General features: G+C 61.6%; 104 protein-coding genes, 8 pseudogenes, 1 riboswitch and 1 other annotated feature (2 of these 114 running past the window's edge). Of the genes and pseudogenes, 64 read left to right on the top strand and 48 right to left on the bottom strand.

Annotated elements, in window-relative coordinates; translation table 11 throughout:
• From N2600_RS12900 to N2600_RS12880, 5 genes are all read left to right on the top strand, one after another.
• On the top strand, nt 1-748 hold the 3' portion of the coding sequence (locus tag N2600_RS12900; protein ID WP_017964766.1) for a DUF899 domain-containing protein. It extends 41 nt beyond the left edge of the window; only the last 748 of its 789 coding nucleotides appear in the window; the start codon falls outside the window, past its left edge; the stop codon is at nt 746-748.
• 238 nt (nt 749-986) lie between these two features.
• Nucleotides 987-2,744 (top strand): phospholipase D-like domain-containing protein, encoded by a 1,758-nt coding sequence (locus tag N2600_RS12895; RefSeq protein WP_260296423.1) that lies wholly within the window; start codon nt 987-989, stop codon nt 2,742-2,744.
• A gap of 198 nt (nt 2,745-2,942) precedes the next feature.
• Complete coding sequence (locus tag N2600_RS12890; protein WP_017964764.1) at nt 2,943-3,320, top strand: response regulator; 378 nt, start codon at nt 2,943-2,945, stop codon at nt 3,318-3,320.
• Between the two features lie 78 nt (nt 3,321-3,398).
• Nucleotides 3,399-3,650: a hypothetical protein gene (locus tag N2600_RS12885; protein WP_222279195.1), complete on the top strand. Its 252-nt coding sequence runs from the start codon at nt 3,399-3,401 to the stop codon at nt 3,648-3,650.
• A gap of 139 nt (nt 3,651-3,789) precedes the next feature.
• Nucleotides 3,790-3,845: a sequence feature (sul1 is cis-regulatory element that is thought to sense ions involved in sulfur or methionine metabolism; They are found in Alphaproteobacteria), on the top strand.
• 70 nt (nt 3,846-3,915) lie between these two features.
• Complete coding sequence (locus tag N2600_RS12880; RefSeq protein WP_222279196.1) at nt 3,916-5,382, top strand: SulP family inorganic anion transporter; 1,467 nt, start codon at nt 3,916-3,918, stop codon at nt 5,380-5,382.
• A gap of 11 nt (nt 5,383-5,393) precedes the next feature.
• Here N2600_RS12880 and N2600_RS12875 read toward each other — a convergent pair.
• Nucleotides 5,394-5,534 (bottom strand): annotated as a pseudogene (locus N2600_RS12875) (LysR family transcriptional regulator); the annotation flags it as partial.
• A gap of 223 nt (nt 5,535-5,757) precedes the next feature.
• Here N2600_RS12875 and N2600_RS12870 point away from each other — a divergent pair.
• Both N2600_RS12870 and N2600_RS12865 read left to right on the top strand, forming a co-directional pair.
• Nucleotides 5,758-6,561, top strand: coding sequence for a class I SAM-dependent methyltransferase (locus N2600_RS12870; RefSeq protein WP_222279198.1), 804 nt, complete (start codon nt 5,758-5,760; stop codon nt 6,559-6,561).
• Between the two features lie 513 nt (nt 6,562-7,074).
• A complete protein-coding gene (locus tag N2600_RS12865) occupies nt 7,075-8,325 on the top strand; it encodes an MFS transporter (RefSeq protein ID WP_222279200.1) in 1,251 nt (416 codons plus the stop codon).
• Between the two features lie 79 nt (nt 8,326-8,404).
• Here the strand turns inward: N2600_RS12865 and N2600_RS12860 are convergent, their stop codons facing one another.
• Nucleotides 8,405-9,238: an RDD family protein gene (locus N2600_RS12860; RefSeq protein WP_222279202.1), complete on the bottom strand. Its 834-nt coding sequence runs from the start codon at nt 9,236-9,238 to the stop codon at nt 8,405-8,407.
• A 295-nt stretch (nt 9,239-9,533) separates the two neighbouring features.
• Here N2600_RS12860 and N2600_RS12855 point away from each other — a divergent pair.
• From N2600_RS12855 to N2600_RS12845, 3 genes and pseudogenes are all read left to right on the top strand, one after another.
• A pseudogene (locus tag N2600_RS12855) lies at nt 9,534-9,881 on the top strand (DMT family protein).
• A 219-nt stretch (nt 9,882-10,100) separates the two neighbouring features.
• Nucleotides 10,101-11,612 carry a DUF1800 domain-containing protein gene (locus N2600_RS12850; protein ID WP_222279204.1) on the top strand — a complete coding sequence of 504 codons (1,512 nt, stop codon included), beginning with the start codon at nt 10,101-10,103 and terminating at the stop codon, nt 11,610-11,612.
• 112 nt (nt 11,613-11,724) lie between these two features.
• Nucleotides 11,725-12,909, top strand: a complete 1,185-nt coding sequence (locus N2600_RS12845) for a DUF1501 domain-containing protein (protein WP_222279206.1) — start codon at nt 11,725-11,727, stop codon at nt 12,907-12,909.
• A gap of 403 nt (nt 12,910-13,312) precedes the next feature.
• Here N2600_RS12845 and N2600_RS12840 read toward each other — a convergent pair whose 3' ends face one another.
• Nucleotides 13,313-13,900, bottom strand: coding sequence for a hypothetical protein (locus N2600_RS12840; RefSeq protein WP_017964756.1), 588 nt, complete (start codon nt 13,898-13,900; stop codon nt 13,313-13,315).
• Between the two features lie 19 nt (nt 13,901-13,919).
• A complete protein-coding gene (locus tag N2600_RS12835; RefSeq protein WP_170262013.1) occupies nt 13,920-14,306 on the bottom strand; it encodes an acyl-CoA thioesterase in 387 nt (128 codons plus the stop codon).
• A 290-nt stretch (nt 14,307-14,596) separates the two neighbouring features.
• Between N2600_RS12835 and N2600_RS12830 the strand changes: the two genes are divergently transcribed.
• The 6 genes from N2600_RS12830 (at nt 14,597) to N2600_RS12805 (ending at nt 21,863) form a co-directional block, all read left to right on the top strand.
• A complete protein-coding gene (locus N2600_RS12830) occupies nt 14,597-16,414 on the top strand; it encodes a methyl-accepting chemotaxis protein (RefSeq protein ID WP_260296419.1) in 1,818 nt (605 codons plus the stop codon).
• A gap of 666 nt (nt 16,415-17,080) precedes the next feature.
• Nucleotides 17,081-18,649 (top strand): peroxidase family protein, encoded by a 1,569-nt coding sequence (locus N2600_RS12825; RefSeq protein ID WP_246709757.1) that lies wholly within the window; start codon nt 17,081-17,083, stop codon nt 18,647-18,649.
• Nucleotides 18,650-18,834: 185 nt separating this feature from the next.
• Entirely contained in the window at nt 18,835-20,142 is a 1,308-nt protein-coding gene (locus N2600_RS12820) for an extensin-like domain-containing protein (protein WP_222279210.1), read from the top strand.
• Nucleotides 20,143-20,282: 140 nt separating this feature from the next.
• Complete coding sequence (locus tag N2600_RS12815; RefSeq protein ID WP_012757920.1) at nt 20,283-20,630, top strand: hypothetical protein; 348 nt, start codon at nt 20,283-20,285, stop codon at nt 20,628-20,630.
• A gap of 383 nt (nt 20,631-21,013) precedes the next feature.
• Nucleotides 21,014-21,139, top strand: a complete 126-nt coding sequence (locus N2600_RS12810; RefSeq protein ID WP_260108884.1) for a hypothetical protein — start codon at nt 21,014-21,016, stop codon at nt 21,137-21,139.
• Nucleotides 21,140-21,242: 103 nt separating this feature from the next.
• On the top strand, nt 21,243-21,863 hold the full coding sequence (locus tag N2600_RS12805; RefSeq protein WP_260108883.1) for a hypothetical protein: 621 nt from the start codon (nt 21,243-21,245) through the stop codon (nt 21,861-21,863).
• Nucleotides 21,864-21,889: 26 nt separating this feature from the next.
• Here the strand turns inward: N2600_RS12805 and N2600_RS12800 are convergent.
• Nucleotides 21,890-22,689, bottom strand: a pseudogene (locus tag N2600_RS12800) (class I SAM-dependent methyltransferase).
• A 272-nt stretch (nt 22,690-22,961) separates the two neighbouring features.
• Between N2600_RS12800 and N2600_RS12795 the strand changes: the two are divergent.
• Together N2600_RS12795 and N2600_RS12790 are read left to right on the top strand one after the other, a co-directional pair.
• Complete coding sequence (locus tag N2600_RS12795; RefSeq protein WP_222279214.1) at nt 22,962-23,357, top strand: Ohr family peroxiredoxin; 396 nt, start codon at nt 22,962-22,964, stop codon at nt 23,355-23,357.
• A 117-nt stretch (nt 23,358-23,474) separates the two neighbouring features.
• Nucleotides 23,475-24,536: a DUF3095 domain-containing protein gene (locus tag N2600_RS12790; RefSeq protein ID WP_260296417.1), complete on the top strand. Its 1,062-nt coding sequence runs from the start codon at nt 23,475-23,477 to the stop codon at nt 24,534-24,536.
• Nucleotides 24,537-24,574: 38 nt separating this feature from the next.
• Here the strand turns inward: N2600_RS12790 and N2600_RS12785 are convergent, their stop codons facing one another.
• Entirely contained in the window at nt 24,575-24,988 is a 414-nt protein-coding gene (locus N2600_RS12785; RefSeq protein WP_260296416.1) for an NUDIX domain-containing protein, read from the bottom strand.
• 231 nt (nt 24,989-25,219) lie between these two features.
• Between N2600_RS12785 and N2600_RS12780 the strand changes: the two are divergent.
• Nucleotides 25,220-26,520 (top strand): annotated as a pseudogene (locus N2600_RS12780) (epoxide hydrolase family protein).
• A 32-nt stretch (nt 26,521-26,552) separates the two neighbouring features.
• Here the strand turns inward: N2600_RS12780 and N2600_RS12775 are convergent.
• Nucleotides 26,553-27,059 carry a MarR family winged helix-turn-helix transcriptional regulator gene (locus N2600_RS12775; RefSeq protein WP_170262006.1) on the bottom strand — a complete coding sequence of 169 codons (507 nt, stop codon included), beginning with the start codon at nt 27,057-27,059 and terminating at the stop codon, nt 26,553-26,555.
• A 314-nt stretch (nt 27,060-27,373) separates the two neighbouring features.
• Here N2600_RS12775 and N2600_RS12770 point away from each other — a divergent pair, with 314 nt between their 5' ends.
• Nucleotides 27,374-28,153: an alpha/beta fold hydrolase gene (locus N2600_RS12770; RefSeq protein ID WP_222279599.1), complete on the top strand. Its 780-nt coding sequence runs from the start codon at nt 27,374-27,376 to the stop codon at nt 28,151-28,153.
• Between the two features lie 129 nt (nt 28,154-28,282).
• Here N2600_RS12770 and N2600_RS12765 read toward each other — a convergent pair whose 3' ends face one another.
• On the bottom strand, nt 28,283-28,765 hold the full coding sequence (locus N2600_RS12765) for a methyltransferase family protein (RefSeq protein WP_222279221.1): 483 nt from the start codon (nt 28,763-28,765) through the stop codon (nt 28,283-28,285).
• Between the two features lie 219 nt (nt 28,766-28,984).
• Between N2600_RS12765 and N2600_RS12760 the strand changes: the two genes are divergently transcribed.
• Both N2600_RS12760 and N2600_RS12755 read left to right on the top strand, forming a co-directional pair.
• A complete protein-coding gene (locus tag N2600_RS12760) occupies nt 28,985-29,377 on the top strand; it encodes a VOC family protein (protein ID WP_163881872.1) in 393 nt (130 codons plus the stop codon).
• A 201-nt stretch (nt 29,378-29,578) separates the two neighbouring features.
• Nucleotides 29,579-30,943, top strand: a complete 1,365-nt coding sequence (locus N2600_RS12755; RefSeq protein ID WP_260111041.1) for a chloride channel protein — start codon at nt 29,579-29,581, stop codon at nt 30,941-30,943.
• A gap of 68 nt (nt 30,944-31,011) precedes the next feature.
• Here the strand turns inward: N2600_RS12755 and N2600_RS12750 are convergent, their stop codons facing one another.
• The 13 genes from N2600_RS12750 to N2600_RS12690 form a co-directional block, all read right to left on the bottom strand.
• Nucleotides 31,012-32,004, bottom strand: a complete 993-nt coding sequence (locus tag N2600_RS12750; protein ID WP_170280861.1) for a dihydroxyacetone kinase subunit DhaK — start codon at nt 32,002-32,004, stop codon at nt 31,012-31,014.
• A 51-nt stretch (nt 32,005-32,055) separates the two neighbouring features.
• Entirely contained in the window at nt 32,056-32,463 is a 408-nt protein-coding gene (locus N2600_RS12745) for a hypothetical protein (RefSeq protein WP_010001912.1), read from the bottom strand.
• A 1-nt stretch (nt 32,464) separates the two neighbouring features.
• Nucleotides 32,465-34,042, bottom strand: a complete 1,578-nt coding sequence (locus N2600_RS12740; protein ID WP_260296415.1) for a putative PEP-binding protein — start codon at nt 34,040-34,042, stop codon at nt 32,465-32,467.
• Nucleotides 34,026-34,382 (bottom strand): HPr family phosphocarrier protein, encoded by a 357-nt coding sequence (locus N2600_RS12735; RefSeq protein WP_170255213.1) that lies wholly within the window; start codon nt 34,380-34,382, stop codon nt 34,026-34,028. Before N2600_RS12735 ends, N2600_RS12740 begins: the two co-directional genes overlap by 17 nt.
• A complete protein-coding gene (gene dhaM, locus N2600_RS12730; protein ID WP_170255214.1) occupies nt 34,382-34,780 on the bottom strand; it encodes a dihydroxyacetone kinase phosphoryl donor subunit DhaM in 399 nt (132 codons plus the stop codon). The genes N2600_RS12735 and dhaM overlap by 1 nt, the downstream gene beginning before the upstream one ends.
• Complete coding sequence (gene dhaL, locus N2600_RS12725) at nt 34,777-35,397, bottom strand: dihydroxyacetone kinase subunit DhaL (protein WP_162117328.1); 621 nt, start codon at nt 35,395-35,397, stop codon at nt 34,777-34,779. Before dhaL ends, dhaM begins: the two co-directional genes overlap by 4 nt.
• Nucleotides 35,398-35,443: 46 nt before the next feature.
• The gene (locus N2600_RS12720; protein WP_260296412.1) at nt 35,444-37,087 is read right to left on the bottom strand and encodes a dihydroxyacetone kinase subunit DhaK; all 1,644 of its coding nucleotides are present in this window, start codon (nt 37,085-37,087) and stop codon (nt 35,444-35,446) included.
• A 53-nt stretch (nt 37,088-37,140) separates the two neighbouring features.
• Nucleotides 37,141-38,148, bottom strand: coding sequence for an ABC transporter ATP-binding protein (locus N2600_RS12715; RefSeq protein WP_162117326.1), 1,008 nt, complete (start codon nt 38,146-38,148; stop codon nt 37,141-37,143).
• On the bottom strand, nt 38,141-39,238 hold the full coding sequence (locus tag N2600_RS12710) for an ABC transporter ATP-binding protein (RefSeq protein WP_260056266.1): 1,098 nt from the start codon (nt 39,236-39,238) through the stop codon (nt 38,141-38,143). The genes N2600_RS12715 and N2600_RS12710 overlap by 8 nt, the downstream gene beginning before the upstream one ends.
• A 3-nt stretch (nt 39,239-39,241) precedes the next feature.
• On the bottom strand, nt 39,242-39,454 hold the full coding sequence (locus tag N2600_RS12705; protein WP_162117324.1) for a hypothetical protein: 213 nt from the start codon (nt 39,452-39,454) through the stop codon (nt 39,242-39,244).
• Nucleotides 39,451-40,404 (bottom strand): carbohydrate ABC transporter permease, encoded by a 954-nt coding sequence (locus tag N2600_RS12700; protein ID WP_170255216.1) that lies wholly within the window; start codon nt 40,402-40,404, stop codon nt 39,451-39,453. Before N2600_RS12700 ends, N2600_RS12705 begins: the two co-directional genes overlap by 4 nt.
• On the bottom strand, nt 40,401-41,369 hold the full coding sequence (locus tag N2600_RS12695; protein ID WP_017964729.1) for a carbohydrate ABC transporter permease: 969 nt from the start codon (nt 41,367-41,369) through the stop codon (nt 40,401-40,403). The genes N2600_RS12700 and N2600_RS12695 overlap by 4 nt, the downstream gene beginning before the upstream one ends.
• Before the next feature lie 122 nt (nt 41,370-41,491).
• Complete coding sequence (locus tag N2600_RS12690; RefSeq protein WP_260056265.1) at nt 41,492-42,817, bottom strand: ABC transporter substrate-binding protein; 1,326 nt, start codon at nt 42,815-42,817, stop codon at nt 41,492-41,494.
• 570 nt (nt 42,818-43,387) lie between these two features.
• Here N2600_RS12690 and N2600_RS12685 point away from each other — a divergent pair.
• The 5 genes from N2600_RS12685 to N2600_RS12665 all read left to right on the top strand — a co-directional run bounded on the left by N2600_RS12685 (nt 43,388) and on the right by N2600_RS12665 (nt 49,961).
• Complete coding sequence (locus N2600_RS12685; RefSeq protein WP_260056264.1) at nt 43,388-44,833, top strand: MFS transporter; 1,446 nt, start codon at nt 43,388-43,390, stop codon at nt 44,831-44,833.
• A gap of 277 nt (nt 44,834-45,110) precedes the next feature.
• Nucleotides 45,111-46,175: a sensor histidine kinase gene (locus tag N2600_RS12680; protein ID WP_260056263.1), complete on the top strand. Its 1,065-nt coding sequence runs from the start codon at nt 45,111-45,113 to the stop codon at nt 46,173-46,175.
• Nucleotides 46,176-46,403: 228 nt separating this feature from the next.
• Nucleotides 46,404-46,955: a DUF924 family protein gene (locus N2600_RS12675; protein WP_260056262.1), complete on the top strand. Its 552-nt coding sequence runs from the start codon at nt 46,404-46,406 to the stop codon at nt 46,953-46,955.
• A 92-nt stretch (nt 46,956-47,047) separates the two neighbouring features.
• Nucleotides 47,048-49,582, top strand: a complete 2,535-nt coding sequence (locus N2600_RS12670; protein ID WP_260296411.1) for a mechanosensitive ion channel family protein — start codon at nt 47,048-47,050, stop codon at nt 49,580-49,582.
• A 112-nt stretch (nt 49,583-49,694) separates the two neighbouring features.
• Nucleotides 49,695-49,961, top strand: coding sequence for a hypothetical protein (locus N2600_RS12665; protein WP_017994411.1), 267 nt, complete (start codon nt 49,695-49,697; stop codon nt 49,959-49,961).
• A 21-nt stretch (nt 49,962-49,982) separates the two neighbouring features.
• Here the strand turns inward: N2600_RS12665 and arsK are convergent, their stop codons facing one another.
• The 7 genes from arsK to N2600_RS12630 are packed head-to-tail and all read right to left on the bottom strand — an operon-like array spanning nt 49,983 to nt 54,373.
• Nucleotides 49,983-51,221: an arsenite efflux MFS transporter ArsK gene (gene arsK, locus N2600_RS12660; protein ID WP_260296410.1), complete on the bottom strand. Its 1,239-nt coding sequence runs from the start codon at nt 51,219-51,221 to the stop codon at nt 49,983-49,985.
• The gene (arsH, locus tag N2600_RS12655) at nt 51,218-51,943 is read right to left on the bottom strand and encodes an arsenical resistance protein ArsH (RefSeq protein ID WP_311202813.1); all 726 of its coding nucleotides are present in this window, start codon (nt 51,941-51,943) and stop codon (nt 51,218-51,220) included. Before arsH ends, arsK begins: the two co-directional genes overlap by 4 nt.
• The gene (gene arsC, locus N2600_RS12650) at nt 51,918-52,346 is read right to left on the bottom strand and encodes an arsenate reductase (glutaredoxin) (RefSeq protein WP_170261987.1); all 429 of its coding nucleotides are present in this window, start codon (nt 52,344-52,346) and stop codon (nt 51,918-51,920) included. Before arsC ends, arsH begins: the two co-directional genes overlap by 26 nt.
• Nucleotides 52,343-53,050 (bottom strand): aquaporin, encoded by a 708-nt coding sequence (locus N2600_RS12645; protein WP_260296409.1) that lies wholly within the window; start codon nt 53,048-53,050, stop codon nt 52,343-52,345. The genes arsC and N2600_RS12645 overlap by 4 nt, the downstream gene beginning before the upstream one ends.
• Nucleotides 53,047-53,490, bottom strand: coding sequence for an arsenic resistance N-acetyltransferase ArsN2 (gene arsN2, locus N2600_RS12640; protein WP_260296408.1), 444 nt, complete (start codon nt 53,488-53,490; stop codon nt 53,047-53,049). Before arsN2 ends, N2600_RS12645 begins: the two co-directional genes overlap by 4 nt.
• The gene (locus N2600_RS12635) at nt 53,490-54,020 is read right to left on the bottom strand and encodes an arsenate reductase ArsC (RefSeq protein ID WP_260056258.1); all 531 of its coding nucleotides are present in this window, start codon (nt 54,018-54,020) and stop codon (nt 53,490-53,492) included. The genes arsN2 and N2600_RS12635 overlap by 1 nt, the downstream gene beginning before the upstream one ends.
• Entirely contained in the window at nt 54,017-54,373 is a 357-nt protein-coding gene (locus tag N2600_RS12630) for an ArsR/SmtB family transcription factor (protein ID WP_222384170.1), read from the bottom strand. Before N2600_RS12630 ends, N2600_RS12635 begins: the two co-directional genes overlap by 4 nt.
• 50 nt (nt 54,374-54,423) lie before the next feature.
• Between N2600_RS12630 and N2600_RS12625 the strand changes: the two genes are divergently transcribed.
• Nucleotides 54,424-54,948, top strand: a complete 525-nt coding sequence (locus tag N2600_RS12625; protein WP_260296407.1) for a DUF6428 family protein — start codon at nt 54,424-54,426, stop codon at nt 54,946-54,948.
• Nucleotides 54,949-55,050: 102 nt separating this feature from the next.
• Here N2600_RS12625 and N2600_RS12620 read toward each other — a convergent pair.
• Nucleotides 55,051-56,033, bottom strand: a pseudogene (locus N2600_RS12620) (squalene cyclase).
• Between the two features lie 373 nt (nt 56,034-56,406).
• Between N2600_RS12620 and N2600_RS12615 the strand changes: the two are divergent.
• The 4 genes from N2600_RS12615 to N2600_RS12600 all read left to right on the top strand — a co-directional run bounded on the left by N2600_RS12615 (nt 56,407) and on the right by N2600_RS12600 (nt 59,700).
• Complete coding sequence (locus N2600_RS12615; protein ID WP_260296406.1) at nt 56,407-57,237, top strand: response regulator; 831 nt, start codon at nt 56,407-56,409, stop codon at nt 57,235-57,237.
• A gap of 177 nt (nt 57,238-57,414) precedes the next feature.
• A complete protein-coding gene (locus tag N2600_RS12610; protein ID WP_260296405.1) occupies nt 57,415-58,746 on the top strand; it encodes a diguanylate cyclase in 1,332 nt (443 codons plus the stop codon).
• 170 nt (nt 58,747-58,916) lie between these two features.
• Complete coding sequence (locus tag N2600_RS12605) at nt 58,917-59,363, top strand: CBS domain-containing protein (protein WP_017964713.1); 447 nt, start codon at nt 58,917-58,919, stop codon at nt 59,361-59,363.
• A gap of 19 nt (nt 59,364-59,382) precedes the next feature.
• A complete protein-coding gene (locus N2600_RS12600) occupies nt 59,383-59,700 on the top strand; it encodes a hypothetical protein (RefSeq protein ID WP_260056254.1) in 318 nt (105 codons plus the stop codon).
• A 67-nt stretch (nt 59,701-59,767) separates the two neighbouring features.
• Here N2600_RS12600 and N2600_RS12595 read toward each other — a convergent pair whose 3' ends face one another.
• The gene (locus N2600_RS12595) at nt 59,768-60,787 is read right to left on the bottom strand and encodes a GlxA family transcriptional regulator (protein ID WP_003540607.1); all 1,020 of its coding nucleotides are present in this window, start codon (nt 60,785-60,787) and stop codon (nt 59,768-59,770) included.
• Nucleotides 60,788-61,253: 466 nt separating this feature from the next.
• On the opposite strand from N2600_RS12595, the gene N2600_RS12590 reads away from it, so the two are divergent.
• Nucleotides 61,254-64,085: a DEAD/DEAH box helicase family protein gene (locus tag N2600_RS12590; protein ID WP_260296404.1), complete on the top strand. Its 2,832-nt coding sequence runs from the start codon at nt 61,254-61,256 to the stop codon at nt 64,083-64,085.
• Nucleotides 64,086-64,120: 35 nt separating this feature from the next.
• Nucleotides 64,121-65,069, top strand: a protein-coding gene (locus N2600_RS12585) for an IS630 family transposase (protein WP_162115351.1) whose coding sequence is annotated in 2 segments (ribosomal slippage) — nt 64,121-64,456 and nt 64,458-65,069 — 948 coding nt in all. Because the reading frame shifts where the segments join, the coding sequence is not laid out codon by codon here.
• A 208-nt stretch (nt 65,070-65,277) separates the two neighbouring features.
• On the opposite strand, the gene N2600_RS12580 is transcribed toward N2600_RS12585, so the two are convergent.
• The 6 genes and pseudogenes from N2600_RS12580 to N2600_RS12555 form a co-directional block, all read right to left on the bottom strand.
• Nucleotides 65,278-65,478, bottom strand: coding sequence for a hypothetical protein (locus N2600_RS12580; RefSeq protein ID WP_260296403.1), 201 nt, complete (start codon nt 65,476-65,478; stop codon nt 65,278-65,280).
• Nucleotides 65,479-65,806: 328 nt separating this feature from the next.
• Nucleotides 65,807-66,454: a MarC family protein gene (locus N2600_RS12575; RefSeq protein ID WP_222294705.1), complete on the bottom strand. Its 648-nt coding sequence runs from the start codon at nt 66,452-66,454 to the stop codon at nt 65,807-65,809.
• Nucleotides 66,455-66,562: 108 nt separating this feature from the next.
• Entirely contained in the window at nt 66,563-66,961 is a 399-nt protein-coding gene (locus N2600_RS12570) for a hypothetical protein (RefSeq protein ID WP_170280875.1), read from the bottom strand.
• A 51-nt stretch (nt 66,962-67,012) separates the two neighbouring features.
• Complete coding sequence (locus tag N2600_RS12565) at nt 67,013-69,169, bottom strand: mechanosensitive ion channel family protein (protein WP_260111033.1); 2,157 nt, start codon at nt 69,167-69,169, stop codon at nt 67,013-67,015.
• Between the two features lie 50 nt (nt 69,170-69,219).
• A pseudogene (locus N2600_RS34555) lies at nt 69,220-69,391 on the bottom strand (alpha/beta hydrolase); the annotation flags it as partial.
• 156 nt (nt 69,392-69,547) lie between these two features.
• Complete coding sequence (locus N2600_RS12555) at nt 69,548-71,368, bottom strand: adenylate cyclase (RefSeq protein WP_260296402.1); 1,821 nt, start codon at nt 71,366-71,368, stop codon at nt 69,548-69,550.
• A 147-nt stretch (nt 71,369-71,515) separates the two neighbouring features.
• On the opposite strand from N2600_RS12555, the gene N2600_RS12550 reads away from it, so the two are divergent.
• The 3 genes from N2600_RS12550 (at nt 71,516) to N2600_RS12540 (ending at nt 74,069) form a co-directional block, all read left to right on the top strand.
• The gene (locus N2600_RS12550; protein WP_260296401.1) at nt 71,516-71,776 is read left to right on the top strand and encodes a hypothetical protein; all 261 of its coding nucleotides are present in this window, start codon (nt 71,516-71,518) and stop codon (nt 71,774-71,776) included.
• Nucleotides 71,777-71,941: 165 nt separating this feature from the next.
• Entirely contained in the window at nt 71,942-73,051 is a 1,110-nt protein-coding gene (locus tag N2600_RS12545; RefSeq protein WP_222294700.1) for an HlyD family secretion protein, read from the top strand.
• Nucleotides 73,041-74,069 (top strand): DUF2955 domain-containing protein, encoded by a 1,029-nt coding sequence (locus N2600_RS12540; protein WP_222387315.1) that lies wholly within the window; start codon nt 73,041-73,043, stop codon nt 74,067-74,069. Before N2600_RS12545 ends, N2600_RS12540 begins: the two co-directional genes overlap by 11 nt.
• Nucleotides 74,070-74,425: 356 nt before the next feature.
• Here N2600_RS12540 and N2600_RS12535 read toward each other — a convergent pair whose 3' ends face one another.
• From N2600_RS12535 to N2600_RS12515, 5 genes are all read right to left on the bottom strand, one after another.
• A complete protein-coding gene (locus N2600_RS12535; protein ID WP_222387316.1) occupies nt 74,426-74,953 on the bottom strand; it encodes a CYTH domain-containing protein in 528 nt (175 codons plus the stop codon).
• A gap of 273 nt (nt 74,954-75,226) precedes the next feature.
• Entirely contained in the window at nt 75,227-75,559 is a 333-nt protein-coding gene (locus N2600_RS12530; RefSeq protein WP_222387317.1) for a hypothetical protein, read from the bottom strand.
• A gap of 103 nt (nt 75,560-75,662) precedes the next feature.
• On the bottom strand, nt 75,663-76,508 hold the full coding sequence (ppk2, locus tag N2600_RS12525; protein ID WP_222387318.1) for a polyphosphate kinase 2: 846 nt from the start codon (nt 76,506-76,508) through the stop codon (nt 75,663-75,665).
• A gap of 6 nt (nt 76,509-76,514) precedes the next feature.
• On the bottom strand, nt 76,515-78,233 hold the full coding sequence (locus tag N2600_RS12520; RefSeq protein ID WP_222294693.1) for a SulP family inorganic anion transporter: 1,719 nt from the start codon (nt 78,231-78,233) through the stop codon (nt 76,515-76,517).
• Between the two features lie 199 nt (nt 78,234-78,432).
• Complete coding sequence (locus N2600_RS12515; protein ID WP_222294691.1) at nt 78,433-78,897, bottom strand: hypothetical protein; 465 nt, start codon at nt 78,895-78,897, stop codon at nt 78,433-78,435.
• 760 nt (nt 78,898-79,657) lie between these two features.
• Here N2600_RS12515 and N2600_RS12510 point away from each other — a divergent pair.
• The 5 genes and pseudogenes from N2600_RS12510 to N2600_RS12490 all read left to right on the top strand — a co-directional run bounded on the left by N2600_RS12510 (nt 79,658) and on the right by N2600_RS12490 (nt 82,847).
• The gene (locus tag N2600_RS12510) at nt 79,658-81,070 is read left to right on the top strand and encodes a DUF3300 domain-containing protein (RefSeq protein ID WP_260296400.1); all 1,413 of its coding nucleotides are present in this window, start codon (nt 79,658-79,660) and stop codon (nt 81,068-81,070) included.
• A 20-nt stretch (nt 81,071-81,090) separates the two neighbouring features.
• Nucleotides 81,091-82,047, top strand: coding sequence for a DUF2950 domain-containing protein (locus N2600_RS12505; protein ID WP_260111030.1), 957 nt, complete (start codon nt 81,091-81,093; stop codon nt 82,045-82,047).
• An 81-nt stretch (nt 82,048-82,128) separates the two neighbouring features.
• A complete protein-coding gene (locus N2600_RS12500; protein ID WP_017964693.1) occupies nt 82,129-82,362 on the top strand; it encodes a DUF2171 domain-containing protein in 234 nt (77 codons plus the stop codon).
• Nucleotides 82,363-82,413: 51 nt separating this feature from the next.
• A pseudogene (locus tag N2600_RS12495) lies at nt 82,414-82,622 on the top strand (hypervirulence associated TUDOR domain-containing protein).
• 39 nt (nt 82,623-82,661) lie between these two features.
• Nucleotides 82,662-82,847 (top strand): DUF3008 family protein, encoded by a 186-nt coding sequence (locus tag N2600_RS12490; protein WP_003560205.1) that lies wholly within the window; start codon nt 82,662-82,664, stop codon nt 82,845-82,847.
• 37 nt (nt 82,848-82,884) lie between these two features.
• Here the strand turns inward: N2600_RS12490 and N2600_RS12485 are convergent, their stop codons facing one another.
• Nucleotides 82,885-83,604 (bottom strand): MgtC/SapB family protein, encoded by a 720-nt coding sequence (locus tag N2600_RS12485; protein ID WP_222294685.1) that lies wholly within the window; start codon nt 83,602-83,604, stop codon nt 82,885-82,887.
• A gap of 284 nt (nt 83,605-83,888) precedes the next feature.
• Here N2600_RS12485 and greA point away from each other — a divergent pair, with 284 nt between their 5' ends.
• Nucleotides 83,889-84,371, top strand: a complete 483-nt coding sequence (greA, locus tag N2600_RS12480; RefSeq protein WP_260296399.1) for a transcription elongation factor GreA — start codon at nt 83,889-83,891, stop codon at nt 84,369-84,371.
• A gap of 92 nt (nt 84,372-84,463) precedes the next feature.
• On the opposite strand, the gene N2600_RS12475 is transcribed toward greA, so the two are convergent.
• Entirely contained in the window at nt 84,464-85,357 is an 894-nt protein-coding gene (locus N2600_RS12475; RefSeq protein ID WP_260111028.1) for a LysR family transcriptional regulator ArgP, read from the bottom strand.
• A 100-nt stretch (nt 85,358-85,457) separates the two neighbouring features.
• On the opposite strand from N2600_RS12475, the gene N2600_RS12470 reads away from it, so the two are divergent.
• Entirely contained in the window at nt 85,458-86,066 is a 609-nt protein-coding gene (locus tag N2600_RS12470) for a LysE/ArgO family amino acid transporter (RefSeq protein ID WP_222387325.1), read from the top strand.
• A gap of 110 nt (nt 86,067-86,176) precedes the next feature.
• Here N2600_RS12470 and N2600_RS34465 read toward each other — a convergent pair whose 3' ends face one another.
• Nucleotides 86,177-86,365, bottom strand: coding sequence for a hypothetical protein (locus N2600_RS34465; protein ID WP_311319289.1), 189 nt, complete (start codon nt 86,363-86,365; stop codon nt 86,177-86,179).
• Nucleotides 86,366-86,438: 73 nt separating this feature from the next.
• Here N2600_RS34465 and N2600_RS12465 point away from each other — a divergent pair, with 73 nt between their 5' ends.
• Entirely contained in the window at nt 86,439-87,380 is a 942-nt protein-coding gene (locus N2600_RS12465; protein WP_260296398.1) for a LysR family transcriptional regulator, read from the top strand.
• Nucleotides 87,381-87,479: 99 nt separating this feature from the next.
• Complete coding sequence (locus tag N2600_RS12460) at nt 87,480-87,635, top strand: entericidin domain-containing protein (RefSeq protein WP_003560194.1); 156 nt, start codon at nt 87,480-87,482, stop codon at nt 87,633-87,635.
• Between the two features lie 74 nt (nt 87,636-87,709).
• On the opposite strand, the gene N2600_RS12455 is transcribed toward N2600_RS12460, so the two are convergent.
• Together N2600_RS12455 and N2600_RS12450 are read right to left on the bottom strand one after the other, a co-directional pair.
• A complete protein-coding gene (locus tag N2600_RS12455) occupies nt 87,710-88,087 on the bottom strand; it encodes a hypothetical protein (RefSeq protein WP_260296397.1) in 378 nt (125 codons plus the stop codon).
• A gap of 20 nt (nt 88,088-88,107) precedes the next feature.
• On the bottom strand, nt 88,108-89,109 hold the full coding sequence (locus tag N2600_RS12450; protein ID WP_260296396.1) for a glycine betaine ABC transporter substrate-binding protein: 1,002 nt from the start codon (nt 89,107-89,109) through the stop codon (nt 88,108-88,110).
• A gap of 639 nt (nt 89,110-89,748) precedes the next feature.
• Here N2600_RS12450 and N2600_RS12445 point away from each other — a divergent pair.
• From N2600_RS12445 to N2600_RS12430, 4 genes and pseudogenes are all read left to right on the top strand, one after another.
• Nucleotides 89,749-91,203: a cobyric acid synthase gene (locus N2600_RS12445; protein WP_260296395.1), complete on the top strand. Its 1,455-nt coding sequence runs from the start codon at nt 89,749-89,751 to the stop codon at nt 91,201-91,203.
• A gap of 385 nt (nt 91,204-91,588) precedes the next feature.
• Nucleotides 91,589-92,527, top strand: a complete 939-nt coding sequence (locus N2600_RS12440) for an IS110 family transposase (RefSeq protein ID WP_260109994.1) — start codon at nt 91,589-91,591, stop codon at nt 92,525-92,527.
• 74 nt (nt 92,528-92,601) lie between these two features.
• A pseudogene (locus N2600_RS12435) lies at nt 92,602-92,898 on the top strand (SDR family oxidoreductase); the annotation flags it as partial.
• A 331-nt stretch (nt 92,899-93,229) separates the two neighbouring features.
• Nucleotides 93,230-94,318 (top strand): adenylate/guanylate cyclase domain-containing protein, encoded by a 1,089-nt coding sequence (locus N2600_RS12430; RefSeq protein WP_170261968.1) that lies wholly within the window; start codon nt 93,230-93,232, stop codon nt 94,316-94,318.
• A gap of 4 nt (nt 94,319-94,322) precedes the next feature.
• Here N2600_RS12430 and N2600_RS12425 read toward each other — a convergent pair whose 3' ends face one another.
• Nucleotides 94,323-96,113, bottom strand: coding sequence for a chloride channel protein (locus N2600_RS12425; RefSeq protein ID WP_260111025.1), 1,791 nt, complete (start codon nt 96,111-96,113; stop codon nt 94,323-94,325).
• A 259-nt stretch (nt 96,114-96,372) separates the two neighbouring features.
• Nucleotides 96,373-96,769: riboswitch (cobalamin riboswitch) on the top strand.
• A 536-nt stretch (nt 96,770-97,305) separates the two neighbouring features.
• On the opposite strand from N2600_RS12425, the gene cobU reads away from it, so the two are divergent.
• The 12 genes from cobU (at nt 97,306) to N2600_RS12365 (ending at nt 110,789) form a co-directional block, all read left to right on the top strand.
• Nucleotides 97,306-97,830 (top strand): bifunctional adenosylcobinamide kinase/adenosylcobinamide-phosphate guanylyltransferase, encoded by a 525-nt coding sequence (gene cobU / locus N2600_RS12420; RefSeq protein ID WP_260296394.1) that lies wholly within the window; start codon nt 97,306-97,308, stop codon nt 97,828-97,830.
• A 4-nt stretch (nt 97,831-97,834) separates the two neighbouring features.
• Entirely contained in the window at nt 97,835-98,884 is a 1,050-nt protein-coding gene (gene cobW, locus N2600_RS12415; protein WP_260296393.1) for a cobalamin biosynthesis protein CobW, read from the top strand.
• A 4-nt stretch (nt 98,885-98,888) separates the two neighbouring features.
• Nucleotides 98,889-103,004, top strand: a complete 4,116-nt coding sequence (gene cobN, locus N2600_RS12410; protein ID WP_260298833.1) for a cobaltochelatase subunit CobN — start codon at nt 98,889-98,891, stop codon at nt 103,002-103,004.
• A 68-nt stretch (nt 103,005-103,072) separates the two neighbouring features.
• On the top strand, nt 103,073-103,723 hold the full coding sequence (gene cobO / locus N2600_RS12405) for a cob(I)yrinic acid a,c-diamide adenosyltransferase (protein ID WP_222387331.1): 651 nt from the start codon (nt 103,073-103,075) through the stop codon (nt 103,721-103,723).
• A 114-nt stretch (nt 103,724-103,837) separates the two neighbouring features.
• Complete coding sequence (locus tag N2600_RS12400; RefSeq protein ID WP_260298832.1) at nt 103,838-104,266, top strand: cobalamin biosynthesis protein; 429 nt, start codon at nt 103,838-103,840, stop codon at nt 104,264-104,266.
• Between the two features lie 121 nt (nt 104,267-104,387).
• Nucleotides 104,388-105,341: a nucleoside hydrolase gene (locus N2600_RS12395; RefSeq protein ID WP_260298831.1), complete on the top strand. Its 954-nt coding sequence runs from the start codon at nt 104,388-104,390 to the stop codon at nt 105,339-105,341.
• A gap of 186 nt (nt 105,342-105,527) precedes the next feature.
• On the top strand, nt 105,528-106,367 hold the full coding sequence (cobA, locus tag N2600_RS12390) for a uroporphyrinogen-III C-methyltransferase (protein ID WP_260298830.1): 840 nt from the start codon (nt 105,528-105,530) through the stop codon (nt 106,365-106,367).
• Nucleotides 106,364-107,671 carry a cobyrinate a,c-diamide synthase gene (locus N2600_RS12385; RefSeq protein ID WP_260111017.1) on the top strand — a complete coding sequence of 436 codons (1,308 nt, stop codon included), beginning with the start codon at nt 106,364-106,366 and terminating at the stop codon, nt 107,669-107,671. Before cobA ends, N2600_RS12385 begins: the two co-directional genes overlap by 4 nt.
• The gene (locus tag N2600_RS12380; RefSeq protein WP_260298829.1) at nt 107,668-108,732 is read left to right on the top strand and encodes a threonine-phosphate decarboxylase; all 1,065 of its coding nucleotides are present in this window, start codon (nt 107,668-107,670) and stop codon (nt 108,730-108,732) included. Before N2600_RS12385 ends, N2600_RS12380 begins: the two co-directional genes overlap by 4 nt.
• Entirely contained in the window at nt 108,729-109,709 is a 981-nt protein-coding gene (gene cbiB / locus N2600_RS12375) for an adenosylcobinamide-phosphate synthase CbiB (RefSeq protein WP_260298828.1), read from the top strand. Before N2600_RS12380 ends, cbiB begins: the two co-directional genes overlap by 4 nt.
• A gap of 298 nt (nt 109,710-110,007) precedes the next feature.
• Complete coding sequence (locus N2600_RS12370; protein WP_018074603.1) at nt 110,008-110,208, top strand: ECs_2282 family putative zinc-binding protein; 201 nt, start codon at nt 110,008-110,010, stop codon at nt 110,206-110,208.
• Nucleotides 110,209-110,357: 149 nt separating this feature from the next.
• Nucleotides 110,358-110,789, top strand: coding sequence for a L,D-transpeptidase (locus N2600_RS12365; RefSeq protein WP_222387544.1), 432 nt, complete (start codon nt 110,358-110,360; stop codon nt 110,787-110,789).
• Nucleotides 110,790-110,858: 69 nt separating this feature from the next.
• On the opposite strand, the gene N2600_RS12360 is transcribed toward N2600_RS12365, so the two are convergent.
• The gene (locus N2600_RS12360; protein ID WP_260111014.1) at nt 110,859-111,581 is read right to left on the bottom strand and encodes a Crp/Fnr family transcriptional regulator; all 723 of its coding nucleotides are present in this window, start codon (nt 111,579-111,581) and stop codon (nt 110,859-110,861) included.
• A gap of 409 nt (nt 111,582-111,990) precedes the next feature.
• Here N2600_RS12360 and N2600_RS12355 point away from each other — a divergent pair, with 409 nt between their 5' ends.
• Nucleotides 111,991-112,269 carry an acyl carrier protein gene (locus N2600_RS12355; RefSeq protein WP_003540486.1) on the top strand — a complete coding sequence of 93 codons (279 nt, stop codon included), beginning with the start codon at nt 111,991-111,993 and terminating at the stop codon, nt 112,267-112,269.
• Between the two features lie 204 nt (nt 112,270-112,473).
• A protein-coding gene (locus N2600_RS12350) for a 3-hydroxyacyl-ACP dehydratase FabZ family protein (RefSeq protein ID WP_003540474.1) crosses the window boundary here: on the top strand, nt 112,474-112,801 show its 5' portion. 155 nt of this gene lie beyond the right edge of the window; the window shows 328 of its 483 coding nt (coding positions 1-328); it begins with the start codon at nt 112,474-112,476; the stop codon falls past the right edge of the window.

The following is a 112,801-nucleotide window of genomic DNA, read 5'->3' as shown; positions in this document are numbered from 1 at the left end:
GCACAAACCACCGGTCGTTTCGCCGCAAGCCTGGGAAGCGGCCCGCGCGCAACTGCTCGTGAAGGAAAAGGCTGAGACGCGTGCCCGCGACGCGCTGGCCGCCGAGCGCCGGCGCATGCCGTGGATGGCGGTGGAGAAGGCCTATGCGTTTGAGGGCCCTCAGGGCAAGGTCAGCCTGCTCGACCTGTTCGAGGGCAGACACCAGCTCATCCTCTACCGCGCCTTCTATGAGCCCGGCGTGTTCGGCTGGCCCGAGCATGCCTGCCGCGGCTGCTCGATGGTGGCCGATCAGGTTGCCCATGTCGCCCATCTCAACGCCCGCGACACGACGCTGGTCTTCGCCTCCCGCGCGCCGCAGGCCGACGTTGCGCGGCTGAAGGCGCGGATGGGCTGGACCATGCCGTGGGTGACGATCACCGACAGCTTCGACAAGGACTTCGGCGTCGACGAGTGGCACGGCACCAACGTATTCTACCGCGACGGCGAGCGCATCTTCCGCACCTATTTCATCAACAACCGCGGTGACGAGCAGATGGGAGGCACCTGGAACTACCTCGACATCACACCGCTCGGCCGCCAGGAAGTCTGGGAGGATTCGCCCGCGGGCTATCCCCAGACCCCAACCTACAAGTGGTGGAACTGGCACGACAGCTATATGCCGGACGCCGAGCCCGACAAGAAATGGGTCGAGGTCTCCGACGCCGGCGAGGCGGCGTTTCGGGCCGAGAGTGCAAACGAGAAACCGTAGGGTCGGTCGGCCGTATCCTCCGTCCCGTCCAGGCAGGAGGGTACGGCGGTCCGTCTGAAAGTCTGCTCAACCGCAATCTCCCTTCATGACGACGCATCAGCAGGGCAGTTCGTGGCGCCGCTGATGCTTGCTCCATGCCGTCGCCTCCCGCACCTTTTGCGCGCAAAATTTCACCGACATATCTCCTTACTGTCACGGAACCATGCTAGATTTCGCCCGATTTCCAGGGGAGGCGGGCATGGATACGGATTTTCGTGTGACCGGCAGGAATGCCGCTTCGCTTTTTGCGCTGACCATCCATCGCGGCGACGGCATGGTGCTGCTCGGCATGGACTGGAAGAACGGCCGGCCGCCGATCGATTTCGTCGGTTTCGCCATCCAGTATCGTGAGCCGGGTACAGACTTCTTCAAGACGGTGCACAACCGCATCGGCTTTCCCGGCCAGCCGGTTCCCGAAGACGGCATCCGCACCACCGAGGCGCCGATCCAGAAGTTCCGCTGGGTGCATTTTCCCTTCAATGCCGATCTGCCCGGCAAGTTCACCTATCGCGTTACGCCAAAGTATATGGGTGCCGCGGGCGCGCTGACCTCGGGCGAGGCGCAAGAGGCGGAGCTGGCGCTGATGCGCGAGACCATTCCCGGCAAGCTCAACGTCGCTTTCACCCGCGGCTTCGTCTCGTCGCAGGCCTTCGTGCGCAATTTTGCCGCCGATGAGCCGACGATCATCACCCTGGTGCCGCCGGATGGCGACCAGGGGCTGGACTTTGTGCCGACCCATGCCGATGCTCAGCGGGCGCTCGCCTGGATGGGCTTCGAGGCGCGGGCCGAAACGCTTGCGCTGCTGGATAGAGCGCGCGAGTCTGGCGCCGAGGTGCGCGCCATCGCCTATGACCTGAACCTGCCCGAGGTGGTCACCCGGCTGGAAGCGCTGGGGGACAAGCTCAAGATCATCATCGACGACAGCGACCGCACCGAGGGCCACGGGCGTCCGAATTCGCCGGAGACGAGGGCGGCGGAGCGGCTGATCGCCTCGGCGGGTGCTGCCAACGTCAAGCGCCAGCATATGGCCAACCTGCAGCATCAGAAATCGATCGCGGTCCGCGGCGGCATCTCGACCGTGCTCTACGGTTCGACCAATCTCAGCTGGCGCGGGCTCTATGTACAGTCGAACAACAGCCTCGCCGTCCACAGCGACAAGGCGATCGAGGATTATTTCACCGCCTTCGAGAGCTATTTCACTGCCAAACGCGCCGAGGATTTCCGCGATTCGCCAAGTTCCGCCGGCTGGATTGATCTCGGCCTCGACGGCGTCGACGCCAAGGTCGCTTTCTCCCCGCACAGCGATGCCAATGGCCGGCTCGACGAGATCGCCGCCGATATCGATACCGCAGAGTCCAGCGTGTTCTTCTCGCTCGCCTTTCTCGGCCAGATGACCAAGGGGGCGATCGGCCCGGCATTGGGGCGCGCCCTGGAGCGCCCCGATATGCATGTGATGGGCATTGCCGATGCCGAGGTGCGGGCCGGCAATCTGGGCTTGGCCGTGCTCACTCCCGACAACCGTCGGCGGGTGGTGCGGGCATCGGCCCTGACCGGCAACGTGCCGCCGCCGTTTCTGACCGAGCCCTCGGGTCTTGCCGGTGTCGACGGCAACCAGCGCGGCACGCGCATGCACCACAAATTCGTCGTGCTCGACTTCGACAAGCCGACGGCGCGGGTCTATCTCGGCTCCTACAATTTCTCCGAACCCGCCGATGATGAGAACGGCGAGAACCTCGTCCTCGTCCGTGACCGGACGGTGGCGACCAGCTACATGATCGAGGCGCTCAGGATGTACGATCACTACATCTTCCGCGTCGCCTCCGAAGCAAATGACGGCGCCGCCCGCCCGCTGGAGCTCAAACGCCCGCCGCAGCCCGGCGGCACACCCTGGTTCGAGCGCGACTGGACCGACCCCATTCGCGCCCGCGACCGGGCGTTGTTTTCGCGGGCGGAGTAATGTTGCCGGTCACGACGGCCCTTGAACCTCAAGTGGCTGCCGCATGGCCGAAGCGCCGGGCCTGACGTCCAAAAATCAAATTAATACCTCGCCGGTTGCCCAACATATTCTTCTCAGGGTGGAAACATTCAGGGGACGGTTGCGTTGTACCCGCTACCGGTAGTGCGCCTGACCGCCCGTCTATGAGGAGGCTTATTCATGAAGGTCATGATCGTCGAAGATGAGAATCTTATCGCTCTGGAACTCGAGCGCATTGCGCAAGAAGCCGGACACCAGACCATCGGACCAGTTTCGACGGTGGAGCAGGCCCTCGCCCACGCTCAAAGAAGCGATGTCGCGCTCGTCGATCTCAGTCTCTCCGATGGGCTGAGCGGCGCCCTGCTGGCGCGTCGGCTGATCGACCGCCATGGGGTTGACGTCATCTTCGTGACCGGGAGTCCCGAGAATGTCGGTCACGGTATCGAAGGCGCGCTCGATGTGATCTCCAAGCCCTTCACCGACGAGCGGATCGCCAGCGCGCTCTCGCGGGTGGAGGAGCGACGTAAAAACTTCGACAGCAGCAAAGCTGCTTTGTGAACAGCAGCAGCGCTGCGTGTTATAAGAAGGAAATCGACGTCGTCAGGCCGCTGCTGCCTGCCTGAGGAGATAGTCCGGATGAAACACGCGCTCATTGCCGTTCTCTTCGCTCTCTCGGCCTGCGCCAGCGCAGGGGGTCCGCAGCCTCTTCCAGGCAGCCTCACCTATGGCGGAAAGGTCCTGCGTTCGCCCTATCGTCCGGGAACGGTGGTCAAGAATACCTTTCTCGGCGATTTCGGTTACCGTGTGTTCGAGACTTATGTCGTCCAGCCGAACGGGACGCTCAAGCTCACATCCCAGAGCACGGGGCCGGACTTCCTCTGGCAGTGAGGGGCTCCGCAATCCGCATGGGCGCAAGGTGCGTGCGCCCGATTATCTCAATGGTTGCGCATCTGCTTGCGCTTTTTCGTCCCTTCGCAATTGAATGTTGCGCTGCAGTAAAGATCCCGTCTATACGGCAGGCATTCACCACGGACCCGGTGAGACCCCGGGTGGCTCTTCTGGCCGCCGATCCGCCAGACAACGCAAAACCCGCATGCCATCACGCGACCGCTCGACAGAGTGGGTCCGGCCATGCTTTGCGAGTATCCTTCCTATGCTGCTTTCCTCCATCCGTCGTGATTGGTCCGCCAATCCCATGCGCGAAATGCTTGCCGGAGCGGTGGCGACCTTCGCCCTCATCCCCGAGGTGATTGCCTTTTCTTTTGCGGCGGGGGTTGACCCCGAGGTCGGCCTGTTCGCCTCTTTCGTCATCAGCATCGTCATTGCGTTTACCGGCGGACGCCCGGCGATGATCTCGGCCGCTGCCGGATCGGTGGCGCTGGTGGCGGCACCGCTGGTGCATGCTCACGGCTTGCCCTATCTCTTCGCGGCCGGGCTGCTGGCGGGGCTGCTGCAGATCGTGTTCGGCCTGCTGCGGCTTGGCGTGCTGATGCGCTTCGTGTCGAAATCCGTCCGCACCGGCTTCGTCAATGCACTCGCCATCCTGATTTTTGCGGCGCAGATGCCACATATTATCGGTGCCGGCTGGATGGAATATGCCATGCTGATAGCCGGGCTTGTCATCATTTACCTGACGCCGCGGATCACCACCGCGATTCCGTCGCCGCTGATCTGCATCCTGATCCTGACCGTCGCCTCGATAGCGTTCGGGCTCCCCGTTCTCACCGTTGCCGACCTCGGCAAACTGCCGGATTCGCTGCCCGTCTTCGCCTGGCCGGCCGTGCCGCTGACGCTGGAAACGCTTCGGATCATTGCAGGACCTGCGCTTGCCATTGCGATGGTCGGACTGCTGGAATCGATGATGACGGCGAGCGTCGTCGACGATCTCACGGATACGCCGAGCTCGAAGAACCGCGAATGCACCGGTCTCGGCCTCGCCAACGCGGCCGCCAGCCTGTTCGGCGGCATCGCCGGCTGCGGCATGATCGGCCAGACGGTGAGCAACGTGAAATATGGCGGGCGCGGCCGGCTCTCCACTTTGTTTGCCGGCGCGTTTTTGCTGATCCTGATGGTGCTCCTGAAGCCGTGGGTCTCCGAGGTTCCCGTCGCTGCGCTGGTGGCGATCATGGTCATGGTGTCGATCGATACGTTCGACTGGTCGTCACTGAGAGCGGTTGTCGTCCATCCCCGGATGTCGAGCGCCGTCATGGTGGCAACCGTCCTCGTCACCGTCTTCACCGCCAACCTGGCGCTTGGTGTAACGGTCGGCGTGCTGCTCAGCGGCGTGTTCTTCACCTTCAAGGTCGCCAGCCTGCTGCGCGTCGACGTGGCGCCCGACCAAGCCGCCGGGCGGCTGAGCTATCGCGTGTCCGGCCAGGTGTTTTTTGCCTCCGCCGACGTTTTCGTCGAAGCCTTCGACGTTCAGGATGCACTCGGCAAGGCCGTATTGATCGACGTGTCCGCGGCGCATTTCTGGGACATCACCGCCGTAGCCGCGCTCGATAAAGTCGTGCAGCGGTTCGCGGCGCACGGCATCGCCGTGGAGGTCGCGGGCCTCAACAAGGCGAGCGCCACCTTGATCGGAAGCCTCGACGGCAAGGTGGTGCTGAAGGAGGTGTGACAGCGCGAGGGCTACCGCGAGGTGATCACGTAATCGTCGCTGTTGCCGGTTATCGCGTTCAGCCGTCTAACGGGCAGTTCGATGAACGCCTTGACCAAAGGCGGCAAGTGCCGGCTGCTGGGATAGATGCCATGCAGGCCGCCGGTCGGGGTGCCGGCGTCGGCGACGTGATCGATGCCTCCGACCAGTGATTTTTGATGGAGGCGGATCGGCCGGCGCTCGCCTCATAGCCGCGTCGGAAAAGAGGCAGCAATAGCCAACTTCCCGGGATCATTGGCCTCGATCCGAGGATCCACCCCATGGTGTCCCGCTTGCACAGTCGCCGGCGAACGTTATTGTTTGATCGAAGACCTGTGTCCTTGAGGGGAGACTTCAATGCCGTCGAATTTCAATGTCGAAAGTGCAGCTGGTTACGAACGGCTGATGGGGCGCTGGAGCCGAAAGCTGGCGCCGATGCTGGTCGATTTCGCTGGTCTCGCGGATGGAGATCGCGTGCTTGATGTCGGCTGCGGCACCGGCAGCCTCGCATTCACGCTGGCGGAAACGCCAAGTCTGCAGGAGATCGCCGCCGTCGACTATTCGGCGGTTTTCGTTGAGGCCGCAACGCGGCGCAACACCGATCCGCGCGTCACGATCCGGCAGGCCGATGCCTGCGCGCTTCCTTTCGACGATAACCGCTTCGACCGGGCGATGTCGCTGCTCGTGCTGCATTTCGTGCCGGAGGCGGGAAAGGCGGTATCCGAGATGCGTCGTGTGGTGCGCCCGGGTGGCGTGGTCGCGGCCGCCGTCTGGGACCATTATGGCGGCATGTCCGGCATGCGGATGATGTGGGATACGGTGGCGATGCTCGACGAGAACGCGCTGGCGATGCGCCGCAGATATTGTTTCCAGCCGATGACGCGGCCGGGGGAAATGAAGGAGAGCTTCATCGCGCAGGGCCTAGCCGATGTCGAGGAGACCTCGCTGCTGATCCGGATGGAATATCTTTCCTTCGAGGATTATTGGGATCCGATCGCCGCCGGCGAGGGACCGCTCGGCAAATATGTTGCCGGTCTGGACCCGGCGAGGCGAAATGCCGTCGATGCCGCCGTCAGGGCTGCTTACGAGGCTGGCGAGCCGAATGGCCCGCGATCGTTCGCATCGGTGGCGTGGGCGTGCCGGGGCAGGGTGCCCGGATAGATTAGCGGGAGCGCCACCTCCTCTAAAACGAGAATCGTGCTGCTTGCTCCCTCTTCTCCCCAGCGGGGAGAAGGTGGCCCGAAGGGTCGGATGAGGGCGCGCCACGGTACTACGTCATTGATTGCTCTTCGCTTTCTCGCGATCCATTGATTGCCCTTCGCTTGCGCTCAGTACATTCGCGGCTTCGCCGCTCACCCCCTCATCGCTGCCGGCACCGACCGGGGTCTCGACCCGTCCTTCGGACCCCCGCTGGGGAGAAGAGGCAGGCAGCGGGCCGCATGCGCCAACGTGAAAGGCAGGGTGCTGGAAGGTGTACGCCTTCCAATATAGCGCTGGAGGTGCCACCCGATCACGGCAATCGTGATGGAACACGGGCAGCATTGCTGACGTTATTGCCCGCTGTCTGCGACTGCAAACGCAGCCGCAACAGCATCACCGCCCGGTTCGGGCACCCCTTCCGACGGCATCCGGAATTGCCCGCCTCGCCGCCGCTTTCGGACGGAGGAATATCAGATGTCCGCTTTGGAAAGCCTGCGCCGACTGGCGCCGCAGCAGCGCAATGCCGTCATCGCCAGCTATCTCGGCTGGACGCTTGACGCCTTCGATTTCTTCATTCTCGTCTTCGTACTCAAATATATCGCCGAGGAATTCCACACCGACGTTCCCGCCGTCTCGGTGGCGATCTTCCTGACGCTTGCCATGCGGGCGCTTGGCGCGCTGGTCTTTGGGCTGGCGGCCGACCGCTACGGCCGGCGCATCACGCTGATGGCCGACGTGCTGCTCTATTCGATATTCGAATTCCTGACCGGCTTTTCCACCGGTCTCACCATGTTCCTCATCTTCCGCGCGCTCTACGGCATCGCCATGGGCGGCGAGTGGGGTGTGGGCGCTTCGCTTGTCATGGAGACGGTGCCGGAGGAGAGCCGCGGCATCGTCTCGGGCATTCTGCAGGCGGGCTATCCCTCGGGTTATCTGATCGCCTCGATCGTGTTCTTCCTGCTCTTTCCCGTCATCGGCTGGCGCGGCATGTTCTTCGTCGGCGCGCTGCCGGCGCTGCTGGTCCTCTACATCAGGCGCAATGTCGAGGAGAGCCCGGCCTTCCTGAAGCGGCAGGCGACGGGCCGCCGGCCATTCCTGACGGTGCTGCGCGAGAATATCCCGCTGTTCATCTGGGCGGTACTGCTGATGACGGCGTTCAATTTCTTCAGCCACGGCACGCAGGATATCTACCCGACCTTCCTCGAGACGCAGCGCAACTATTCGAGCTACACGGTCGGCGCCATCGCCATCGTCTACAATATCGGGGCGATCTGCGGCGGGCTGTTTTTCGGGGCGCTGTCGCAGCGGATCGGCCGCAGACGCGCGATCGTCGTCGCCGCGCTGATCGCCGTGCCCGTCGCGCCGCTCTGGGCCTATGCGCCCGGGCCGGTGCTGCTCGCCATCGGCGCTTTCCTGATGCAGTTCTTCGTCCAGGGCGCCTGGGGCATCGTGCCGGTGCATCTGAACGAGTTGTCGCCGGATGAAGTGCGCGGCACCTTCCCCGGCTTTGCCTACCAACTCGGCAACCTGCTGGCGTCAGGCAATGCGACGCTGCAGGCGGGGCTCGCCGCCCGCTGGGACGGCGACTATGCCTATGCGCTTTTGATCGTCGCAGCCGTGGTGGCGCTCGTCGTCGCGGCCCTCGCCGGCTTCGGCTACGAGAAGAAGGATGTCCGCTTCGGCACGGAGGAGGCTAGGGAAGCGCATGGCGCGATGCGAATCTAGCGCTGCCTGTGGCTATGGAGGCCGGCGGCGATGGCTGCCGGCCTTTTCCTGCGTACTGACGCCAAGGCGACAGAGTCTTTCAGCTCTTCACCACCTTGCAGGCGCAGATGCGATCGTAAAAGGTCTGTCCTCGCCAAAAGATGAAGGGCAAGAACCACCAAATAAGGGCGGCTATACCCAGGATGATGTTGAACGTTGCGGCGCCGTTGTTCAAAAGTGTGTATCCGTCGCGAGACATGCGGAGCAGCACGTCGAAGTCTTCCGTGGGAAAGACTGGAAACAGCGAAAACGCAAAAGCGGCGGCGATGAAAAACAGATACGGGCTGAATTTCAGGATCTCCCGTCTAAACTCGGTGCCAAGGCCGGGGCTTTTACCATCGACGGATTGGACTCTCAGGCCGAGCAGCTTCTTTCCGATCGTGCGGCGGCCATTTGCGGAAAAATAGGCGAAGGCAAACGCGAGAAAGCCAATGTTGACGATGCCGGAGATCACGCTGGAATATACGAACACGGGTCCGATCACTGGATTGTCGTCCGCGTCGACAGGTATGGTCAGCCATTGGCCTGATGTCCCGTTGTCTGTTTGACGGGAGACTCCCGTCTGCAGGTATCTTTGTTTTTCCGAGCCGATCTGGCTGACTTCGCAGATCTGATTGATACGAACTTCCCCACTTCTCAGCGGCCATCCGGCGTCAATCCGCTTTGCAAGCTGATCCGGCAACTCTACGCCGCACTGTGTGTAACTCCAGCCGGGAAAGCGGAAGTCTAGGGGAAGAACTGTTGAAATACAGTAGACGGCTATGAGAATTGCGGCCTGAAAGATGATGATGTCGATGAGATAGGCCACGGCGCGTCGCCAGAAGTGGCGGGAAGGCAAAGTAGCGTATTGCGGCATCTGCGGTGTCGTGTCCATGTCACCCCCTATGTATCCGCGCGCAAGCTACTCCGACAGGTTGATTCGTTTCAACGTTAAGTGGAAAAATGCACGGTGTTTTTGAGAGAAGCGTCGTGCTCACGCTAAAGTCGAGTTCCGGTGCAATTTCTGCGCTGGGAAGGCGAACCGCCACGGACCTGCCTAATATCCGCATCGTCTCGGTGGCGTAAGGTCGCGCCGTGGGGCTTGCCGCCGGGTGGCGGCGTGCTAGGTAGGAGCTGCTGGTGTCTCCCCTGCCGGATCGGTTTTTCCCTTCGCAGCCTCGAGTTCTCCTATGCAATTTTCTCCCGCCGCCGTCTGGCCTATCGTCATGCTGTTTGCCTCCAACATCTTCATGACCTTTGCCTAGTACGGGCATTTCAAGCATAAGAGCGGCGCCATCTTCCTCGCCATTATCGTCAGCTGGGGCATCGCCTTCTTCGAATATTGCTTGGCGGTGCCGGCGAACCGCATCGGTTCGGCGCTTTAGACGACGGCGCAGCTGAAGACGATGCAGGAGGTGATCATGCTGATCGTCTTTTCCGGCTTCTCGATTTTCTGGCTCGGCGAGAACCTGACTTGGAACCATGCGATCGGCTTTGCCCTGATTGCAATTGGAGCATCCTTCATCTTTCGTGCATAAACTTTAGCCTTTTCAATAGATTACAAATTGTCCATGTCTAGATATCGCCACATTTCCTACAGATTGGCGTCGCAATCGGCTGGCAGCCTGTCACCTCAAGCATTTCTGTTTTCTCCGAGTCAATGAAATGCTCTGACTTTTTGTTTGCGCAATTCCGGACGCAAAACCGCGACGCATTTTTGCTGGAATTGCTTAGCGATGATGACGAGGTGAACGGCCATGAGCCTGTCTTTCCCGACGATGGCGACGATCCGTTTCGGCTATGGTTTCCGGCCGGGCGAAGCGCCGCCCAGCAGTAGGGACGATCTCATCGGGCAGCTGCGCAAGGGGGCGGCGGCAACGCCGGACTTTCCCCTCGGCGGCCCCGACACGCGCCACCAGGCGATTCTCAGCCTGCAGGCGCAGTTGCAGCAGATCCGCCAGGATGCCAAGACGGTAACCGACGATGCAACGCAGCGCGAGATGCGCAAGGGGGTGCAGCGGCAAGTGCAGCAGCAGTTCCAGCACGATGCGAACCTGCGGCTGATACAGGCGGTGCTGTCGCCGTACGGGTTCTATGAGAGGCTTTCGACCTTCTGGACCGATCATTTCTCCACCAGCGCCAACAAGAGCCTGCCGATGCGCCTCATCGTGCCGCTCTACGAGGCCGAGGCGATCCGGCCATTCATATCAGGCAAGTTCGGCGATCTCCTGCGCAGCGCCACCGCCCATCCGGCCATGTTGATCTATCTCGACCAGGCGGATTCGCTCGGTCCGGATTCAGCCGGCGGCATCAAGCGCAACAAGGGGCTGAACGAAAATCTCGGCCGGGAACTGCTGGAACTGCACACACTCGGCGCCGGCAGCGGCTATACCCAGGCGGATGTGACCGCAGCAGCCATGGTGCTGACAGGCCTCACCATCGACCGCAAGGAGATGGACATCGCCTTCCGGCCGAATATATCGGAGCCCGGCGCGCATGAGGTGCTGGGCGTCAGCTATGGCGGGCGCAGGCGCTCGCGCGACGATTATCTCGACCTGCTCGACGATCTGGCGCTGCATCCGAAGACGGCGGCGCATATCAGCCGGAAGCTCGCGGTGCATTTCATCGCCGACCAGCCCGACGAGGGGATGGTGTCCGATATGGCCGAAGCCTGGAAGAAGACGGATGGCGACCTGACCGCCGTCTACACTGCGATGCTCGACCATCCCGCCGCTTGGCGCGACGAGGGCGCCAAGGCCCGCCAGCCTTTCGACTATGTCGTCACCGGCCTGAGGGCTTTGAATGCGGGACCGGTCAACGGCATCGTCGGCAGTTTCCTGGCGGCCAACCAGCAGGGTACGGACGAGGGCGACATGGCGGCGAACACGCCTGGCATGGCAGGATCGCCGGTGCCGACGGACCCCGCCGGCGAGGCGAGGGAGAAGCGCCTCAAAGCCTTCCGGACGGCGCGTGCGCTGGGGCAGGACGCACTCAGGCGCATGGGGCAACCGACCTGGCTGCCGCCGAGCCCGGCCGGTTTCGAGGAAGGCTTCTCCGCCTGGATCACCGGCAGCCAGCTCGCCGAGCGGCTGGCCTGGGCGAGGCGGGCCGCAGCACAGTTCGGCCGGGACGAAGATCCGCGCGAATTCTTGAAATCGACGCTTGCCGATGCGGCGCGCGACGAGACGATCCGCGTGGTATCGCAGGCGCCGAACAAGATCAGCGGGCTGACGCTGGTGCTGGCATCGCCCGAATTCAATCGCCGCTAAGCAGACTTTCGTTGGCAAGCCAATGCTTCGTCTGCTTAGCTCCTTTGTTTTATCGCAGGTTTGGCCGGAAAACCATTGACCACTTTTCCGAACCTGCTTAGGAGGCCCGCCCATGACGCTGCCCACGAACCGGATTTCGCTGTCCCGCCGCGGCTTTCTGGCCTCTGCCTGCTGTCTTGCCGCTGCCCCCGTCTTCACGCCGGTCACGTTCGCGGCAATGCCGGGTGACAACCGTTTCGTCACCATCGTGCTGCGCGGCGCGATGGACGGGCTGGATCTGGTGCAGCCCTATGGCGATGCCGGTTTCGCGGCGCTCAGGCCGACCCTGGCGCTGACGCCCGAGACCGGGCTTCTCGATCTCGACGGGCATTTCGGCCTCAATCCGGCGGCGGCCGAGCTGATGCCGCTGTGGAAGAACCGGGAACTCGCCTTCGTGCATGCGGTGTCGACGCCCTACCGCGACCAGCGCAGCCATTTCGACGGGCAGGACATGCTGGAATCCGGCGGCGAGCATGTCGCCGAGGAAAAGACCGGCTGGCTGAACCGGGCGCTCGCCGTCATCCCGCGCTCGGACGGGCGCAAGGCGATCGACATCAACACCTCGACGGAACTGATCCTCTCCGGGCCGAACAATGTCGACGTCTGGGCGTCGGATTCCAATCTGACGCCGGCGCGCGACGAGATGCAGTTCCTGGCCCGGCTCTATGCCGGCGATCCGCCGTTCGCCGAAGCGCTTGCCGAGGCGACGCGGGCCGACACCGCCTCGATGGTGGTCGAGCCGGAGGGCCAGCACGGCGCAAAGATCGCCGACGTGGCAGCGCTCGCCGGTAACATGCTGAAAGGCGATTATCGCATCGCCAGCTTCTCGATATCAGGCTGGGATACGCATATCGGCCAGGCCGGCCAGTTCAAGCGGCCAGTGCAGGACCTCGCCCAGGCGATCAATACGCTGAAGGCGACACTCGGGCCCGAGATCTGGTCGAAGACCGTGGTGCTTGCCGTGACCGAATTCGGCCGCACCGTGCGCCAGAACGGCTCAGCCGGCACCGACCACGGCACCGGCGGCTGCGCGCTGCTTGCCGGCGGCGCCATAAACGGCGGGCGCATCCTCGGCCGTTGGCCGGGGCTCAGTGACGGCCAGCTGCTCGACGACCGCGACCTGATGCCGACCGCCGACGTGCGCGAACTCGCCGCGGCAATGCTCTACCGGCAGTTCGATGTCAGCGCCGATGATTTGACGGGGAAGATCTTCCCGGGGCTGGGGTTTGACAAGGGGTCGCAGTTTTTGAAGGCGTGAGGAGTGGCTCGACGCCGCGAAGCGTGAGTGATCGGAGCGGTGAATCGATTGCGGGGCCGAACGCTCTGAGGGGGACGGAGCGTCGGGCGGCCGCCTGCTCTTGGCGAGGCACAACCTCTCCTCCGTCATTCCTGTGCTCATCACAGGAATCCAGCAGCCGCGTGTCCACGCGGCGGAAGACTTAAGAGCGTTGCTGGGCGAGGGGCGTGTGGTCTCTTTTCAAGAGTCCTTTCGGCTTGCAGAAGCATGCCGGCTGGATTCCTGTGACAGCACAGGAATGACGGAGGAGAGGCTGTGCCTCGCCAAGGAGCAAGCCGCTGCCCGGCCCTTCGCTTGGGCTCAGGGCGTTCGTTGCTGCAATCGATTCGCTGGATCGATTGCTCGGGCTGCGCCCGACCGCAACTCACCCCAAAACATCATAAAGCCTGAAGATGAAGCTGACCTGGTAGATCAGGTTGGCGATGACGAAGGTGGCGTGGAAGCGGCGGTTGGGGGTCCAGGCGGCGATGGCGCAGAGGATGATGTAGATGATGTTGCGCGCGGGATATTCCCAGCCGAGCGCGAGGATGCGCTCATGGCCCTTGATCGCCGTGTCGAGAATATCGACGGCGTAGGTGAGGCCGAGGATGCCGAAGAACCATTTGCGCCGCGAGATGAAATATTCCTCGTAACCGCCATATTCGTCGAGCGAGGCGGGGAAGAGCAGGGCGCAAAGCAGGAAAAACAGGCTGCAGAAGCAGATCAGGAAGAGATAGATGCCAAAGCCGATCGCAGGCACGGCCTGCAGGCGATATTCCCACCACCAGATATGGATGATGAAGAGGAACATCGACAGCGCCCAGCCGAGATGGATGGCATAGACTTTCGCCTTGGCGGGATGCTGGACGATGCCGGCAAGGCCGGTGAGCACCCTGGCGAGCGAAAGGCTGATGACCATGCCCATCACCACCTTGATGTGAAGGAAGACCTCCGGCGAGCTGACAGTTTCCATGCTTTCGATCCTTGGCCTGTCACTCCTCGGCGACTTGCTTCGGTTTGCCCTCTTCGTCGAGCGCCACCATGATGAAGGTGCCAGCTGTGACCTTTTCCATCTTGGCGTAACGTGCGCGGTGCGCCCAGGCTTCGACGCAGAGCGTGATCGAGGTGCGGCCGACGCGGTCGATATCGGTATAGACCGACAACGTGTCGCCGATCTTGACCGGCAGTTCGAAGGCCATCTCCTTGACCGCGGCGGTGACGACACGACCCTTAGCGCGTTCGGCCGCACGGATGCCTGAGGCAAGGTCCATCTGCGCCATGACCCAGCCGCCGAAGATATCGCCAGCCGGATTGGCATCGCCGGGCATGGCAAGCGTCCTGAGCGTCAGTTCGCCTCTCGGCTTGGCGGCATCGGTCATCAAGGGTTCTCCATCTGATGCGGGCCATGGGCCGGCGATTCACTGAGGAGCACCCTAATGCAAAGGCCGTGGGCTGTAAAAGATGGCAAGGCGGAGCGCTGAAGGTAGCGGACGGGAAAAATGTTGCAGCCGTTGTGGATTGAAATTTCGTTTGATTTCAAACGGTTGATTTCTGCCGCTTTGGTCTGACCTTACGTTATTTAATAATCTTCTAATTAAGCTTTACGCTCCAGTAATTCCGGCAATTCAGAATGGGATTGATCTCACTTACAAGAATCGCTGGGAACCTCATGCGCAACGTCAAGATTTCCACCCGTCTTTACTGCCTCGTCGGATTCACGCTTGCCGTGCTCGCGGCTACGATGGTCTTCTTTCTGAACTATTCCTATTCCGAGCTGGAAGCGGAGCGGAAGGCGGGGCTGGCGCAAATGGATGCCACGGCGCTCGGCATCTTCGACAAATATTACAAGATGGAGCAGGCGGGTACGATGACCCGCGAACAGGCGCAGGCCGCCGCCAAGGACGTGATCGGCGCGATGCGCTACGGCGCAGACGGTTATTTCTGGATCAACGACATGCGTCCCACGATGGTGATGCACCCGATCAAGCCGCAGCTTGATGGTACCGATATCTCCCAGATGAAGGATCCGACCGGCAAGTTCCTGTTCGTCGAGTTTGTCAACAAGGTGAAGAAGGACGGCAAGGGCTTCGTCGATTATCTTTGGCCGAAGCCGGGCGCCGACCAGCCAGTGCTGAAATATTCCTATGTCGCCGGTTTCGAGCCCTGGGGCTGGATCGTCGGCACCGGTGTCTATGCGGATGACCTTGCCGCGCTCTATCGCCAGAACGCGATCTGGGCCGCACTGCTCTGCCTGCTTGGCGCCGCCGCGACAATCGCCATCGCCTATGCCATCGTGCGCAGCGTGACAGTGCCGATCGCGCGGCTGAAGGCGGCAATGAACGCGATTGCGGCCGAAGAAGCATCTGTGGAGATCGCCGGCAGCGACCGCCGCGACGAGATCGGCCAGATGGCCAAGGCGCTGCTGGTGCTGCGCGATTCCGTCGACGAGCGCAGGGCGCTGCGAGGGCGGGAAGACGAAAGGCAGCGCCAGATCGAAGAAGAGCGCCGCGGCAACGAGGCAAGTCTGCGTTCGGCCTCCGAGCGGCAAACCCAAGCGATGCAGGCGCTCGGCGTCGGGCTGGAGAAGCTTGCGGGCGGCGACCTGACGGTTGCGATCGGCGATATCGGCGAGGATTACGCCAAGCTGAGGGGCGATTTCAACGCCGCCGTCGACGCGCTGAACGGCGTGATCCATGCGATCGCCGAATCGAGTCATGTCGTCAACGAAAGTGCTTCCGACATCAGCGAGGCGACCGGCAATCTGTCGAAGCGTACGGAACAGCAGGCGGCCGCACTCGAAGAGACGGCGGCAGCGCTCGACGAGATCACCGCGACCGTCAAGACCGCATCCGAGCGCGCGAACGAGGCGCGCAAGATGGTGACTGAGACCAAGGCGAGCGCCGGAAAATCCGGCGAGATCGTCCGCAATGCGGTCACCGCGATGGGCCGGATCGAGGAATCCTCCAACCGCATCAGCCAGATCATCTCGGTCATCGACGAAATCGCCTTCCAGACCAACCTGCTGGCGCTGAATGCCGGCGTCGAGGCCGCCCGTGCCGGCGAGGCGGGCCGCGGCTTTGCCGTCGTCGCCCAGGAAGTGCGCGAACTTGCCCAGCGTTCCGCCAATGCAGCCAAGGAGATCAAGGCGCTTATCAGCCGCTCGGCGGCCGAAGTCGAGGGCGGCGTGGCGCTGGTGCGCTCGACCGGTGATGCGCTGCTGGAGATCGAGGCGCTGGTCAATCGGGTCAACGATCACGTCGCGTCGATCGCCACGGCGGCGCGCGAGCAGTCGACCGGGCTGAACGAGATCAATAGCTCCGTCAACCATATGGACCAGATGACACAGCAGAACGCCGCGATGGTCGAGGAAACGACGGCGGCAAGCCGGACTCTTGCCGACGAAAGCACCCAGCTGAAAACGCTACTCGCGAATTTCCGCCTGCGCGGCGGCGAACCTCAGGCCCAGCGTTACACGCGGGCTGCGTGAGACGTACTGACGGCCTGTCGGCGATGTCGAACGGCCCGCACTTCCAAATTAAACCGCATAGGAAAAGAGCCGTCGCGACGGCTCTTTTTCGTTGAGCCGGTTACTCCTCTTTCGTCATGCTCGGGCTTGTCCCGAGCATCTGTCAGCTATGTATCAAGGCCGTACAACAAAGGCCGAGGATGACGGAGAAGAGGTAGGCGGACTTTGTCAGCATTCATAGTCGTTGCAGCTCTCCTCTATACTCGCTCCCGACTATTGACGATCGACCTTGGCCGCAATTCCAAGCTTTTCAGAGAACTATACGTTGCGGAAGTTCTTGGTAAAAAAGAAGCATATTCAATCAGTAAGCGAATGTCGTTGCAATTATTCTGCTGACATGCTTCATTCAGGTTGTACTTGAGGGACGAGGGCATTTCGAAGCTAGCGATAGCTACCGTAACGGAAGCCAACACAATTCTCCAATTTCTCTAAATATCCGAGACCACAGTTCCGGCGGCTTTGGCATGGCCGCTGCCTGTTCCCCTGCATCGGGGATCGATGAAACCGACCTTTTGCCGCCTGCAGTCGTCCGCATCGATGCCGCTGCCCTCAATCACTCCGCTGCCGGAAACCTCCAGGGTTTTTCCGTAATCGCATTCCAGCTTTGCAAACCGAGGGAGGCCCGAAATGGCTCAGAGCAAGCATGGTTCGCCTGTGAGAGGTATGGATAACGTCGCGCAATCGAGCGTTCGCGATCAGAGGTTCGGGAGGATGTTCCGCAACCTGCCGTCCGCCGCATTTACCGAAGCGGCGCTCGTCGATCTCGCGAAAACGATGTTCCAGGGGGAGTTCGCGGAGAAGATCAAGGATCACGAGCCCGTCGATGTTGCGCTCAACGAGAGGGAGCCTGAAGACGAAAATCCGGCGATCCCTGCCGGTTTCACCTATTTCGGGCAGTTTCTCGATCATGATATCACCTTCGATCCGGCCTCGTCGCTCGATCGCTTCAACGATCCCGATGCCCTGCAGGACTTCCGCACGCCGCGTCTCGATCTGGATTCGGTCTATGGCTCGGGGCCATCGGACCAGCCTTTCCTTTATGAGGACGACGAGCTTCACATGCTGCTCGGGACGGACAAGGATTTCGACAAGGCGCGAAACAACCGCCCCGATCTGCCGAGGAACAGTGCCCCGATCCGCCGCGCGCTGCTCGGCGACAAGCGCAATGACGAAAACCTGATCGTCTCGCAGCTCCACACCACCTTCCTCAGATTTCACAACAAGGTGGTGGATACGCTCGGCACCAGCGATTTCGAGCTCTGTCAGCAGACGGTCCGCTGGCATTACCAGTGGATCGTCCTGCATGATTTCCTGCCCCGCATCGTCGGCAAGGAGACCTATGAGCACGTCATCGTCGGCAGGGGCGAAAAACCGAATATTCGTTTCTACAATCCGCAGGGCCGCTATGCCTTCATCCCGGTCGAATTCTCGGTCGCGGCTTACCGATATGGCCATACGATGGTGAGGCCGAGCTACTCTCTAAACAGGATCGTGACGAAGGCGAGACCCTCCGAGCAGGATTTCAACGGGAAGACGGCGACGTTCCATCGCATTCCGGTCTTTTCCCTGACCAATGTGGCGAAGGAACCGCTGGCGAATTTGAATGGCTTCCGCGAGCTGCCCGACCGCTGGGCAATTGATTGGGCCTTCTTCTTCGACGGGCTCGCTCCGGAAGGAGAGCCGCCTCCAGGCGCCGTTCTGCCGCAGCCCTCCTACAAGCTCGATACGCTGCTGGTCGATCCGCTGACCAGCCTGCCGGATCATCAGAAGGAGCCGATCAAGGCCCACAGGGCGCTCGCCGCCTTGAACCTTTTGCGCGGCTGGCGCCTCGGACTGCCTTCCGGCCAAGCAGTCGCCCGCCACATGGAAATGGAGGCGCTGTCGGACGAACAACTGTTCGACAGCGAGGATGCCGAGAGGAAGGAGGCGCGTGGCAAATTGCTGATCGATCATCCCGGCATCTTCAATGGCAACGCGCCGCTGTGGTTCTACATCCTGCGCGAGGCGGAGATAGCAGGGAATAGCCAGCATCTCGGACCGGTCGGCGGCACGATCATTGCCGAGGTCCTCGCCGGCCTCATCCGCGAGGATCGCCACTCGTTCCTGGCGCAATGGCCGAAGTGGCGGCCGACATTGCCGAGCGCTGTGGCGGGTCATTTCACCATGGCCGATCTGATCAATTTCACGAACAGGTAGCCGATCTCGCGCAGCGCGAAACTGCGCTGGGCCTCGTGACTCAACCTTGAAAAGGCCGCGAGAGCGGCCTTTTCGCGTTCATCGCCTTCAGATTGCGCGGGTAAGCTTTCGTTCACCGTTTTTTATTAAATTTGGAGTGAGTTTTTTCGGTCACTGCCCAGCCAGCCTGCGGAAGCGATAAGAGTATGGCGTTTGTTTCCTTTCCTCGGCGAACCCTTTTGCCCGTTATCCTCTCGGCGGCGCTGACGACCTGTTCGATCAGCGACGGACTGGTGCCGCCGGCCAATGTCGACAATGGCACTAGGGTCAGCTCGATCTCGCCGTCGCGGGGGGCAGCGCGCATGGCACCTGCCGTGCGCATGGCGCCGGTGGAGAGCCAGGCCTCCTATCCGGTTTCCAGCGCGCCCGTCGGCAATAGCCAGGGCTCGGTCGATTATCTCGATACGCCAAACCTTGCCGGCACCGGCCATGCCGCCCAAGCCGCACCACAGGCGCGGCGGGGCAAGCTGCCGATGATCGACAGCGACGAGGCCTTAGCGCAGCAGAACCAGAACTGGGGCGGCACGCAGGTGCTTGCGATCCCGTCCGGCGGCGTCAACATGGATGACGATCTCGGGGCCGAGCCGGTTGTCGGGCTGGCGCAGGAACAACAGCAGCAGATCGCCGAGGGCAACGCCACCGAGCCGGTTGTCGACGGCATCGGCACCGATAGTCCAACGCAGCTCAACCAGCCCATGCGCCAGCCCCCGCAGCAGGCAATGCCGCAGCCCGCGGCCGAGGCACAGATGAGCCGGGCGCCTGCCTGGAACGACGGCAGCCCTGTGGTGGCGCCGACCCGTGTTCCCGAAGAGGACGAGAGCGAAGAGGTCGCGATGCTGCGGCCGAACAATCCGATGATGAGTGAGCCGGCAGCGCCCGTCGATCCCAGCGTCATGCCGTCCTCCGAGCTTGCCTGCCGGCGCGAGCTGAAGCGCATGGGCGTCCTCTTCGACGACAAGCCGCCGATTTCGAACGGGCCGGCCTGCCAGGTGCCTTATCCGGTGTCGCTGAAGGGGCTTTCCGGCAATATCGGCGTGCGCCCGGCCGTGACGCTGAACTGCCAGGTGACGCTCGCTTTCGCCAAATGGGTGAAGAACGAGCTGGCACCGTCCGCCCGCTATCGCTACTGGAGCGGCATCAAGACGATCCAGCCGCTCGGCGGCTATTCCTGCCGGCGCATGAACAACAGCCGGCAGAAATACAATCCCATGTCGGAACACGCCCGCGGCAACGCCATCGACGTCGGCAAGTTCGTGCTGAAGAACGGCCACGAGATCGACGTGCGCAAGAAGGGGCTGTTCTCGCTGCGCGAGGGGCGGCTCCTGAAGGCGGTGCGCAGCGACAGCTGCCGCTATTTCAACACCGTACTCGGGCCGGGCAGCAATCCGGAGCACTGGAACCACTTCCACTTCGATCTTCGCTCCCGCAAGAGCGGCAAGGCCTATTGCGACTGATGCATGCCACCTTTAAGCGTGCGGCATGGGTGCGGCTGGTGCCGCAGCAATCGGGGCCCGGCTACGAGAAAACGGTTCATCCCCGCCGCAGGGCACGCTATAGATCGGCCAGGCGGATTGCCGTTTCGAGAGTTTGATCCATGAGTTATGATTTCCATGTCGGCCAGAAGGTCGTCTGCATCAACGATACCTTCAAGCATGTCAGCATCGACCAGCTCATCCGCAAAGGCGAGATCTATACGATCCGCTGGGTGGGCGAATATACCCATTATATCGACGGCACCTTCATCGGGGTGAAGCTCGCGGAGATCAACCGCGGCAATGATGATGGGCCGGAAGGTTATGGGGCGGCCGACATGCCCTATCGCGCGACGCGTTTCCGGCCACTGGTGAAGGACAAGATCTCGTCACTGCGCAAGCTGTTGGCGCCGACGCCCGATGCACCAGTAGAACCGAAAGAAAAAATCAGGAAAAAAGAAAAGGTCTGAGCGCTGGCGCGCCGGGATCTCCTGGTGATCCGCCATTGCTGACCGATACATCCGTAGCAGCGGCTGCACGGCGGCTTCGGCACAACCCATCTTGGCCTGCGCGAGGACGTGCTGGAGCGTTTCAACGATTGGCATCCCTCGCTCGTCGACCTCATCGCCAGAAGCGAGGCGCCGTTGATCGCAAGGCCGCTTTATGCCTTGCCTTTCGGCCACCGCTGGCAGCGCCGGCCAGGCCTCACGCTGATCGGCGATGCCGCGCATCTGATGTCGCCCTTTGCCGGCGAAGGAGCCAATCTGGCGATGCTCGACGGCGCGGAACCGGCGCAGGCGATCATTGCTGACGGGATGATATCGAGGCAGCACTCGCCTCCTACGAAGCGGCGATGCTTCCCCGCAGCGAAGATGCGGCCGCACAATTGGCCGCCGGCCTCGACATGTGCTTCAACGACCAGGCGCCGCGGCCGCTTGTCGATTTCTTCCAGAGCATGCGTTCGGGCGTGGAGGCGTGAACGGATAGTGGCGGTTAGTTAACTGCAGGTTGGCCGACATGATGTGATTGTGCCTTCAGTTTGCCTGTGCAACAGTCCGCGTGGGACATGTTGAGGAGCGGCCATGAGACCGATTTCGAAAATCCTGGCGCTCTGCGCCGCCATCATCTTCATGATCGCGGCCACGGGAACGGCGGGGGCCGATCCGCTGGTTTTCACCTATCACGGATGGCAGGTCGATCTCACCAACGCCAAGGGCGCGGAGCCCGATCGGGAGATGGCCGCGACGGTCAAGCGGCAGCTCGATATCGTCGAGCATGTCAATCTGAAACCCGATGTCCTCACCTTCATGCGCACGATCAGGATCTGGGCCAACCCCGCCGCCGCAAAAGCGGGGCCCGGCCACTACAGCAGCAAGACCGGCATCGACCTGCGCGTCAAAAGTCTTGCGCCCGACAAGCCGATCATCCTGCATGAACTTCTGCATGCCTATCACGACCGGATGCTTCCGGGCGGATTCGGCAATACCGATGTCGCGCAATTCTTCGATATCGGCAAGCGGGTCTGGCCGGGCGATTCCTACATGATGAGCAATGGTCACGAATTCTTCGCGGTCACGGCCAGCGTCTACCTGTTCGGCGACATCGATCGGCCACCTTATTCGCGCAACCAGATGCGGGAGAAGCAGCCACGATACTACCAGTGGCTTGCCGCGCTGTTCGACGACGGCCGGCCGCGGTCGTAAGGGCGCAGCAGACACCGCGATACGGATCAGGCCGCCTTTCTGCTGAGGAACAGCGCGGTCTCCCTGCGGACCTCAAGCACGCCGTTGCGTTGGCTGAAGGCATCGGCAATGGCTTGACGGAATTTGGTAAGCTGGAGCTCGCGGGCGCCATCGCCCGGCGGGTAGGAGGTGAGCGCCAGGAATACATCCTCGGGCTCAGTGATCTTCAGGCTTGCCGGATGCTGCGACGTGGTCACGTTTCCAAACTGCGACCGCATCGATCGTTCGGCAGCGTCATATCCGAAGGCTTCGGCAGCCGGATCGGATGGGGCACTGCCGAATACGGTCGTCAGCGCGTAGATCTCGCGCATATTGCCGGCGCCGTTGGTTGTGACCGCGAGCAGGCCACCCGGCCTGAGCACTCTTGACATATCCGCGATGCCCGCGGCCGGGTCGGGCAGATGATAGAGCATATGCATCGCGACCACGGCATCGAAAGCGTCATCTTCGAAGGGGAGCGCGGCGGCGTCGGCCTGGCAAGCCGCGGACGGAGCCGAATGGCAGTGCGCTGCAACGCGCCATTGCCTCGTCGACCATACCGGCTGAAAGGTCGGCGAGCGTCAGGTGAAGGTCCGCCGGCAGCAGACCTGCCGTTGCCGCCCAGAACCAAGGCTGGCCCACAGCCGACATCGAGGACACGATCGCCTGGCTTCAGGGACAATTGCGCGGCAACCCATGGAAACCAGGCCGTCTCGGCGATGGTGTATTGGCTATGCAGTCGAGCCCGCGCGGCGAGCTTCCGGCTGTCGCCATACTGTCCCGCATTGTCTGCCGTTATGGAGGACATGGCATCTCTCCGGGCTTTTTCATGAGAGCCACCTCGCGCTTGCCGGCAGAGCCTATAGAGGGCTCTGTTCCCAGGCAAGACGTGACTTTGCGCAGCGGGTCGGCCTGCTCGCACAGCTGCCGTTGAGGATTACCTTGATGTGATGAGTTTGGCCTGAGAAATAAATCGCATCCGATTAAATCGGAATAGTGTTGACATCGGTTTTGGTGCGGCGTATTAGAGCGCATCCGATTTAATCGGATGCGTAGTAAATCGAACCGAAGGATATCACCATGACCGAGAAGCTTCTCTTTACCGGCAGAACCCACATCTCCGGCGGCCGCAACGGCTCCGCACGCAGCAGCGACGGCACGATCGACATCAAGCTGCCGCAACCGCATCCGGCTGCCGAAAACCTGTTCGGCATCGCCTGGTCGGCCTGCTATATCGGCGCCATCGAACTTGCCGCCGCCCAGAGAAAGATCACGCTGCCCGCCAGCCCTGAGGTCGATGCGGAGATTACTCTCAACGCCGACAACGGCTCCTTTTTCCTCAGGGCGCGCCTCAATGTCAGCCTCTCCGGCATCGATCGCGACATTGCGCAGCAATTGATCGAGGCGGCCCATGGCATCTGCCCTTATTCCAAGGCGACACACGGGAATATCGACGTCGAAACCACGCTTGTCTGAGCGGGGAAGGGCGGACCTCACCGCCCGAGGATTTGATAGGGAGGGCCTGCCGATCGGCCGGCAGACCCCTTCCTGAGGTAGCAGGCACCGGAACCTTGCCGATCTGGAGAACATGCCATGATCAATAGCCATGCCCAGCCACACCAGGCCTATGACGAGTTTTCGCTCGTGCTCGACCCAGCCGCCTATGAGCCGCTGCCCGAGGATTGGCTGATCGGCATCACCGACGTCGTCAACTCGACGCCGGCGATCAAGTCGGGACGCTATGAAGATGTCAACTTCGCAGGTGCATCTGTTATCGCCGCTCTCGGCAATGCCTGGGGTTCGTTCAATTTCCCCTTCGTGTTTCGTGGAGACGGGGCGGCATTCGCCTTGCCGCCGCACGGCATCATGGCCGCGACCTCGGCGTTGCGGCAGGTCGCGAGCTTTGCAAGAAGCGATCTCGATCTCACCCTTCGTATCGGGCTGCTCACCGTGCGCGAAATCCGCAATAGTGGGCGCGACGTAAGAGTTGCGCGCTATGCGGCTTCGGAAAACGCGACCTATGCGATGTTTGCAGGGGGAGGGCTCAAATGGGCGGAGCAGCAGATCAAGAGCGGCCGGTATCTGGTCAAGCCGGGACGCTACGCGACGAAGCCGGATCTGACCGGGCTGAGCTGCGACTGGACGCCATTCCCGAGCCAGCGGGGCGAGATCCTGTCGCTGCTGGTGGAGCCGAATGACGATACGAGCCCGGAGGTTTTTGCGGCGCTGGCAAAGCGCGTGCTTGCCGTCTTCGATGCGCAGTCGCACCGGTGTCATCCGGTTCCCGTGGATATGGCTATCGCCAGGGATGTTGCCATGCCCAAAGGCAGCGGCAAGCGTGTCGATGCGAAACGCTGGTCGGAGGTTACCGCCAATTCGGATTTCCGCAAATTCGATGACGGTTTGCGCCTGACGCTGGACTGCACGCCCGAACAGATCGACAGGGTCGAAGCGATCCTCGCTCCGGCAAGGGCGCGCGGCGAGATCAATTTCGGACTGCACCGCCAGTCGCATGCGCTGATGACTTGTCTCGTGCCATCAGGTAGCCCGGATTCGCACCTGCATTTCCTCGACGGAATGGGCGGCGGTTATGCCAAGGCGGCCGAGATTATGGAGGCCGGTGCGCTTTCCAACGTCCAGCATCATGCGCGCTGACCCGTTCAACCGGCGAGACGTGGTGACCGCCAACAAACCTAAGCGGGAGTGCCTGTTTCCCGTACGGCGAGGTTTGCGAGAATTTCAGTGAGCTGAGGCGGCGCTAATTTGGCTTCTTTTGTCGCGATGGCGGTGAACCATCTGAGCTCGGTGTGTTCGTCACCGATAAGTCGCGGCTGGCCCTGCCATTTATCGACGTGATAGACATGGAATGTCGCGGATGCTTCGGGCTGGTCTTCCGAGGTGAACCGTCCTGCAAACTGCCAGAGCTCCGGCGTCACGCGTATTTCTTCCATCAATTCCCGGCACATCGCCGTCTCAGCGTCTTCGCCCTCTTCGATATGGCCGCCCGGGAGGCTCCAGCGATCCGGGTGCACCTTGCGCTCGGAACTGCGCCTGGCCAGAAGAACGGTTCCGTTCCGGCTCAAAACGCCCATCGCGATGTCGGGCATGCATTCTCCTTTCCTCATCATCTCGCGCCGATGCTGCCCGCAACCACGGCTCTTTGCAATGACCAGTCGTCCATCGAGACAGTCGAGGCATAGCCTGACCGGGTAGGTTGACCCCCGACATTGCCTGGGAGCATAGTCCCCGGACAGACGCGAATGACCTGCTGATGCGAACGAGGTCGGTCAGTCGATCTTCGTCCGTTTCCGAACAGATCAAACGGAGAGGAGAGCGTCATGCCACCCACATCCCTATCAACGCCCACACGGCGCGAGCTGCTTGCCGCCACGGCCGCCGCCGGAGCCATGAGCATGCTTGCCGGGACGCGTAGCGCTCAGGCAAACGGCGACGGGCTTAGCCCCTTCAGCGTCAATTTCCCCGAGGATCAGCTTGACGATCTGCGCCGGCGCGTCGCGGCCACCCGTTGGCCTGACAAGGAGACCGTCGCGGATGATACGCAGGGCGTGCAGCTCGCGACGATCCAGAAACTCGCGAAGCATTGGGCGACGGATTACGACTGGCGCAAGATGGAGGCGCGGCTCAATGCGCTGCCGCAGTTCATCACCGAGATCGACGGGCTGGATATTCACTTCATTCACGTGCGCTCCCAGCATAAAAATGCGCTGCCGCTGATCGTCACACATGGATGGCCTGGCTCCATCATCGAGCAGTTGAAGATCATCGAACCGCTCACCGATCCGACAGCGCATGGCGGGAGCGAAGCGGACGCATTTGACGTGGTGATCCCGTCTTTGCCGGGCTACGGCTTTTCCGGGAAACCGACGGGGTCGGGAACTGGAACCCGCCACGCATCGCGCACGCCTGGGTGACGCTGATGCAACGTCTCGGCTATACGAAGTTCGTGGCGCAGGGTGGCGACTGGGGCAACGCGGTCACCGAACTGATGGCGGTGCAGGAGCCGCCCGGATTGCTCGGCATCCATACGAACATGGCGGCCACGGTTCCGGCTGACATCGCCAAGGTTCTTGCCGCCGGCGGCATGCCGCCAGCCGACCTTTCGCCGGACGAAAGGCGCGCCTTCGATCAGCTCGACGACTTCTACAAGAATGGGCTGGGTTATGCCATCGAGATGAACAACCGACCGCAGACACTCTACGGGATCGTCGACTCGCCGATCGGGCTTGCTTCGTGGATGCTAGATCACGACATCCGCAGTTACCGGATGATCGCCCGCGTTTTCGACGGAGAGCCCGAGGGGCTGACGAAGGACGATATCCTCGACAACGTCACGCTTTACTGGCTGACGAACACAGCAATCTCCTCTGCACGCCTCTATTGGGACAATGCGCACCATCCGTCGGGCGGGATCTTCGACCCCAGGGGCATCAAGATCCCGGTGGCGGTCAGTGCTTTTCCCGATGAGATCTACCAGGCGCCGCAGAGCTGGGCGGAGAGGGCCTATCCGAAGCTCATCCACTATAACCGGCTGCCGAAGGGCGGTCACTTCGCCGCCTGGGAACAGCCGATGGCTTTCACTGCCGAGCTTAGGACGGCGTTCCGGCCGCTGCGGCAATAGAGCCAAGCGGGATCAGGCGACTGATGCCGCGATCACGATTTCCCCGGTTCGCCCTGCGTTGACCGCAGCAGGTTGTCGCGCAGCGTCGTCACCGATTTCTGCACGACGGGAAAGTCGTCGCCGAGACCGATGGCGCCAATCAGCGCGTCGCCGGGATCGGTTTCAACGAGTTGGCGCCCCGCCGGCGTCAGGCTGACCCGCACCTGCCGCTCGTCGGCGGGATCGCGGTGACGGGTGATATAACCATTCGACTCCAGCTTCTTGAGGATGGGGGTCAGCGTGTTGGATTCGAGGAACATCTTTTCCCCCAATGCGCCGACGGTCTGGTCATCCTCTTCGGAGAGAGCCACCATGGTGATATATTGGGTATAGGTCAGGCCAAGCTCGTCCAGGATCGGCTTATAGGCGCGGCCGAAGGCGAGATTTGCCGAATAGACCGCGAAGCACAGGAAATTCGAAAGTTTTCGGCCTTCCTTGCCCGCTGGCGGGGAGGCGGGCGCGGGACTGCCAGTCTGTCTTGCGGTTTTAGATGCGGGCATGGGTTTATCCTACTAGGTTCTGAATGCTAGGACTTATATATATCGTATCCGATTAAATCGCAATTGACTCGACTGCTGTTTTTGGACAGCCTATCCGGCCGTCGCCCCCAGCTTCCGGAGCGGCGGCCAGTGTCGGGGCGGCGAACTGGTTTTTGGTTGCAGCAAAAAGAGATGACGCGTTTGGAGCTAATTTCCGATACTTTCCCGATCAAAGCTCGGCCATCGCGAGCTTTGGAGATTTGATGTCGGGCCTTCTTATCGCCACCCTGTCGGCAACGGTTTCAGCAACCACCGGACGCACAAGGAACCAGATCATGATGATGAACAGACGGACCTTCTCGGCTGCCCTAGTTGCCGGCGCCGCCGCTTCTCTGCTTGCTACCCGCGGCATGGCCGCGACATCCGCTCCCGTTAAGGCGCGCAACGTCGTGCTGGCGCACGGGTTGTTTGCCGACGGCTCGTGCTGGACCGAGGTGATCGCGCGCCTGCAGGCGGCTGGGCTCAATGCCACGGCGGTGCAGAACCCGCTGACGACGCTGCCCGAGGCCGTCGCTGCCGTGAAGCGGGTGCTCGACCGGCAGGATGGGCCGACGGTTCTGGTCGGGCATTCGTTTTCCGGCATGATGGTCACCGAGGCCGGTGTGCACCCTGATGTTTCGGCGCTCGTCTATGTGGCGGCGCGGGCGCCTGATGCAGGTGAGGATTATACCGCTCTCGCCAAGACCTTTCCGACGCCGCCGGCTTCGGCCGGCATCGTGTTCGACGGCGACGAAGGTCGGCTGAGCGAGGAAGCCTTCTTGCGCGATTTCGCAGGCGACTTGCCGGAGGCGAAGGCGAAAATTCTCTATGCCGTGCAGCAGCCGTTTCAAAAGGCGCTGCTGACCGGCAAGACGACACAGGCGGCCTGGCGTTCGAAGCCGAGTTGGTATGCCGTTTCGACCGAGGATCGGACGATAAATCCCGATCTCGAACGCTTCATGGCCAAGCGCATGGGGGCGAAGACGATAGAGGTGAAGGCCAGCCATTTGTCGCTGATCTCCCACCCTGACGAGATCGCCCGGCTGATCATCGAGGCGGGGCAGAATACGAACTGACCCCAGCGGCCGGCGAAGCGGCCATGGCGTTCGCCGGCTTGCTTTGGCGATGGCCATGATGCCGCGAGGGTCGTGTCTCGACCCGTTTCCGTCATTCGGGTTTCAGCAGGTCGACGCTTCTTCGTCTCGCTACAGCCACCGCCTGATGCGGGCCTTGTAGGCGAGATAAACGTCACCGAATTTCCGCTCGAGATAGGCCTCCTCGCGAGCGACCACGCCGTAGCGGATGACAAGGTAGAACGGCACCAACAGGAGGATGAGCCACAGGCTGTCGAAGGCGACGGCGAGGCTGATGAGGCCGAGGAACATACCGATGTAGATCGGGTTGCGCGTGAAGCGATAGGGGCCTTCGTCGACGATCGTCGTCGTCGGCCGGCTGAGCTGGACCTGTGTCCCCGCCCGGCGGAAGGTTGCTGCCGCCCAGATCAGTAGCGCCAGGCCGGCAAGGAACACGATGCCGCCGAGCACGCCAGCCGGCACGGCCGCCGGCATGAACGGCAGCGCATAGAGCCAGTTAAGCGCGAGCCCGGCGATGACCGTCAGCGCCCAAGCGATCGGCGGCCGCACCGCGGCGCCTGAAGTGTCGCGCAAATTGCCGTTCGCCTCGTTCATGCCGCCACCCATCCGATCTCGTGGTCCCCGGAATTCCAGCGCATGGGGAGCGTGTTTCGTGCCATTTGTCGCGGCTCCTCCACCGATGGAGTTTACCTCGTTTCGAAAGAGATTTGAAGGCGGAGAGGCGCGGTCGAAGTTCGGAACAAGAGGCGGCCGCGGGTGTTAACCGGCAAAGCTTCCATCGAGTTTGCAGCTCCCCATTTGCGAGAAACCACTATGGCCATCCACTTCAATCATACCATCCTGTCGGCTCACGACAGCAAGGCCTCGGCAGATTTCCTGGCCGATATGTTAGGATTGCCGGCGCCGCGGCGCTGGGGGCCGTTCCACATGGTCACAACCGACAACGACGCCAATCTCGACTACATGGAAACGGAAGGTCAGATCGTTCGCCAACATTACGCTTTCCTCGTCGGCGACGCTGAATTCGAGGCGATATTCAACCGAATTCGCGAGCGGAACCTGAGCTACTGGGCTGACCCCGGTCAGCGGAAGCCCGATGAGACCAATGACCACGACGGTGGGCGCGGTGTCTATTTCGAAGATCCGAACGGCCATCTGCTTGAAATCATCACGCGTCCCTATGGCAGCGGCGGCTGGAATCCGTGAGCGTGGCGCCAAGGGAGCCGCCGCCGATGGGTCTGCTCGCCGCAAGTGCTGCGTCCATCGGTGCCCTTACGCGCGCTAAGGAATCAGGTATTCTTCGGCGACATAGCGGGCCTGCGCTCGCCTTGCTGCCATCCGTGGGCAATGAAACCTGGTATATATCATCGCTTGCTTGTAATGCCGCAACTGGAATAGAGACGTTCCTTGCCCTCTCTCATCAGGAAATCCAAGCTTCTGCGCCGCTCCCGTGTTTTCTGGGGCTCGTTTTCCCTTTGGCGGCCGAGGCTGGTTTTCTGGTGTGGGGCATTGGCGATCGGGGTGATCAGCGTCGGTTTCGCAAAACTCGCCGATCTCGCGCAGAAGGCCTTCGGCAGCCTGACTGCCTCGGGGGAATGGGCATTCGTTCTGCCGCTGATGCTGACGCCGCTCGGCTTCGTTGTGGCGGCCTATCTTGCGGCAACCCTCTTTCCCAATTCGCAAGGCAGCGGCATTCCGCAGGCGATCGCCGCCAGGCACCTGAGGGATGAGGCCGACCGCACGCGGCTGCTGTCGCTGCGGATCGCCTTCGGCAAGATCGTGCTCACAGTGCTTGGGCTGTTTTCCGGCGCCTCGATCGGCCGCGAGGGGCCGACCGTGCAGGTGGGTGCATCGATCATGCTCGCCGTCGCCCGCTTCGGTGGCGTGGCGCAGGCGCGTGGGCTGATCCTTGCCGGATCGGCCGCCGGCATCGCGGCGGCGTTCAACACGCCGCTTGCCGGTATCGTCTTTGCGATCGAGGAGATGAGCCGCACCTATGAATCGCGCGCCAACGGGCTGGTGCTGACGGCCGTCATCCTTTCCGGGCTCGCGGCTCTCGGGCTCTCCGGCAGCTACAATTATTTCGGCTTTGCTTCGGCCGCGCCGACCGTCGCGCGAGATTGGGGACTGGTTCTCGTCTGCGGCGTCGGCGGCGGCGCGCTGGGTGCTGCCTTCAGCGGTTTCGCGTTGCATTTCGGGCAGCGTATCCGGCGCTGGGCGCAGCCGCAGCCGCTGAGGCGCATGCTGGCGCTTGCCGGGCTCTGTGGTCTTGCCGTTGCGATCATCGGCGTCGCATCCGGCGGCGCGACCTTCGGCACCGGTTACGAGCAGGCGAGGGGCGCCGTCGAGGGTCACGCCCTGCCATTGCTTTTCTTTGTCGAGAAACTCGCCGCCAGTTTCCTGTCGATGATTTCAGGCATTCCGGGCGGGATCTTTGCACCCTCGCTTGCGGTCGGCGCCGGTTTCGGCAGCACGGTCGGATCGCTGCTCGGCACCAGCATCGCGTTGGCGGCCATCCTCGGGATGGCCGGCTATTTCGCCGGCGTGGTGCAGGCGCCGATGACCGCCTTCGTGATCATTCTGGAGATGACCGGCGACCATGAGGCCGTCATTCCGATCATGGCCGTCTCGATGATCGGCTATATCACCTCGCGCGTGCTGTCCCGCGAGCCCCTCTATCACGGCCTCTCGCGCGTCTTCATCGCCGCCGCCATCCGGGCGCGGCGCGCGGCCGATAGAGGCGAGGAGACAATGGTTCTGCGGGGCGAGTGACGGCGTCGGGCGATGGTACGCTTTTGCCGGCTGGCAGAGGCAGAGTCTTGCGCCGCCCGGCTTACTGGTCATGGCCAACGCAGCGCCGCCGTCGCCACCGGCGCGTCCCAGAGTGCGATCTCCTCGTCGGTCAACAAAGCCAGGGTGACGGACAGTCCCTGCATATCGAGTGAGGTGACGTAGGTTCCCACAAGCGAGCGCTCGATCGGGATGCCTCGTTCCTCGATGAAGCGGCGGGCGCCGGCATAGGCGAGGTAGAGTTCGGCCGGCGGCGTGCCCCCGAGGCCGTTGACGAAGAGCAGTGCTTTCGCGCCCGGCGTCACTGCGATGTCGCTGGCGATGGTCTCGCAGAGATGGCCGATGATCGCGTCGGCGGCGGCGAAGAGCTGCCTGGCATGGCCGGGTTCCCCATGGATGCCGACGCCCATTTCCATCTCGCCGGGCCCCAGCGAAAATGTCGTGCGCTCGGTCTGCGGCACCGTCACGCCGTTCAGCGCGACACCCATCGAGCGGATGCGTGTGTTCAATCCCTCGCCAAGCTGCTTCAATTCGGCCAGCGACATGCCGCGTTCGGCCGCAGCACCCAGGAGTTTTTCGACGATCAGCGTTCCGGCAACACCGCGCCGGCCATTACCTTCGCCGGACCTTGATGTCTCGATATCGTCGCTGACGACGACCATGTCGAGGTTGTGGCGGTCGCCGGCCATCTCGATCGCCATTTCGAAATTCATCAGATCGCCGTCATAGTTCTTGACGACGAGCAGGCAGCCGGCGCCGGTATCGGCCTCTTCGATCGCGGCGATGATCTGGCTCGGTGTCGGAGAGGTGAAGATATGGCCGACGCAGGCGGCATCCAGCATGCCTTGGCCGACGAAGCCGATATGCATCGGCTCATGGCCGGCACCGCCGCCTGATATAAGCGCCACCTTGCCAGCGGTGAGATGGCGGCGGCGGATGCATCTGCGCTCGGGCCCGAACACCACCAAGGCCTCATGGGCGCGCACGAAGCCTTCGACGCTTTCGGCGACCATGGTTTCCGCAGTGTTCATGAACTTCTTCATCAAGCCCCTCCCAAGGCCAAAAGTATTACGCTACGTCAACCAGCGCACTCGTCATTCAGCACCCGATATCGCGACGATCTTCTGCACCAGATCGGAGATCGCCTCTTCCAATAGGCGGTTTTTCCTGTCGTCGCCGAAGTCGGGCACCATCAGCGAAAGGTGCCGCAATTTCTCGGAATGGCCGAGGTCCGGCAGCTTGCCGGGATGGGCGGCCTGATAGGCTTCGAGGAAACGTTCCTCCTCAGTGGCACTAAAATGGCAGACGCGGACGATCGTCGCGAGATGGCGCGCCGGCAGCGGCGTTGCATAGGTCGGGCTGGTGATCTGAGTGACGAAGCTGCGATGTTTTCCAAGCGCCGTCGCCAGGCGCTGGCGCGTGCCGGATGGCCTGTTGTCGATAATCTGCGCCAGAATGGACTTGTAGGCGATAATGGCGTCTTCGGTGTCTTCGCGCGCCATTCTACTCTCCGGCTGCCCTTGTGCCATCGGCGTTGAGGCCGATGATCGCCGATCTTATCGCGGGACGCCGGGCCGGCGCCACGGAAAAATGCCGGAGGCCGGCGGCGAGCAGCCCGGGCAGATAGTGCGGATTGCCGGCCATGTCGCCGCAGATGCTGAGTGGCTTGCCGGAAGTCAGCTTCACCGCCTGGGCAATCAGCCGGAGCACTGCGGGTGCGGCCTTGCCGGCATCGGCATCGATATCGTCGCGAGAGGAGGCGGCGAGATACTGGGTAAGATCATTGGTGCCGAACGAAAAGAATGCTGCTGACCCGAAAGTATCGAGCATCAACGCTGCGGCCGGCACCTCCACCATCATGCCGATCGGCGGCATCCGGTGGAGCAGCGATCGGCGGCCGAGCTTTTCGGCTTCCTCGCGGAACAATTCGCGCATCCTGTCGATCTCGTCGGGAAAGGTCACTATCGGCAGCATCACCGAAAGCTTGCCGAAGATGGCGGCGCGCAGCAGGGCGCGGGCCTGCACGCGGGCGATTTCCGGCCGGGCAAGCAGCAGTCGGATGCCGCGCAGGCCAGAGGCCGAGAGACTAGGCAGGTCTTCGAACCCGGCGAGCGGCTTGTCGCCCCCGATATCCAGCATTCTTATGGTCACCGGCCTGTCGCCCGCCTGTTCCAGCACGCGGCGATAGATCGCCAGCTGCCGTTCCTCATTGGCGGCCTCGGCGATCGAGGCGACTGAAAATTCAGAGCGCATCAGGCCGACGCCTGCCGTCGCCGGATCGAGCGCGTCGATCTCTGCGGGGTCGTTGATGTTGATGGAGAGCAGGATCGGCACGCCGTCCGCCGTGCGCAGTTCGCCGTATTCGGTTTGCGCGCCGGCGGCAGAAGTTCGTGCGGGCATCGGCGATGGGATCAGTATGCCGCCGGCCTTGAGGACGACCGCGCCGGCATCGCCATCCACTCTGACCGGATCTCCGTCCGCTGCCGAAAAGCGGCCGGTGCCGATCACCATCGGTACCGATTTGGCCCGGGCGAGCAGGGCGACATGGCCTGCGGTGCTGCCTGAAAACAGCGCGATGCCGCCGCCTTTCGACCAGTCATGGGCGAGAAAGCGGCTCGGCTCCATATCCTTGCCAACGAAGATCGAACCGGGCGGAAAATCGGCGATCGGGGTGCCGGCGAGCGCCCCAAGCACACGGTTCTTGATGTCGAGAATATCGACGGCGCGTGCCCGCATCTGCTCTTCGTCGGCCGCTTCGAGTTCGCCGATATAGGCGTCGAGGGTGGCGACCCAGGCAAAGACGACGTTCTCGTCGGCTTCCATGCGCGCGCCGGTCGCTTCCGCGATGGTCGGATCGCGCAGCACCTCGATCTGGAAATCGATGATATCCCGGCTTTCGGCATCGGCTCCGTCGGCAAGGCGCTCGAGTTCGCCGATCGAGATGTCGATCGCCTTCTCGAGCGCGCCGTATCCGCCGGCCGTGCTGGGCGCGGGGGCGTCCGGCCGCTCGGCCAGAAAGGCCGGGCCGGATGCGATGCCCGGGGATGCACTCTTTGCTGTCAGCCTAAGCGGTGCGGCCATGTTTCTTTTCCTCATCGAAGTTGCGCTCGATGAGTTCCTTCAGCGCGCGGATCGCCTCTTCGGCGAGAATGCCGTCGGCGCGGATCCGGAGGATCGATCCTTTTCGGATTTTTGCGCTCATGATCTTGATGATGCTCTTGCCGTTCAGCCAGACGTCGCTGCCGTTGACGGCGATCTCGATCGAACAGGGGAAGGACTTGGCAAGCCGCGTGAAGGTAACGGAGGGGCGGGCATGCAGCCCGACGCCGTGCTTGACTTCTACCTCCGTCTGGCAATTCACCTTGAATGGCTCGGGCAATGGCTCGGGCTCCTGTTTTTCACTACGCAATCCGCTGGTCATCAGGGGGACAGTTCCTCGGCTGTGGCGACGACCTTGGCCAGCGACGCGCCCCCCGACGCCTCGGCGGCGGCGATGACGGCGCCTTCGACCAGCGGCGCGTTGCAGATGGAGACGAGGGCCGAGCGGGGAAGGCCCAGCATTTCGATCGCCATCTCGCTGTTGGTTTCGGCGCCGCCGAGATCGACGAAGACGGCGACGCCGGCATCGGACCAAGCGGCTTCGATTGCCCTCAGGATGCCGCCGGCATCGGTGCCGAGTTCACCATGGACATTGCCGCCCGACCAGGCGAGCGGCACGCTGTCGCCCACCATTTGCCGCACCATATCGGCGATCCCCTGTGCCACCAGCGGCGAGTGGGAGACGATCACAATGCCCACATTTGCGGTCTTTCCATTCATTGCGGACGATGCTCCCCGAGATAGCGGCAGATCGCCGTGGTCAGCAGCGCGCAGCTCGACGCGCCGGGATCGACATGACCGATCGAGCGGTCGCCGAGATAGGCGGCGCGCCCGCGCATCGCCTTCATGTCAGCGGTGCGGTTGGCGGAACGCTCGGCCCTGCGGGCGATTGCGCCGAGCGGCGAGCGGCTGGCGAGTGCCGCATGCACGGGATAGAGCACGTCGAGCAGGGTTTTGTCGCCGGCATGCGACCGACCGCGTCTTGCGACGGCATCGATCGCCTGTTTCAGCACCTGCGAGAAATCGGCCTTCTCGTCGTTTTTGCGAAGCTCGCGGCCGATCTCCATCAGCAGCGTGCCGTAGAGCGGCCCGGCCGCACCGCCGACATTCATTACTAGGGTCAGGCCGATCTTTTCCATGGCGTCGGGCAAGGGCAGGCCGGACAGGGTTTCGCCTTCGGCGCTCACCGCCTCGCAGCCGCGCCGCATATTGGTTCCGTGATCGCCATCGCCGATGGCGCGATCGAGCGCACAGAGGTGATCGCTGTTTGCCGCGATCGTCGCGCGACATACCTCGATCAACCCTGCCACAAGCACCGGTTCCGCCTGCACTGTCATCCTCCCTGTCGCCGCGCCCCCCGCAGGCTCTCAAACTTTACTCCGGTCAGGCGAGGCTTGCCACCACGCCGAACGCGCCGGCAACCGCGACGGCGCCGGGATCTGCAACGCCCGCCAGATCCCTTTCGCCGACATAGGAGGCGCGTCCGGCTCTCGCCTTCATCATCGTCTTCGTCGACTCGGCACCGGCTGCCGCTGCCTTTGCCGCTGCGACGACATCGCCGGATGCAAGCGCCTGCAAGGCAGGTGACAGCGCGTCGACCATCGTCCGGTCGCCGACCGCGGCTCCGCCATAGAACGTCATCCTGTCGAGCCCGGCAAGAAGAGCGGCTGATATATCGGCCTTGTCAGCCATCGCCTTTGCTGCGGCGGTGAAGAAGATCGACAGCAGCACGCCGCTCGATCCGCCCATGCTGGTGCCGAGGATATCGCCGAGCGAGGCAAGCGTTGCCGCCGGCCGGTCGAGCGGCAGCGTGTCGAGGCGGGCCAGCACGCTGCGGGCGCCCGTCGCCACCGTCGAGCCGGTATCGCCATCGCCGACGCGGCCGTCCAGCCAGTTGAGGTCGCTTTCCTGCAAGATCAAATGCTCGCAGAGCGCCGTGATCAGGCGCCGGTTGCGATCATTTTCTCCGGCCGTGCCGTTGGCGCTGTCCAGTCCGCCTGATGTTCTCGGTGCGGCGATGACCTCGATCTCGTGGCGTTCGACGGCCGGCGTCCAGGCATGCGGCTCGACCGCTGCCGTCAGCGCGGCCTCGCGCACGGCGTCCAGCCGGATCAGCGACAGCGAGAAGCCGTTCATGTTGAGCGCGGTCATCATCGGCGAAGGCCCGATGATCAGCCGGATGCGATCGGCAAGTGCGGAGGACAGAACGGCCTTGGCAATGATGGTCATTTCGAGCGGCGGCACTGCGCCGAGATTGTTGATGAGGAGCGCATAATTTGCCCCTTTGTGCAGCGCAGGCGACAGGCGTGCCACCATGGTGGAGACGATATCGACGACCGGCTGCAGCGTGATGCGTTCGACGCCGGGCTCGCCATGGATGCCGAGGCCGAGTTCGCCTTCGTTTTCGCCCAGGCGATCCTCATGTGCCTGGCCGGGCACGCTGCAGGTGGAGAGCGACATGCCGAGCGAGACGATGTCACCGGCGGCTGCCGCGGCATGGCTTGCCACCGTCTTCAGGTCCTCTCCCTTTTCGGCGTGATAGCCCGATATCTTGTGAACGAACAGCGTGCCGGCGACGCCGCGCGGCTGGTTGATGCCGGGAATGGCGATATCGTCGGCGACGATGACCATCTCGACGTCGAAGCCCTCGGCGCGCGCTTTTTCGGCGGCAAGGCCGAAATTCAGCCGGTCGCCGGTGTAGTTCTTGACGATCAGCAGGGCGCCCTTTTCGCCGGTCACGGCGCGGATCGCCGTCAGCACGGCATCGACGCTCGGCGAGGCGAAGATTTCGCCGGATACGGCAGCCATCAGCATGCCCTTCCCGACGAAGCCGGCATGGGAGGGCTCATGGCCGGCGCCGCCGCCTGAGATGATCGCCACCTTCGACTTGTCCCAGTCCGCACGCAGGATCACCTTGATGTCGGGAAAGCTGTCGAGGCGGGCAAGACGACCCTTGCTGCTCGTCAGAAGCAGACCGTCCAAGGCTTCGGTGACGATGCTTTCCCTGCGGTTGAAGAAGTGTTTCATCGATTGAGACCCGTCTGTTTGTTTTTCATGCCATCATCAAGTCTGTTTGCCGGTCAGGACAGGCGCTGTCCAGCCGCATCGAAATAAAGCGGATCGCGCAGCGTCAGGCTGATCCGGTCGCCCGGCGCGATCGCCAGATATGGATCTGCAAGTGTGACGAGCTTGTGATTGCCGACTCTGATGTGCAGATGGTTCTGGTCACCGAGATGCTCGATCCAGTCGATCTCGGCATTGGCGTCCTTGCCGACAATGATATCGAGATGCTCCGTGCGGGCGCCCACGGTCTTCGTGCCGGGCGGCGGCCCGCCGCCCGGCAAGAGGTCCGCCGGCAGAAGATTGATGTGCGGCTGGCCGAGACGGGCCGCGACATGCAGGTTGGCTGGATTGCCGTAGATCTCGCGCGGCGTTCCCACCTGCATCAGCCGTCCCTCGGCAACGATGCCGATGCGGTCGGCCATGGTCATGGCTTCAACCTGATCGTGGGTGACATAGAGCAGCGTCGAGCCGAGTTCCTTCTGGATGCGTTTCAGCTCCAGGCGCAGTTCGGCGCGCAGCTTGGCGTCGAGCGAGGAGAGCGGCTCGTCCATTAGGTAGATCGCCGGCTTGCGCACCAACGCCCGGCCGATCGCGACACGCTGCATCTCGCCGCCGGAAAGCCTGGTTGAGCGGTTTTCCAGCTTGTGGTCGATCCGGACCATGCGCGCCACTTCGCGCACGCGCCGGTCGATCTCCTGCGCACTCAGCTTGCGGACCGGCGCCTTCAGCGGGAAGGCGAGGTTTTCGTAAACCGTCATGTGCGGATAGAGCGAATATTGCTGGAACACGAAGGCGACGTCGCGCTCGGCGGGTGCCTCAGTGGCGACATTGCGGCCGCCGATCTCGATGCGGCCGCTATCGGGCTTTTCGAGGCCGGCGATCAACCGCAGCGTCGTGGTCTTGCCAGCGCCTGTCGGACCGAGCAGCACGACGAACTCGCCGTCGCGGATCGAAAGATCGAGGTCGGCCAAAGCCTGGGTGTCGCCAAAGCGCTTGGCGAGGTTCCTGAGGACGACATCAGCCATGCCGGGTCTCCTGATAAAGCGAGGATGGGACCGCGCGGCCCGAGGTGCAGTCGAAGAGCGCGAGTTTCGCCGGGTTGAATTCGAGGCCGACCCTTTCGCCAATCTGGAAGCTGCGATTGGCGGGAACGCGGGCCTTGATCATGCCGCCCGGGGTTTCCACAGCCACGACCTGATTGGTGCCGAGATATTCGCTGCCATAGACGGCGCCGCGTAGCGCCGAGGCGTCGCTGAAGCGGATATGCTCCGGCCGCACGCCGAGCGCCAGCTGGCTTTGGGCCATGTCCTGGTGGATCTCGGGAACGGCGACATCGACGCCGTCGAGCAGGATGGAGCGATCGCCGCTTTTCAGGCTGGAGGTGAAGCGCATGAAGTTCATCGACGGCGAGCCGATGAAATCGGCGACATACATGGTCGCGGGCTTGGCATAAATCTCCTGCGGCGTGCCGAACTGCTCGATGATGCCATGGTTCATGACGGCGATCTTGTCGGCCATCGCCATCGCCTCATGCTGGTCGTGGGTGACGTAGACGGTGGTCGCGTGGATGCGGTTGTGCAATTCGCGCAGCTCGTGAACCATGATCTCGCGGAATTCGGCGTCGAGCGTGCCGAGCGGCTCGTCCATCAGGAAGCATTTCGGGCGCCGGACGATGGCGCGGCCGAGCGCCACGCGCTGCCGGTCGCCGCCGGCAAGACCGGAGACCGAGCGGTTGAGAATATGGTCGATCTGCAGCAGACGCGCGGTCTCCTCGACACGCTGACGGATTTCGGGCTTGGGCATGCCCTGCGACAGCAGCGGGAAGCCGATATTCTTGCGCACGTTCATATGCGGGTAGAGCGCGAAGAGCTGAAAGACGAAGGCGATGTCGCGGGCGCTGGCGCGGTTGAAGGTGACGTCCTCGCCGTCGAGATAGATCTTGCCGCTCGACGGCAGCTCGAGGCCGGCGATCATGCGAAGCGTCGTCGTCTTGCCGCAGCCGGAGGGGCCCAGAAGCGCCAGGAACTCGCCGTCATGGACGGTGAAGCTCGAATCCTGAACGGCGACGAAGCTGCCGAATTCCTTGCGGAGATTTTCGATCCGGATGTCCGCCATGGTTCACTCCGGGAATTTCGAGACGATGATGAACATGACGGTGCCTGCGAGCAGTGTCACCAGCGAATAGGTGTAGAGCACCAGCAGGAAGGGCTGGAACAGCATCAGGAAGCCGAGTCCGATCAGCACGGTGGCAATGGTCTCCATCGGGCCGCGTCGCAGAAAGAACGGCCGTTTCGGGCGAGCAGGAGTGCGTGTTTCGATCAGGTGGGTCATTTGCGGACGGCTCCGAAGGTGATGCCGCGCAGCAGCTGCTTGCGCAATAGAATGGTGAAGACCAGGATCGGGATCAGGAAAATTGTCGTGCCGGCGGCGACGGCCGGCCAGTCCTGCCCGCCTTCGCCGATGATCGTCGGGATGAAGGGCGGCGCGGTCTGGGCCTCGCCCGAGGTCAGAAGCGCGGCGAAGGCATATTCGTTCCAGGCGAAGATCAGGCAGAAGATCGCGGTGGCGGCGATGCCTGTGGTTGCCTGCGGCAGCACGACCTTGCGGAAGGCCTGCAGCCTCGTATAGCCGTCGATCATTGCCGCTTCCTCGTATTCGCGCGGGATTTCGTCGATGAAGCCCTTGAGCAGCCAGACGGCGAGCGAGACATTGACGGCGGTGTAAAGCAGGATCATGCCAAAGGCCGTGTCCGACAGGCCGAGTTCGCGATACATCAGATAGATCGGGATGGCGACGGCGATCGGCGGCATCATGCGCGTCGACAGGATGAAGAACATCAGGTCGTCGGCGAGCGGTATCTTGAAGCGGGAAAAACCATAGGCGGCGAGGGTGCCGAGGAAGACCGCGAGGAAGGTGGAGCCGAAGGCGATCACCAGCGAATTGACGAAGCGCGGCAGGAAGTTCGATGGGCCGGCGATCACCATGTTGCGCTTGCGCGTCACCTCATCGCAGGTGCCGACCGGCGCCGGCAGCGAGGCGATATAATCAGGCGTCTGGCGCGTGCGCGTGGTGAACAGGTTGCAATAACCTTCCAGCGACGGCGTGAAGACGATCTTCGGGGGATAGCTGATCGAATCCGGCGGCGACTTGATGCTGGTCAGGAAGATCCAGACGAGCGGGATGAGGGTGATCAGCGCATAGAGGACGACGATGGTGCCGGCGATGCGCTTGCTGGACAGGCTCGGTTCGACGACCGAATGGGCTGAGTTGGCGGCGCTCATCGTTGCTTCACCTTGTTCAATGCCTTGACGTAGATGTTGGCGAGGCCGAACACCGCGACGAAGAGGATGATGGCGAAGGCCGAGGCCCGGCCGGTCGCCCAGCTTTCGAAGGCGGCGCGTTTCAGCGTGATCGAGGCGACCTCGGTAATCGAGCCCGGCCCGCCGCCGGTGAGCAGCGTCACCATGTCGAACATCTTGAAATTCTCGATGCCGCGGAAAAGCACGGCAAGCATGATGAAAGGCAGGGCCATCGGCACGGTGATCGACCAGAACTGCCGCCAGGGCGAGGCACGGTCGACCTCGGCCGCCTCATAGATATAATCGGGGATCGAGCGCAGGCCAGCGAGGCAGATCAGCATCACATAAGGCGTCCACATCCAGGTATCGACGATGATGATCGCCCAGGGCGCCAGCGTAACGTTGCCGAGCATCTGGATATCCGATGTCGGAATGCCTGTGACCAGCGACACGGCATAGGCGAAGAGGCCGATCTGCGGCTCGTAGAGAAAGCGCCAGAAATTGCCGACGACGGCGGGCGACAGCATCATCGGGATCAGAATGATCGTCGTCCAGAAGGCGTGGCCGCGAAACTTGCGGTCGATCAGATAGGCGAGCGTAAAGCCGATCACCGTCTGCAGTACAATCGTCCAGAAGACGAAATGCGCGGTGGTCTGCATCGCCTGCCAGATATCGGGATCGTTGAGAACGCGCTGGTAGTTTCCGAAGCCGACGCCTACGACCGGCGCATTCGGCCGATTGGCGCGGTAATTAGTGAAGGAGAGATAGACCGCCCAAAGCAGCGGAAAGATGTTGATCGCGAGCAGCAGGGTGATGGCAGGGGCAATGAATAGCCAGGCGATCGCCCTGTCGGAAAGGCCGCGGACGCGCCGGGCGACCGAGGAAGGCGTTGCCCTCGCGGTTGCATCGGCCGCCTTCTCGACGATGGAGGAATGGGAAATGGTCAAGTCTTCACCTGGTCTTTTTGGGGTACGGGTCTTTTGGGGTATGAGAGATCTGGCGGCCCGGCTCGTCTGCCGATCCGGGCCGCCATCCTGTCGAGGATGGCGCGCATCAGGGATGCCACGCGTCAGATCTTGCCGTCGTCCTTGAAGACGTCGCTCCAGTCTTTCACCAGACCGTCGAGCGCTTCCTTGGCGGTGCCGTTGCCGGCGACCACGTAGTTGTGAACGCGCTTCTGCATGGCCTGCAGCAGCGAGGCGTAGCTCGGCTCTGCCCAGAAGTCCTTGACGATCGCCATCGAGTCCAGGAAGGCCTGGGCATAGGGCTGGCTCTTGGCAAAGCCTGGCGCGTTGACGACGGAATTCAAGCAGGAAAAGCCGCCGAGTTCCCACCATTTGGCCTGCACGTCCGGCTGTGCGAACCACTTGATGTATTGCAGGGCGGCATCGCGCTTGTCGGAGTACGAGACCACCGAGATGCCTTGGCCGCCAAGCTGGGCGAAGTGGGCCTTTTCAGCCGGATTGGGGAAGAAGCCGATCTTCTTGCCGCCGACCTTCTCGTCCTTGTAGAGGCCGGGCCAGGTGAAGGCGAAGTTCATCTGCATGGCGACCTGGCCGGATTTGAAGGCGTCTGCGGATTCGACCATGTAGACGTTGGAGCTGCCGGGCGGGGTGCAGCAATCATAGAGCGACTTGTAGAATTCGAGGCCCTTCACAGCATCGGCCGAGTTGACGAAACCTTCCATGTCATAGGGCTTCTTCGGGTTCTCGTACTGGAAGCCCCAATCGTAGAGCACGTTGGTCACGCCCATGGTGATGCCTTCGGAGCCGCGCTCGGTATAGATCGAGGCGCCGTAGACGGTCTTGCCGTCGATCTGACGCTTCTGGAAGAATTCGGCGATCTGCTTCAGCTCGTCGTAGGTCTTCGGCGCTGCGAGATCGTGGCCGTATTTCTCCTTGAATTCTTTCTGCAGTTCCGGCTTCTCGAACCAGTCCTTGCGGTAGGTCCAGCCGACGACGTCGCCCATGGCGGGCAGCGCCCAGTAGTTCGGGGTGTTTTTCGGCCATTCCGAGTAGCCGACGACCGTCGCCGGCACGAAGTCATCCATCTTGATGCCTTCCTTGTCGAAGAAGTCGTTGAGCTTGACGTAGTGGCCATTCTCGGCCGAGCCGCCGATCCACTGGCTGTCGCCGATGATGAGATCGCAGAGCTTGCCGTGGGAATTTAGCTCGTTGAGGAAGCGATCGGCATAATTCGTCCAGGGAACGAATTCGAACTTCATCTGCGTGCCGGTCTTGGCGGTGAAATCCTTCGACAGCTCGACGAGCGCATTGGCGGGGTCCCATGCGGCCCAGCACAGCGTCAGTTCATCGGCTTTGGCGAGATTGGGCAATGCCGACGACATGACGAATGCCGTGGCCAGCCCGAAAAGGGCTTTCGATGTTTTCTGCATAAGTTCCTCCCAGAACCAAGGGCCGGCTCCCCGCCGGCGTAGCATGTTCACCCACTTCAGAGAATGCTCACATGAACTCCTCAATCATCATGTTTAGCAATATGTTTAGTGATACCAATTTTTATAAACATTGCAAGCGCCATTCGTTGCTGCAATGCGACAGGTGTCGCGCCACATGGGCAGATAGTTTTGGGGCCGATCTTTTTTCGGCAGATCGCGAAAAAATCTTTGGCGAGCGTACCGATGCAGCGACATCTGGCCTCGCTGCGACATCGATCGCACGATATGGACTGCACGCCGCTCCTGCTTTTCCCCGGAGCGGTTCAAGCTTGGCCTCGCTTCGGTGGGGCCTTTTTCTTGAATCCTTTCTTGGGTCGATAGCGGTCAGCTATCCAGCCGCATCGGGAATATTCCTGCGTAGTGCGAGATTTAGCCTTTCCGGCCGGATGCAACGGGCGTATTCAGCCAGTGCGCGGCTTACCAAGTCCGCGCTCGCCCGCGCGGCAGATCTCCGATCGGCTTCCTTCCCGTTTCCCTGCCGCGTCATCCGGAATTTTAATTGGCAGATCGATGACCACGGCAGAGACGAGCGAGAATGTGCAAGAGGCCGAAGGCGGCCGCCAGGCGAAGATCGTGGCACTGGTCGTTGCCGTTTCCTTCTTCATGCAGATCCTCGACGGCACGATCGTCACCACCTCGCTGCCGCAGATGGCGGCAAGCTTTAACGTGCAGCCGGTGTCGATGAGCATCGGCATCACCGTCTACATGCTGACGATGGCCGCCTTCATTCCACTGTCCGGCTGGCTCGGCGATCGGTTCGGCGCGCGCCGCATCTTTCTGATGTCGATCGCCGTCTTCACCGGCGCCTCGCTGTTTTGCGGGCTGTCCGGCAGCCTTGCGGAATTCGTGCTGTGGCGCGCCATCCAGGGCGCGGGCAGTGCACTGATGACGCCGGTCGGGCGCATCATCGTGCTCAAGAACGCCCGCAAGTCGGAACTCGTCCAGGCGATCGCGCTGATCACCTGGCCGGCACTGACGGCGCCGGTGCTCGGCCCGGTGCTCGGCGGCTTCGTCACCACCTATGCCAGCTGGCACTGGAACTTCCTGATCAACATCCCGATCGGCATTGTCGGCATGGCGCTGGTGCTGCGCTTCGTGCCGGAGCAGCGCGAGACCAATCCCGGCCGGCTGGATCTCGTGGGCTTTATGCTGAGCGCTGCGGGGCTGACCTTCCTGCTCGCCGCCCTCGAACTCTCGGTCAAATGGGACGGCGGGCTTTTGCCCGTGATATCAATGCTGGCGGCGGGCATCGTGCTGTCGGTCATGGCGACGCGGCATTTCCTCGCCGTCGACAATCCGCTGCTCGACCTTTCGGCCTTCCGCATCCAGACCTTCTCGATGTCGACATTGTCGGCGGGCACGGCCTGCCGGATGGCGATCAATGCGACGCCGTTTTTGCTGCCTCTGCTCTTCCAACTCGGCTTCGGCCTGAGCTCGATTGCCGCCGGCACCTATCTGCTCGTCTATTTCCTCGGCAATTTCAGCATGAAGGCGGTGACGACGCCGCTGCTGCGCTTCTTCGGCTTTCGTACCGTGCTTGGGGTTAACGGGCTGATCGCCGCGCTTTCGATCGTCTCCTGCGGTTTCCTGTCGCCGACGACGCCGCCGTTTTTCATCCATGCGCTGCTTTTTCTCGCCGGTCTCTCACGGTCGATGGAATTCACCGCGCTGAACACACTCGCCTTCGCCGATATCGGCCCCGCGCAGCGAAGCTCGGCCTCGACGCTGTCGAGCATGCTGCAGCAGGTATCGATGCTGCTCGGCGTGGCAGTGGCGGCGGCCGTGCTCAACATCGCCTCTGCTCTCAGGGGCGCCGGCAATCCCGTCCTTGCCGATTTCCGCTGGGCTTTCATCGTAGTCGGCGTGATCGGCGTCGTCTCATCGCTGCGCTTCCTGCAATTGCCGGCGGAGGCTGGAGCCGAAGTATCGGGTCATCGGAAATTCCAGAAAAATTAGCTTATCCACGGAACCAAACGGGTCGCTTGGCGTTGATGCATCTCATTTCAGGTTTTCGTTTTCCCATCTCCTTCAACGGCTTCCATAGGGATGCTCGCCAGCTAGGGTCATGTTCTGAAAATGCCGGATTCCCGACATCCTCCTTCCGCGCCGCCTGCGACAAGAGCGAGGGACAACCGCTGTTTACCCCAGGCGGCCAATGCAATACGACATTGCGATGCGGACGACTCGGACGCTTGCGGTCGGTCGTCGCTGCGAGAGAACGCCGGGAGACGGAATGAACAATTCTAGCGGCGATGCGGATGCCCTGATCCACATCCTCTATATCGACGACGACGAGGGGCTTGCTCTACTGATGCAGAAAAACCTCCGTCGGCGCGGCTTTTCGGTCGAGTGGGCCGAGAGCGGCGCTGCAGGCCTTGCGAGACTGGGCGAAGGCGGTATCGACGCCGTCGTGCTTGATCATGTCCTGGCTGGCGAGACCGGCCTCGATATTTTGCCCAGCATCGCGGCGATGCCGGATCACCCGCCGGTCATCTATGCGACGGGTTCGGACGATATCAGCATCGCGGTCGCGGCGCTGAAGGCCGGCGCCGACGATTACATGCTCAAAGGGATCTCGGCCGACTATTTCGACCTGCTGGCCGCCGCCCTCGAACAGGCGCTGGAGCGGACGCGTTTTCGCCGCGAGACGGCGCAGGCGCAGGAGATGATCCGCCAGCAGCGCGACCTTGCCGAAATGCTGCTCGCCGAAGTCAATCACCGTATCGCTAATAGCCTTGGCCTCGTCGGCGCGCTGATCCGCATGCAATCCTCGATGACCACCGACCAAGTGGCGATCGACGCGCTGCACGAAACGCAGATGCGCATCAACGCCATCGCCAGCGCGCACCGCCGGCTCTATACCAACCGCCAGGTCGGCTCGGTGCAGGTCGACGAATATCTGGACAGCCTGCTCACCGAACTCGAAACCTCGATGCGCGACGACAAGCGGCCGCACCGCATCGTACTTACCGCGCAACCGGTCAATCTGGCGACCGACAAGGTGATTACGCTCGGGCTGATCGTGAGCGAGCTCGTCACCAATGCCTTCAAATATGCCTATCCGGAGAGCGTGCCGGGCGAGATCCGCGTCATGGTCGACCAGACAGATGGCGCATTACGCGTCATCGTCGAGGATGACGGCGCGGGTTTCGATCCGTCGAGCCCGGCGAAAGGAACGGGCCTCGGCACACGCATTCTGACAGCAATGGCCGCCAGCCTGAAATCGGATTTCGCCTATGACCCCGGCCACGACGGAACCAAGGCGACGCTGGTGTTTTCGTTGGATGAGGGGAAGTAGGGGATTTTCCCTGTCCGGGCGCTGAGTTTGCAGCCCCCTCATCCGCCTGCCGGCACCTTCTCCCCGCTGGGTAGAAGGGGGAACGAGGCGCTGCCGCAAGTCTCTTCTCCCCTCGGGGAGAAGGTGGCGGCAGCTGGATGAGGGGGCCTCACGCCACGCCGTTTACCCTATATTTACAATAGTTTGCAGACGCCGCATTAACAAGCTTTACGCTAGGGGAGAGAAAGCATGACGACTATTCGTACGCCACGCGAAGTCTATGATTTCTGGTTCGTCAGATGCGGCCGGGAGCTGTGGTTCCGCGCGACGCCTGACCTCGACGCGGAGATCAGCACGGTCTTTCGCGACACCCATCTGGCCCTTGCAGCGGATGTTGGCGCCGAATGGCGGGCGGATGCGGAGAGCCGGCTGGCGGCTGTGATCGTGCTCGACCAGTTTCCCCGCAATATCTATCGCGGCACGGCGCTTGCCGTTGCGACCGACGGGTTGGCGCTTCGCGAAGCCAAACTCGCACTGGCATCCGGCGCCGATCTGTTGGTAGAAGCCGCGTGCCGCACCTTTTTCTACATGCCTTTCGAACATGCCGAAGACCTTGGCGAACAGGAGCGATCGGTAGCGTTGTTCGCCGCGCTTGGCGATGAAGAATATCTCGATTATGCGATCCGCCACCGCGACGTGATCGCTGCCTTTGGCCGCTTTCCGCACCGCAATGCCATGTTCGGGCGGGAGTCGACGGCGGGGGAACGCGACTATCTCTCCAAGCCCGGCGCCGGTTTCTAAGTCTTTCCAGGGAGCTTCCGCCTTTCTGTCGCCTTTCTTTACTAAGACAAGCTGGCATTCTATTCCGATGACAACCTTTCCCGGAGGCGCTTTTGCGGCTGAGACCGATCCTGCTTCGCACCATTCTTCTGCTGATGCTGGCGGTTGCCGGCGCGCATTTCAACGGTGCTGCGGCTTTCGCGCAGGAGCCGCAGGCACCGGCGTCCGCGCAGGCGCCGCTTGCAGATAGCCCGCTCGACCAGGCGACAAAGGAGATCGACAAGGCGAAGGTCCAACTGACGGCGCTTCAGGACGGCGTCAAACAGAATGCCGACAATGACGACGCCCTCGTCGGGCTTGCGACCAAGGCCGATGAACTCAGCCGCGCCGTTATCACCATATCGGTCAATCTCAGGCCGCGTTTCGACCAGATCAAGAACCGGCTTGCCGAGATCGGCGATCCGCCGAAGGACGGGCAGCCGCCTGAAGCCGAGATCGTCACCCAGGAGCGCAACGCGCTCGCCGCCGAACGCGCGCAGATCAACGCGCTGACGGGCGATGCCGAAAACCTGTCGATCACGGTGACGAAGCTCGTCAACGAGATCACCGAGATGCGGCGGCGGCTGTTTGCCGATACGCTGCTCAGGCGGACCGAGATTTCGGTCTCGGTGCTCGACGATGCCGCCAGCGCCTTCGTGCACGAGGCCAGAGAATTCTCGCAGGCCCTGTCCAGTTGGGCCACCTTCGTCTGGAAATTCAAGCGTTTCCCGATGTTTGCCGCTATCTTCCTGTCGCTTGCCGCGGCCCTGATCCTTCTCTCCGGCAGCTACCGGCTATTCGGCTCCTACCTGCAGCGCGACGAGGCTGTCGAGAACCCCTCCTATATCGGCCGGCTGTCGATCGCCTTCTGGTCGACGTTGATCCGCACGCTGGCGCTCTCGGTGCTGCTCGTCACCTCGTTCTTTTTCCTTAACGGGTTCAATGTGCTCAGGCCCGACATCGCACCTGTCATCGGCGCGCTGTTCGGGGCGATCGGGCTCGTCTATTTCGTCGGCCGCTTCGTCAATGCCATCTTCGCACCGCACGAACCGCGCTGGCGCCTCGTTCGGCTTTCCAATCTCGGCGCGCGCTCGATCGGCTACTGCTTGCTGGCAATGGCGATCGTCAACGCGCTCGATTATCTGTTCGGCACGATCGGCGAGGCGATGGGCTCGCCGCTGGTGCTGACCGTGGTCAGAAGCCTGATCGCCGCGCTGATCATCGGCCTGATCCTGATCGCGGTCTCGTTCGGAAAACCGATGCTGGCGAAGAACGGCGATCCCGATGCGCCGGGAAGGCATTGGCCGCGCGGCATGGCGATCATCCTGCGGATCGTCGGCACCAGCCTCATCCTCACCGCGCTCACCGGTTATGTCGGGCTCGCGCGCTTCGTCGCCACGCAGCTCATCATTACCGGCGCCGTTGTCGTCACGATGTATGTCGGCCTGCTTTCCGGCAAGGCGATATCAAGGCAGGAAAGCTTCGGCGACACCTTCTTCGCAAGCTTCCTGACGCGCCGTTTCAAGCTCGGGCCGGTGGCGATCGACCAGGCCGGCCTGCTTGTCGGTCTTGCCATCTATGCGGTGGCGCTTCTCGTCGGCATCCCGCTGATCCTGCTGATGTGGGGCTTCCATGTGCAGGACCTCCAGATTCTTGCCTACAGGTTGTTCACCGAGGTCAGGCTCGGCGGCATCAGCATCTCGCTGCTCGGCATCTGCACGGGAATCCTCTTGTTTGCCGGTGTCTATCTGCTGACGCGCTGGCTGCAGCGCTGGCTCGACGGCAATGTGATGGCCAGAAGCCATGTCGATCTCGGCGTGCGCAATTCGGTGAAGACGGGCATCGGCTATCTCGGCGTCGGCATCGCGGCGATCATCGGCGTTTCGGCGGCCGGCATCGATCTGTCGAGCTTCGCGCTCGTCGCCTCCGCACTTTCGGTCGGTATCGGTTTCGGCCTGCAGAACATCGTCTCCAACTTCGTCTCCGGCCTGATCCTGCTCGTCGAACGGCCATTCAAGGTCGGCGACCATGTCGTTTCCGGCACGGCTGAAGGCATCGTCAAACGCATTTCGGTGCGCGCCACGGAGATTGAGACCTTCCGCAAGCAGTCGATCATCGTGCCGAATTCGGAGCTGATCAACGGCTTGGTCGGTAACTGGACGCACCGCAACAAGATCGGCCGCTCGGAAATTCCCGTTTCCGTCAGCTACGACGCGGATCCGCAGAAGGTGATGGATATCTTGCTGGAACTGACCGCCAAGATACCGCTCGTCATGCGCAATCCCGAGCCGCATGTCGAATTCCTGCGCTTTGGCCCCTATTCGCTGGATTTCGAACTGCGCTTCTTCCTCGCCGACATGGGCGACGGCATGACGGTGCGCAACAATCTGAGGATCGAGATCCTCCAGCGCTTCAGGGCCGAGGGCATCGAGATCCCGCTGCCGCGGAGCGATCTCACTATCCATCGGGACGCTCCTCCCGTCCTTCCCGTTGCAGGCAGGGATCAACCCAACGAGCAGGAAAAATCGGGGGATGTGCTCATGGAGGAGGAAGAGCGGCCGGTGCGGCAATTGCGCAGCAAGACGGCGGACGGCAATCTGAAAGGCTGAACGGGTCATTCAGCCATCATTCACAGCTATCTGTGCATGATCTCCACTATCGGGATCGCTGCCGGGGGCAGCACCGATCGTTCGAGGGGAGGGCGCGCCAGCGCCACCGCACATGATGGCAAGATTTGCCGCCGTTCTGCTTGTCCCGCTGCTTGCCGCACCCGCGGCTGAAGCGGCGTCCATCACCAACACCGATCCAGCCGCCGTCGTGCTCGTCATCACCGAGAGCGGCCAGCGCGTCGAGGTCGTGGTCGATGCCGGCGCTTCGGAAAACCTCTGTGCTTCCGGCTGTTTCATGACGACGCCCGACGGCGACCGTATTGGGCTCGACGGCGGCGAGACGATCGACATCGTCAAGGGCTCGGCCGTCGTCAAGTAGCGCCTGTCCCGATTAATGCGCTCAAGCTTCTCCGGGATTGGGAACAGTTTCCGGCCGGGCAACAACCGGGCGCGTCAGCCGCATGATGGCGAAGAATGCGGCAAGGGCGATGGTGCCGAGCAATGCAGCGATCGACAGCGACCACGATGCGCCGAGATTGCCCATCAGGAAGGCGAGCGCGAACGGCGCCATCGAGGAGACGACGAGACGCACCGACATGATTTGTCCTTGCCGCCGGCCGTAGCCATCGCTTCCGAAGAGCGCGAGCGGCAAGCTTCCGTAGACAATGCTGTTAAGCCCCGAGCCAAGGCCGAAGACGACGGCGAAGGCCAGCGCACCGGGCACCGAGGGTGCGGTGGCGATCAGGATGGCAAGGGCTGTCGGCAGCAGGATGGCGCAGATGATCGCGAGCATCACTTGCGACAAGCTCTCGCCAAAGACCATGTTGATGAGGCGGCTCAGCACCTGTGACGGGCCGAAGAGCGTTCCGACCACCACTGCCATGGCGCCGAGGCCGAGGGCCGACATCACAGGCACCATGTGAACCAGAAGTGCCGAGTTCACGACGCTTTCCAAAGCAAAGCCCGTCACCATCAGGATAAAGGCCGGCCTGCGCACCGACGGCGGAAGGCTCGGCTCGACGCGTTTTGCAGCCTCCTCTCCGGTCCGTCTCCTGGTTTGCCTGACGCCACGGGAGAGCCAGGCATGAATGGGAAGGCAGGCAACGAGATTGAGCGCGGCGAAGATCAGATAGACGTTCTGCCATGAGAGATGCGCATGTAGCGCCGTGGTGATCGGCCAGAATATGGTTGAGGCAAAGCCGGCGATCAGGGTCAGATACGTGATGCTGCGCTGGGCGACCTGCGGCCTGATCTGCACCAGCAGGGCGAAGGCTGCGCCATATTGCACCAGGTTCGAGGCGATCTCGATGCCGATCAATGCCACGACGAAAGCGATTTTTCCCGGCGCGAAGGCGCAGGCGACGAGGGCGGCGGCGGCAATCGCCGAGCCCGAGGTCATGATCCTGCCTGCGCCGAAGCGATCGATCCACGTGCCCATGAGAGGTGCGGCCAGACCGCCGATCAGAAGGGCCACAGAGAGCGCGCCGAAGATCCATTCCGATGACCAGCCCAGATCACGGGCCATGTCGGGGGCGAGGATGCTGAAGCTGTAATAAAGCGATCCATATCCGATGATCTGCGTCAGCCCGAGCGCGGCGATGGCCGCTACCGGCGGTCGTTCGGTGCTGACGATTGTCATAGGGATCTGAGGCTCACGCGCTGTTCGAGCTTTTCGACTTCTTCCTTCCGCTCGCTGTAGCGGTCGGTCAGATAGTTCGAGGCATCACGGGTCAGCAGCGTGAACTTCACCAATTCCTCGCAGACGTCGACGACGCGGTCGTAATAGGACGAGGGTTTCATACGGCCGTCCGCGTCGAATTCTTGGAAAGCTCTGGCTACCGAGGACTGATTGGGAATTGCGATCATCCGCATCCATCGGCCAAGGATGCGGAGCTGGCTTACCGCATTGAAGGACTGGGAGCCGCCGGAGACCTGCATCACCGCCAGCGTCTTGCCTTGCGTCGGCCTGATCGAACCGACCGACAGCGGAATCCAGTCGATCTGCGCTTTCATGATGCCGGTCATCGCGCCATGACGTTCGGGGCTGACCCACACCTGGCCTTCAGACCATGCCGACCATTCGCGCAGTTCCTGAACTTTTGGGTGGCTCGCCGGCGCCGCATCAGGCAGCGGCAGATCTTCGGGGTTGAAGATGCGCACTTCGCAGCCGAAATATTCGAGCAGCCGCGCGGCCTCCTGTGCGAGGAAGCGGCTGTAGGACACCGCTCGCAGCGAGCCATAGAGGATCAGGATGCGCGGCTTGTGCGTCGAGAACGCCGGCCTGAGCGCGTCCACATCCGGTTGACGCAGATGCATTGGCGATATGGCAGGCAGATCAGACAATGCGCTTGCCTCCGGCATCGAGCACTTTCTCGCCGTCTTCCTTGGTGAAGGCGCCCTGATGCGTTTCTGGCAGGATTTCGAGGACAAGTTCCGACGGCCGCGACAGACGCGTGCCGAGCGGCGTCATGACGAAGGGCCGGTTGATCAGGATCGGGTCTTTCAGCATCGCGTCGAGCAGTTGCTCGTCGGTAAGATCAGGGTTGTCGAGGCCGAGCTCCGCATAGGGCGTGCCCTTTTCGCGGATCGCCTCGCGAACGCTCAAACCTGCATCTGCAATCACCTTGATTAGCTGCTCCCGCGACGGCGGGTTTTTCAGATATTCGATAACGTTGGGCTCAATGCCGGCGTTCTGGATCATCGCAAGCGTGTTGCGCGAGGTGCCGCATTCGGGGTTGTGATAGATCGTAACATCTATGGTCATGAGGCGGATTCCGTCTTGGGGAGGGTTTCAGGACCGCGGGCCTCCATCAGCAGCCATCCCGCAAGCATCAGCGCCAGCAAGGCGCCGAGGACTTCAGCGGCGATAAAGCCCGGTAGATCGATCGGGCGGATCCCGGAAAAAGTGTGCGTCAGCGATCGAGCAATCGCGACGGCGGGATTGGCAAAGGACGTCGAGGCTGTGAACCAATAGGCGGCGGTGATATAAAGGCCGACCAGCCATGCCACGGCGTCGGCGCGAAAGCGCACACCGGCTAAGATGACGAAGACCAGGCCGAAGGTTGCCGTCGCTTCAGAGAGCCATTGCGCGCCGCCGGTGCGCACGGTTTCCGAGGCCTGCAGCACGGGAAGGGCAAACATCGCATGAGCGAGCATGGTTCCGGCAATGCCGCCGACGATCTGCGCGGTGATATAGGCGGGAACGGAGGAGGCAGGCAGTTCGCGCCGGAGCGCAAACACCAGCGACACGACCGGATTGAAATGAGCCCCGGAAATCGGGCCCAAGATCGTGATCAGGACGACGAGGATTGCCCCCGTTGCCAGCGTATTGCCGAGCAGCGCAAGCGCCGTATCGTCCGTCAGGCTGTCCGCCATGATGCCCGAGCCGACGACGGTTGCTACGAGCAGCAGCGTGCCGATCGCTTCGGCGACCAGTCGTCGAGACGGGGGGAACACCGGCGCGCTCATGCCGGCAGGCTCCGGACCATCAGGGCGGCCGATGCCGGGCAGAGGCTTGCGGCCTGCCGCGTCGTCAGGATCTCGGCCGGCGCTTCATCGCGGCCGATCGGACGAAAGCCGAGCGATTGAAAGAAGGGGGCGGCTGTTTCTGTCAACAGATAGGCGGCGGTTGCGCCTTTCCTTTGGGCCTGATCGAGCAGGCCAAGGGTGATCGCATGGCCGAAGCCAAAGCCTTGCTGATCGGACAGCACGACAATGGAACGCAGGAGCACAGTCTCGCCATAGAGTTCCAGCCCGCCGAAGCCGACCGTCTCGCCGCCACGTGAAAACCGATAGAAGCTTCGGCCGGCGTCTATGAGGTCATCGACCGGAAGCCCGGCGCCTGCGAGCGCGCCGCGAAGTCTGTCGTCGTGCCCTTCCAAGGAGTGCTGGTTCAAATCGAAACTCATCAGCTCGCCTTGGGCTGTTTAGTGCTGGCGCCTTCCATCGTGCCGATCTGGTGCAGGTGCGATTCCAGGGCGAGCTTGTCGATCGAGGAAAGAGGCAGGCTCAAAAAGGCGCTGATCCGGCTCTTGAGGAATCGGGCGGCCTGTGCGAAAGCGCGGCCCTTGTCGACTTCGCTGCCGTCGACGGCAGCGGGATCCTCGACGCCCCAATGAGCGGTCATCGGGTGACCGATCCAGACCGGGCAGGCCTCGCCGGCGGCGCTGTCGCAGACAGTAAAGATGAAATCCATCTCTGGAGCGCCCGGCTCGGCGAACTCGTTCCAACTCTTCGAGCGGAAGCCGGTTGTTGGATAGCCCTGCGCCGCAAGCTCCTTCAGCGCATAGGGATTGACCTCACCCTTCGGCTGGCTACCGGCCGAATAAGCCTTGAATCGACCCCTGGCTTCGGTCTCCAGAATGGATTCCGCCAGGATCGAGCGCGCAGAATTGCCCGTGCAGAGAAACAGCACATTATAAGCACGGTCAGTGGTCATTGCAGTTTCTCCTCCATTTTAGGAGTGCAGCAGGCCGCGACCTCCGCGGCGGGTGCGCAGATTTCCGGGTGCCCGGAACAGCAATCTTCCATCAGAAAGCGAACCAAGCCACCAAGCGCCTCGTAGTTTGCGGTGTAAATGATCGACCGGGATTCACGCTGTTGCGCGATCAACCCCGACCGCTCCAGCTCTTTCAGATGGAAGGAGATATTAGAGGGAGAGACCTCCGCCTTCTCAGCGATCGCGCCTGCCGCCATGCCGTCGGGACCCGAAACCACGAGCATGCGGACGATATGAAGGCGGGTTTCCTGCGAGAGCGCGCCGAATGCGATGAGGGCTTGACGCTGATCCATATTTCAATAATCCTTGAATCATTGAATCATTGAAGCGAGGATTAGCGCAAATGAAAGTCATCGACAACAGCAAAATTCAAGAGAACGACATCGATCTCGGCCTGCTGCTCAATGTGCTTACCGGAGCCAAGGGTTCTCCGCTGATTTTCTATTATGGCGGCAAGGCGGTGAAGCCTGGCTATCATGTCACCGAGGTCAAGGCCGGCCAATTCTCAGGCCTGGATTGCGGCGCCAATCCAGAAGCGTGGGCGGAAATCTTCATCCAGCTCTGGGATATCGAGGAAGGCGACCGCACGCATATGCCGGCCGGCAAGTTCCATGCAATCATCCGCAAGGTTTCCGATCACGTGCAACTGGATGGTTCGGCGAAGCTGACGTTCGAAGTCAGCGACGGCGTGCGGCCAATGCAGCTTTATTGCGCGGCGATGCCGGTTCTTCGCGCCGGCGCTGTCCATGTTTCGCTTTCGCCGCGGCCGGCAAGCTGCAAGCCGCGCGATCGCTGGCTGGCAGAGGAAAACAGCAAGGCAGCGGCCTGCTGTGGGCCGCAATCGGCAGCGAGCGGCTGCTGCGCGTAAGGACACATAAGATCGCGCGGCAGGGCAGGGTGGCAGCAAGATCGGATTTGACTGACCACCAGTCAGTCATGGGTGCATTTCCTGCGCGTGCTGGGTCTGCCATCAGGCATTGATTGAGGGCTGGGCATCCCACCATCTGAGCACCCGCATCGCCCGGAGCGTCACCCACCGCGAGGGCTTGCCTTGCCCGTCATCGACCTCGAACCACACCCGACCTGCAGGGCTGTCGTCGAGCGGCCAGGTGCCGTCCTGCAAGCGTCTGGAACGAAGGTGGTCAATTGCCTCGCCGAGGCGCGGATCGGGGTGGGTACCGGTCAGGATTGCGCTGGAGCGGAAATAATCGAGCGCGCGCAAAATGTCATAGCGCCAGCGGTTCGGATGCAGGAGGCGCAGGAAGCGTTCGTCGGCCGGCTCGCCGGTGCCGAGGCGGCGGAAGAGGTTGCGGGCCAGCAGAAACTCCTCGCCCGTCCTGCGCGCCTCTCGAGACCGATGCGTGCCACCGGTCGCTCTCTCGTATTCCAGCAAGCCTTCCAGCACATTGATGGTGCTGGCGAAAGACGAGCGGACAGAGCCATTGATCCGCTCGCAGTTCCAGCCGCCGTCGTCGAGACGCTCGCCGGCCAGCCTGTCGACGATGGGCGAGACGTCGATCCCGAAATAGGCGCCGTCGGCGACGGTGCGGCCGTTGATGCACTCTTCGACTTCGCCTTCCCAATAGGGTTGGCCGCCTTCTTCCCAACGGGCGTTGGCGCTGATCAATTTGACAGTGCGCCTGGCGCAGCCGCAGGCGGGATCGAGACCGAACTCCCGCAATTGCGACAGCGAGAACGTCGTGGCCGTCCACGGCTGGCCATGCTCCTTCCACTCCCGAGGGTCGAAACCGGCGGGCAGGAAAGCGCCGCCTGCCCACTGCCCGTCCTCGTCCTGGCAGGAGAGCAGCCTGGCCCCCAGCCCTCGGTCTCGACTTTGGCCCGCTCGGCCATCCACTCCCGCTTCGTGGCGTCGAGCAGGTCGCGCATCACCTGCCAACGGATCGACGGGTCGGAGTCGAGAAGCCATGCGATCACCGGGTCGGATTGGATCATGAGGCGAACCTGTCGGCGGGTCGGGGTGAATGGTTTGTTTATAATCGCTTCTGCCAAGCGGTGCCAGCCGAAGGGGCGCGCGGGAAGTTGTCTAAATCCGACGTGGTCGCGGCGTGACGACGCAAGGAAGCAACGAAGCTGAAGATCAAAATCCTCGCATCGACCTACGATGCGACGTTTGTCGGCGAGAGCCCGTTCGATGCCGAGAATGCGGCACTTCGCGCCCGATTTCTTAATCATATCCGCAAAGAAATCGGAGGCGACCCCATCGGGCCGCCTCTTCATTTATATCCAGGCGCGCCGATTAATAATTATTCAAATCAATTGATGTATCAGCTTGATCCCGGGACAGATTTTACATCAAAGGTTTACTATGGCGTTTCTAGGTATTTCGGGGATGCAATATTCCGGGGAAATGTTTGCCGGTGCGCGTATTCTTGTCGCGGAAGATTCCAACGTATTCACATCGATGATCAGCAAACGCCTCAAGGAGCTGTTCGACATCGATGTCGAGATTTGCCGCAGCTTCGAGGATCTGCAGGTTTCCTACGACAAGTCTTCCGATGCGATCACGCTGGCGATCTCGAACATCAACCTGCCCGGCGCCGAAAACGGCGAAGCGCTCGAATATCTGGTCGATCTCTCCATCCCGATCATAGTCTTCACCGGCACCTTCCATGAAAAGATGCGCGACAAGCTGATGGCCAAGGATATCGTCGATTATATCCTCAAAGACAATATCTTCGCCGTCGACCTGCTGGCGGAATCGATCTGCCGCTTCCTCACCAATCATCGCCACCACGTGCTGATCGTCGACGATAGTGCGACTGCGCGCGCCCTGCTGTCGAGCCGGCTGAAGCGCTACAATTTCCGTGTCAGCGTCGCCGAAAGCGGCGGCAAGGCGCTGGAAATCCTGAAGGCCAATCGCGATATCGGCCTTGTCATCACCGACTACAATATGCCCGACATCGACGGCTTCGAGCTGACGCGGCGCATCCGCGCCAATATCGGCTCGCACGAGCTGCGCATCATCGGCGTTTCCTCCTCTTCGAACCGGCTGCTTTCGGCACGATTCCTGAAGGCCGGCGGCAATGATTTCATGCTGCGTCCCTTCATCGACGAGGAGTTCTACTGCCGCGTCAATCAGAACCTCGATACGCTGCTGCAGATTCAATCGATGCGCAAGGAACGGGCGGTTGCCTGACGGCTCTTCCAGTATCGGTATCGCCAGCGGGCCGGATATCACGTTCGCGGACCGTCGCAGAATTTCTGCAATTATAGGTAATGTCGCCGTTATTTATCCCCTTCACGCGCACACGCCTCTCGGTTATCGTCCCCGCCGGGGGAAGGGCCGAGTCGAGCCCGTCGGGGAGTAGGGGCTGTGGCTTTTCAAGCGGATTTCCAGCGAGATGGCATCGGGCTGCGCTCCGGCGGGCTCAAGATACTTCTGGTTGAAGATTCCCGGATGTTTTCCGCCGTGCTCTGTCACCGGTTCCAGACAGAGCTCGGCCTTGCCGTCAAATCCTGCCCGTCGCTGAAAGCTCTTCGCAAGGAACTTGCCGACGACGGTCACGGCTACACCATGGCCGTCGTTGATCTCAACCTGCCGGATTCGCCCTATGGTGAAGCGCTCGACTGCACGATCGAGCACGATATCCCGGCAATCGTCTTCACTGCGACATTCGATCTCAACACGCGCAACAAGATCATGGAGCGCAATGTCATCGACTACGTGCTGAAGGACAATGAATTCGCGCTCGACAATCTGGTCGCCACCGTCCGGCGGGCGATTTCCAACCGTAAGACGCGGGTGCTCGTCGTCGACGACGTCGTCTCGGCGCGCCAGGTGCTCGTCGACCTGCTGAAGGCACAGCAATATCTCGTCGTCGAGGCAAATTCGGGGCTCGAGGCGCTGGCGGCGCTCGAGGCCTACAGCGATATCGAACTTGTCGTCACCGACCACCATATGCCCGATATGAGCGGCTATGAGCTGACGCGGCGCATCCGCCATCGCTTCGGTTCGGACAGGCTGCGTGTCGTCGGCGTTTCCTCCTCCAACGACCGCATGCTTTCGGCGAGTTTTCTCAAGGCCGGCGCCAGCGATTTCGTTTACCGGCCCTTCGTTGCCGAGGAACTGCAATGCCGCATCGCCAACAACGCCGAAACGCTGGCGCAGATGCGGCAGCTCCGGGCGGCGGCCGCCTGCGATTACTTGACTGGTCTCTATAACCGCCGCTATTTCTACGACAACGGCCCGAAGCTGGTGAATGAGTGCCTGCGGCTGAAGGTGCCGAGTTCCGTCGCCATTCTCGATATCGACCATTTCAAACGGCTGAACGACACCTATGGCCACGAGATCGGCGACAAGGTGCTGAAGGCTGTCGCAAACAGGCTGTTTACGATCTTCGAGGGCAGCGACAATCTTCTGTCGCGGCTCGGGGGCGAGGAATTCGCCATCCTCTTTCCTCAGATGGATTCCGCTGCCGCGACCAAGCTCTGCGACGAGATCCGGTCGGACATTTCGCGACTGAAAGTCACGGCCGACGACGAGGAACTCGGCGTCACGATCTCGATCGGCATCGCCGAGATCGCCGGTTACGAGACCTTCGAGAATTACCTCAACGCCGCCGACCAGTTCCTCTACATGGCCAAGCATAGGGGCCGCAACCAGGTCTATTCCGACGTCAAGATGACGGAGGAGGCGGCGCAATAGCGCGCACCTCATTTCAGCTCGCCTATCCGGAAACGCGAGCTGAAATGCGTCGGCGGTGCCGGTGGCGTTGCGTTGGGCTTTGTTTCCGAAAACCTGTTGACGATGGCGGCGTGGAACAAATGCCTGAGCCGCAAGTTTAGCGGATTCAACCGAAATACGGAGGATTCATCATGCAAGTCAGGGAAGCCATGACGCGCGACGTTCTGGTCGCTCGCCCCGACCAGTCAATCCAGGATGCCGCACAAATGATGGCAGACATTGATGCGGGTGTGGTTCCGGTTGGCGATCGGGACCGGCTGGTGGGAATGATCACGGATAGAGACATTGCCGTCCGCGCTGTTGCCCGCGGCAAAGGGCCGGATGCCAAGATTGCGGATGTGATGACTGCCGATGTGAAATACTGCTTCGAAGACGATGATGTTAATGACGTGCTTGAGAACCTCGGCGATCAACAAATTCGTCGCCTGCCGGTTGTCAATCGGAACAAGCGCCTCGTCGGCATCCTGTCGCTTGGAGACATCGCGGTGACGTCCAGTGACGGGGCTGCAGCATCGGCGCTTTCCCACATCTCCAGGCCAGGTGGCGCACACTCCCAGACCGGCGGCGCGAGAGGCTGAAGCGGCGCGGGAAAAGCCAATGCGTATCCAAGCTGCATTGATCTTTGCGATGGTCGCATTTTCAAGTTCAAACGTTATTGGACAGACAAAAGAACAACCGTCGGCCGGCTCGGAACGTTGCACTGCATCGCCTGCAGATCAAAACAATCAGTCGGCAGCGGAGGACGCCGGGAAGGCGGCCAAGGACGGTTCGCTGTCGCAAAAGATGGACGATTGCCAAGGTGTACTGAAACCGCCCCCGACCGGAGACAGCGATTTCAGCAAGCCCGCGCCTGAGGAAGGCAAGACACCGGTCATTCGGCCCGACAATCTACCCGGGCAGCAACAACCGAAGTGACGGTTTTGCTGCCGTTAGATCGTTACTTGTCCAAGTGGCCGCGGCGGTTGCGGCCTTTCTTGATGTCTCACGCGGCGACCGCCTGTCTTGCCGTCGCCATGGTCATCTTGCGCTCGGCGCGCTCCTGCTGCGGCGAGCGGTGGTAGAGTTCGCGATAACACTTGGAGAAATGCGAGGCCGAGACGAAGCCGCAGGCGACGGCAACCTCGACGACGGGCATCGAGGACTGCACCAGGAGGTGGCGCGCACGGTCGAGGCGGATTTCCAGATAGTAGCGGGCCGGCGAGCGGCCCATCTCCTGACGGAACAGCCGCTCGATCTGGCGGCGCGAGAGGCCGGCGCCGTCGGCGATCTCGATCAGCGACAGCGGCTCGGCGAGATTGCCTTCCATCAGTTCGATGATCGACAGTACCTTGGCGTTCTGCACGCCGAGGCGGGCGCGCAGCGGTAGACGCTGGCGGTCGTGCGGGTTGCGCACGCGGTCGGTCAGGTGCTGCTCGCAGATGCGGTTGACGAGGCTTTCGCCGAAATCCTCGCCGACGAGGTTGAGCATCATGTCCAGAGAGGCGGTGCCGCCGGCGCAGGTGTAGAGATTGCCGTCTATCTCGTAGAGATCGGCATAGACCTCCGCCTGTGGGAAGGCTTCCGAAAAGCCCGGCAGGTTTTCCCAGTGGATGGCGCAGCGCTTGCCGTTCAGGAGACCGGCCTGGGCAAGCACATGCGCGCCCGTACAGAGGCTGCCGACGGCGACGCCGCGATTGTAGCATTCACGCAGCCAGGCATTGACCGACTTGTTGTTGAACTGCTCGACATCGATGCCGGAACAGACGAGCACCATGCCTGGCCGGTTTTCGCCGCCGAGATGACGGCGCTCCTCGGCAAGCGAGGAATTTGCCTCGACGCCGATGCCGCAGGAAGAATAGACCTTTTCTCCATCGACGGAGGTCAGCCGCCAGGTATAGGCCTGGTAGCCGAGCATGCGATTGGCGATGCGCAAGGTATCCACGGCCGCCGAAAAGGGCAGCATGGTGAATTGCGGTACCATAAAGAAGACTACCGAACGCTTCTTGATCTGCATCCTGTTCATAGCGAAATCCATGCTCGAGGGGCGATGACACATTCGTTGCGCGGAATGCGTCGCGCCGATGTCCTGAAAGCGACACTGGCATGGAAAAATGCGGCCGGGAAGAGCAAATATGCGACATCGCCCGCGATTTGGCCGGTGAAACCGCCGGAATGGCTGCGGGCGGGGCAAAAGACAGGCTCATAGGCGACTGAAATTCAATGTTGAAAATGGCTTAGGAATGGATGGTGAGGCCACGAAAAAGGCGGCGTTGCATGGTGCAGACGCCGCCCTTATTTTGGAAGGAATGTCGCATTCATTATAGCGAGCTGATGTCGTTGCGCTGACGTTGAAATTTCGTCAAAAGGACTGCGGGGAGCATAACTGGCGCTGCATGACGCGCGCCAAGATGGTGCAGAGTCTCCTGAAGAGCATTTTAGTCGCAGCTTCCGCGACGACTCGTCACATTTGATCCAAGAGGCAGCAGTGAATGAAGGACCTCGCTTTTCAGGGAAAGTGGCGAAAATATCAGCAGAAGATACTTGATGATCTGACAAATCTCATTGGCGATGACGGGTTGCATATTGTGGCGGCACCCGGCTCCGGTAAAACGGTTTTAGGTCTTGAAGTGATGTGCAGGCTCGGTGAGGCGACTTTGATTCTGGCTCCGAGCAAGACCATTCGGGACCAATGGGCGCATCGGCTGCGCACGATGTTCTTGCCCGCCGACCTTGCCGAACCGGAGTGGATTTCCCACGATGTGAAAGCGCCCGGAACCGTCACGATCATCACCTATCAAGCTCTGCATGCGGCGCTCTCGGGCCATCCGTCCGAAGAAGAAATCCTCGACGGTGAAGAGGAGGGCAGCGACGGGGCGCAATCCGGCGAACTAGGCAAGCAGGAAACGGAGAAGGCGAGAAAGAAAATCATCGCGAAGCTGCGCGAGGAGAAGGTTCGCACCCTTGTGCTCGATGAAGCGCACCATCTTAGAAACGAGTGGTGGAAGGCGCTGACGATGCTCAAGGAAGCACTAGGCCAGCCCACTGTCGTCGCGCTGACAGCTACGCCTCCTTATGATGTAGATCCTCAGGAATGGGACCGCTATCAGGCGCTTTGCGGGCCGATCGACGGCGAAATTTCCGTGCCGGAACTTGTGTTGCAAGGCGATCTTTGCCCACACCAGGATTATGTCCACTTCAGTCTGCCGAGTGCATTGGAAGCACAGAAGCTGACCGAGTTTCGCGCGCAGATCGGAGACTTCATCGAAACGCTGCAGAGTGCAGAATTCAAGGAGGCAATTCTACGTCATCCATGGATTGCGCAGCCGATCGAGAATGTGGAGCATATACTGGACGACGCACGCTTTTTCTCCAGCATGCTGATCTTCCTAAATTCACAATATGTCGACTTGCCGCAGTCGATTCTCGACATTCTCGGCGTCAAGGCGCGTGAAATACCGGATCTGACGCTTGAATGGATAGAGGTAATGTTGAACGGCGTTATCTACACCTATCGCAATGATTTCGAAGAAGCTGAAGAGGCAATCCGCTGCCAGCAAGACAGGTTGAGGGAAATTAGGGCACTGGAGCACAGCAGAGTGCGACTGACTGATCCACGATCGGTTCAGAAGCTGCTGGTATCAAGTGTGAGCAAGCTCAACGCGATCGTCGATATTACCCGGCTCGAAAGCGCGTCGATGGGTGACGAACTCCGTATGGTTATCCTTTCCGACTATATAAGGAAGGATGCGCTGCCCACTGCCCCCACGGACCTTCAGCCCATCGAGAGAATGGGCGTTGTGCCAATCTTCGAGACGCTGCGGCGGTCCGAACTTGATCTCAAGCTTGGAATTCTGACCGGGAGTCTGATTCTCATTCCTGCGGAGTCAAAAGGAATTCTTGAAGAGATCGCAGACCGTCTTGGCATCGGTGCCGAACACATCCGTTATCAACAGGCGGCATTCGATGCAGGCTTTCTGAGCGTGGAACTCTGCGGCGAGCGGAGCCGCAATATCGTGCATATAATCACCGAGCTGTTCAGTCGCGGCGGGATCACAGCCCTGGTCGGCACACAGGCTTTGCTGGGTGAAGGATGGGACGCGCCGTCCGTAAACACTTTGATCCTGGCAAGTACGGTGGGATCATACGTACTCTCCAATCAGATGCGCGGTCGTGCCATTCGCATCGATCCTCGAAACTCTCAGAAGGCAGCGAACGTCTGGCATCTGGCGGTCATCGACCCTGAAAAGCTCGAGCAGAGAATATTGCTGCGCTTCGGGAGGAAATCGACCGCTAGAAAAGCGCCCGATCCCTTTGACACTATGACAATAGACCTGGGCAGCGACGTCGATGCGCTGAAGCGCCGATTTTACGCGTTTGAGGGTTTGTCCTTCGGCGAGCCTCCGCTGATCGAAAGCGGTTTTCAACGATTGATGCTGGGTACCGCCAAATGGAATGCGCGCGGTGTTGATGAGATCAACAAAATGATGGAACGGAGGGCTGCAGACCGCAAATCACTGAAATCCCGCTGGCATAGCGCGCTGCACAGCAAACGCGCCGTTGCCAGGATGCAAGAAACATTGGAGAGCAACTATGCCCCTAAGGGGCTGGTTAACTGGAATACGACAAAGTTTCTGTTTGCGCACAGCGCCGCGCTCGCCGGTATGATCTTGAACGGATTCTTGCACAGCTTTCGCGCTACACACATCCGATCGCTCCAACAACTGGAGTTGGTCCTGTTCGTTATGTTCGCATTACTGGCCATCTTCTGCTTGCCGGGCGCACTGAAAGCTAGCCTGTTGCTGCTGCGGAACGGCTCGCTGGAGGGGAGCATGAAGCAGGTGGGAATAACCGTTCTGGAGACGCTGCATCATATGGGCGTCATAAGGACCGAGTTGGGAAAAGTGAGTGTCGAGGCGACGCTCGACCAAAACGGCATCATCTATTGCCGGCTTGAGGGTGCCACGACAATAGAGCGGTCCCGCTTTCTCGACGCTCTACGGGAAGTCCTCGTTCCCCCACAGAATCCCCGTTACATTCTCGTAAGGTCGTCAACATTCTGGCGGATGAATCGGGTGGATTATCATGCAGTCCCTTCGATCATCGGCCGAAAAAGAGAGGATGCCATCTATTTCGCTGAACTTTGGAATCGTTACGTCGGTGATTCGGAACTTGTCTACACGCGCAGTGCCCAGGGTCGCCTGAAACTGCTCCAATTTCGCGCGAAATCATTCGCTTCCGCGTTTACAAAGAGAACCGACAGAATTAGAGCGTATCCGGATTTAGTTGAATCGGAAGGGATTCCGTTTTTGTGTGTTTTGTGATTCAAGATGCTGGCTGGAGTGGAGGCCAGCATCGAATGACGCGACCTCTTTCCAATGATCTTCGTGAGCGTGTTGTTGCTGCAATCGAAGCCGGTGAGAGCTGCCGGTCGGTTGCGGCGCGGTTCGGTATTGCCGTGTCTTCAGCGGTAAAGTGGTCGCAGCGTTATCGTTCGAGCGGATCTGTCGCGCCTGGGAAGATGGGCGGCCACCGCAAGCGGGTTCTGGAGCCGCATCGGGCGTTTATCGTGGAGCGGATCAACCAGACGCCGCATGTGTCACTGCACAGGTTGAAGGAAGAGCTGGCCGCGCGAGGGGTGAAGGTATCCCACGATACGGTATGGCAGTTCCTGCGACGTGAGGGATTGCGGTTCAAAAAAAACACTGTTCGCCCTTGAGCAGGCGCGCGCTGACGTCGCGCGACGGCGACAGCGCTGGCGATCCTGGCAGGCTGGCCTCGATCCAAGACGGCTGGTCTTCATCGATGAAACCTGGATCAAGACCAACATGGCGCCGCTTCGAGGGTGGGGGCCGAAGGGCAAACGCCTGCGCAGCTTCGCGCCGCACGGACATTGGCGCACCCTGACTTTCCTCGGCGCGTTGCGCTGCGATCGGCTTACCGCACCCTGTGTCTTCGATGGACCGATCAACGGTGAGTGCTTTCGCGCCTATGTCGAGCAGCAACTCGTACCGGTGCTCAAACCCGGCGACATCGTCGTGATGGATAATCTCGGCTCCCACAAGTCGGTCGCCATCCGTCAGATGATCCGCAACGCTGGTGCTCGGCTCTGGTACTTGCCGCCATACTCCCCCGACCTCAATCCGATCGAACAGGCTTTCGCCAAAATCAAGCACTGGATGCGCCTGGCTCAGAAGCGAACCATCGATGACACCTGGCGCCACATCGGACACCTCGTCACAACCATCGAGCCCAGCGAATGCAGCAACTACTTCGACAATGCCGGATACGCTTCCGTCAAAACCTGAAACGCTCTAGCCGGTGGGAGTAATTGGAAAGCCTGATGGGGCTCCCGCCTGCCGCAGCGCGTTTGCACCTGACATGCAGTTGCGGCGCCGTCCAGTGCCGGAAAGGCGAGCGACATTCGACAATCAGATTCGGGCATTCAGAAGATGAAAAAGGCGGCGTTGCACAATGCAGACGCCGCCCTTATTTTGGGAGGAAATGTCGCATTCATTACATGGTCCGGTGTTTGCTGTCGTCCGTGCTCGGCCAGCCGATATCCTTGCGAATGTCGAAGGGCATGGCTTCGATTTCGCGGGCCGTCTGCCAGCGCGTCCAAGCGAGCACCAGCTTACGGGCATAATGTCCCGGATCGAAGCGGCCTTGGCCGGAGGTGAGGGACTTACCACCACCGCGATAGGTGAGCGTGGTCATTTTCCAATTCCTTTCTTGGGTCAGGGCCATGGTCGTTAATGGGAGGTTCGTCCATGTCCATGATCCCAATATGGGCTTTGAAAACTCATCATTCAAACGAATAGAACTTATGGATAACATCAGAGATATTGAATGATCGCGGTGCGCCCGGTGGTCGGTGGCGACACCATTGTCGTCTGTTCCCGACCTTAATCCTCGGGCTTTCCACGCAGGGGGACAGCAAATGCGCAGCTGAGCATGGTGCCGAAAACCGAGCGGCTTTCGGCTCCACTTTTTGATTTAAATCCCGGTTCAGTTTTTTAGACCGCCGGCCGCAAATCATCCGCATCTAATGCGCAGCGGTTGGGGTGATGATGCCAAGACCGCCAAGCCCGCTGACGACCAATTGGACTGCGACTGCGGTCAGCAGAATGCCGAAGACGACCTCCGAGACGATCAGACTGGCAGGCTTCATGCGCTTGGCGAGCGCGTCGATGTTGGTAAATACCAAATAGTCCAACGCAGCGACGATCAGGATCAGGCCGATGACGAGTATCGCGCTGGCAATCGAGACGACTTCGCCGGAGGCGATGATGACGACGGTGATGCCGACAGGATTGAGCAGGTAAGGGACCGCAAGCGGAAAGACGGCGATCTTTTCGGGATCGACGGGAAGCCCCGTTTCCTCATGCGGCTTCTCTGTTGGTCCTGATGCCATCTTGATCGCGATAAGCGCGAGGATGATACCGCCGGCGACGGCGACGGCACCGCCCGTGATATGGAGAAGCCGCATCAGCAAAGCGCCGGTGGCAAAAAGGATCAAGGCTGTGACCGTTGCGACCAAAACCATCTGGCGGCCGATGCGCGCCTTGGTTTCGGTATCGAAGGCATGGGTCTTCTCCAGAAACGGCACCAGGGCAATCTTCGGCCCCAGGCCGACCAGAAGCAGCAGGAGAAGTTTTCCGACGAGCGCGGCATCGATGACTGTGAAATCCATGGAACGTACCCTCTAAAATTTGTGACCTGGAAATTGAGGTCCTCCCCACTCAGGGGAGGGCAGGCGACGAAGAGAACCAAACGAGCTGGCAGTTTTCCGCCGGATCGCTCAGCGCGGGCACACGTCCCAGAAGCCCGTCGTCTTGGCGGGCGAGGTGTAGTACCAGCATTGACCGGACTGCGGCGGCGTGCCTGCCAGTGAAACGGCGGCAGCTCCGGCGACGAAGCCGATGGCAGCACCTGCGGCGATTGCCGTACCCGGGCGCCAGTAGCGGCGAGGGGCGACGACCACGACGCCGCGCCGGACGGGCGGCCGAACGGCAGGACGGGTGCTTCCGACTGCAGCGCATCCGCGCGGTCCGCAGGCCGCAGCACCGCAGCCTCTCGGGCCGCATGCCGCTACGCCGCGACGGGCTTCGGCCGTCGTGGGAGCGAGGACGGGTGCGCAGACCGTCATGATGACGGCAAGTGTCGCAAGCATGTGCGTAGGGATAACGAGGATCTTCATTTCATTTACTCCCATTGCTCTCGTGTGTTCATTTCCTCGAAGATTCCGCCCTCAGGCCGGGTTTGCGGCTGCGGCTGCGTTGTGTGCTGCTAGCGTCTGCTGGGCAGCGGCTGCGACAGCGTCGTCCTTGCCGCCCGAGACCTGAACTGTGGGCACGGCGAGCTTGATGCCGTTTTCGTTGAACGCCTCGTGGATCATCCGCAGAGCTCGACGCTTCAGCGTGAACTGTTGGCCGGGAAGGGTCATGACTTTCATGCGCAGGAGCAGGCCGGAGTCCCCCAGGCTGTCGATCCCCTGCATCTTCAGCGGCTCGATCGTCGTCGGCTTGAACTCCGGATCCTCGAAGAGCTCCAGGCCGATCTTCTTGATGATCTTGCGGGCCTTCTCGATGTCGGAATCGTAGGTGATGGTGATCGTCATCTTCTCGATCACCCAGTCGCGGCTCATGTTCTGCACAGCGCCGAGCTCGCTGAAGGGGACGATGTAGACCGCACCGCGGTGGTGCCTGAGCTTGATGGATCGCAAGCTGAACGACTCGACGGTGCCCTTGTAGCTGCCGCTCTGGATATATTCTCCGACCCTGAAGGCGTCGTCGAGCAGGTAGAACATCCCGCTGATGACGTCCTTGACCACCGTCTGCGCGCCGAAGCCGATCGCGACGCCGACCACGCCGGCACCTGCGATCAGTGGTCCGATTTCGACCCCGAGCGATGAGAGCGCCATCATGATCGCAATGGCGACGAAGAGGATCATGAGGAAATTGCGAAGGATCGGCAGCAGGGTTCTGAGACGGGTGCGCCGCCGCTCCCGTTCGCTGCCGACTTCAAGGACGGCTTCGGTGTCGCCTAGCTTGCGATCGATCAGCACTTTCACGACGTTCCAGGCGAGGTCGAGGACCAGGAGAATAATCCCGGCGCTCAGGAGTCCACGCACGAGGCGCAGGGCCGGCGAATCCTGCATTGTCATCTGCGTCAGCCTGATGCCCAGGGCGTCTGCGAGCAGAACGATCGCTCCGACGATCAGCGCCGCCCTTATGCCGCGCTCCACGATCACCGACACGACGGTGCCTCTTTTGTGGCCGTCCTCTTCGGCCGCGGAAGACCGCAGGATATTGTCGACCGACGCCTTGGTGAGGGCGATAGCGCCGGGCAGCGCTGCACAGACCACCGCGATCCAGAACAGCTTCATGGCTCCGACCACCCACAGCAGCCAGACGGCAACGAAGTAGACCGTCCAGAGCCAGTTCCGCGCCCGCAGGCCGATCCGGCCGGCTTGACCGGCAGCCAATTGAACCGGACGTCTCCAGACGGCTTCGATACCGATGACGAGGAGCACGAGGCCGAGGGCATAGGCGACGAGTTGTCGGGCCGGGACGGAAAAACCGAGCGTGCCGAGCAGTCGGATCGTCACCCAGCCAAAGGCATACCAGCCGATGAGGTAACCGAGGCGTTTTGTCCAATGGTCGGCGGCATCCCTCGTGATCGGCACGACACGAAACCGACCTTCTTCCTCGGCTCGCGGCGCCAGAAGTACGTCGAAAAGCGCGCTCGCCAGACGGAAGACGACGATCGCGAAGAGGTAACCGACGACGATTTCCCGGACAATCGGCGGCCATTGGAACAAGAGGAAGAATCCGATGCTGCCGAGCCCGAACGACAGAACGAAACATGCCGCCCAAAGAAGCCTCGCGGCCAGTGCGATCACCCTCTGGTGAACTGTGGCGAAGGGCGCGCGTGTCATCCAGGAGCGCCAGCCGGCGCTGATCCACCAGAACAGCCATTGCGCGGCCAGCCCGACGGCAACGAAGGCCGCGACCAGAAAGATCGGCCGCGTCCCGCCGTTCGCCTGGACGTCCTGGTCGAGTATGGCCGCACCATGCATCGTCTCCGAAGGAAAGAACTTGATAGCCCCGAGAAGGCCGGAGGCGTGGACACGGAACCGCATCGCGAATTCCGAGAATGAAGGGTCGGCGTTCGGCGTTGCGACGGGCGGTTCCGTCACGGCCCTGGCTGCTTCCGACTGCTGCTGCAGGAAGCGCTGGACATCCGGATCCGAGAGCATGCCGATAAAGCGCTGGACACTTTCAGGCTGCGGGCCGGCCGGCGTCGTGCTCTGCGCCACGGCAATGGAGGCACAAAGGAGAATGGATGCCAGGGTGAGCCCCGTGAGAAGTAGTCTAACCATGCGGATCTTGGAAAGTAATGGCATCGTCTATCCTGATCTCGATGAAGCTGTTGCGTCTGCCGGTTGCTGAAACGCTATTGCCTGCATGTCTCCTTTGATCGGCCTCCGGCAGTGCGCTCGGACGCCTTCGGCGGCGTACCCACAGGACCGCGCCCCGATGAGCTGCACGACCTCAGGCGGTTCCGCGAATTTTCCGTGGTTCAGCCTGTCGCCCACCTTGACCTTGGTGAGATCGGCCATCGCGACATCTTGTGCTCACTGCTGTTCCTCGTCGCCACGTCAAGTTTGAGCAGGCCTCGACGCCGCGCGCTGCGGTTGTCGAAGTCGGCACTGAGGCGAGACTATGCGAAGATGAGATGCCTTACCCGTATGATCGGGTATGTTACGGTCGGGGAGGCAGCATCAGCGGGGTTGCAGGTCCGAGGTGTCGGCGGTCGACGCCATTGCATTCGGATCGGACACGGTCATTCCCGCCTTGCGAAGTCCTTCGATCAGACGGTCGCGATCTTCAGGCTGCATGTTGCGCATTGCGAGTTCCGTTACAACGTTCGGCAGGAAGTCAGGTCGCATGCTGACGAACACCTGTCCTTCTCGTCGGGCGTCCTCCATCATGCCCGCCTCCGCATAGATGATGGCCGCGACAACATGGAAGAGAGGGAACTTTTGCATGTTCGCCTGTCGGATCTCCAGCACGGCGGTGTGGTTGTCGCGGAGCATGTAGGCGGCCAAGGCTCGCGTTCCATGGTAGAAGCCGCCACCTCCTGGGTTCAGAGCAATGGCCTGGTCCAGAAGGTCTGCTCCGCGCTGCCACTGGCCAGCGATTGCAAGCCGGGTTCCGAACTCGCCCATCAGTTCGGTGTCGTTGGGGTTGGTGGCGAGCGCCTGCTCGCCAACGCGAAGTGATTCAGCAAGCTGCCGGTCGAAGAACAGCGCCGTCATCTGCGCTTGAAGTCCGCGCGTATTGTTCGGATCGATCTGCGTTGCGTGGCTGGCGGCGTCGAGTGCACGCTGTATGGCTGTATCCTGGCCTGATCTTGGATTGAACTTGTATCGGTCCTCATCGAGATAGACGATCGACAGCATCGCCCAGGCGGTCGCATAATTCGGAAAGCGCGCCAGTGCAGCCTCGAGGCAATCCCGGACGCGCGCATGCGCTTCGGCGCTGAGCTCCGAGCGATAGGCATAGAAGCGCAGAGTGCACTCATACGCACCGAGATCATCAGGCGGTGGACTGGCGGCGTCGACCTGTGCCATGACGCCGTAGGGTTGGGCGATGGCAGTCGCAACCTTTCTGGCGACATCCGTCTGGATCGCAAACAGGTCCCCCGATGCGAGATCATTGTCATAATTCTCCGACCAGAGGATCTCGCCGTCCGACGTATCAAGCAATCTGGCCGTCACACGAAGGCGCTTTCCCGACGTGCGGACACCGCCGGCAAGGAGATAGCGCGCGCCGAATTCGGCCCGGATCTTCGATGTGCCCACATCCGCGGAAAGTGACTTGGACGTCTCGCGACCGAAGACCTTGATCTCCTTGAACCGTGGCAGGATGGTCATCAGTTCCTCGGTCAGGCCGGCAGTGTAGAGCTGCGCCTCTGGCCCTTCGCCAAGATTGGCAAACGGGGCAACTACGAGGGCCGGACGATCGGGCAATAGGTTTGCGGCGCGTTCGAGCGACGGAGCGGTAAATCGCGCCCCGATCCAATAGAGCGAAATAGCCACTGCAGCGAGCGCAGCAGCACCCGGCCACAAGACCCGCCGTGCGCGCCACCAGCGTCCGGGGCGGACCTCAGAAGGCGATGTTTCGCCAGCGTCTTCGTCTCCAATGTCGACTGATGCCGGACAGGACCAGGCGAAGGTTGGAACATATCCGCCTTTGGGAATGTCGATCCTGACGGGGTCATGCTGCCCGGCGACGAGATAATAGCGCTCAAGCGACCGCCGCAGCCGTCCGGCCTCGATCCTGACCACCGGATCGTCCTGGGTGAAGCCGGGATCCCGGCCGAACACCTCGATCGCGATCGAATAGGCTTTGATCCGGTTACCCCGGCCCTCGAGGCTTTCCGAGACAACATAGCGGAGAAACGTGGCGGCGCGACCGACGCCTGGAAATTCAGGGCTGGAGACGACACGTTCCAGTTGTTCCCGGATATCGTCGGCGTGAGGCGCCGGCCTTGAAGAAATGGGCGCCCCAGACCCCTCTGTTGGTATCGACGTCTGCATGTCTGTCCCCAATCCCCCATGGAGTCATATCACTGCCAGACCGTATGTTACGGTAACATACTCCTCGAAACGATCGTCGTCCATGAAGATCGGGATCTGGCACACGTTGCAGTGGCAGCGTTCGGGATGCCGTTAAGGAGTGAAACCATGGACGAAGGCGTGACCGCAGTCCGTCGGCAGTTTCCAGCCAGGATCAAGGCGATCGACGATCTCTCTGCCCGCAGTGAGGACTTTCGGGAAATCTGCAGGGACTTTGCCGACGCCCAGTCCGCGCTGGAGAAGTGGAACCTCTCAACCGATCAGAAGCGCGACGAGCGTGTCGCCGAATACCGCGAGCTGATCGCAGAGCTTTCCAAGGAGATAGAGGGCGCACTCAACGACGCTTCGGTACCGCCACCGGCTCGCTGACGCACGCGACGAGGCCGGCGGCAGGCCATCGAGAGGCGTATGTTACGGTTACCTACTTGCGTTCCCTCTCCCGGTAACCACCATCGCGACAGATGTCCGGCGCTGAATTTTGCGCCCTGGAACTTTGCGCTTCCACGAAACGAGATGCATCCGAAGGATATAGCCGTGGTTTCCGAAAACTTGGACGAGCCTGCCATTCCCGCAACGCCTCGGAATCCACTCCGCAGGATAGCACTCATCGTCCTCCTGCTGGCGCTCGCCCTGTTCGTTCTCTCCATCTTCATGGAGCGGCGTACGCCGTCGACATCGCAGGCCCAGGTTCAAGCCTATATCGTCGGCATCGCGCCCGAAGTCACCGGCCGGGTCGTGGAAGTGGGCGTTGCCGACAATTCGCGGGTCGAGGCCGACCAGGTTCTCTTTCGTATCGATTCAGAGCGCTATCAGCTCGCCGTCGACGAGGCGGAAGCTGCGCTTGCAAGCGTCGGCCAGTCGATCGGGGCATCGACTGCATCAGTCGATGCCGCACAGGCCAAGCTCGTCCAGATGCAGGCGGACAGAGACAATCTGCGCGACCAGTATGCGCGGGCCACCGAACTCGTGAAGCGCGGCGTCTTCTCCAGAGCCCGGTTCGATACCGCAAAGTCCGCCTATGAGCAGGCGGAAGCTTCCGTCTCAGGGGCGCAGGCCGACCTTGCCAAGGCGAAAGAGCAGCTCGGCCCAGCGGGAAACGATAATCCGGAACTGCGTGCAGCTCTTGCCGGATTGGAGAAGGCCCGGCTCGATCTGGTGCGAACGATCGTCCGCGCGCCTTCGGCCGGCGTCGTCACCAATCTTCAGCTGACCATCGGCAAGGTGGTCTCAACCGGCCAGCCTGCGATGACCTTCATCGACGCCGGCACCATCTGGATCAGCGCGGCATTCAAGGAGAACAGCCTGGAGAAGGTCGCCGTCGGCAACAGAGCGGAGATCCTTTTCGACGCGCTTCCCGGTCGACTGTTTCCAGCAACCGTCGAGAGCGTGGGCTTTGGCGTATCGCAAGGCAGCACGGACCCGAACACGGGATTGCCGACGATCAGAAGCGATACCGGCTGGGTCCAGGAGGCACAGCGGTTTCCAGTGCGCCTCACCATCGACGAGGCGCAGAGGCCCAAGGGCGGCGGCGTGCGCTATGGCTCGCAGGTGACGGTCGTCATCTACACCGGCGACAACCCGGTCACCAATGCCTGGGGATCACTCTGGATCCGCATCATGTCGGTATTGACCTATGTCAGCTGACAGGAGCCCTGCGATCGAGGAACAGAAACGCAAGGGGCTGCGGGTCGCGTTCGCAGTCTCCATCGGCTTCACGCTGGCAGTCTATGCCGGGGCTATCGTGCCCTTCCTCGGCCCGCTCTTTGCCGCCCAGTTTCTGCTCGGTAGTTCGCGGCCCATGCCGCTTGTGAAGACGGTTGGCGCGGCGATGGTCATGCTGGTCGCCGGGATCGCGATGATGGTTCTGACCGACGTCCTCGGCGAGCGTCCCGCACCCTTCCTTCTGGTCTTGGGGTTGACCTATTTTGTGTGTTTTGCCGGGCAGTCGACGGGAAAGGGAGGGCCGGCCGTCTTTCTCGTGCTCGTCGTCGCGATTATCGTGCCTCTGCTCGGCATCCTCAACAAGGAACTCGCCAACTCCATCCTGTCCATCCTGGTCACCGGGGTGTTGTCGGGCACGGCTCTGATGTGGTTTGCCCATGCGGTCTTTCCCGAGCCGTTCTCCCAACAGATCGAGGCGGCGCCGATCGAAGAGCGGCCGCCGGCCTTGGGTCGGGCACTGGCCAACACGGTCATCCTGCTGGGCTCCGTCGTGATCTGCCTGACGAGCGACAATCTGACCGCTGCGGCGGTCATTCCGATATCCGTAGCGTCGCTGCTCGGGCAGCTCGACGTTGCAGCGAGCGCGCGGGCGGCGATCGGGCTCGTGCTCGTCAACCTCTTCGGTGGCGTGCTCGCCTCCGTTGCGTATGCGGCGCTATCGCTGCGCCCCAATCTTTTCTCGATCTTCCTCATCGTTCTCATCGTCGTCCTCCTCATAGGAGGGCGCGCGGCGGCCCGCTCGAAGGACGCACCGATATTTGCCGGCGCTCTGACGACCTTCCTGATTCTCTTCGGCCTCGGGGTCTCGCCTCTGCCCGGCAGCGCCGCAGAATCCTTCGCCACCCGCATCGTCTATGTCGCAGCAGCCTTGATCTACGCGCTGCTGTTTGCCGTCATCCTGTGGCCGCGGACGGGGGAAACAAAGAGGATATCGGCATGACTCAGGCGGTCTCTGAAGGCACCTTATCTTGAAGACGTCGGCTGCCTTGAGTTCCGCGATATTCTTGGCGCTAGCCGCTTCAGCGGTTTCGGTTGACGCCACCGAGAGAACAGAAGACTTCACCAATGTCCGCAAGCACTGCGAACTCGCCCATCTGTGGAAGGATCCGCCCGACCCCAATGGCTTCAGCGAATGCATGAAAGAAAGGCGCTATCGCCTCCATTTCTCGCCGACCTGCCAGACCGGGAGCCGCAGGGCGCAGTGCTACGACCTGCAGCGCTGACTGCCGATGCGTTAGCGTGAGGTTTATTGCTTGCAACCGGGCACGGAGGAACTGCTGCCCGTTACCAAGACACTCATTGTTCCCTCCTTTGAGAAGGCTGCCCATCAGGTCGCAGCCTTGGTACATTCCGGCTGCGGTAGTCGTTGCGTTGCACGAGCATTGCGAGCGTACGATTGGAAAATGCGGCATTTCCGGTCACTTCCGGGCCGAGCCACGGCGGGCAGGGAGGTTGATCGCTTTCGTCGGCAAGCTCGATTTCTGCGACAACCAATCCGTCGTGGACGCCACTGTAGACGTCTACCTCCCAAAGGCAGCCACGATGGTTCACCTCATAGCGGGTCTTATCCACCACGCTCGTTGCAAAGGCGATCATTTCGAGGGCGTCGGCATAGGGAATCTCATATTCGAACTCCTCGCGCCGCAGGCGCCCGGTCCGGAGTTTAACGGTCAAGACGGCGTGTGCCTTATCGATGATCCTGACCCGCACGAAGCGGTTTTTCCTCGCCAGCAGGTAGCCCTGGCAGAATGCTGCGCCTTTGGAAGCGTGGTCCCGCCAGCTATCGTTTACGACCAGATATTTTCGCTCAATCTCTGCGGTCATCTTGCCCTCCTTTGTCGTTCCGAACGACGACGAACCTGGACTTCCCACCAGGCTCCGCTGTCCGAACTTTAATATCGAGTAGGCAGGGATGCAGCCTACCTCCCGCTGGATCGTGCCGTTGATCGCCATATGCCGGACAAACATACGGGACGAAGGTTGCTAGAGCATGATGTCGAAAAGTGTGAAGCGGTTTTCGGGCGACATCATGCTCTATTTCTTTGATTTAGATGGGGACTCAGACTTTAGGCCGAGCCCGCCTAAAATCACCCGCATCTAGCGCTTCAGATCGAGGATCTGTCCCGACGCCCTGAGCTGCTCCAGTGTTTTACCGAGACAACTTCCACCGATCGGTTCGCCCAAGGCTTTGGCGGTCCCGCCTACAGATATCGTTCCGGCAAGCTTGCTCGGATTGACATAGGTGGCCACGCCATCCGCCTCCAATCTCGTGAGATAGAAGATCTGGTACAGGCCTTTATATTCGCAGGCTACGGCGATCGGAAATTGATCGAACGGCCCGGCCGCCTGCGCTCCCGAAACGGATATGCCCGCCAAGGGAAGAATCAAGGCAATGGGGATAGACAGCACACGGATCGATGGATGGATCATCACACACTCCTGTTGATTGATGACATCACCGCGCCGGACAGCCGATGCTGTTCCGGGCGGACCTTCCTCCTGAAATTGCCGTGTCGTTCCCGCGCGGCTTCGATTATTGCATCTGCTCGGCGACCACATCCGGCACGATATGCCGGATGCTTTTGTCTTCGACGTAGTCAGCGGGCCGCTTTTGACGTTTCCCAAGGTCCGGTGCGTTGAACTTCATTGTTTCGTACGGAATGGACTTCAGGATGTGCGAGATGCAGTTGATGCGCGCGCGCTTCTTGTCGTCTGACGGAACGATCCACCATGGGGCGTGCTGGCGGTCCGTCGCCCGGATCATCTCGTCGTAAGCAACCGTGTAGTCCCACCACCGTTGGTACGACTCGACATCCATTGGGCTGAGCTTCCACTGCCGCAGCGGATCCTCGATCCGCCGCCTGAAGCGCCGATCCTGTTCCTTCTCGCCGACCGTCAGGAAATATTTCAGCAGGGTGATGCCGCTTTCGACGATCGAGGCTTCAAAACCGGGAGCCAACTCAAGAAAGCGCCGGGCCTTTTTCTCGGAGCAGAATCCCATCACCCGGTCGACGCCGGGGCGATTGTACCAACTGCGATCGAATATGACGATTTCGCCCGCAGCGGGCATATGTGCGAAGTAGCGCTGCATGTACATTTGCGTCTTTTCGCGATCGGTCGGGGCCGGCAGCGCGACCACGCGAAAGACCCGTGGACTGACGCGCTCGGTAATTCGCTTGATCATCCCGCCTTTGCCCGCAGCATCCCGGCCCTCGAAAATGATCACGATGCGAGCGCCCGATTTTTTCACCCAGGACTGTAGATGCGCGAGCTCGACCTGAAGCTTTGCGATTTCCTTGTCGTAATTCCAGGACTTCTTGCCTTTCTTTTCGTCTACTTCTGTGTCGTCGTCCTGCCGATTGTTCATCACTTCCTCCATGACCCTTTACTGATGACCTCCGGCCAAAGGCCGGTCGCTTCCTTCCCCAAGGCGCGCGGCGCGCAGCGCGTCCTCCGTGTCGCCAAAGAACTTTCCGGCTCCGATGCCGTCGACGACGCCGGCGCGGCCCAGCAACTCCGTGACCTCGGCGTTCAGGTGAGCGACGCCGAAGACGATGCCCCGCCCGGAGAGGTTTGCCTGCACGGCATCGAGTGCTGCGGCCCCGGTGCTGTCGATATGCGCAATGGCACTGGCGTCGAGGATGAACCAGCGTGTTTCGGCCGGTAGGCCGTCAGCGACGGTGCGCAACCGGATCCGGACATAATCGGCGTTGTAAAACAGCAGATTGCCCTGGACGAGACATATGGCGATGCCTGAAATGCTCCGGGCCTCCGGAAAGCGCTGCATGTCGTAGAAGCCGTCGCGTCCGGCAATGCGGCCGAGAAGCGTGTCTTTCGGAAACATCGTCTTGCGCAGGAGATAGATCAGGGTTGCGGCGATCGCGACGATGACGCCGTTCAGGACTCCGAAGCTGATGGCTCCGAACATGGCGATCAGGGCGAAGACGAACTCCGCGCGGCTGATGTGCCATATCTTTCTCAACTCGCTGACGTCGATCAGGCTGATTGCGGCTGCCGCCAGGATCGCCGCCAGGGCAGGGATCGGCAGGATGCGCAGGGCGCCATTCAAGAACAGCAGCGTCGCCATCAGGGTCACGGCGGAAACGAGACCGGCTGCCTGCGATCTGCCGCCGACTGCAAGATTGATCGCTGTACGCGAGTCGGACACGGCGATGGGAAATGAACCAAACAGGCCGGGGGCGATGTTCGCCGCGCCCAGCCCGATCAGTTCCTGGTTGGCGTCGACCTCCTCGCCGGAGCGCGCCCCGAAGCTTCGTGCGGCGACGATACTCGAGCCAAAACTGATCAGAAAGACGGCTGCCGACCCAAGGACGATCCTGTCCATGGGCATTTGAGAGAATGCATGGAGGGAGAATGACGGCAAGCCGGTGGGGAGATCGCCAACGACGCGGATGCCTGCGGCTTCGAAGTTGAAGATGGCGGAGAGAATCACGGAAACGACGACGACGACGACGGGTCCCGGTACAGGCAGCCGCGTGGCTTTCACGATCCACAACAGTGCGAACATGGCAAGGCCGAACAGTAATGTCGGCCAATGGATCAAGGCACTCTTGCGAATGATCTCGGCAATCGGCGGCAGGAGACCGTCGGACTCGATACGCACCCCGGTAAAGCGGCCGATCTGCCCGACAAGGATGGAGATGGATACGCCGGCAAAGAAGCCGACCAGAATCGGGCGGGAAAGAAAGCTTGCGAGGACGCCCAGCCGCAGCAGCCGTGCTGCAAAATAGAAGGCTCCGACGCCGAGCGCCAGGGCAGACGCGATCGCAACCGGATCGGCTGATGTGCCGGCAGGTTGCGCGGCGATGACAGTTCCTATGACCGCCGCAAGAACCGCCATGGTCCCGGCGTCCGGTCCGACCACCAATAGGCGCGACGGCCCGAACAGAGCGTAGGCAACGGGCGCGACGATACTCGCATATATCCCGGTTTCCGGGGGGAGGCCGGCGATGGCTGGATAAGCGATCGCACTCGGCAGGCCGACAGCTGCAATCGACAGCCCCGCAGGAATATCGCTTCGCAGCCAGTCCGCGCGAAATCCCTCCAGGCCCCTGAATATCGGCATATGAAAACTTTGAAGCATGCCACTCCCCCCGGAAATTCATTCATCTGCTGAGGCGAACTCAGGCTACCAGTGGGGCAGCCTCCGATCGCTCCAGACTGGGCGCAGATTGGGCTTTGACGAAGATGGTCTTGCCAAGCAGCATCAGCTGAAGGGTTGACTCGGGCTCTGATGCGCCGGCCGAAACCATGGCTGACAAAACGCATAGTTGCGCAGCAGCCTAGCCGACGGGGGCCTCCCAATTCAGGAAGAAGCCGATGTCGCCCGGCATGCCGCCCGGAAAACTGATGACCATCGCTTTCAGCTTGTAGCCGTGCGGCCGGGCGACTTCGACGAAAAGATCATAAATTTCCTTGGCTTTTCCTTGAAGCGTCGTCGGCCACTCTGGCCGGGCACTATTGATCGCGCGGCCGCTATCCGTGCAGAAGCTCGACGGAAAGCTATAGACCATGGCTTCGGATTTGCCGTCGGCGGCTGCCTTCATGACGACGCGCCTGATAATGTCACGTTCCTTGTCGCCGACGTGTTTGCGGAAGAAGTCATCGACGAACTCCGCGTGTTTTTTTGCTTCACGCTCTTTGACTTTGTCATCACGCTGCATTTCTATCAGCTGCAGTTCCAGAGCTTTCTGTCGCAATTCTTCCGCGCTAAGCATCTGAGGATTTGACTTTTCACTTTCAGCCATGACGTTCCCTCCCAGTGATCCAAGGCCAAGACCAAATATTACAGCATCGATAAGTCAAACTAGACCGTATGATACTGTAGGTTCTGGTTACCTACAGCCTGCCGATATTTTAGCCGTCAACACCCTCCCACTGGGACGAGTATGCGGCATGAGCGAAATGCATGAAGCAGGAGTGTGTCGGCTCCATCTCTCATTGACGTGCCAAACGGGGCGGCAGGGCACCGCGCTGAGATGGAACGTTAGGCACCGGTTTCGAAACCGGGGTGCAGCGTTATTCCGCCGTCGATATAGATCGTCGCTGCGACGATGTAGTCGGTGAAATCAGGCGCAAGCCGCATCGCCGTTCGGCCGATCTCCTCCGTCGCACCGATGCGTGTACGGAATTGAGCTTCATCAAGTCGGCACAGTTTCCGAGGTTCGCCACGCGCTGGTCTTGGTCGGCGTGCGAATGGCGCCTAGGGCGATGCTGTTGGCGCGGATGTGTTTCTTCGGCGTGCCATTGACTTCGTGATCAAGCGACCCGCAGTCGATTTTAGTTTGCGCGCTGAACTCCGCTTTTGCAAGTGTGTTACTGTAACATACGTCCTAGATCAGTCCCGCGACTACGCCTGGTGCTGTCTTTGCTATAAATTTGGAGCAAAAGACGGCTTGGCCGATGTTTAGCTATCAATCCTCCTCCACTCGGAGGAGTATGCGGCACGAGCGAAGATACAATAGTCGACAGCCTGCACACCATGTCTGACCGCAAGGAGGATTTGAGATGGCTAGACCTCACGCATTGTTACTCGCCACGGGCCTGTTCCTGCCCTTTGCAGGTTTCCCGTTTTCGCCACATCCGACGCCGATCGCCGCCGCGCAGGAGCCGACCGCTTCCAGTCCCGCCGCGGCGGCGGAAGACGATGCACCGGCGCCGCTGAGTGAGGACGAACTCGAGATCCTGGTGGCGCGGATTGCACTTTATCCGGACGAACTGGTCGCGCTCGTCACATCGGCGTCGCTCTATCCGCTGCAGGTCGTGGAAGCAGCCCGGTTTCTCGAAACCTTGAAGAAGCAGCCCGAGCTCAAGCCGAAGACGACGTGGGACGGCAGCATCGTATCGCTGCTGAACTATCCCCAGATCGTCACGATGATGAGCGACGATCTGGACTGGACGCAGTCGCTCGGAGAGGCGCTTTCCATCCAGCAGAAGGACGTTCTGATCGCCATACAGCAACTGCGCGACAAAGCGGTCGCCGACGGCATCATCAAGACTGACGACAAGATCAAGGTCAGCCAGGAGAACGACAACGTCGTGATCGTCTCCGCCAGTCCCGACAAGATCTACGTTCCGCAGTATGCGCCGGAGATGCTGTATGAACCGAACTATGCGGCTGAGCCTATCGGCTACTATTCCGAGCCGTATCCGAACTACTACTATCCGACCGCCACCTTTTTTGCGGGCGTGGTGACCGGAGCGGTATGGGCCGCCGCCGTCGACTGGAACCGCTGGGGCGTATGGGGCGGGCGCTGGAACGGCAACGTCGACATCGACTGCAACAATTGCCTCAACAACATCAATGGCAAAGTGAATATCAACGACGTCGACTGGAAGAATGTCGATCGCAGCAAGATCGGGTTCGACGGCGCTCAATTCAACAAGATGGACCGCAGTTCCTTCCGGAGCAGTATCGAGGCGAATCCCGGCAACAGGGTCGGAGCCAGAGGCAACGACCGTGCGAACACGATCCGCGACCAGCCAGGCAAAATCAGCGTCAACGATGTCCGCAAGAGCAAGATCGATGCGGACAGGATCAGTGCTGCCCGCAACAAGCCAGGCAATACGGGAGCGGCTCCTGGAGGCGGGAAGGCAGCGCAGGCCGCGCAGAACCGCAGGCCCGACGCGAGGCCGACGAACAGAGCTGGCGAAAAGGCAAGGTCCGGGGCCAACGCCAAACGTCCAGTCGCAAAGGCGAAGCCAGCGTCCCGCGTCGACAACCGGCCCAGAAAGCCATCAGCCCTCGGTCAGGTCGACAGCGGCAGGCGCGCGCAGATGCAGTCCAACCGCGGCAGACAGGCCATGGCCGGGAGCAATCGCGGCGGCGGTAGAGTAATGCACGGCGGTGGCGGCGGCCGCGGTGGCGGTGGTGGTGGCCGCGGTGGTGGAGGTGGTGGCCGCGGCGGCGGTCGTCGGTGACCGAAAGAAGGAGGAAAGTGATGACCAAGTCAGTCAGAAACATGCTTCTGGGTTCTGTGTTCGCTCTTGCGGCTCTCGCCACCAATCCGGTTTCGACATCTGCGGCAGAGCCATCCGATGCGACCGTCATCTCGGGCTTCGCTTCGCAGAGCGATCCTCCGGTATTCGAGACGCCGGAACAAGCCGTCGAGGCCTTCAAGGCGGCCTTGTCGGCTGATGATTTCGACAAGTTTACGGCGCTGCTGGGAATTGATGCGGCGAAAGCGAAGGCAGACGAAGGCGTGATGGACACCTACGCACAGATCCGGGACGGCACAAGCAAGAAGATCGTCGTGAAGGACGTCGATGGCCGCAAGATCATCGAGATCGGCGACAAACTGTGGCCTCTGCCATTTCCGATCGCGAAGGGCGACGATGGCAAATGGGGTTTCGACACGTATGCCGGGTTCGAGGAGATCATCGATCGTCGCGTCGGCGAGAACGAATTGCAGACCATCGACACGATGCGGGCCTATGTCGACGCCCAAAAGGAATATTCTTCCGCCGACCACGACGATGACGGCGTCCTGGAATATGCCCAGAAACTGATCAGCAGCGACGGCAAAACTGACGGTCTCTACTGGTCGCCTGATCTGGGCGAGGGTGACAGCCCGGCGGGCAACGCCCTCGAAGACAATGCGGCGCTTGATAAAGCGAAGGCCGGCGAGGGCTATTACGGCTATCGCTACAGGATTATCGAAAGCCAGGGGCCGAACATCGCGGGCGGAAAGTTCGATTACGTGATCAACGGCAACATGATCGCAGGATTCGCACTGATCGCCTGGCCGATCCGATATGGCGAAACCGGCGTGCACACGTTCCAAGTGAATGCTAACGGCACGGTCTACCAGGCCGATCTCGGCCGGCAGACCGAAAAAATAGCTGCCGGCATCAGGACCTTCAACCCGGATGATAACTGGGAGTTGACTGATGATTGAACACGGTCGCTCGTGTTTGGAACCAAGTCGGCTCCACGTCGTTGCCGCTTCGTATCCGACAATGATGCAAAGGAGGAAACGATGATTTCCGCAGATCAGATCCGTGAACATATGGAAGTTCGGGCTGCCGACGGCACCCATGTCGGCACAGTCGATCATCTCGACGGCCCCACGCGCATCAAGCTGACGAAGACCGACTCGGGGGATGGTAAGCACCACTTGATCCCGCTCGATTGGGTCGACCACGTGGACGCCCACGTCCACCTGTCGAAGAACGCCAGGGATGTCCGAAGCCAGTGGGCCACTATCAACTGACAATCGGTCGGCTGCGGCTTATAAGCCGCAGCCTCCTTGCAAGCGGCCGTCATGTCGAAGCAATTGAAGATGGGCGATGAGGTCAGCTGGAATACCAGCCTGGGAAAACAGAGGGCAGGGCGGTCAAAAAGCAGAGCAGTCCGACGAACATCAAAGGCCACAGCGTGAAGGCATCGAAGACCGAGCCGCAATATATCGTCGAGAGCGACACGTCGGAAAAGCGTGCCGCCCACAAACCTGACGAGCTCAAGAAGCTTTGACGCCGGCGGCCGTTCTGTTCGAGCAAAAAGGAGATCGATATGCCAGCCAAGTCCAAGGCCCAGCAGAAGGCGGCAGGCGCTGCACTTTCGGCCAAGCGTGGCGAGACACCCAAGAGCGAACTCAAAGGCGCCTCGAAACAGATGGTCGAATCCATGAGCGAGAAACAGCTCGAGGAATTTGCCTCAACCAAGAGGAAAGGAAAACCTCAGCACGTTTCGAAATGAGAGATGTGGAACCGCCGCCGGCGTGTCACCGCGAAGCTTATATCGTCATCGACTTCATGGAGAAATCCGCGACCTCATGCGTGTTCGAAAGCGCGTTCAGGATCGCGCGTGCCGACGCGTCGGGGTCCCTGGCGAGCCATCGCAGCTCGAACGTCACCTCGGCGCCGCTATCGGCGGTTCGGTGGAGTGACAGGAAGCCTGCATGGCATCTGAGCGGGTTCAGAACTTCCGATAGCTCGGGGACATTGCCGTTTGAGGCGCGGACGACAAGCGTTGCCTTCTGTTCGCAGCGCAGCCAGGCGTCCAGACGCTTCAAGGGCGACAGGACGATAAAGCCAACCGCCGTCGCCGCGATGCCGGTCAGGATCTGGCCCCCGCCGAAGCAGAGGCCGACCACCGTCATGAACCACAAGGTCGCCGCCGTCGTGACCCCGGTCAGCATGTCGCCGCGTTTGAGGATCGCTCCGCCGCCGATGAAGCCGACGCCCGTCAGGACGCCGAGCGGAAAGCGCAGCACGTCCATCTGCGTGAACGAGCCAGGCGTCTTTCCGTATGTCGACAGAAGAAGGTTTGCCTGGATCATCGCCAGGCAGGCGGCAAGCGCCACCAAGATCGTGGTTCTGAAACCTGCCGCATGACCGCCGCGCTCGCGATCAAGGCCGATGAGGCCGCCGGCAATCAATGTCAGCATGATCCGCGCGCCGATATCCCACCAGCCTGGCGTCAGCGGCATGGCATCCGTCAGGAGCGAAGGCATGTTTTGGTCCAGACTTTGTCCTGGCCCTCTCGCTGCTCGCCGGGCATTTGCTCCTCCTCGGCCGTGGTTATCAGAGTGTATCCGATGCGCCACGGCGCACCGTGGTATAAACGCCATGCGGCGCAGGACGTTCCTAACGCTCCCAAGTTGGGGGCGTGACAGGAAAAGCGGCCGTCGATGGGCCCGATTGGCGGTTCGTCTGCAGTCGGTGTATGGTTCCAACAGAGATCTGGGCAATCGCCCATCAGCTACGAGACCGCATCGCGCTAAAACGGAGTCCGAGATTGGCCGTCGCTTTCACCAAGGAAGAGAGTTTCGAAACCGCTTCGGAAACCCTGCTGCCCGATCGTCCGATCTCGCCGCATCCGAACCTCGTCACGGAAGCGGGATTGAAGGCTCTGGAATTGCAGTTCCAGCAGGCTCGCGAGGCCTATGATACTGCGACCCCCATCGAAGACGTGAACGAACGGCGGCGGCAGACGGCCAATCCCTTGCGTGATCTTCGCTACTTAGCCGCAAGACTTCGCACCGCCCAGCTTATGCCTGACCCGACGTCAACCGACAGGGTTGCCTTCGGCAGCACGGTGACTTTCCACCGTGACGACGGGCGCGAGCAGACCTATCGCATCGTCGGGGAGGACGAGGCCGATCCGAAGGCCGGGACCATTTCCTATGTCTCCCCGGTGGCGCGGCTCCTGATGGGCAAGGCTGTTGGGGATATGGTGCAGACAGGCGGCCAGGAACTGGAGATCATCACCATAACATAGGAGAGCGCTATTCGCGTAGAGACCAGCGAGTTCGGCAGCCGCACCGCTTACGTCTGACAAAAGCGCACTCGGTCGCCGAGATGAGTGAAGCGTCAGAGATTGCGTTTCGCGACCTTGATGACCTCCCGCGTCAGCTCCGCCAAGCGATCGGCGGCAAAGCGGTTTATCTGCCAATAGAGCGGGACGTCCAACGGCGTATCGGGAACCAGCTCCACCAGCCGTCCCGATAACAGATGCTCGCGGGTCAGCTGGGTGGGGTTCATTCCCCAGCCCATGCCCGAGAGGCTGGCTTCGACGAAACTTTGCGGCGACGGCAGCCAGTGGGTGGGGTGGTCGAGATCGTGTCCGAACATCCGCCTGATCCAACTGCTTTGCAACCTGTCCTTCTGATTGAAGGTTAGCGCCGGGGCGCTGCGGATTGCCTCTGATGTCACGCCATGCGGAAAGTGACGGGCGACGAAGTCGGGGGTTGCCGTCGCATGGTATCTGAGAACGCCGAGTGCAAAACGCCGACATCCGCGGACCGGCTTTTCCAGGCTGGTGACGGCAGCGATCACCCGCCCGCGCTGCAGCCATTCGGCGGTGTGGTCCTGATCGTCGACGGCGACGTTCAGCAAATAGGAAGAGCTCCTGGTGAAATTCGCCATGGCCTCGACGAACCATGTCCCGAGGCTGTCGGCATTCGTCGCGATTTGAAGCGTGACCCTTTGGCGGGGCTCGTCGGGATCGACGAGTGCCGGCAGCTGCCCGAAGAGTTCGGCTTCGAGCATACCGACATTCTCCATATGGCGGCAGAGCCATTCTCCCTTTTCCGTCGCCGTGCACGGCGCGCCCCTAACGATGAGGACGACGCCGAGACGCTCTTCGAGCTGCTTCACGCGCTGGGAAATGGCCGAAGGCGTCACGTTCAGCACGGTCGCGGCTCTTTCGAAGCTGCCTGTCTGGACAATGGTTGCAACTGCGTGAAGAGCGGGATAGTCGATCATGGATTAGTTTTACTTAATTGGAGTAAGGTGGATTAATTAGCCTAATTCTCCCAATAGCGATAGGGCAACCTCACCGAAATGAGGGGCGTTGGCCGAAGCGATGAATTTTTCGATTTATGGAACCGGCCTGATGATGGGCCTCAGCCTGATTGTCGCCATCGGCGCGCAGAACGCCTTCATCCTCCGCCAGGGCTTGCGCAACGAACATGTCTTCGCCATCTGCCTCGCATGCGCGGTATCGGATGCAGCGCTGATCGTGCTTGGCGTGACCAGCCTTCAACAAATCGCCAGGTTGATGCCCTGGCTCGATCCCGTCATGCGCTACGGCGGAGCCGTATTTCTGGTCTGGTACGGGGCAAGAAGCCTCTATTCCGCCTTGCGGTCGTCCACCGCTCTCACGGCCGCGGAAGCCAAACCATCGAGCTTCCGGCAGACACTGGCGACCTGCCTCGCACTCACCTGGCTCAACCCGCACGTCTATCTCGACACCGTGGTACTGCTCGGCACGATATCGACCCGATATCCGGGAGAGCAGGCTTCATTTGCGGCAGGGGCGGTGACGGGTTCCTTCCTGTTCTTCTTTTCGCTCGGATATGGCGCTACACGGCTGCGGCCGATCTTCTCGAAACCCTCATCCTGGCGCGTGCTGGAAACGCTCGTCGCTTTCACGATGTGGATCATTGCGTTCAAACTGCTGGGCGGGCTGTGATCGCCGTTCGGCTGTCGGTCGGCCGCTACGGCGCAGGTCGAGCGGACGTTGCAAGTGGACCGGCATCGATCCGTGCAGATCCTGAGCGGATTCAAAGCGGTGACGCGTCTCTACCGCGTCCCATCGCATGCATGGCGCTCCGGAAGGGTCAACTCCATCTCGCGCTGGCAATCTGCCAGCAGATGTGGCGGAAAGCGCCTTAACTCCCGGAGCGCATGCTCATGGTTGGCATCCCTGCGTCTCTGCGCCTTGAATGCGGAAAGGGCCTGTACGATATTCCAGATGCTTGTTTGAGACATGTCGGGCCTCCTTGGCTGCATTTTGCTGCCGACACGCGAAATATCGGGTTCAATTGACATTCAATCAAACAAAATGATATGGGGTTATAAATCAGAAAAATTGAAAGATGCGACGATGAGCATTCCCTTTCGCCGTCCCATTCCGCTGCTCGACAACGATGTATTGCGCACCTTTGTTGCCATCGCCGAGACGGGCAATTTTTCGACCGCCGCCGAGGCGGTCTTCCGCACGCCGTCGGCGGTGTCGATGCAGATCAAGAAACTTGAAGAGCAGCTTGGTGCGACACTGTTTCTGCGCGACGCACGCTCGGTTTCGCTGACGCGCCACGGCGAGATGTTGCTGTCATATGCTCGCAACATTCTGGCGCTGTCGAATGAAGCGGTGTCGCGCTTCATCATGCCGGAGCTCAGCGGCGTCGTGCGGCTCGGCGCGCCGGAGGATATCGGCGAACGGCTGCTGCCGAGTATTCTGAAGAGTTTCGCCGAGAGCTATCCCGGCATCATGGTCGACGTGACAATCGACATGAGCATGGGGCTGAAGAAACGCATGGAGGAGCAACGGCTCGACCTGGCGTTGATCAACTGTGCGACACGGCCGTTCCCGACGGGCGGTGAGGTCGTGTTCCGCGAGCGGCTGGTCTGGGCCGGCGCCAAGTGTGGTTCGGCGCATCGCCGCGATCCCCTGCCGATCTCGATCTGGGAGGATGGCTGCATCTGGCGCCAGGAAGCGCTCTCGCAGCTCGAACGCAATAAGCGGCATTATCGCGTCGCCTATCTCAGCGGCCACACGATGGCGCAACGTGCCGCCGTGCTTTCCGATCTCGCCATCGCACCGTTGCCGCTTTCCTATGTCAACGAGGACATGGCGATCCTCGGGCCTCAGGAAGGGCTGCCGGAGCTCGGCGCCTTCGATATCCGCCTGCTGACCGCCTCGCAGCTATCGGGGCCGATCGAGAGGGTGGCCGACAGCATTCGCGGCGCCTTTGCCGAGAGAGCGAAAGCGGTCGCCGCCTAGCAGCATCATAGCCAGTGAACCTTTTGGTTTGTCGTGCGTTATTGGCGCGGGACGGCAATTGTCGCCGTTCGGGGTTGATTTCAAACAAGGATATCCGAGATGACGACAACGGCCAAAATTGCCGCAGCTTTTATGGTTCTTCTTGCCCTTTCCTCCTGCGGCAACACGATCCGCGGCATAGGAAAGGATACGGCAAATACCGTGAACGCCACGCAGGATGCCGGCCGCTCGGTCGACCGCGCCGCGAAGAAGTGATGACGATTCAGCTTTCTTCTGAGGATTGCCGGATCAGATATTGACCGCGGGATCAGATATCGGCCGGGGCCGGATCAGATGACCGAGTTCGGATCATTCCAAGGGGTGACCGGGGGATAAGCCTTTTCCAGCCCGCCGGATCGGTCGAGACCGGTCCGGAAGGCCTGGTAGGCGGGATGCTGGCTGGAGCGGGCAGCTTCCGTCAGCCGGATCTGCAACCGGTCCGGCGCCTGGGTTCCGAGCCAGATTCCCAGATTTTTGAGCTTCAGCGAGTTCAGGAAACGCGATCCGGCGGCAAGATCGAGATGGCGGCGCAGGCCGTCGAGCAGGTTGTCGTCCTGGGCAGCATTTTCCATGAGCAGCGCCAGATACGACTTGTCGGTCTCCGACAGCGCGGCGAGCTTTTCCGCAACGGTATCGCGGTCAGGAAAGGGAATCATCGAATCGTCCATGCTTGATCGTGTTTTTGCCGTTATAAGCTCGCCTTGACCTTCTCGGCTACATCGACTGGCACCCATTTCGTCCACAGACTCTCGTAATTGCGAAGAAAATAGATCGCGGCACCCTCATTGCTTTCACGGTTTTCGTCCTGCCAGGCGAGCACCTGATTGATCGTCGCATTGTCCCATTTGCGGGTCTTGAGATAGGTCGTGACAGGCCCGGCGCGGCTGGCGAAGGACCTGGTCATCAGTGTGAAGGCGCGCGAGACGGGGTAGGAGTTGACCTCGGGCCTGGCGCAGCCGGCAACTGCGGTACAGCGGTCCCATTCGCTCTTGTTGTGGCCGACGCCGAAGCTCAGGCGCGTCATGTCGTATTTGCCGAGGACGGCGGTCGGCGCCCAGTAATAACCAAGCCAGCCGACCTTGTTGTCGAAGGCTCGGGCAATCGATGCATCGAGCCGTTCGGGACTGCCGGTCTCGACGAGCTCGAAGCCCTTCTTGTCGGCGGCAAGCGCCTTGAACAGATTTGTGGTCGATATCTGGCAGCTCCAGTCGGCGGGGCAGTTGTAAACTGCGCCTTTCGACGGGTCGTCCTCGGCGGGGAAGAGTTCGGGATGTTTCAGCGCGTCTTCGACCGAGCGGATGTCGGGGTGGGCGTCGGCGATAAATTTCGGAATCCACCAACCCTCGACGGCGCCGTCAGCCAGGATTTCGGCCCCCTCCACTAACCGGCCGCTGTTGACGGCCTGATCGAGCAGGGACCTGACGGAATTGATCCAGTATTCCGAGGCGATGTCGGGGGTGCCTTTCTCATTCATCGAGGCGAAAGTCGGCAGAGTGTCGCCATCGACAATGGTGACCGAACAGCCGTATCCCTTTTCCAGTATGATCTTGTCGAAGCTCGCCGCGATGCCTGCCGAGGCCCATTTCATTTCGGCGATCGAAACGCTGCCGCACTCAGCGGCTTCAGCCGGCGCGACGGTAGAAAGAGCCGCGGCAAAGACGGCCGGAATCAGAAACGTCTTCATCGTCATTCCCCGAATTCTTCTTAGGCGGACGCGCAGGTCTGAAATCAACCGACAAATCTCTCCGGCACCCGAAGGGACAATGCCTGCCGGGCGATACCGCGACAGGCTTTCCGGTTCATGGGCAGGCCATGTTCAACAATGGAGCATCTTGATGAAGCCTACGCGTTCGCTCGCAGAAATCAACCATCTTCTGCTCATGGTTGCATGACTAAATTATTGAATTCGAAGAATTTATGTCGGCATCCCGAAAATGGCGCTCTCCGGCGAAATGCACGCTCTTCGCGACCGGCGGCGGATCTTCGGCAGAAATTTTGGCGAGAATGTCAAAAAAGATCAAAATTAACACTTGCGTAAGCCTTCAATAACTCTCCGGTAAGAATGTGCCGTTATCAGTTGGGGCGTGGCAGCAATGACCGCCGCTTCTCCGGTTCAGGTAGTGCGTACCGGAGAAAGCGAGCTTCGCCGTGTAAGGGCGAAGACGCCTGAGTTTTCGGCAAACCGCGCAGAGCCAAGGCCATGCGCGGTTTTCGCGTTTGCGTGGGAGCCAAGTCTTGCGCCGGGCCAAGTCTTGACCCGAGCCAAGCTTGACCCGAGGTTGCCGCCCATTGTAGGCCTCGCCTGAACGAGAGGCGAATACAGGCCATCATGGCAAGAGCGATCATGCTGCAGGGGACCGGCTCCGATGTCGGCAAGACGGTGCTGGTTGCGGGCCTTTGCCGGTTGGCGGCCAATCGTGGGCTGACCGTCCGGCCGTTCAAGCCACAGAACATGTCGAACAATGCGGCGGTCGCCGATGATGGCGGCGAGATCGGCCGGGCGCAGTGGCTGCAGTCGTTGGCCGCGCGCGCGCCATCCTCGGTGCACATGAACCCGGTGCTGCTCAAGCCGCAATCGGAAAATGGCAGCCAGATCATCCTGCAGGGCAGGGTATTTGGGCAGGCGAAAGGACGCGATTACCAGCGGCTGAAGCCTCAGTTGCTCGGCGCCGTGCTCGAAAGTTTCGAAAAAGTCGCTGCAGGGGCCGACCTCGTTATCGTCGAGGGCGCCGGATCGCCGGCCGAGATCAATCTCAGGCCCGGCGATATCGCCAATATGGGCTTTGCGACGCGGGCCGGCGTGCCTGTCGTGCTCGTCGGCGATATCGACCGCGGCGGCGTCATCGCCTCCCTGGTCGGCACGCATGCGATCCTCGATGATAGCGACCGGGCGATGATTTCAGGCTATATCATCAATAAGTTCCGCGGCGACGTCTCGCTGTTTGACGACGGCATCCGCGCCATCGAGGGTTTTACCGGTTGGCCGTGTTTCGGCATCGTGCCGTGGCTGAGGGGGGCTGCGCGCCTGCCGGCCGAAGATTCGGCCGTGCTCGAACGGCTGGCGAGGGGCGGGACGGGCGCGCTGAAGATCGCCGTGCCGGTGCTGCCGCGTATCGCCAATTTCGACGATCTCGATCCGCTGAGGACCGAGCCGGATGTCGAGCTGGTGTTCGTGCGATCAGGCGAGCGGATACCTGCCGATGCGAGCCTCGTTGTGCTTCCCGGCTCGAAATCGACGATATCGGATCTCGCGGACTTCAGGGCGCAGGGCTGGGACCGCGATCTCCAGGCGCATGTCAGGCGCGGCGGCCGGGTGATCGGCATCTGCGGCGGCTATCAGATGCTCGGCCGCAGGGTGCGCGACCCTCTCGGCATCGAGGGCGGGACGCTCGAGACGCCGGGGCTCGGGCTGCTCGACATCGAGACTGAGATGGCGCTGGAAAAGACCGTGCGCAACAGCCAGGCCCGCTCGACCGAATATGACGCGCCGCTCGCCGGCTACCAGATCCATCTCGGCATCACCCGCGGCCCGGATTGCAATCGGCCTTCCGTAATCATCGACGGCGCGCCCGACGGGGCGCTGTCGGCCGACGGCCGGATCATGGGCACCTATCTGCACGGGCTCTTCGGCAGCGACGCCTACCGCGCCCGACTGCTTCAAAGCTTCGGCCTATCAGGCGAGCGGAGGAATTACCGCGAGAGCGTCGAGCAGGCGCTCGACGAGATCGCCGGAGAATTGGAACGTCATCTCGATCCGCGCTGGCTGGCCGGGTTGATTGGCTAGGCTGGGTGTGTCGTGGGCGGCTGCCGCATCGTTCCTAGTCTGTGGGATGACAAAGATCGCGGCTGGCTCCCTCTTCTCCCCAGCGGGGAGAAGGTGGCCCGAAGGGTCGGATGAGGGGGCGACGCGGCACTACGTCATTGATTGCCCTTCGCTTTCGCTCAGCGCATTCGCGGCTCCGCCGCTCACCCCCTTGTATCTGCATGTTAGATTTTATGTGCGATGGAAGCGATTGAGCCTCTGGCTGGGTGGCCACCCAGCCAGAGGCGTGACGAAGTCGCCCGTTTCCCCCTCCGGTTACAACCGTGGATGAGCCTGGGATCTTCGTCATCGTCACGTACGACCGAATAGTCGCTTGGCTTCAACCGCACGCACAAGGCAGGTTACCGTGAACAGAGTTATATGTGGAGTGGATGTTTCGAAGGACTGGCTGGATGCGTTTATCCGCCCGTCCGGGGTTTTTGAGCGTTTCAGCAACGATGCGGCCGGCATCGGCGCGCTGGCTGCGCTCTGCCGGGAGCAGGGTGTCGAGCTCGTCGTCATGGAGGCGTCGGGCGGCTACGAGCGTTCGGCCTTCCTGCTGTTGTGGGAGTTGGGGATCGCCTGCGCGCTTGCCAATCCGCGCCATGTGCGCCGCTTTGCCGAGGCCATGGGCTTTCTGGAAAAGACCGACCGGATCGATGCGGCGATGATCGCCCATTATGCCGAGGCCAGGCGGCTGTCTGCCCTGCCGCCGCCGAAAGCCGCGCAGCTGCGGCTGTCGGCGCTGATGACGCGGCTGTCTCAGGTCACCAGCGATCTGACCGTCCAGAGGCAGCGCCGCAGTGCTGCCCGCGATCAGCAGAGTGTGGCAAGCCTCGACGAAGTGATCGCGCTTCTGGTGCGCCAGAGCCGCACCCTTGAGGGCGAGATTGCCTCGATGATCGACGACGATCCGCTCTGGGCCTGCCTCAACCAAGCCTTTCGCTCGATCAAGGGGGTGGCGGACCGTACCGTTGCCCGGCTGATGGCCGAACTGCCCGAAATCGGCCGAATCTCCAACAAGGCGATCGTCAAACTGGCCGGCCTGGCGCCGATTGCCAACGATAGCGGCAAACGCAGCGGACCCCGGCCGGTGCGCGGCGGGCGCTCCGGACCGCGTGGCATCCTGTTCCTGGTCGCCGCCACCGCGGCCAGGTACGATCCGCATTTGGCTGCCTTCAGGCAAAGGTTGCAGAGCGCTGGCAAGCCAAAAATGGTTATCCGCATTGCGCTCGCCCGAAAACTGCTGGTCATTCTCAATGCAAAAGCACGGGATGCGCGAAGAGAATTCGAATGCGCAACTTGACAACCCAGATAGTCGCTCAACCGCCTGCCGGCACCTACTCCCCGATGGGGAGAAGAGAATCGTGGCGGCGCCGCGTTCCCCCTGCAGCAAAGAAGGGACTGACCAGACTGATGCGCGGCATGGCGGTTGAATTCGGCCCGGACGGCATCACCAGCAACGCGATTGCGCCCGGCTGGTTCGCCACCGAGACGAACGCGGCGATGGCTGCGAACGAGGAATTGATGCCCTTCGTGCGCCAGCGCATCCCGGTCCAGCGCTGGGGACGCCCAGACGAGATCGCCGGCGCGGCGCTGTTTCTCGCAAGCGCCGCCGCTTCCTTCGTCAACGGCGATGTGCTGACGGTCAACGGCGGCATGACGGTCAGGATGTGAGATATTCGTAGGCGCTACGGCACCGTCTTCATTTCTGCAGCACTCTCCGTTGCCCTTCGTCGGCAGGCGAATGACGGCAACGGCAGGTATCATTCCCTCTGGCCTGTGGTTGTCGTTGCCGGAGTCCGTGGCTAGAAATATCTGCCTGACTCGACTATTGGTCGACGTGCAACGCCCCCGTTGGTCATCGCCGTCCATTTGCCCGATTTCCGACGATAGACTGCGTCGGTCATGTGGAGATTCAAAAATTAACGATCATATTCAGTGGCTTATAGAACATGGAATCACTAGTGAGCATATTGGCGATCTCGTCGCCGGCCTGTGCGACCGGTTGATCGCGGACGGCTTTCCCATCTGGAGGGCCAGCATCACTATGCCATCCATTCACCCTATGTATCGCGGCGTTTCGGCCAATTTCATCCGGGGCGGTGCAACGGTTCTTGAAAATGCGGCGCATGGCAGCGTGGAAGAGCGCAATTTCGAGAAAACGCCGATATTCTACCTGTTGAGCCGCGGCGAAAGGACGGGGCGTTGGATACTGGCGAAAGGTGAAGGTTTCGACTATCCGCAGCTCAAGGAATTCGCGCTCGCCGGCGGCACGGATCACGTGGTCAGCCTTTTCGAATTCCCGAAGGAAGTCGCGCTACGCGGGCTCGGCTTCTCGCTGACCAGCGATGCGCCGGGCGGATTTTCCGATGATCAACTGGTAACAGTCAAAGCGCTTGTCCCAGCGCTGGGGCTGGCGGCTTACCGTGTGGCGGCATCGAAAACCGCCACCGATATCCTCGCGGTCTATACCGGCGCCAGAACGAGCGCGCGCATCCTGGCCGGCGAGACCCAGAGGGGAACGGGCGGTTCCATCAATGCGGCGATCCTGCTTGCGGACCTCAGAAATTTCACCGCCTTGACCGAGGTCTATCAACCCGGCGAGATCGTCGGGTTTCTGAACGAACATTTCGAGCTGATCGACCGGCATGTCGAGGAAAATTCCGGCGAAATCCTCAAGTTCATGGGCGACAGCGTGCTGGCGATCTTTCCGACCGACGCCGACGACCCACAGAAGGCTTGCATGGCCGCGCTGGCTTCCGCGAAGAATCTGCTGAAAGCAAACGAGGCGCTGAACCGCGAGCGGACGCAAAACGGCGGCCCCGATATCGGCGTCGATGTCGTCCTTCATCTCGGCGAGGTTTTCTACGGGAACGTTGGCGCCCGCGGCAGGCTCGATTTCACGGTGATCGGCAGGGCCGTCAACGAGGCCTCGCGGCTTGAAAAGCTCTGCGGCACGCTGGAGCAAGACCTGCTGATGTCGGAGAGCTTCGCGACCACCTGCGCCGTGGCCTGCGAGTATCTGGGTTCGTTTGAATTGCGCGGCGTTTCGAAGCGGGCAGAGGTGTTCAAGCTCGCCGGCCCCGGATCATAGCGGCTTAGATCTCGCCGGAGACCTCGCGGCGGCGGCGGTCGAGTTCTTCGCTGTAGCGGCGCAGCGTATAGCTTTCGCTGAGCTGGCCGATCACCTTGCGTTCGATCAGGTTGTTGACGACGGCGAGCGCTTCGCTTTCGCTCTTGTCGAAGATCGCCGCCGCCTGTCTGGCATTCATCTGCGGCTGCAGGAAGTCGTTGCGGTAGTGGATGAAATCGGCAAGCGTCTTGCCCTCGTCCTGGGCGTCGGTCGGGTTGGCGTAGATCTCCGGCACCAGCACCAAGCCCGCATATTTGTCGCTCTCCTCGACGAGGATGACGCGCTGGGTCGAGCCGATCGGGAAGGCCTGCTTGAATTCCTCCAGCGTGATGCCCGCCTTCGCCTTCTTGACGTCGGCGCGCATCAGCTTGTCGACCGTCAGATTGCGGATCCAGCCGACGTCGTGGGCGCTGCGGATGCTTTCGCCGCGCAGATGGAACCGCCATGTGGCGAAGGAGTAGCCGAAGGTCGAGCGCACGACGAGGGAGGAGGTGATGACGGCAGCGAGCACCAGCGCCGTGATCGGAAAATCGCCGGTGATTTCGAGCGCCAGGAACGTCATGGTCAGCGGCCCGCCGATGACGGCGACGGCAAGCGAGCTCATGCCGACCACGGCATAGATGACGGGCGTCAGCGTCGCATCGGCGAAGTAGGGGCCACAATAGGCAAAGAGCTTGCCGAGCAGGGCGCCCATGAACAGCGAAGCGAAGAATAGCCCACCCCTGAAGCCGGAGCCGATCGAGATCGCCGAGGCGAAGGATTTCAAGAGGAAGAGGCCGATCAGCGTTGGGATTGCCACCTCACGGGAAAGATTGAGATGTAGCGCGCCGTGGCCGGCCGAGAGCACTTGCGGCGAGATCATAGCCAAGAGCCCGACGATGATGCCGCCGAGTGCCGGACGGAAGGGTGGGGCGATTGAGCTCTTGCGCGCCAGCTCCTCGACAAAAGCGACGCCCTGCATGATCAGGATGCCGACACCGGCGCAGAAAATGCCGAGCAGCAGCGCTGGGATATAATCGGCCGGCACGACTGAGCCGAAGCTGCCGATATCGATGGTGAAATCGCTGCCGGCAAGCAGCCTTGCGATCAGAGTCGAGACAAGGGCGGAGACGACGACAGGCGTCAGCGAGACGATCGTATAGGAGCCGATGATCAGCTCGAAAGCGTAGAAAGCACCGGTCAGCGGTGCGTTAAAGGCGGCGGCGATGGCGCCCGCCGCGCCGCAGCCAACCAGGGTGCGCAGGTCCGAGCGGCGAAGCTGCAGCTTCAGGCCGAATTTCGAGGCGAGGCCGGCGGCAAGCTGGGTATAGCCGGCCTCCAGGCCGACCGAGGCGCCGAAACCGTTGGAGATCAGGTTCTGCACGGCAACGATGATGCTGTCGGTCAGGGACAGGCGGCCGCCATGCAGCGCATTGGCCTCGATCGGGTCGACCATCGGCTTCTTGCGCCGTTTCGCCAGCACGAGAAGCAACAGGCCGAGCAGGGCGCCGCCGATGACGGGGGCGGTGAGCAGCAGCATCTTGCTCTCGATCTCGGACGCGCTCAGCCGTTCGCTGTCGGCGATGCCGAAGACCAGCTGATGCAGCTCGTTGGAGACGTAGCTCATGCCGGTGACGGCAAGACCCGAGATGATGCCGACGACGGCGCCCGCCAGCGACAGGCCGACCTCGCTACGGCGGGTCAGCGCGCGCAGGCGTCCCGGATCGAAGAAAACACGCAGCGCGCGGAAACGGCGCCGATCCAATTTCATAAGCATGGCTAGACAACTAGGCGAGGAGAGGCCCGGTCAAGGGCGGAGATGATCGCGCAGCCCGCTTGCGACGCAATTGCGGCGAAAACTCGGCGGGCGGGATAAATATTTGTGACGTAAGTCTCTGATAAATGACGATGTTTTAGGTAGAGTAAGTCGTGTTGGAGCAAGCATACCGGCTGGCCGTCAACCGGTCGACCGCCAAGGTCGGTTGACTTCACCCCTGCGCTTGCCTAACCATCCCGATAACGGATGGTCGATTGACCATCCTGACATAACGGATGGTTCCGGATCGGTGTTACGCCCTTCCGGATGAAAAGGGAATGTGACGGGGCGGACCCAAGCCGGGCGCCTTCATCACAGCCGACCCCGCGACTGTAGAGCGGTCAGGGTCTTCCATCCGGCACTAAGCCCTTCCGGCCGGCGGCTTGCAATCATGCAAGCGGGCGGGATAGGCGATATGCCGGAAAAGCCACTGGAAATGCATGGTGATCAACCGGGGTCGGACGCCTCTCAAGTCTACGAATCGTCCACCTTTTCACTGATGCGGCCGGGAAGGCGAGGATGATCCGCTGGCACGATCAGGGCGACCGGTTTCCGGTCTGCCCCGATCGCGGCCGATAACCGCGAGCCAGGAGACCTGCCATACGTGCCGGGCAAGAAGCCCACACCTGGGCACTATGCCCGTTGCCAGCACGGAGGTTGTCTTGGCTGAACGATTGAATTCGGCGCGGCCTGGTGCGGCGCTATTTGCTTCCTCTTCTCCCCAGCGGGGAGAAGGTGGCCCGAAGGGTCGGATGAGGGGGCCGCACGGCACGCCCTTCATCATTGCCCTTCGCTTGCGCTCAGTGCATTCGCGGCTTCGCCGCTCACCCCCTCAACCGCCTGCCGGCACCTTCTCCCCGCTGGGGAGAAGAGATGTGCGGGGGCGCCTCGCTTCCTCTCATTCGCGAGGGGGGACCGAAAGACGGGTTGAGCCCTGTGGCTCGGTGCATTTGCGAGGCACTTTCCTCTCCTCCCTCATTCCTGTGCTGGTCACAGGATTCCAGTGCGCCCAAGTCCTTGGGCGCGAAAGAATCATTTCACGACAGCACAGAGTCATTCACGGCGCGGACGCGCCGTGGCTGGATTCCTGTGACGAGCACAGGAATGAGGGAGCGTGGTGGAACGTTGCGTTTCCTCTGGAGGCCGCTTTCGCATGACGGCCTCCCCATCCAACACCGTCTTCATCCTCGGCGGCGCACGTTCCGGCAAATCCCGTTTCGCCGAAGCCCTCGTCACCGCGACCGGCCTCGATCGCCATTACGTAGCCACCGGCCGCGCTTGGGACGAGGAGATGCAGGCGCACATCGCCCGACACCAGGCCGACCGCGGCCCGTCCTGGACGACGCATGAGGAGCCGGTCGATCTTGTCGGCAAGCTCAACGCCATCGATGGCCCGGGGCGCATCGTTCTCGTCGACTGCCTGACGCTCTGGGTCACCAATCTGATGATGGAGGAGCGTGAGATGGCGGCGGAATTTGCTGCGCTTGCCGATTTTCTGCCTGCCGCGAAGGCACGGCTCGTTTTCGTTTCCAACGAGGTCGGTCTCGGCATCGTGCCCGACAATCGCATGGCGCGGGATTTTCGCGATCATGTCGGCCGCTTGCACCAATCGATCGCGGCGAAGGCCGCCGAAGTTTATTTCATCGCGGCAGGCCTGCCGTTGAAAATGAAGGGTTAAGTCCATGAACCAGCAGAAGATTCCCGCAACCGTGATCACCGGCTTCCTCGGCGCCGGCAAGACGACGCTGATCCGCAACCTGCTCACCAATGCCGGCGGCAAGAAGATTGCGCTGATCATCAACGAATTCGGCGATCTCGGCGTCGACGGTGATGTGTTGAAGGGCTGCGGTGCGGAGAATTGCACCGAGGACGACATCATCGAACTCACCAATGGCTGCATCTGCTGCACTGTCGCCGACGATTTCATCCCGACGATGACCAAGCTGCTGGAACGCGAACATCGGCCCGACCATATCGTCATCGAAACCTCGGGCCTTGCCCTGCCGCAGCCGCTGGTCGCCGCCTTCAACTGGCCCGACATTCGCACCCAGGTGACCGTCGATGGCGTCATTACGGTGGTCGACAGCGCCGCCGTCGCCGCCGGCCGTTTTGCCGACGACCATGATGCGGTCGATGCGCGCCGCGCGGAGGATGAATCGCTCGATCACGAAAGCCCGATCGAGGAACTGTTCGAGGATCAGCTCACCTGCGCCGACCTCATCGTGCTCAACAAGACAGACCTGATCGATGCTGCCGGCCTTATCAGGGTGCGCGACGAGGTCGCTTCCCGTACGGTGCGCAAGCCCGTGATGATCGAGGCGAGGAACGGCGAGGTGTCGGCCGGCATTCTGCTCGGCCTCGGCATCGGCACGGAGGACGATGTCGCCAATCGCAAGTCACATCATGAGCTGGAGCACGAGGACGGTGCGCCGCACGACCATGACGAATTCGACAGCTTCGTTGTCGAGCTTGGCCCTGTTGCCGATCCCGCTGGCTTCATCGAGTCCCTGAAGACTGTTATTTCAGCCCATGACGTGCTGCGCCTCAAGGGTTTCGTCGATGTCTCGGGCAAGCCGATGCGCCTGCAACTCCAGGCCGTTGGCAGCCGCATCGACCATTATTTCGACCGCGCCTGGGCAACTGGCGAAAAGCGCGCCACGCGGCTCGTCGTCATCGGCCTGCACAAAATGGATCAGGGCGCGGTGAGGGCGGCGATCGAAACGCTGGCATAACCCGATGCATCTGCTTCTGGCTCAACAAGGAACGATCAGCGACGGTGAGGAGGCAATCGACCTCGGGCAGTCCCCGGGCGATATCCTGTTCCTGTCGGCGGCCGACAGCGAGCTTGCCGCGATCGCCGCCGCCTATGGCGATCGCCGGACAGCACCTTCGCTGCGACTCGCCAGCCTGATGAGCCTCAAGCACCCGATGTCGGTCGACACCTATGTCGAGCGCACCGCGCGGCATGCGAAGCTGATCATCGTGCGTGCGCTCGGCGGCGCCAGCTATTTCCACTATGCGCTGGAAGCGCTGCATGCGGCAGCCGCCCGCGCCGGTGCGCTGATCGCCGTGCTGCCGGGCGATGCCAGGCCGGATGCGGGGCTGGTGCCGTTCTCTAATGTTGATCTCGACGATCTCAATGCGCTCTGGGCCTATCTGATCGAGGGCGGCGATGCCAATACGCAGGCGTTTCTCGATTATGCTGAGGCGATGCTGTCGGATGGCGAAAAGCCTGCGCCGGCGGTGCCGCTGATGAAGGCGGGTATTTGGTGGCCGGGGCGGGCGTTGATCGGGGTTGAGGCGTGGCGGCGGGTTGTTATATCGTCTTCGGAGGCGTCTTTGGCTGTGGCACCCCCCTCTGTCCTGCCGGACATCTCCGCCACAGGGGGGGAGATCAGGGATGAGAGGCCTCGTTCCATCTCATGCGCCGAAGGTGTTGCGGCATTTTCAAACGGTTCTTGTGCAGGAAGCCCAAGCGACTTGCCGATCTCCCCCCTTGTGGGGGAGATGTCCGGCAGGACAGAGGGGGGTACTCCAAACTCGGCGATAGAAGCGGGATCCCAACCCATCGTCGCCATCAGCTTCTACCGCGCCCTCGTCCAAAGCGGCGAGACCGGGCCGATCGAAGCTCTGATCGAAGCGCTGATGACACTCGGCCTGCGCCCGCTGCCGGTCTTTGCCTATAGTCTCAAAGATCCGGTTTCGACAGGCATTCTCGAAAGCGTATTTTCGGCGCTGAAACCTGATGTCGTCATCAATACGACGGGCTTTGCGGTCTCGGCACCGGGTGCCGACCGGCAGCCGACGGTGCTGGAGGCGAATGAGGCGATCGTGCTGCAGGCGATCCTGTCCGCCTCGTCGAGGGAGGCATGGGCGGCTTCCTCGCAGGGCTTGTCGGCGCGCGATCTCGGCATGAACGTGGCCCTGCCTGAAGTCGATGGTCGGGTGCTGGCGCGGGCGGTCTCCTTCAAGACGGCGGCCCGCTACGACGCGCGGGTCGAGACCAATATCGTCGCCAGCCAGGCTGATGCCGGCCGGGTGCGTTATACGGCGGAGCTTGCCGCCAATTGGGCGCGGCTGCGGAAGACATCAGCCGGCGACCGGCGCATCGCGCTCGTCATGGCGAATTACCCGAACCGCGATGGTCGGCTCGGCAACGGCGTCGGCTTGGATACGCCGGCCGGCACCATCGAGGTGCTTCGCGCCATGCGCTCGGCGGGATATCCGGTCGCCGAGATTCCCGCCGACGGCGATCTGCTGATCCGCCATCTGATGGACGGGCCGACCAATTCCGGTTCCGACGGAAAGATCATCCGCGAAACGCTTTCCTTGAGTCTGTACAACAGCTTCCTGCAATCTCTTCCCAATAAGATTCAGGATGAGGTGAGAGCCCGCTGGGGAAGCCCGCAAGACGATCCGTATTTTCGCGAGGGCGTCTTCGCTCTGCCTTTTGCGCGCTTCGGTAAGGTGCTCGTCGGCATACAGCCGGCACGCGGCTATAATATCGATCCGAAACAGAGCTATCATTCGCCGGATCTCGTGCCGCCGCACGGCTATCTCGCCTTCTACGCTTTCCTGCGCCGCAAATTCGGCGCCCATGCCGTCATCCATATGGGCAAGCACGGCAATCTCGAATGGCTGCCGGGCAAGGCGCTGGCGCTGTCTGAAAGCTGTTATCCCGAGGCGATTCTTGGACCGCTGCCGCACCTTTATCCCTTCATCGTCAACGATCCGGGTGAGGGCACGCAGGCCAAGCGCCGAAATGCTGCTGTGATCATCGATCATCTGACCCCGCCTTTGACGCGGGCGGAGAGCTATGGGCCGCTGAAGGATCTGGAGGCGCTGGTCGACGAATATTACGAGGCGTCTGGCGGCGATCCCCGCCGCATCCGCCTGCTCAGCCGCCAGATCCTCGATCTCGTGACCGATATCGGTCTCGACCGGGATGCCGGTATCGCCAAGGGCGAAAGCGAGGGCGAGGCGCTGAAGAAGCTCGACGCCTATCTCTGCGACCTCAAGGAAATGCAGATCCGCGATGGGCTGCATGTGTTCGGGGTGTCGCCCGAGGGGCGGCTGCTGACCGACCTCACTGTGGCGCTGGCGCGGGTGCCGCGCGGGCTTGGCGAGGGCGGTGATGCGAGCTTGCAGCGGGCGATCGCTGGGGATGCGCTGAAAGATCTCTCCCAACTGAAAGACCCCTCCCCAACCCCTCCCCACAAGGGGGAGGGACTTACCTCTGCGCTTGCCGCAGCCCGTATTGCCAAAGCTGATGTTGAGACGGGGCGCCCAGCAAGCCCCTCACACCTGTCGGGAGGGGTTGGGGAGGGGCCTTCCTTCGACCCTCTCGACACCGACATGGCCGCCATCTGGACCGGGCCACGTTCTGAGATCCTCGCTGACCTCCTCGATACCCCATGGCGAACCAACGGCGACACCGTCGAGCGCATCGAACTGCTGGCGGCGAAGTTCGTTTCCGGCGAGAGCAAATGCCCCGAGGACTGGAAGGCGACACGGGTGGTGCTCTCCGAAATCGAAACCCGCCTCAAACCCTCCATTCTCGCCTGCGGCCCCGCCGAAATCGAAGCTCTGCTCAAGGGCCTCGACGGCCGCTTTGTCGCGCCCGGTCCATCCGGCGCGCCGACGCGAGGGCGGCCCGACGTCTTGCCCACCGGCCGCAATTTCTACTCGGTCGACAGCCGTGCCGTGCCGACGCCGGCTGCCTACGAGCTCGGCAAGAAATCGGCCGAACTGCTTGTCCGCCGCTATGTGCAGGATCACGGCGAATGGCCTGTCTCCTTCGGGCTGACGGCTTGGGGCACGTCGAACATGCGCACTGGCGGCGACGATATCGCCCAGGCGCTGGCGCTGATCGGCGTCAAGCCGCTCTGGGACATGAGCTCGCGTCGTGTCACCGGTTACGAGATCATTCCGCCGGCGATGCTTCGGCGCCCGCGCGTTGACGTGACGCTCCGCATTTCCGGCTTCTTCCGGGATGCCTTTCCCGAGCAGATAGCGCTGTTCGACAAGGCGATCCGCGCCGTCGGCGCGCTGGAGGAGGATGCTGCCGACAATCCCATTGCCGAGCGCATGCGAGGCGAGGCGGCAAGGCTTGGCGCCGCCGGCCTGGACGAAGTCTCGGCAAAGCGCCGGGCGGGCTATCGGGTCTTCGGCTCGAAGCCTGGCGCTTACGGCGCCGGCCTGCAGGCGCTGATCGATGAAAAGGGCTGGGAGCGGCGCGCCGATCTCGCCGAGGCCTATCTTGTCTGGGGCAGCTATGCCTATGGTGCCGGCGAAGAGGGCAGGGCCGAACGCGGCCTGTTCGAGGAGCGGCTGCGCTCGGTGCAGGCTGTCATCCAGAACCAGGACAATCGCGAGCACGACCTGCTCGACAGCGACGACTATTACCAGTTCGAGGGCGGCATGGCCGCCGCCGCCGAGCGGCTCGCCGGCGCGCGCCCTTCGATCTATCACAACGACCATTCCAGACCGGAAAAGCCGGTAATCCGTTCGCTGGAAGAGGAGATCGGCCGCGTCGTGCGTGGGCGCGTCGTCAACCCGAAATGGATCGCGGGCGTCATGCGCCACGGCTACAAGGGGGCAGCCGAGATCGCCGCCACCGTCGATTATCTCTTTGCCTTTTCGGCGACGACGGGCGCGGTCGGCGAGCATCACTTCGAGGCGGTCTACCAAGCCTTCGTCGCCGATCCCGGCGTGCGCGATTTCATGATCGAGAAGAACCCGGCGGCATTTGGCGAGATGAAGAAGCGGCTGCTCGAAGCGATCGACCGCAGTCTCTGGACGCCGCGCAGCAATTCGGCCCGGTTCGACTTAAATCAAAAAAATAGAGCGTGATGTCGTCCGAAAACCGCTCACACTTTTCGACATCATGCTCTAGCCAGACAACAGAATGAGGTGACCCAATGAGCGACGAGACCCCGGACAGCGAGATCGCAGAAGGCAGAGTTGGCAAGGACGACGCCCGCCATGCCGAGAAGATGGCGAAGAAGAAGGCCGCGCGCGACAAGATCATGGCGACCAAGACCGATGGCAAGGGCCTGATCATCGTTCACACCGGCAAGGGCAAGGGCAAGTCGTCTGCCGCCTTCGGCATGATCTTCCGCCATATCGCCCACGGCAAGCCGTCGGCCGTCGTGCAGTTTATCAAGGGCGCGATGTGGACCGGCGAGCGCGACCTGATCGAGAAGCATTTCTCCGATCTCTGCCAGTTCCACACCATGGGCGAGGGCTTCACCTGGGAAACCCAGGACCGCGCCCGCGATGTCGCCGCAGCGTCGGCTGCCTGGGAAAAGGCCAAGGAGCTGATCCGCGACGAGCGCAATTCCATGGTGCTGCTCGACGAGATCAATATCGCACTGCGGTACGACTACCTCGATATCAACGATGTCGTCGCCTTCCTGAAGAGCGAGAAGCCGGCCATGACACACGTCGTGCTGACGGGGCGCAACGCCAAGGAAGAATTGATCGACATCGCCGATTTGGTGACCGAGATGGAGCTCGTCAAACACCCCTTCCGCTCCGGCATCAAGGGCCAGCCGGGCGTGGAGTTCTGAACATCAGGACCGGCTCCCGTCGGCAAAGCGCGCGGGCAACGTTGTGGGCCTCGCGCTCTGCGCTAAACATTCACGTGAGAGAGTCTCTGTTGGAATCTTTGTGGGCTGTTCGTCATGGATGAAGTCCGATTCGACATCGTTCGGCGCCTGGTGCTCGGGGTCGGCTGCGAGCGTGGTGCACCGGCACAGGAGGTGCTGGCTCTAGCCGAACAGGCGCTTCGTAAGGCCGGGGTCAGCGGGGAGGCACTGGCGGCCGTTGCCTCGATCTATACCCGTAAGAACGAGCCGGCGGTGCTTGCGGTGGCGGCGCATTTCTCGGTGCCGGCGGTATTCTTTACCGCCGCACGGCTGGAAGGGGAGACGCCGCGGCTGAAGAACCCGTCGGAGATCGTCTTTGCCCGCGTCGGCTGCCATGGCGTTGCGGAGGCGGCAGCACTAGCGGCAGCGGGCGCCTCGGCCGAGCTTGCCGTTGCCAAGATCAAATCTGCGCATGCGACGGCGGCATTGGCGCAGCGGGTCGCAGAATCTGTATCAAATCAATAAAATAGAGGATGATGTCGTCTGAAAACCGCTCACACTTTTCAGCATCATTCTCTGGCGCTATGGTGGCGCCAACGCGCGGCGCCGTCCGGCTGCTTCACGGTTCACATCTAGAGGATATCTCATGCACAAGGTCATTTATGACACTGACCCTGGCGTCGATGACGCCATGGCGCTTCTCTTCCTGCATCGTCATCCCGAAATCGACCTTCTCGGCATCACCACGGTTTTCGGCAACGCCTCGGTCGAGACGACGACGCGCAATGCGCTCTTCCTCAAGCGCGAATGGAATATTCCGGCACCCGTTTCCAAAGGCGCCAGCGTCACCATCGATTCCGCGCGCGCGGAGCGGCCATGGCCGGCCATGGTGCATGGCGAGAACGGCCTCGGTGATATCGACGTGCCCGAGACGATCGACCTGCCGCTCGATCCGCGCCCGGCGCATCGCTTTATCATTGACACGGTGCGCGCCCATCCGGGCGAAGTGCGACTCGTCGCCGTTGGCCGAATGACCAACCTGGCGCTGGCGCTGAAGGAAGATCCCGAGATTGCGACGCTGGCCAAGGACGTCGTCATCATGGGCGGCAATTTCTATGTGCCGGGCAATGTCTCTCCGGTCGCCGAGGCCAATATCCACGGTGATCCCGAAGCTGCCGACATCGTCATGACCGCGCCCTGGAAGGTCGCCGTCATCGGCCTCGACGTCACCGCGATCACCACGATGAGCCGCAGCTATCTCGGCGAGATGGCGGCCAGGGGTGACAAAGCAGTCAAGCAGCTCGACGCGCTCTCGCAGTCCTACATCGATTTCTACAAGCACGCGGTTGAAGACGGCATGATGGTGCATGACAGTTGCGCCTGCGTCTATGTCGTGGTGCCGGAGCTGTTCTCGTCGATCTCGGGTGCGGTGCGCGTCGTCTGCGGCGGCATTGCCGACGGTCAGACGATCGTTAGGCCGGACGCCCGGCGTTTTCCGCCTGACGGCGCTTGGGATGGGCTGCCGAGCCAGATCGTCTGCACCGGTATTGAATCGGAGAAGGTCCTCGACCTCATCCGCAACACGCTGCTTGCAGCCTGACGGATGGGAGAGCCGGCGGCATCGCGCCGGCTTTCGATATATGATAATATATTCATATTGTTGTGCGGGTTTTTCGAGAATTCGAATCCGCCTCTTCGCAAAGTGAGTCATATCAATCTCAGCAACTTCAAGTGAGGTGATGGGCGCGGCGTTGACCTTGCCCTTTGCGGGGCCTAGATCAGCAGAATGATCGATGCCGCATTCTCCCATCTTCCGGCGCTGGAGCCGGGCAGCGTCTGGCTCGTCGGCGCCGGTCCCGGCGATCCCGGCCTTTTGACGCTGCTAGCCGCCAAGGGGCTTTCCGAGGCCGACGTCATCGTCCACGATGCGCTGGTCAACGAGGAATGCCTGGCGCTGGCGCGGCCGGAAACGCTGGTGGAATATGCCGGTAAACGCGGCGGCAAGCTTTCGGCGAAACAGCGCGATATCTCGTTGCGGCTTGTGGAACTTGCGCGCGCCGGCAAGCGGGTGCTGCGGCTGAAGGGCGGCGATCCCTTCGTTTTCGGCCGCGGCGGCGAAGAGGCGCTGACGCTGGTCGAGCACAACGTTCCTTTCCGCATCGTGCCCGGCATCACCGCCGGCATCGGCGGGCTTGCCTATGCCGGCATCCCGGTGACGCATCGCGACATCAACCATGCCGTGACCTTCCTCACCGGCCATGATTCCTCCGGCATCGTGCCTGACCGGATCAACTGGGAGGCAATCGGCCGTGGCTCACCCGTCATCGTCATGTACATGGCGATGAAGCATATCGCCGAGATCAGCGCCCGCCTGATGGCCGCCGGCCGGCCGCCATCAGAACCCGTCGCCTTCGTCTGCAATGCCGCCACTGGCCGGCAGCAGGTGCTGGAGACGACGCTTGGAGAGGCGACCGAGGCCGTTGCTGTCTCCGGGCTGGAGCCGCCGGCGGTGGTCGTCGTCGGCGAGGTGGTGCGGCTGAGGGCCTCGCTCGACTGGCTCGGCGCACTCGCTGGACGGCGGCTGCAGCCCGATCCGTTTCGCCGGTCCGGCAAGGTGCGGGCATGAGCGGCCTCCTGATCGCAGCCCCTTCCTCCGGCGCAGGCAAGACGATGGTAACGCTCGGGTTGCTCCGAGCGCTTCGCCGGCGCGGCATTGCGGTCGCGCCCGGCAAAGCCGGCCCCGACTATATCGATCCCGCCTTCCATGCGGCGGCGAGCGGCACGCTCTGCCTGAATTTCGACCCATGGGCGATGCGTGGGGAATTGATCTCGGCCAATGCCGCGCTTCACCGCTCCGGCGACCGCATCCTCGTCATCGAGGCGATGATGGGGCTTTTCGACGGAGCCGCCGACGGAAGGGGAACTGCGGCCGACCTTGCCGCTCAGCTCGGGCTTTCGGTGGTGTTGGTCGTCGACGCCTCGCGCATGTCGCAGTCGGTGGCGCCGCTGGTTTCCGGTTTTGCCGGTTTCCGTGCCGATGTCCGCGTCGCCGGCGTCATCCTCAACAAGGTCGGCAGCGGCCGCCACGAAGCGATGCTGCGACAGGCGCTGGAGGCTATCCGCATGCCCGTCATCGCCGTCATCGGCAGCGACAAAGGGCTTTCTTTGCCGGAGCGGCATCTCGGGCTGGTCCAGGCCGGCGAACATGCTACGCTCGACGCTTTCATCGACCATGCGGCGGATGCGGTCTCCGAGGAATGCAATTTCGAATTCCTGCTGCGCATTGCAAAGCAGGGGCTCAACCGGCCATCGGCCGCCAATATCGACCGGCTACCGCCGCTGGGCGCACGCATCGCCGTGGCCCGCGATGTCGCCTTTGCCTTTTCCTACGAGCATATGCTGCTCGGCTGGCGCCGCCGGGGTGCTGCGATCTCTTTTTTCTCGCCGCTCGCCGACGAGGCGCCGGCTGGCGATGCCGATGCGATCTATCTGCCCGGCGGTTATCCCGAGCTGCATGCCGGACGGCTGGCAGAGGCGCAGAATTTCCGCGCCGGCATGCTCGATGCGGCAGCGCGCGACATCCGGATCTACGGCGAGTGCGGCGGCTACATGGTGCTCGGCGACGGGTTGATCGATGCGGAGAGCAAGCGCCATCAGATGCTCGGCCTGCTGCCCGTCGTCACCAGCTATGCGGAGCGAAAGCGCCATCTCGGCTATCGCCGAGTTGTGCCGCTCGACGGCGCCTTCTTCGCACGGATGATGACGGCCCATGAATTCCACTATTCCAGCGTCGTCTCAGAGGGCGAGGGCAAGCGGCTGTTTCAGGTACAGGATGCGCTCGGAACCGATCTCGGCATGGCCGGGCTGCGGCGCGAGCAGGTGGCGGGCTCCTACATGCATCTGATCGACCTTGCCGGAGCCTCCGCATGAGCGCACCGATCGCGCATGGCGGCGGCATCACCGCCGCTGCCGCCGCCTTCGGCGGCAGGCCGGAAGACTGGCTCGATCTTTCCACAGGCATCAATCCGTGCCCCGTCGCGCTGCCTGACATTCCGGCGCAAGCCTGGCACCGCCTGCCGGACAGGCACCTCGTCGATGAGGCAAGGCGCGCGGCGCGCGACCACTACGGCAGCGGCGAGATTCTGCCGCTACCAGTGCCCGGCACACAATCGGTGATCCAGCTTCTGCCACGCCTGGTCGAGGCGGGCAGGCTGGTTGGCGTCGCGGATGAGCAAGTCGATGTGACGGACAACAGGATCGCCGTGACGGACGATAGGATCGCCGTGGTGTCGCCAACCTATGGCGAGTATGCGCGCGCCTTCACCTCGGGCGGCTTTACCGTCGACGCTGTCGATAATCTCGCCGCGATCGGGATCGAGCATAGGCTGGCCGTCGTCGTCAATCCGAACAATCCTGACGGACGGGTATGGCCGGCCGAAACACTGATTGCTCTGCACGACAGGATGAAGGCAGCAGGCGGGCTTCTCGTCGTCGATGAAGCCTTCGGTGATACGGATCCAGCGCTCAGTCTTGCATCCCGTGCGCCGCAGCTTACCAATCTCATCATCTTCCGCTCCTTTGGCAAGTTCTTTGGACTTGCCGGCCTCCGGCTCGGCTTTGCGATTGCGCGCGGCGATATTCTCGCGCGTTTCGAAGACTGGCTCGGACCTTGGGCGGTCTCCGGACCGGCCCTTTCGATTGCCGGTTCGCTGCTGCGATCGGACGTTTCTGCTATCCGCAGCCGCATCAATGAACGTTGCACCGGCCAGCATGCGGTGCTGAAGGGCGGGGGGGTGCGGATGGCTGGAGGAACGGCACTCTTCACCCTTGTCGCCGATGCGAGAGCCGGCGACATTTACATGCATCTCTGCCGCCATCATATTCTCGTCCGCAAGTTCGAGTATGCGCCGAATTGGCTGCGTTTCGGGCTGACTCCCGATCCGGCGGCAGACAGGCGGCTTGGCGAAGCCCTTCAGAGATTTGAGCGATGACGATCGACGAAAACCTTCTCGTACTGCTTCTGGCGCTGCTGCTCGACCGGATCGTCGGCGATCCGCAATGGCTGTGGTCGCGGATGCCGCATCCCGTCGTCGTCTTCGGCGCGGCGATCTCCTATGCCGACCGGCAGCTCAACCCAGCAAGCCTCACGAGCTCGCAACGCCGAATGAACGGTATCGCCGCCATCCTGGCGCTGCTTCTTTTGACGGTGGCCGCAGGCTTTGTGTTCAACCGGTTCTTCGCGCTGTTCGGCCTTGTCGGCATCTTGCTGGAGACCGGGCTGGTGGCGATCTTCCTGGCGCAGAAAAGCCTTGCCGATCACGTCGCGGCCGTTGCCCTCGCGCTGCGCGACGAGGGGCTTGCCGGCGGGCGGGCCGCCGTCTCCCGCGTCGTCGGACGCGATCCCGAGACGCTGGACGAGCCAGCCGTCTGCCGCGCGGCGATCGAAAGCCTCGCCGAGAATTTCTCCGACGGCGTCGTTGCGCCGGCGCTCTGGTATGCCGTCTTCGGCCTGCCGGGGCTCTTCGCCTACAAGATGCTGAACACGGCGGATTCGATGATCGGCCATAAGTCGGAAAAATACATCGACTTCGGCTGGGCTGCCGCCCGGCTCGACGACGTCGCCAACTGGCCGGCCGCGCGCCTCTCCATCCTGCTGATTGCCGCCGGCGCCTGGATCCGGCGGGGAACAAGCGCCGGCCGTGAGGCGATCCGCGTGGCGATGCGCGACGGGGCCTTGCACCGCTCGCCGAATTCCGGCCGGCCGGAGGCGGCCATGGCTGGCGCGCTGAACGTCCAGCTCGCCGGGCCGCGCATCTATGGCGGCGTCATCGTGCGCGAACCGATGATCAACGACGCCGGCCGCGACATGGCGACGTCGGGTGACGTCGAGGACGGCGTATCGGTGTTTTATGCCAGTTGCATGGTGCTTGCGGGCATTACGTTCGGGCTGTTTCTGTGTTTTCTGTAGGGTCGTGCCGTGCATACGGGATGTAGGGTGTGCCGTGGTACCCCCCTCTGCCCTGCCGGGCATCTCCCCCACAGGTGGGGAGATCACAAGTGGCTTGAACTTCGTGCCCCTTTACGGTTTCGCCCTGCTGTGACACCAGTTGTTTGGGGAAGCCGGTGCGTCCAGCCAATCTCCCCACCTGTGGGGGAGATGCCCGGCAGGGCAGAGGGGGCTCACACGGCACGCTCCCCGGTAGACAGCTCCCGCTCAAACGTTTATGCGAAACGCCTCATATCTCCATCAGACCGGAAGCAGAGCGATGACAGTTCAGGTTGAATTACCGTGCCCGAAGTGCAAGAGCACCAAGATGAAGTTCGAGCGGCCCGAGATCCGGGAGACCGACATCATCACGTGTGCGGCCTGCGGGCATAATCTCGGCACGATGGCCTCGATCCGCGAGAAGATGAACAAGGCCTACCAAGGACTCAAGAAGCCTTCGGCGGCGCGCAAACTCCAGTGAGGCAGGCGCCGCTGTCTTCCGGCGCCAGCTCCCGCTTTTTCGCTCGTTATAATTGTGATTACCATTCGGATTAAAGCAATATAATAAGTATTGCCGTAGTCTCTCTTTCGTGAGGGCGCAATTAAGCTGCGCGAGTTCGAAGAGGGGTTATGATGAAGACGATTTTGGCGGCCGCGGCCGCAAGTTTATTGCTGCAGTTTTCTCCCGTTGCCGCTGAGGCAGCAACGCTGGTCGCCAATGTCAGCATCGGCAACCAGATGATGACCGTTTCCGAGAACGGCTTCGTCAAGTATCGCTGGAAGGTTTCGACGGCGCGCAACGGCTATGTCACGCCAACCGGTTCGTGGAGCGCCAAGTGGCTGTCGCGCGATCATCGCTCGCGCAAATACGACAATGCGCCGATGCCGTTTGCAGTGTTCTTCAACGGCGGTTACGCCGTTCACGCCACCTTCGATTTGAAGCGTCTGGGTACGCCGGCCTCGCATGGCTGCGTTCGCCTGCATCCCGATAACGCCGCCCAGTTTTTCTCGCTGGCGCGACAGGCCGGCCTTGCCAATACCCGCGTCGTGATCACGCGCTGATCTCGGCTCGGCGCCAGACCCCGAATTCGGCATCTGATCCGTTTTGCGCGCTGATCCCGGATCCGCGTTCTATGCGCTGATCATTCGCTCCAGCTCATCCATGTCGGGCACGATGATATGTCGGAAGTTCTCGATTCGAATGACGCCGCTCTTGCGCAGCCTGGTCATCTGGCGGCTGACGGTTTCGATCGTTATCCCCAGAAAATCGGCAATCTCGGCGCGGGACAGCGGCAGGTCGAAATCGGTGCTCGTGGCGGTCTGCGGTTCGGCGTGTGTGGCGATCAGGTAAAGCAGGCTTGCGACTTTCTCGCCTGCGGTGCGCCGGCCGAGGGTCAGCATCCATTCGCGCGCGGCGTCCAGCTCCTTTAGCGCCTGATCGTGCAGACTGCGCTGCAGGTCCGGCGTCTCAGATATCATCCGGTCGAGCAGGTTGCGGGGAAAGACGCAGATTTCGGCATCGGTCGCAGCCTCAGCCGACAGTGAGCTTTCACGGATGAAGGGTCTGCCGACGAAATCTGGGGCGAATTGCAGGCCGACGATCTGCTGGCGCCCGTCCTGCATCACCTTGCAGAGCTTCACCACCCCGCGCACGATGTTCGAATAGAAAGAGCTTTCCGACCCTTGGGCGATGATCTCGCAGCCGGCCCCGATCTTGCGGCGCAGAGAGTGGCGGTTGAGCTCTCTCAATTGACCGCTCGACAGGGCGCCGCAGACGGCGCCGTGCCGCGCCTGGCAGGAAGCGCAAGCGACGGGAGTGCCGGTCTCGAAAGGCTCGCTGCGGGCAATATCCATGTCCTGATCCCTTTTGAAATCTCGTATGGCTGGCACGACTGGCGCGTCCGGCATCGCCAGCATGCCCCAGCGCCGCTTGAGGATTATCAATTTTGCCGGGATCGCTGTTTGATCTAGATCAAAGCATGCCCGCCCGTGGGTTTTGTCGGGAACCGCGCTTGCCCCGGTGCGAGGGCCATCCATGGGTTTGATTCGGACGGCTTCTCCGATCTGCCGGCGGGCGGACCTTCCACAGAGGCCTCGCCTTCCGCTTCGACGCCTGTTCGGGTGACGGCAAATGCCGGCATTCCATTGCTGTTTAGGCAACACCCAGCCGGCAAATTGCCGCGACGCCGGGACGAAAGCATTGGCTTTTGAAATGGATTTGCCTATGAGGGGGTTTAAATCGTCATTTCATGAGGTACAGCGCGTGACCGCTACATTCGATAAAGTTGCCGACATTATTGCAGAAACCAGCGAGATCGACCGCGCGACGATCACGCCGGAGAGCCATACGATCGACGACCTCGGTATCGATAGCCTCGATTTCCTCGACATCGTCTTTGCGATCGACAAGGAATTCGGCATCAAGATCCCGCTCGAAAAGTGGACGCAGGAAGTCAACGAAGGCAAGGTTTCCACCGAAGAATACTTCGTGCTGAAGAACCTCTGCGCCAAGATTGACGAGCTCAAAGCAGCCAAGGCCTGAGCGACATAACCGTCTTTTTTGAACGCCCTGCCGCCGTGAATATGGCGGCCGGGCGGTTTCGTTCCTAACTAGTGCGTGCCGCCCAAAAGTGCGCAGCGGTTTTGGGACAACGGCATGCATAAAAACAAAGACCTAAAGTGCGAACCAGATGCGCTTTAGGCATCACCGGCGGGCGGATCTGGCCTGTCGGGCCGGAGGATCCGAATGCTGCTGGAATATTTCCAGATGATTGACCGCGTCGAAGCGGTGGACCTGAAGAAGGGCACGCTTAAGGCGCGATCCGTCGTGCCGGCCAAGAGCCCCGTCTTCGAGGGTCATTTTCCCGGCATGCCGCTCGTTCCCGGCGTGCTCCTGATCGAGACCATGGCGCAGGCCTCCGGCATGCTGGTGCTTGCCGTCACCAATTTTGCCGCCATGCCTTTCCTGATGACGGTCGACGGCGCCAAGATGCGCACTTTCGTCGAACCGGAAGCCGTGCTCGACATCGAGGCGGTGCTCGAGCATGACGGTTCGGGTTTCGCGGTCACCAAGG

Origin of the sequence: Rhizobium sp. WSM1274 (assembly GCF_025200775.1) — a bacterium.
GTDB lineage: Bacteria > Pseudomonadota > Alphaproteobacteria > Rhizobiales > Rhizobiaceae > Rhizobium > Rhizobium leguminosarum_I.
The sequence above is the reverse complement of the archived record's forward strand: the minus strand, read 5'-3'. Positions and strand labels throughout refer to the sequence as shown.

What these genes read in the sequence shown, in the direction of transcription:
- N2600_RS12890 (WP_017964764.1), top strand. Translation starts at nt 2,943, where the DNA reads ATGAAGGTCATGATCGTCGAAGATGAGAATCTTATCGCTCTGGAACTC.
- N2600_RS12720 (WP_260296412.1), bottom strand. Translation starts at nt 37,087, where the DNA reads ATGAAACACTTCTTCAACCGCAGGGAAAGCATCGTCACCGAAGCCTTG.
- arsC (WP_170261987.1), bottom strand. Translation starts at nt 52,346, where the DNA reads ATGACCATAGATGTTACGATCTATCACAACCCCGAATGCGGCACCTCG.
- N2600_RS12425 (WP_260111025.1), bottom strand. Translation starts at nt 96,113, where the DNA reads ATGCTTATGAAATTGGATCGGCGCCGTTTCCGCGCGCTGCGTGTTTTC.
- N2600_RS12770 (WP_222279599.1), top strand. Translation starts at nt 27,374, where the DNA reads ATGATGATGAACAGACGGACCTTCTCGGCTGCCCTAGTTGCCGGCGCC.
- N2600_RS12515 (WP_222294691.1), bottom strand. Translation starts at nt 78,897, where the DNA reads ATGGCTGAAAGTGAAAAGTCAAATCCTCAGATGCTTAGCGCGGAAGAA.
- N2600_RS12810 (WP_260108884.1), top strand. Translation starts at nt 21,014, where the DNA reads ATGCTTCCCCGCAGCGAAGATGCGGCCGCACAATTGGCCGCCGGCCTC.
- N2600_RS12685 (WP_260056264.1), top strand. Translation starts at nt 43,388, where the DNA reads ATGACCACGGCAGAGACGAGCGAGAATGTGCAAGAGGCCGAAGGCGGC.
- N2600_RS12370 (WP_018074603.1), top strand. Translation starts at nt 110,008, where the DNA reads ATGACAGTTCAGGTTGAATTACCGTGCCCGAAGTGCAAGAGCACCAAG.
- N2600_RS12365 (WP_222387544.1), top strand. Translation starts at nt 110,358, where the DNA reads ATGATGAAGACGATTTTGGCGGCCGCGGCCGCAAGTTTATTGCTGCAG.
- N2600_RS12505 (WP_260111030.1), top strand. Translation starts at nt 81,091, where the DNA reads ATGACCAAGTCAGTCAGAAACATGCTTCTGGGTTCTGTGTTCGCTCTT.
- N2600_RS12860 (WP_222279202.1), bottom strand. Translation starts at nt 9,238, where the DNA reads ATGGACACGACACCGCAGATGCCGCAATACGCTACTTTGCCTTCCCGC.
- N2600_RS12470 (WP_222387325.1), top strand. Translation starts at nt 85,458, where the DNA reads ATGAATTTTTCGATTTATGGAACCGGCCTGATGATGGGCCTCAGCCTG.
- N2600_RS12825 (WP_246709757.1), top strand. Translation starts at nt 17,081, where the DNA reads ATGGCTCAGAGCAAGCATGGTTCGCCTGTGAGAGGTATGGATAACGTC.
- N2600_RS12835 (WP_170262013.1), bottom strand. Translation starts at nt 14,306, where the DNA reads ATGACCGATGCCGCCAAGCCGAGAGGCGAACTGACGCTCAGGACGCTT.
- N2600_RS12570 (WP_170280875.1), bottom strand. Translation starts at nt 66,961, where the DNA reads ATGAAGATCCTCGTTATCCCTACGCACATGCTTGCGACACTTGCCGTC.
- N2600_RS12845 (WP_222279206.1), top strand. Translation starts at nt 11,725, where the DNA reads ATGACGCTGCCCACGAACCGGATTTCGCTGTCCCGCCGCGGCTTTCTG.
- N2600_RS12455 (WP_260296397.1), bottom strand. Translation starts at nt 88,087, where the DNA reads ATGGACGATTCGATGATTCCCTTTCCTGACCGCGATACCGTTGCGGAA.
- N2600_RS12870 (WP_222279198.1), top strand. Translation starts at nt 5,758, where the DNA reads ATGCCGTCGAATTTCAATGTCGAAAGTGCAGCTGGTTACGAACGGCTG.
- N2600_RS12820 (WP_222279210.1), top strand. Translation starts at nt 18,835, where the DNA reads ATGGCGTTTGTTTCCTTTCCTCGGCGAACCCTTTTGCCCGTTATCCTC.
- N2600_RS12555 (WP_260296402.1), bottom strand. Translation starts at nt 71,368, where the DNA reads ATGCAGACGTCGATACCAACAGAGGGGTCTGGGGCGCCCATTTCTTCA.
- cbiB (WP_260298828.1), top strand. Translation starts at nt 108,729, where the DNA reads ATGACGATCGACGAAAACCTTCTCGTACTGCTTCTGGCGCTGCTGCTC.
- N2600_RS12380 (WP_260298829.1), top strand. Translation starts at nt 107,668, where the DNA reads ATGAGCGCACCGATCGCGCATGGCGGCGGCATCACCGCCGCTGCCGCC.
- N2600_RS12885 (WP_222279195.1), top strand. Translation starts at nt 3,399, where the DNA reads ATGAAACACGCGCTCATTGCCGTTCTCTTCGCTCTCTCGGCCTGCGCC.
- N2600_RS12895 (WP_260296423.1), top strand. Translation starts at nt 987, where the DNA reads ATGGATACGGATTTTCGTGTGACCGGCAGGAATGCCGCTTCGCTTTTT.
- N2600_RS12645 (WP_260296409.1), bottom strand. Translation starts at nt 53,050, where the DNA reads ATGAGCGCGCCGGTGTTCCCCCCGTCTCGACGACTGGTCGCCGAAGCG.
- N2600_RS12485 (WP_222294685.1), bottom strand. Translation starts at nt 83,604, where the DNA reads ATGCCTTCGCTCCTGACGGATGCCATGCCGCTGACGCCAGGCTGGTGG.
- N2600_RS12520 (WP_222294693.1), bottom strand. Translation starts at nt 78,233, where the DNA reads ATGCTTCAAAGTTTTCATATGCCGATATTCAGGGGCCTGGAGGGATTT.
- cobW (WP_260296393.1), top strand. Translation starts at nt 97,835, where the DNA reads ATGAACCAGCAGAAGATTCCCGCAACCGTGATCACCGGCTTCCTCGGC.
- N2600_RS12530 (WP_222387317.1), bottom strand. Translation starts at nt 75,559, where the DNA reads ATGATCCATCCATCGATCCGTGTGCTGTCTATCCCCATTGCCTTGATT.
- N2600_RS12705 (WP_162117324.1), bottom strand. Translation starts at nt 39,454, where the DNA reads ATGACCCACCTGATCGAAACACGCACTCCTGCTCGCCCGAAACGGCCG.
- N2600_RS12750 (WP_170280861.1), bottom strand. Translation starts at nt 32,004, where the DNA reads ATGAAGAAGTTCATGAACACTGCGGAAACCATGGTCGCCGAAAGCGTC.
- arsN2 (WP_260296408.1), bottom strand. Translation starts at nt 53,490, where the DNA reads ATGAGTTTCGATTTGAACCAGCACTCCTTGGAAGGGCACGACGACAGA.
- N2600_RS12460 (WP_003560194.1), top strand. Translation starts at nt 87,480, where the DNA reads ATGACGACAACGGCCAAAATTGCCGCAGCTTTTATGGTTCTTCTTGCC.
- N2600_RS12735 (WP_170255213.1), bottom strand. Translation starts at nt 34,382, where the DNA reads ATGACCAGCGGATTGCGTAGTGAAAAACAGGAGCCCGAGCCATTGCCC.
- N2600_RS12490 (WP_003560205.1), top strand. Translation starts at nt 82,662, where the DNA reads ATGCCAGCCAAGTCCAAGGCCCAGCAGAAGGCGGCAGGCGCTGCACTT.
- N2600_RS12740 (WP_260296415.1), bottom strand. Translation starts at nt 34,042, where the DNA reads ATGGCCGCACCGCTTAGGCTGACAGCAAAGAGTGCATCCCCGGGCATC.
- ppk2 (WP_222387318.1), bottom strand. Translation starts at nt 76,508, where the DNA reads ATGGAGGAAGTGATGAACAATCGGCAGGACGACGACACAGAAGTAGAC.
- N2600_RS12850 (WP_222279204.1), top strand. Translation starts at nt 10,101, where the DNA reads ATGAGCCTGTCTTTCCCGACGATGGCGACGATCCGTTTCGGCTATGGT.
- cobU (WP_260296394.1), top strand. Translation starts at nt 97,306, where the DNA reads ATGACGGCCTCCCCATCCAACACCGTCTTCATCCTCGGCGGCGCACGT.
- N2600_RS12450 (WP_260296396.1), bottom strand. Translation starts at nt 89,109, where the DNA reads ATGACGATGAAGACGTTTCTGATTCCGGCCGTCTTTGCCGCGGCTCTT.
- N2600_RS12550 (WP_260296401.1), top strand. Translation starts at nt 71,516, where the DNA reads ATGGACGAAGGCGTGACCGCAGTCCGTCGGCAGTTTCCAGCCAGGATC.
- N2600_RS12785 (WP_260296416.1), bottom strand. Translation starts at nt 24,988, where the DNA reads ATGCCCGACATCGCGATGGGCGTTTTGAGCCGGAACGGAACCGTTCTT.
- arsH (WP_311202813.1), bottom strand. Translation starts at nt 51,943, where the DNA reads ATGCCGGAGGCAAGCGCATTGTCTGATCTGCCTGCCATATCGCCAATG.
- N2600_RS12590 (WP_260296404.1), top strand. Translation starts at nt 61,254, where the DNA reads ATGAAGGACCTCGCTTTTCAGGGAAAGTGGCGAAAATATCAGCAGAAG.
- N2600_RS12535 (WP_222387316.1), bottom strand. Translation starts at nt 74,953, where the DNA reads ATGACCGCAGAGATTGAGCGAAAATATCTGGTCGTAAACGATAGCTGG.
- N2600_RS12625 (WP_260296407.1), top strand. Translation starts at nt 54,424, where the DNA reads ATGAAAGTCATCGACAACAGCAAAATTCAAGAGAACGACATCGATCTC.
- dhaL (WP_162117328.1), bottom strand. Translation starts at nt 35,397, where the DNA reads ATGACAGTGCAGGCGGAACCGGTGCTTGTGGCAGGGTTGATCGAGGTA.
- N2600_RS12745 (WP_010001912.1), bottom strand. Translation starts at nt 32,463, where the DNA reads ATGGCGCGCGAAGACACCGAAGACGCCATTATCGCCTACAAGTCCATT.
- cobN (WP_260298833.1), top strand. Translation starts at nt 98,889, where the DNA reads ATGCATCTGCTTCTGGCTCAACAAGGAACGATCAGCGACGGTGAGGAG.
- N2600_RS12565 (WP_260111033.1), bottom strand. Translation starts at nt 69,169, where the DNA reads ATGCCATTACTTTCCAAGATCCGCATGGTTAGACTACTTCTCACGGGG.
- N2600_RS12880 (WP_222279196.1), top strand. Translation starts at nt 3,916, where the DNA reads ATGCTGCTTTCCTCCATCCGTCGTGATTGGTCCGCCAATCCCATGCGC.
- N2600_RS12805 (WP_260108883.1), top strand. Translation starts at nt 21,243, where the DNA reads ATGAGACCGATTTCGAAAATCCTGGCGCTCTGCGCCGCCATCATCTTC.
- N2600_RS12540 (WP_222387315.1), top strand. Translation starts at nt 73,041, where the DNA reads ATGTCAGCTGACAGGAGCCCTGCGATCGAGGAACAGAAACGCAAGGGG.
- N2600_RS12665 (WP_017994411.1), top strand. Translation starts at nt 49,695, where the DNA reads ATGATGGCAAGATTTGCCGCCGTTCTGCTTGTCCCGCTGCTTGCCGCA.
- N2600_RS12830 (WP_260296419.1), top strand. Translation starts at nt 14,597, where the DNA reads ATGCGCAACGTCAAGATTTCCACCCGTCTTTACTGCCTCGTCGGATTC.
- N2600_RS12795 (WP_222279214.1), top strand. Translation starts at nt 22,962, where the DNA reads ATGACCGAGAAGCTTCTCTTTACCGGCAGAACCCACATCTCCGGCGGC.
- N2600_RS12630 (WP_222384170.1), bottom strand. Translation starts at nt 54,373, where the DNA reads ATGGATCAGCGTCAAGCCCTCATCGCATTCGGCGCGCTCTCGCAGGAA.
- N2600_RS12445 (WP_260296395.1), top strand. Translation starts at nt 89,749, where the DNA reads ATGGCAAGAGCGATCATGCTGCAGGGGACCGGCTCCGATGTCGGCAAG.
- N2600_RS12600 (WP_260056254.1), top strand. Translation starts at nt 59,383, where the DNA reads ATGCGTATCCAAGCTGCATTGATCTTTGCGATGGTCGCATTTTCAAGT.
- N2600_RS12700 (WP_170255216.1), bottom strand. Translation starts at nt 40,404, where the DNA reads ATGAGCGCCGCCAACTCAGCCCATTCGGTCGTCGAACCGAGCCTGTCC.
- N2600_RS12710 (WP_260056266.1), bottom strand. Translation starts at nt 39,238, where the DNA reads ATGGCGGACATCCGGATCGAAAATCTCCGCAAGGAATTCGGCAGCTTC.
- N2600_RS12465 (WP_260296398.1), top strand. Translation starts at nt 86,439, where the DNA reads ATGATATGGGGTTATAAATCAGAAAAATTGAAAGATGCGACGATGAGC.
- N2600_RS12395 (WP_260298831.1), top strand. Translation starts at nt 104,388, where the DNA reads ATGCACAAGGTCATTTATGACACTGACCCTGGCGTCGATGACGCCATG.
- N2600_RS12635 (WP_260056258.1), bottom strand. Translation starts at nt 54,020, where the DNA reads ATGACCACTGACCGTGCTTATAATGTGCTGTTTCTCTGCACGGGCAAT.
- dhaM (WP_170255214.1), bottom strand. Translation starts at nt 34,780, where the DNA reads ATGAATGGAAAGACCGCAAATGTGGGCATTGTGATCGTCTCCCACTCG.
- N2600_RS12360 (WP_260111014.1), bottom strand. Translation starts at nt 111,581, where the DNA reads ATGGATATTGCCCGCAGCGAGCCTTTCGAGACCGGCACTCCCGTCGCT.
- cobO (WP_222387331.1), top strand. Translation starts at nt 103,073, where the DNA reads ATGAGCGACGAGACCCCGGACAGCGAGATCGCAGAAGGCAGAGTTGGC.
- N2600_RS12840 (WP_017964756.1), bottom strand. Translation starts at nt 13,900, where the DNA reads ATGGAAACTGTCAGCTCGCCGGAGGTCTTCCTTCACATCAAGGTGGTG.
- N2600_RS12815 (WP_012757920.1), top strand. Translation starts at nt 20,283, where the DNA reads ATGAGTTATGATTTCCATGTCGGCCAGAAGGTCGTCTGCATCAACGAT.
- N2600_RS12500 (WP_017964693.1), top strand. Translation starts at nt 82,129, where the DNA reads ATGATTTCCGCAGATCAGATCCGTGAACATATGGAAGTTCGGGCTGCC.
- N2600_RS12595 (WP_003540607.1), bottom strand. Translation starts at nt 60,787, where the DNA reads ATGAACAGGATGCAGATCAAGAAGCGTTCGGTAGTCTTCTTTATGGTA.
- N2600_RS12575 (WP_222294705.1), bottom strand. Translation starts at nt 66,454, where the DNA reads ATGGATTTCACAGTCATCGATGCCGCGCTCGTCGGAAAACTTCTCCTG.
- N2600_RS12760 (WP_163881872.1), top strand. Translation starts at nt 28,985, where the DNA reads ATGGCCATCCACTTCAATCATACCATCCTGTCGGCTCACGACAGCAAG.
- cobA (WP_260298830.1), top strand. Translation starts at nt 105,528, where the DNA reads ATGATCGATGCCGCATTCTCCCATCTTCCGGCGCTGGAGCCGGGCAGC.
- N2600_RS34465 (WP_311319289.1), bottom strand. Translation starts at nt 86,365, where the DNA reads ATGTCTCAAACAAGCATCTGGAATATCGTACAGGCCCTTTCCGCATTC.
- N2600_RS12775 (WP_170262006.1), bottom strand. Translation starts at nt 27,059, where the DNA reads ATGCCCGCATCTAAAACCGCAAGACAGACTGGCAGTCCCGCGCCCGCC.
- N2600_RS12765 (WP_222279221.1), bottom strand. Translation starts at nt 28,765, where the DNA reads ATGAACGAGGCGAACGGCAATTTGCGCGACACTTCAGGCGCCGCGGTG.
- N2600_RS12680 (WP_260056263.1), top strand. Translation starts at nt 45,111, where the DNA reads ATGAACAATTCTAGCGGCGATGCGGATGCCCTGATCCACATCCTCTAT.
- N2600_RS12615 (WP_260296406.1), top strand. Translation starts at nt 56,407, where the DNA reads ATGGCGTTTCTAGGTATTTCGGGGATGCAATATTCCGGGGAAATGTTT.
- N2600_RS12385 (WP_260111017.1), top strand. Translation starts at nt 106,364, where the DNA reads ATGAGCGGCCTCCTGATCGCAGCCCCTTCCTCCGGCGCAGGCAAGACG.
- N2600_RS12580 (WP_260296403.1), bottom strand. Translation starts at nt 65,478, where the DNA reads ATGACCACGCTCACCTATCGCGGTGGTGGTAAGTCCCTCACCTCCGGC.
- N2600_RS12605 (WP_017964713.1), top strand. Translation starts at nt 58,917, where the DNA reads ATGCAAGTCAGGGAAGCCATGACGCGCGACGTTCTGGTCGCTCGCCCC.
- N2600_RS12510 (WP_260296400.1), top strand. Translation starts at nt 79,658, where the DNA reads ATGGCTAGACCTCACGCATTGTTACTCGCCACGGGCCTGTTCCTGCCC.
- N2600_RS12475 (WP_260111028.1), bottom strand. Translation starts at nt 85,357, where the DNA reads ATGATCGACTATCCCGCTCTTCACGCAGTTGCAACCATTGTCCAGACA.
- N2600_RS12675 (WP_260056262.1), top strand. Translation starts at nt 46,404, where the DNA reads ATGACGACTATTCGTACGCCACGCGAAGTCTATGATTTCTGGTTCGTC.
- N2600_RS12865 (WP_222279200.1), top strand. Translation starts at nt 7,075, where the DNA reads ATGTCCGCTTTGGAAAGCCTGCGCCGACTGGCGCCGCAGCAGCGCAAT.
- arsK (WP_260296410.1), bottom strand. Translation starts at nt 51,221, where the DNA reads ATGACAATCGTCAGCACCGAACGACCGCCGGTAGCGGCCATCGCCGCG.
- N2600_RS12690 (WP_260056265.1), bottom strand. Translation starts at nt 42,817, where the DNA reads ATGCAGAAAACATCGAAAGCCCTTTTCGGGCTGGCCACGGCATTCGTC.
- N2600_RS12715 (WP_162117326.1), bottom strand. Translation starts at nt 38,148, where the DNA reads ATGGCTGATGTCGTCCTCAGGAACCTCGCCAAGCGCTTTGGCGACACC.
- N2600_RS12790 (WP_260296417.1), top strand. Translation starts at nt 23,475, where the DNA reads ATGATCAATAGCCATGCCCAGCCACACCAGGCCTATGACGAGTTTTCG.
- N2600_RS12400 (WP_260298832.1), top strand. Translation starts at nt 103,838, where the DNA reads ATGGATGAAGTCCGATTCGACATCGTTCGGCGCCTGGTGCTCGGGGTC.